Below are 83,360 nucleotides of genomic sequence, written 5' to 3'. Positions count from 1 at the left end.
TAGTAAGATCCCTGAAAGATGATCAGGTTGATAGGTTCGAGGTGGAAGCATGGTGACATGTGGAGCTGACGAATACTAATAGATCGAGGACTTAACCATATAATATGTACACTACATTGATGTTATCTAGTTTTGAGAGAATATAAAAAAACTTGTTGACTTTTTTAGTGAATCAAGTATAATAATGATTGTCTCAATTGAATACAGTCTGGTAATGATGGCAGAGAGGTCACACCCGTTCCCATACCGAACACGGAAGTTAAGCTCTCTAGCGCCGATGGTAGTTGGGACTTTGTCCCTGTGAGAGTAGGACGTTGCCAGGCAAATGGAGGATTAGCTCAGCTGGGAGAGCACCTGCCTTACAAGCAGGGGGTCGGCGGTTCGATCCCGTCATCCTCCACCATATATATGCCGGCTTAGCTCAATTGGTAGAGCAACTGACTTGTAATCAGTAGGTTGGGGGTTCAAGTCCTCTAGCCGGCACCAGGATCATGGCGGCTGTGGCGAAGTGGTTAACGCATCGGATTGTGGCTCCGACACTCGTGGGTTCGATTCCCATCAGTCGCCCCATTTTTAAAAAATAATATGCGGGTGTGGCGGAATTGGCAGACGCACCAGACTTAGGATCTGGCGCCTTTGGCGTGGGGGTTCGACTCCCTTCACCCGCACTTTTAATTGAATAAGTCATATATGTCTTGCGGAAGTAGTTCAGTGGTAGAATACAACCTTGCCAAGGTTGGGGTCGCGGGTTCGAATCCCGTCTTCCGCTCCAATTTTCAATATGACATGCCGGGGTGGCGGAACAGGCAGACGCACAGGACTTAAAATCCTGCGGTGGGTGACCACCGTGCGGGTTCGACCCCCGCCCTCGGCACCATATGCGCCCGTAGCTCAATTGGATAGAGCGTTTGACTACGGATCAAAAGGTTAGGGGTTCGAGTCCTCTCGGGCGCGCTTATTAACGGGAAGTGGCTCAGCTTGGTAGAGCACCTGGTTTGGGACCAGGGGGTCGCAGGTTCGAATCCTGTCTTCCCGATATTATGGGGCCTTAGCTCAGCTGGGAGAGCGCCTGCCTTGCACGCAGGAGGTCAGCGGTTCGATCCCGCTAGGCTCCACTTATATCTATCTTTTATGGCGGTGTAGCTCAGCTGGCTAGAGCGTACGGTTCATACCCGTGAGGTCGGGGGTTCGATCCCCTCCGCCGCTACCATAAAGGACCTTTAGCTCAGCTGGTTAGAGCAGACGGCTCATAACCGTCCGGTCGTAGGTTCGAGTCCTACAAGGTCCACCACTCAAGTTTCACTATATGGAGGTATACCCAAGTCTGGCTGAAGGGATCGGTCTTGAAAACCGACAGGCGGCGAGAGTCGCGCGGGGGTTCGAATCCCTCTACCTCCTCCATTTTTTAAAAAAATATTATATCGTCGCGGGGTGGAGCAGTCTGGTAGCTCGTCGGGCTCATAACCCGAAGGTCGCAGGTTCAAATCCTGTCCCCGCAACCAATGGTCCCGTGGTGTAGTGGTTAACATGCCTGCCTGTCACGCAGGAGATCGCCGGTTCGACCCCGGTCGGGACCGCCATTTACATAAAGGCTCGGTAGCTCAGTCGGTAGAGCAGAGGACTGAAAATCCTCGTGTCGGCGGTTCGATTCCGTCCCGAGCCACCATTTTGAAATATGCAAGCCGGCTTAGCTCAATTGGTAGAGCAACTGACTTGTAATCAGTAGGTTGGGGGTTCAAGTCCTCTAGCCGGCACCATTTCAAAATGAGCCATTAGCTCAGTTGGTAGAGCATCTGACTTTTAATCAGAGGGTCGAAGGTTCGAGTCCTTCATGGCTCACCATTTTTATGCGGGTGTAGTTTAGTGGTAAAACAAGAGCCTTCCAAGCTCTGGTCGAGAGTTCGATTCTCTTCACCCGCTTTTTATATGGGCCTATAGCTCAGCTGGTTAGAGCGCACGCCTGATAAGCGTGAGGTCGATGGTTCGAGTCCATTTAGGCCCACCATATTCCGCAGTAGCTCAGTGGTAGAGCTATCGGCTGTTAACCGATCGGTCGTAGGTTCGAGTCCTACCTGCGGAGCCATATATAGAGAAGTACCCAAGTGGCTCAAGGGGCTCCCCTGCTAAGGGAGTAGATCGCTTACGCGGTGCGAGGGTTCGAATCCCTTCTTCTCTGCCAGAAATTGGCCCGTTGGTCAAGTGGTTAAGACACCGCCCTTTCACGGCGGTAACACGGGTTCGAATCCCGTACGGGTCATATTAAAAGAGATAGCATATTATGCTATCTCTTTTTTTATGTTGTTGAAATTCTTCCATTCTATAATTCGATGATTTAGCAGTTACTTGTAGTTCCCACATCAAAATTAAAATTCAAGCAATTATGAAACAACCACAAAAAACATTAGTAATCTTTCCTAAAAAGTCTCCAAACAAATATTTGTTGAATTCTGGCGCAGAATACACTTAAATGCTCCGTGCAAGAAATACAATCTTTGTGTTGATATATAGGAATGTTGGTTACCTCGTGTACTAATTTTAAAAGCCCCTTCCTACAACTGTATCAATGTAAGTGATAGTTCTTTTTTGACTCTTCCATTGTTGTTCATCCATTGCAACTACCTTTTTTCCTAACATACATGCTCGATCATGAGTAAGTGGGCATATGACGACTGTTAAGTGTAATGTTAAAGTTTTATGATTGTTTTTGGTTTATTTATAACGTTTGTGATTGTTTTTGAGTGATTTCGATTGATTTTTGAAAGGGTTTTCGTTATGATGAATGTAAGAAGGAGGTGGCGGCATGTTAACACCTGAGCGTCACCAAATTATTTTGGATTTGGTGAAAAATAAAGGAATTATAAAGCTTCAAGAGCTAGTTGCTGCAACTAAATCATCCGAATCGACAATTCGAAGAGATTTGATTTATTTAGAAGAGAAAAACTATATAAAGCGTGTTCATGGCGGAGCTTCACCGTTACAATCAAAAGGAAAAGAACCGAGTATGAATGAAAAATCCTTCAAAAATCTTCAGGAAAAAAAGTCGATTGGTCAATATGCAGCATCTCTTGTGGAAGACGGGCATTGTATTTATTTAGATGCTGGAAGTACGACGTTTGAAATGATTCCATTTTTGCAAGGAAAAGATATAACTGTCGTGACAAATGGACTTATGCATATTGAGGCATTGTTTCAAGCCAATATTCGAGCTTATTTACTTGGTGGCATGATGAAAAGCAATACAAGAGCGTTAATTGGAAGCGCTGCCCTTGAAAGCTTACTTCGCTATCGATTCGATTTTTGTTTTTTAGGGGCAAATGCTATTCATCCCGTTTACGGTTATACAACGCCAGACCCTGAGGAAGCTTTGCTGAAGAAAACAGCTATGCAACTTTCTAACTCGTGTTATGTTCTGGCGGATGGCAGTAAATTTTCAGAGATATCATTTGCGAAAATTGAAGAGCTCGAAGCAGCAAATATTATTGCAACTAATATTGGAGAGAACGAAGTAGCTCCTTATGCTAAAAAAACATTAATAAAGGTCGTGACAGTATGATTTACACTGTAACATTGAATCCTTCTGTAGATTATGTAGTGCAAGTAAATAATTTTGCACTACATTCGCTAAATCGTATGGAAAAAGAAGTGAAGTATCCAGGCGGAAAAGGAATTAATGTATCCCGTGTTCTAAAAAGAATTGATGTTTCTTCAAAAGCGCTTGGATTTATAGGGGGATTTACTGGTCGCTTTATTCAAGAAAAATTAGAAGAAGAGGGTATTGCAACCGATTTTATTGAAGTAGATGGTGATTCGCGGATTAACATTAAATTGAAAACAGAACAAGAAACTGAAATAAATGGAAGAGGTCCTGTTATTTTAAGTGAACAATTAGAACGTTTAATACAGCAAATAGGCAATTTACAAGAAGGTGATGTTCTATTATTGGCAGGCAGTATTCCACCGTCTTTACCAGAATCGTTATATAAAGAAATCACAAAGGAATGCAGTGCGCGCGGCGTGAAAGTAGCTGTTGATGCGAGCGGAAAGGCATTGATTGATGTTGTAAAGCACCGTCCATTCTTTATAAAGCCAAACCATCACGAGTTAGGCGAACTATTTGATGTAGAAATTCAAAGTATTCAAGATGCGGCATTATATGGTAAGAAGCTTCTTGAAATGGGCGCAGAGCATGTTGTTGTATCAATGGCTGGGGATGGTGCACTCTTTCTTGCGAAGGGGCATGCATATTTTGCTAATGTGCCGAAAGGGCAAGTTGTAAATTCTGTTGGAGCTGGTGATTCGCTTGTGGCCGGTTTTCTAGGAACATATGAAAAAACTAGAGATTTAAAAGAAGCATTTCGATTTGGCGTTGCTACTGGAAGCGCAACAGCATTTTCTTCTGATCTTGCTGAAAAAGAAAAAATTGAGGAACTATTGTTGCAAGTAGAAGTACAATCTTTATCCTACATTAACGGGCAGTAAGCCACCCATCTTAAGATTGAAAGAGAAGCGAAGCAGATAGGGGAAATGAAGACAATCTTCACTGATGGAAGTTTCACTTTATAGGAGAGAAGGATCTATATGAAAATTACAGAATTACTAAAAAAGGACACAATTCTTCTACAATTACAAGCATCTTCTAAGCAAGAAACGATTGATGAAATGGTAAGTAAGCTTGCACAAGCAGGCCGATTATATGATGAGATTCAATTTAAAGAGGCTATTTTAACTCGTGAAGCACAAAGTACTACTGGCATTGGAGAAGGGATTGCAATTCCTCATGCAAAAACAGCTGCGGTTAAGACACCTGCTATTTGCTTTGCGAAATCAAATAGCGGTATAGACTATGAATCTCTCGATGGTCAACCAGCTCATTTATTCTTTATGATTGCAGCAAGTGAAGGAGCGAATGATGCTCATTTGGAAACTCTTTCCCGCTTATCTACACTACTTATGGATGCGGAATTTCGCGGGAAACTTATGAAAGCGCAAACAGAAGACGAGCTACTGAACCTTATTGATGCGAAAGAGAAAGAAGTTAATAAAGAGGAAAATAAAGAAGAAAATACTGTACAGTCAAGTTCAAAGGGGAAAGTTTTAGCAGTTACTGCTTGTCCTACAGGAATTGCTCATACGTATATGGCAGCAGACGCTTTAAAATCAAAAGCAAAGGAAATGGGTGTCGATATAAAAGTAGAAACCAATGGTTCTACAGGAGTAAAAAATGAATTGACTGCAGAAGAGATTCATGATGCAGTGGCAATTATTATTGCTGCAGATAAACAAGTTGAAATGAATCGTTTTAAAGGAAAGCATGTTATTGAGGTTCCAGTTGCAGCTGGAATTCGTAAATCTGAGGAACTTATTAACCGTGCGCTTAAACAGGATGGACCTATCTATCAAGGGACAGGGGAAGCTGCAAAGGGAGAAGTAAAAGAAAAACGAACAGGATTTTATAAGCATTTAATGAATGGTGTATCCAACATGCTTCCGTTCGTTGTTGGTGGGGGGATTTTAATCGCACTGGCATTCGCTTTTGGCGGCATTCATGCGAAAGGGCCAATTGCTTCTACATTAATGGCAATTGGTGGCGGAAACGGAGCATTTTTCTTTATCGTTCCAGTATTAGCAGGATTTATTGCAAGTAGCATCGCAGATCGGCCTGGTTTTGCACCTGGTATGGTTGGCGGTTATTTAGCAGCACAAGCTGGGGCTGGATTTCTCGGTGGTTTAATCGCAGGATTTCTGGCAGGTTATGTAATCGTTCTCTTGAAAAAAGCTTTTCAAGTATTACCGGCACAACTTGAAGGAATTAAACCTGTTCTTTTGTATCCGTTGTTTGGTATTATGATTACTGGTTTGATTATGATTCTTGTTGTAAATGATCCTGTAGTAGCAGTGAATAAAGGCTTAACACATTGGTTAAATGGATTAAGCGGAGGAAATGCTATTTTATTAGGTGTCATTCTTGGTGGTATGATGGCTGTGGATATGGGAGGCCCTATCAACAAGGCTGCCTTTACATTCGGATTAGCGGCAATTGCTGCTCATAATTTCGGACCGCATGCTGCAGTTATGGCGGGTGGTATGGTTCCGCCGCTTGGAATTGCATTAGCAACAACTTTCTTTAAAGGAAAATTTACGGATGCAGAGCGCAAATCTGGTATTACAAATTATATTATGGGCCTTTCCTTTATTACAGAAGGCGCTATTCCATTTGCAGCAGCTGATCCATTACGTGTAATTGTAAGCTGTGTTATAGGGTCTGCGATTGCAGGTGCTCTGACTATGGGGTTTCATATTACTCTTCCTGCACCGCACGGTGGCTTGTTCGTTATTCCCCTTGTGAATAAACCGATACTTTATTTATTGGCTATCGTAATAGGAGCAGTTGTAACAGCAGTTATGCTCGGGATTTGGAAAAAGCCTGTAAATAAATAAGAAAAGCGGTCAACTTTTGACCGCTTTTCTTACATTGTTGAAAAAAGAATGTGCCTAAAAAATATCGGAATTTTGTTTTTAGATTTCTTTCTACATAGTACAGATAAGAATCCTTATTCTTTCTTTTATCCCGCTACTCGTGGGCAGTAAGCCCCCCACTTCAAGCTTTAGAAAAAGCGAAGAAGATAGGTGGGGGATAACTGCTGGCATGCGCCCGATTGGTGAGAGCTTTCCATCAGCGGAGGATGAAAAAAGGCTTCTTTTGTATTCACAATCTAAAGAAAACGCTCCTATTGAGATTGGTTCCACAACCGCCACAATAACTTTATCCTATCTGTGAAAAAGTTCACAAATAGGTCATAATTTGTGAATACATTCACAAATAAACATGCTACAATATGTGTGTAAGGAAGTTAAACAATATAAAATCAGTATTTTAATTATTTACTTAAATGACAATGATAATAATGAAATGATAAATAGAGAGGGGATTTTACCATGAAAAAAGGTATTAATCGCGTAGTATTAGTAGGAACAGGAGCTGTAGGTTGCAGCTATGCATATTCTATGATTAACCAAGGTGTAGCTGAAGAGTTTGTTCTTGTTGACGTAAACGAAGCAAAAGCAGAAGGGGAAGCAATGGATTTGAGCCATGCTGTTCCATTTGCTCCAGCTCCAACAAAGGTTTGGAAAGGTAGTTATGCAGATTGTAAAGATGCAGATCTTGTTGTTATCACTGCTGGATTGCCACAAAAGCCAGGTGAAACTCGCTTAGATTTAGTTGAGAAGAACACAAAAATCTTTAAACAAATCGTTCGTGGCATCATGGATAGCGGATTTGATGGTATCTTCTTAATCGCAACTAACCCAGTTGATATTTTAACTTATGTAACTTGGAAAGAATCTGGATTACCAAAAGAACGTGTAATTGGTTCTGGTACAACTTTAGACTCTGCTCGCTTCCGTTACATGTTAGGTGAATACTTAGATGTGGATCCACGTAACGTTCATGCATATATTATTGGTGAACATGGTGACACAGAGCTTCCAGTATGGAGCCATGCAACTGTTGGTGTACAAAAACTAGAAACAATCTTAGCAAACAGTGAAAAGTACAATCAAAGTGATTTAGATGAAATCTTTGTGAATGTACGCGATGCTGCTTATCATATTATTCAACGTAAAGGTGCAACTTACTATGGTATCGGTATGTCACTACTACGTGTAACTAAAGCGATTTTAAACAATGAAAACAGCGTATTGACAGTATCTGCATACCTTGAAGGACAATACGGACAACAAGATGTTTACGTAGGTGTTCCAGCAGTTATCAACCGTCAAGGTATTCGAGAAGTTGTAGAGCTTGAATTGAATGCAGAAGAAGAATTGAAATTTGATCATTCTGTAAAAGTGCTAAAAGAAACTATGGCACCAGTACTATAATCCAAATTGTATAAATCCCTTTCCGGCCCCCCTGTATAGCCCCCTTTGCCGGAAAGGGTTTTTTTATTTTGCTGAAAGTGAATTACTCTTTAAATGTAATATGTATTTTGTTCTAATAGGAAGTAATGAATAGCAGTAAAATTCCCCCTCTTTTTCACTTTAAAAATTATTCTAAAATAAAACGCTTACAAGGAATATTCGTCAAAATTCGATATTTTCAGCTGAAATTTACGAAATTACCATGAATTTCCGCGAAAAAAACGTATGTTTTTTTAGAAAATCGCAAGGATATTTCTATTTACCGAAGAATAGTAATAACATATTTAAAATTCTGTCATCTTGTGAGGTGAACATAGTGATTGTAACAAATTGTAATGAGGAAAAAATGCTATTGTTTCATAAAGAGAAAGCTTACGATAGCTACGAAGTACTTGGTGCTCATCTAACGAAGGAAGATGGGGTGCAAGGAACACGTTTTTCCGTATGGGCTCCTCATGCTCAAGCTGTGAGTATTGTAGGGGATTTTAATGAATGGAATGATCAAATGCATAAAATGGTGCGAGTAACAGATGAGGGAATTTGGTCTTTATTTATACCAAACATAGCTCAGCTGGAATTGTACAAATATGCAATTGAAGCCTCAAACGGTCATACAATTTTAAAAGCTGATCCGTATGCAATGTATGCTGAGGTGAGACCAAATACGGCATCCATTGTTTATGATATAAAAGGATATCAATGGAAAGATCAGAAGTGGTTTCAAAAAAAGAAACGAAAACCAATTTATAATGAACCGTTAGCAATTTATGAACTTCACTTTGGTTCATGGAAAAAGAAAGAAGATGAGTCTTTTTATTCTTACAGAGAAATGGCAGATGAGCTTATTCCGTATGTAGTAGAGCATCAATTTACTCATATTGAAATTATGCCGCTTGTTGAACACCCATATGATCGTTCTTGGGGATATCAAGGGACTGGATATTATGCACCGACAAGCAGATACGGAACACCGCAAGATTTTATGTATTTTGTCGATGAATGTCACAAATATGGGATCGGTGTCATTTTAGATTGGGTACCAGGGCATTTTTGTAAAGATGCTCATGGACTTTACTTATTTGATGGAGATCCAACGTATGAATATAGAGATCTTGATGTACAAGAAAACCGTGTATGGGGAACGGTGAATTTTGATTTAGGAAAACAAGAAGTACGAAATTTTCTCATTTCGAATGCGCTGTTTTGGATGAAGTATTATCATATCGACGGTTTTCGCGTTGATGCAGTTGCTAACATGCTATATTGGGAGCGAAATGGGGGGCAGGAAAGTAATGAACATGCTGTATTGTTCCTGCAACAGCTGAATGAAGCAGTATTTGGGGAAGATCCAACTTTCTTAATGACTGCGGAAGATTCAACAGCATGGCCGCTCGTAACTGCACCGACATATGAAGGTGGACTTGGTTTTAATTATAAATGGAATATGGGCTGGATGAATGACATTTTAAAATATATGGAATGTGCGCCGGAGTATCGGAAGTATATTCATGACAAAGTAACATTTTCACTGCTTTACGCGTATTCTGAGAATTTTATTTTACCGTTATCACATGATGAAGTTGTGCACGGGAAAAAGTCGCTATTAAATAAAATGCCGGGTGATTATTGGTCCAAGTTTGCTCAGCTTCGTTTATTGTATGGTTATTTATTTACACATCCAGGTAAGAAGCTGCTCTTTATGGGCGGCGAGTTTGGGCAATATGACGAATGGAAAGACCTTGAAGATTTAGATTGGGACTTACATGATTTTGAAATGCATAATCGTACGCATGATTACTTTAAGGAGCTCATAGCATTGTATAAGCGCTCTAAGCCGCTTTGGCAGCTTGATCACACTGAAAAGGGCTTTCAGTGGATTGATGCGGATAACCGTGAGCAAAGTATTTTTTCGTTTATTCGCCAAGGAGAGAGAGAAGAGGATGTTCTCGTTATCGTTTGTAACTTTACAAATGCGGTATATGAAAACTATAAAGTTGGCGTACCAGCATTTCGCTATTATAACGAAATTTTAAATAGTGATAGTTCTGCATACGGCGGTTCGGGACAAATCAATAAGAAGCGATTAAAAGCGATTATGGAGCCTTATCATAATCAGCTTGCTCATGTTGAAATGACAATACCACCATTTGGAATTTCAATTTTACGGCCAGTGAAAACACGAAAGGGGAGTAGTAAACAAGATGGTACAAAAGCAGACGTGCGTAGCAATGTTATTAGCAGGGGGAAAAGGTAGTCGTTTAAGCGCCTTAACAAAAAATCTAGCAAAGCCAGCTGTTCCATTTGGCGGTAAATATCGCATTATTGATTTTACATTAAGTAACTGTGCGAATTCTGGTATTGAAACAGTGGGGATTTTAACACAATATCAGCCGTTAGAATTGCATAGTTATATCGGTATTGGAGATGCATGGGATTTAGACCGTGTAAATGGAGGGGTTACTGTACTCCCTCCTTATGCAGAGTCCTCTGGAGTGAAATGGTATACAGGAACGGCAAGTGCCATTTATCAAAATTTGAATTATTTAAAGCAGTATGATCCGGAATATGTTCTCATTTTATCCGGCGATCATATTTATAAGATGGATTATGCAAAAATGCTTGATCATCACATGGAACGAGAAGCAGATGTCTCTATTTCTGTTATTGAGGTACCGTGGGATGAAGCAAGCCGCTTTGGCATTATGAATACGAATGAAGCGATGGAGATTGTTGAGTTTGAAGAAAAACCGCAGTTTCCAAAAAGCAATCTAGCTTCAATGGGCATTTATATTTTTAATTGGGCTATTTTAAAAGAGTATTTAGAAATGGATGCAAGAAATCCAGAATCTAGTAATGATTTTGGAAAAGATGTGATCCCTCTTTTATTGGATGAAGGTAAAAAGCTTGTTGCGTATCCATTTAGTGGGTATTGGAAAGACGTTGGAACAGTGAAGAGCTTATGGGAAGCAAATATGGATTTGCTTCGCGAAGATTCATCGCTCAATTTGTATGACCGTGATTGGCGAATCTGTTCTGTTAACCCGAACCAGCCGCCTCAATATATTGCACCGTCAGCAAAAGTGGAAGAATCGTTAATTAATGAAGGTTGTGTTGTAGAAGGTGATGTGCAGCATTCTGTATTGTTTCAAGGGGTAACTGTAGAGGAAGGCAGCAAGATTGTAGATTCAGTGATTATGCCAGATGCCAGAATTGGGAAGAATGTTGTGATTGAGCGTGCCATTGTTGGGCCAGGAATGGTTATTGAAGATGGAACAATCATTCGTCCAGAAAGAAACATTGAAGACGTTGTATTAATTGCAGAGGAAAATTAAATGAAGTAAAACTAGAGATTAGCAAGGGAAGCTTAATCTTTTCACACATAGTTAGTAGAAATAATCGAAGCTTTGATGGATAGTGATTCTATTCCTATCTTCTTTGATCTTATGGAAGATTACGATGATAATTTTACTGCCTAATAGAGCGCAACGAAAAGGGGATGAGATGAGTGAGAGAATCAATGTTAGGAATTATTAATGCAACAGAGAGTTTTCCATCACTACAGCAAGTAACAAATCATCGATCATTAGCGGTATTGCCATTTGGTGGACGTTACCGTTTAATTGATTTTATGCTTTCGAATATGGTAAATTCTCATATTAATAGTGTAGCCATTTTCACAAGTCATAAAAATCGTTCGCTCATGGATCATCTCGGTTCTGGGAAACAGTGGGATTTAGATCGGAAACGCGATGGCTTATTTTTAATTCCTCCAAATTGCCAATGCGATCAAGATGAGTTTGGTTCATTTGCTCATTTTAGCAGACATATTGATTACTTTTTACGTAGTAAACAGCAGTATGTTGTGATTACAAAAAGTCACATTGTAACAGCGCTTGACTTCCAAGCTGTATTAGATCGTCACTTAAATACAGGGGCAGATATTACCGAAGTATGTCACCAAGGTGAATCACTTCAGACATATGTATTAAAGAAGGAGCTATTATTGCATTTGTTTGAGGAGTATCAAGACATGGGTTATTATAGCTTACTTGATGTTGTAAAAGAAAAGCGAAATACATCATTTCATATTGAAAGTTATGAGCATACTGGCTATGTGGCGGTAATAGATTCAATCGAAAGTTACTATAAACATAGTTTAGAAATACTACAGCCGCATATTTGGAAGCAAGTGTTTAAGAAAGAAACGCCGATTTTTACGAAAGTAAAGGATGAGCCGCCAACAAGGTACGGAAAAGATGCGAGTGTACATAATGCGATGATTGCGAATGGCAGCATTATTGAGGGAGAAGTAGAAAATAGCGTTGTCTTTCGTTCTGTAAAGATTGGAAAAGGTTCGATTGTTCGTAACAGTATTATTATGCAAAAGAGCCAAATTGGAGAGAATTGTATACTAGATGGTGTAATTATTGATAAGGATGTAAAAATTGAAGATGGAGCGACGTTAACAGGCGGAGCCCGTTCTCCATTCGTTGTAGAAAAAGGAACAATACAAAGCAGTAATATGACGATTTACTAAGATGTATATTTGAAAATTGAGAGGAGGAATCTGCATGCACGGCATAGGTAAGCACAGCTTGCCTATGCTTGCTGCTGCAGAGAAACAATCGCAGTGAATATTTTATTTGCAGTATCAGAATGTGTACCATTTATTAAATCGGGTGGATTAGCAGACGTAGCTGGAGCACTTCCAAAGGCATTGCAAAAACTTGGAATGAACGTGCGTGTTATGCTTCCGTATTATAGCTTAATTCCAGAGCATGTACGAAAAGAATGTGTGCTTCATAAAGTGATTACGGTTCAGCTTGGCTGGCGTAATCAATATTGCGGTATTTTGAAAATGGAGCATGAAGGGATTACGTATTACTTTATCGACAATGAGTATTATTTTAAACGCGATTCACTCTATGGTCATTATGATGATGGTGAACGTTTTTCGTTCTTCTCAAAGGCGGTATTAGAGTGTATTCCGCATTTAGATTTTGAAGTGGATGTTCTGCATTGCCACGACTGGCATACAGCGATGGCGAATTTTTTATTGCGTGAAAAATATCGTGATCAGCCATTATATGAAAAGATAAAGACAGTTTTTACGATTCATAACTTGCAGTTTCAAGGCGTGTTTCCTCGCATCGTTATGGATGACTTATTGGAGCTTGGTGGTGAGTATTTTCATAGTGAACAGCTTGAATTTTACGGAAACATCAACTTCATGAAAGGTGGAATTATCGCCTCTGATATGATTACAGCGGTAAGCCCGACATATAAAGAAGAAATCCAATATTCATTTTTTGGAGAGAAGTTAGATGGCTTATTGCGTAAATATAACGATAAACTTGAGGGGATTGTAAATGGAATTGACGACGTTTTGTACAATCCGAAGAATGATAAAACGATAGCGGCAATGTATGATGCGAATTCACTTCATAAAAAAAGAGATAACAAACGTGCATTGCAACGTTATTTTGGATTGCCAGAAAAAGAAGATGCACCTATTATTGCGATGGTTACACGTTTAACGCAGCAAAAAGGATTAGATTTAGTGCGTCATGTTTTTCATGAAATGATGCAAGAAGATGTGCAGTTTATCGTACTTGGATCGGGCGATAAAGAATATGAACAGTTTTTTGAACACATGGCATATGAATATCCAGATAAAGTGAAAGTGTATATCGGATTTCATGAAGAGCTGGCACATCAAGTGTATGCCGGCGCAGACTTGTTTCTAATGCCGTCTTTATTTGAGCCATGCGGCCTTGGACAGTTAATTGCCCTTGCATACGGAGCAATTCCAATTGTGCGGGAAACAGGCGGCTTAAATGATACTGTTCAATCGTACAACGAAGCTACAAATGAAGGAAATGGTTTTAGTTTTACGAGCTTCAATGCTCACGATATGCTGCATACGGTGCAGCGTGCATTGTACTATTATCATGACAAACAGGTATGGCAATCCCTTGTGAAACGTGCGATGACAGAGGATTATAGCTGGAAGCAGTCCGCGCGGAAGTATAAGGAGCTATATGAAAGTTTGGTTGATCCAAATGAGGAATCGCAATCTACTGAGGAACAAAAGGAGATCAATCATAAGCAACCAATTCTTTCTGTTAACCGTCAGTAGGAAAGCATAATTGATATATGTTTCACTGAACGGTTCGCATGTATGAGGGATTCGAGAGGTAAAACAGACCGTAAGAGCCCGATTGGCAGAGTTAGCCAGCAGTGAAAAATCACTGCTGGAAGTTTCACTTTGGAAGAGGTGAGAGAAATGTTCTCGAATACAGAAAGTTTTAAAGCCGCTTTTTTAGAAAAGTTAGAAACGATGTATGGCAAAAGTTTTAAAGATTCGACTGTGCAAGATCAATATAATACGCTCGGGCATATGGTGCGTGAGTATATTAGTCAGCGCTGGATTGGGACGAATGAACGGTACCGGACAGACAATCAAAAGCAAATGTATTACTTATCGATTGAGTTTTTATTAGGGCGTTTATTAGGAAGTAATATATTAAATTTGGGAATACGTGATGTATGCGAGAGAGGATTAGAAGAGCTTGGGATTTACTTGCAAGATCTTGAAGAAATTGAAGCAGATGCTGGACTTGGAAATGGCGGTCTTGGTCGTTTGGCGGCCTGTTTTCTTGATTCTCTCGCTTCATTAAATTTGCCAGGACACGGCTGCGGCATTCGCTATAAGCACGGTTTGTTTGATCAAAAAATTGTGGATGGTTATCAAATCGAGCTGCCGGAGCAATGGCTGCGTCATGGGAATGTTTGGGAAGTAAGAAGGCATGATCAAGCTGTGGAAGTTAGTTTTTGGGGACAAGTTGATACATTTCAATCAAATGATCGTCTTGAATTTCGACATATAAATTCGGAGACAATTATGGCTGTACCGTATGATGTACCTGTTGTTGGATATCAGACAAATACTGTAAATACACTGCGCCTGTGGAGTGCAGAGCCTGTTCCATTTCCTCCAAACTGCAAGGACGTATTGAAATATAAACGGGAAACGGAAGCAGTATCGGAGTTCTTATATCCAGATGATACGCATGATGAAGGAAAAATCCTTCGTTTGAAACAGCAATATTTTCTTGTGTCTGCTAGCTTACAAAATATCGTTCGATTGCATCGTGAACGAAATGGCACGCTGCGCAATCTGCATGAGAAAATTGCTATTCATATTAATGATACGCACCCTGTCCTAGCAATTCCAGAATTAATGCGCATTTTGCTTGATGAAGAAAAGATGAGCTGGGAGGATGCGTGGTACATTACGACACATACGATTTCTTATACAAACCATACAACCTTATCTGAAGCGTTAGAAAAGTGGCCGATTCATATTTTTGAGCCGCTATTACCACGTATTTATATGATTGTCCAAGAAATTAACGAGCGTTTTTGTCGTGATTTATGGGAGCGGTATTCGTATGAGTGGGATCGCATTGAAAATATGGCAATTATCGCTCATGGACTTGTGAAGATGGCACATTTAGCAATCGTTGGCAGTCATAGTGTAAACGGTGTTGCCAACATTCATACGGAAATATTAAAGCAGCGAGAAATGCGATTGTTTTATGAGTTTTATCCAGAGAAGTTCAATAATAAAACGAATGGAATTACTCATCGACGCTGGTTATTAAAAGCAAATCCACAGCTGTCGAAATTAATTTGTGAAACAATTGGCACAGATTGGATGAAGGAGCCAGATCAGCTGCAGGTCTTAGGAAATTATAAGCATGATGCAGCATTTCAAGATGCGCTTCACAATGTAAAACAAGTACGGAAAGAATTGTTAATGAAGCGGATTGAAAAACAAACGGGCATTGTTGTTGATCCTTATTCTATTTTTGATGTGCAAGTAAAGCGGCTGCATGCATACAAGCGGCAATTATTAAATGTGCTGCATATTTTATATTTGTACAATCGTTTAAAAGAAGATTCTAGTTTTTCTTTTTATCCGCGCACATTTATTTTTGGTGCAAAGGCATCGCCGGGTTATTATTATGCGAAAAAGATTATTAAACTTATAAATGAATTAGCACGAAAAGTGAATGATGATCCGTATGTAAATCAATATATGAAAGTTATTTTTCTAGAAAACTATCGAGTTTCGCTTGCTGAAGATATTTTTCCAGCGGCAGATGTGAGTGAACAAATTTCAACCGCAAGTAAAGAAGCATCAGGAACTGGAAATATGAAATTTATGATGAATGGTGCGGTAACGGTTGGTACGCTAGATGGTGCTAACGTTGAAATAAAAGAAGCTGTTGGAAATGATGCTATTTTTATTTTTGGTTTAACTGCAGAGGAAGTACAGCATTATTATCAAAATGGTGGATATTATGCTAGCGATTATTATCATCATGATATACGCATTCAAAAAGTTGTCAATCAGCTGACAAATGGCTTTTTTGAGGATGCGGGTGATGAGTTTGAAGCAATTTTCGATTCCCTTCTTATTCAAAATGATGAATATTTTGTTCTTCGGGATTTTGCACCGTATGCAGATGTGCAAGAAAGAGTTGGAAGAACATATGAAAATCGAAAAAAATGGCTTGAAATGAGTACTGTTAATATTGCAAAATCTGGTCATTTTGCAAGTGACCGAACAATCTTACAGTACAGCCGTGATATTTGGAGAATCGCAGAAGGCATGCGAGCGCGGTAAAAGAAGGTAGAGTTTCATCTAAATAGTTTCGAGTTTATTAAAGGGAAACGAAAAAAACGACTTGGAAACATTCCAAGTCGTTTTACTTTGTGACAGAAGTAGGATAGAACTGTGTATATAATATACCGTGTCCACCGTATTCTGCTGTAGCAAAGTACGAAAATGTAAAGAAACCTGTAAAAACAACAAGCATAACTAGAAAGAATGTAGCGATAGCTTTTACCATGTTAGGTCACCTTATCAAAAATTTTATTCCTTTATTATTATAGAATATTATAATAATATTTCTAATCTATTCCTTTTAAAAGAGAGCGGCAATTGACGTTTTATATGTTGTAATGTGATGGTTTTTTGTAATTGAATTCATATTTTTCGTAAAGGTCATACTACGATGGATATGGGAATATTCCAATTCATTTTCTTCAAATTTTACTTTACGAGGAGGAAGAAGTGGGACAACATCAAATAAATTTACGAAGCGAAAACTGTTGGCCACTTGCATTTTATAATAATTTCGAAAGGCAATATCTCCGACTTTCGGGGAGCCGAAATTGTAGAGAGTGTAATGAGAGAATGAAGTGTTTACACGGGCATCTAGTATGTGCAGGGTAGCAAGAGCTCCTCCTAAACTATGTCCAGTAACGAAAAGTGCTTTATGAGAAGGTAAGGAAACGAGGGTGTCCATTATTGTGTCTCGACATGATTCATAAATAGAAAGAAAGCCACTATGAACATTGCCGCTATTTGCAGTAAATGGATATGGTTTTTGTTGGACCATCGAATCGGCCATCCAATCACGGTCGGATTGTGTCCCGCGAAAGGCTACAATAATTTGATCCTCTGATTCTAAAATAAATCCAAACCATGTTGTTGTTTGAATGGCTTTTGCTTGAAAGCCTTGTATATATTGGAAACCTTCGGGAATGGTGAAAATGCCATTTTGCTTATATTGCTCATATGTTAATTCGCAGCATGTAGCTAACAATACAGCGGTATCCTTATGAAAGGATACAGAAGTTGGCATAGAAAAATCCTCCTCATGATGAAATATAATTCAATATATGAGGAGGATGTGGATTTCATTCTTTCACTTTACCCCGCACTAACGGGCCGTAAAGGCTGGAGAGGAGCGGGGAGTAAACTGCCCGTAAGAGCCCGATTGGTGAGAGCTTTCCATCGGAGAAAGGCACTACGATGGAAGTTTCACTTTACTCGTCGCCATCAAGAATGCGTCCAAGTCCACCGAGAATACTGCCTTCTCCAGAATTTTTTGCCCCTGGGCCAGCAATGCGCTGTGCTAAGCGGCTTAATGTTAAGGATTGAACCCAGACTGTTCCCGGCCCTTGTAATGTTGCGAAGAATAGGCCTTCACCGCCAAAGATAGCACTTTTTACATTACCAACAAATTGAATATCATAGTCAACATCTTGTGTCATAGCAACAAGGCAACCTGTATCAATTTTTAATCTTTCTCCTGGTTTTAATTCACGCTTATAAACCGTCCCGCCGGCATGCATGAAAGCAAGGCCGTCACCTTCAAGCTTTTGCATAATAAATCCTTCGCCGCCGAAAAATCCGCTGCCAAGTTTTTTTGTAAATTCAATGCCGACAGAAACGCCTTTTGCAGCACATAGAAAGGAATCCTTTTGACAGATTACCTTTCCTTGATATTCGGTTAAATCAACAGGAATAATTTTTCCTGGGTATGGAGCGGCAAATGAGACATGACGTTTTTCGTATCCTGTATTTGTAAATACAGTCATAAACAGGCTTTCACCTGTAACAAGACGTTTCCCAGCACCGACAAGCTTGCCGAAAAATCCACCTGTTTGTGCAGAACCGTCACCAAATACTGTTTCCATTTCAATATTGTCTTCCATCATCATCATAGCACCGGCTTCAGCAACTACACTCTCTTGCGGATCTAACTCAATTTCAACAAATTGCATATCATCGCCATATAATTTGTATTCGATTTCATGTGCTTTCATGGTTTCACCTCAAGTAAAAATATGTATATCCATTTATATTGTACCTTAAACTTTTTGGAATAGAAAATACAAGTTTTGTTAATTTTCAAAAAAAGTATTTTTGTTTTGTTTGACGTTTTATTTCGGGCATGATATAGTAAAAGAACTATTGAGCTGCATAATGTGGTACGGAAATAAGGCGTGTTTATTTCAAAGCATTAGCTTGTGAGGAAATCATGGTGTTTATCTCTACCTTTGTATGTAGTTTCCAATAGATAGATTTCTTTTTTATTTAGGAGGTACATGCAATGCAAACAGGAAAAGTAAAATGGTTTAACGGCGAAAAAGGTTTCGGTTTCATCGAAGTTGAAGGTGGCGAAGATGTATTCGTACATTTCTCTGCAATTCAAGGCGAAGGCTTCAAAACTTTAGAAGAAGGTCAAGAAGTTTCTTTCGAAATCGTTGAAGGTAACCGCGGACCTCAAGCTGCTAACGTTACTAAAAAGTAATGAAAACAATAAGAAACATTCCTGAATAAGGAATGTTTCTTTTTTTATCTCGCTCAAGGGAACAGTAAAGGTGGAAGATATACAGGGAAGAAACTGTTCCTAAGAACCCGATTGGTGAGAGCTTTCCATCGAAGAAAAGGCACTCCGATGGAAGTTTCACTTTACGGTCTTGAACTTGACTCATCTGAAGAAAGTTCCGCTTTAAAAGTTCTTGCTTCGTAGTCATCTAGCATTTGCTCATATTCTTCATGTTCTTCTGTAGCATATACTTGTACGTTTTTCCCATACATATCTGTTCCGATGAAGTTTTCAAAGTCTTCAACATATCCCTGTGGTTCCTCTGCATCTACATACATTTCATTAAAATTTTTAGAGTCGCGGCGCTCCAAATCAGCAGGTGTTTCTGATGTTCCGTATAAAGCAACATCTTGCCAAGCATCTTCAGCATCATATCCAACAGCACTATCCATATCATACTTACCAAAAGGAGGCTCGATAAGTTCTTCCTCAATAGGACGTGCGCCAAGGATGAGCTTATTATGCGTATGCTCAATGCAAGTTGTTGCAGTTGGCATTGCTTCTAAACGTTCAGGTGGAATTGGTTCACCTGATACTTCACAAATTCCATATGTTCCAGCTTCTATTTTTTCCAGAGCATGTTTTACATCTGTAAGTTGTTTATGCCAAAATTCGACTAATCCCAAGTCTTTTTCACGTTCATACAATTCCGTTCCCATGTCTCCGGGATGATTATCATACGCAGAGAGTTCGCCAACTGAATCGCGTTCCGAAGTTTGCCCTCGATGTTCATGATTTTGCAGCGTTTGTTCAAGTTCTTTTTTTTGCTTTTGTAGTACAGATTGAAAATGATCCATTTGTTGTGGAGTTAGCATAAAATCCACCTTCCTACAATTCGGTTTCTTTAAGTAGTATGAGCTCAATTGCAGGAATTATGAAAAATAATACGTCAATATATCGGCGGTTTAGCATAATACAGAGCGAAACTCCCATCAGCAGGGGGCTTACTTTGGCTTTAAAATAAAGTCGCGACATAAAAAATTGCGAAGTTTTTCTCCTCTAAATATTTTTGTCTGAAGAGGGTTTTTATGTAAGAACATCTAATATTGAAAAGTGTTTTATGAAAGTTTCACTTCATGAGTAAGCAGTCAGTCGGTGGTGACATCTCAGTCAAAGTCCTCTCTTAATGCCATAAAAAGGAGTGACAAAAATAAGCAACCTTTTGTGTTGGTACACTAAACTATTGGAGGGATTAAGATGTTAAATAAAAATGTCGTCCTCTACAATGAAGAAAATGGTATTGCAAGAATTACACTAAACAGACCGGAAGCACTAAATGCGTTAAACCGAGATGTTCTTGAACAACTTTCGTCCGTCTTGGACAAGGTTAAAACTGATTCAGGTGTAAAGGCAGTGATAATTAGCGGCGCCGGAGAAAAGGCATTTTCCGCAGGTGCTGACATCCAGTTTCTCAATAAATCCACTCCGCTAGAAGTGCGAGATTTAGCTCAGTTAGCTGTTACAGTTACTAATAAAATTGAGTCATTAGGGAAAGTAGTTGTTGCTGCCATCAACGGCTTCGCACTAGGAGGCGGACTTGAGTTAGCTGAATCCTGTACGCTCCGTGTTTGTGCTAATCATGCAAGATTAGGACATCCTGAAGTCCGTATTGGAGCTGTTGCCGGTTTTGGAGGAACTACGAGACTGCCCAGACTTATAGGTAAGGGGCGTGCTGCAGAGCTATTGCTCACTGGAAACGTGATAAGCGCAGACGAAGCTTATAGAATAGGTCTTATTACTAGGATTGTTGAACCCGATAAATTACTATCAGAAGTAGAAACGCTTATTTTAGAAATTCTGTCTCAGGCTCCTATCGCAGTAAAAATGACTTGGGAGGCAATTCATCGGGGAGGTAATTTAACTTTAGAAGAGTCCGCACTTCTCGGTGCAGATTATTTCGGTTTGATAGCGTCCACCGAGGACTTCAGAGAAGGAACGAAATCATTTTTAGAAAAGACCCAACCATTATTTAAAGGAAGATAGTTAATGAAAACAATCATGTGTGATTTAAAATAAAGTTTGATGAAAATAACACAATAGCTTGGAATAAACCCTTGATTTATAAGGCTATAGCAACTTGTTCTTAGTAAACTTTATTCCAATTCAACACTTACTGCCCGTTCATGCGGGATAAAGACGATTCGATAACATATAACATGAATGCGCCACAAAAAAACGCAAGTGCTTCCACACTTGCGCTTTTCTTATAAGAAATATCCAAGTAACAATCCAATTCCCATTAAAAATCCGAAAATTGTATTCGTTTTTGCTGTAGCAACCATCGCAGGTACCATTTCCATTGGTATGCTTTTTCCGATAAATCCTTTTGTTGCTTTAAATGCTTTCGGTGCACTTAGGAAAACGATAAGCATCCATGGAGATACGATTCCGACAATGATTAATGCAATCGTCCAAATATAGGAAACGATAAACATGGAGGCAAGAACACCAACTGCGTTTTCACGTCCAACGATAATTGCTAACGTGTTACGACCATTTTCTTTGTCTCCATCTAAGTCACGAATGTTATTAGAAAGTAAAATAGCCCCGATTAAAATGGCATTTGGAATAGATAGTAATATAATTTCTGATGTTACAGTTCCAGTTTGAATAAAGAATGAAATTCCAATAATAATAACACCCATAAATAATCCTGCTGTTAATTCTCCAAAAGGTGTATAGGCAATTGGAATTGGACCGCCTGTATATAAGTAGGCAACAGCCATACAAACGAGACCGATTGCCGCAAGCCACCAACTGGAGTTCATACAAATGTAAACTCCTAATAAAATTGCGATACCAAATAATCCAAACCCTAAGTTTAATACTGTTTTCGGTTGAATACCATCGCGAACAATTGCACCGCCAATCCCAACGGATCCTTCATGATCTAGCCCTCTTTTATAATCAAAGTATTCGTTAAACATGTTTGTTGCTGCCTGTATGAGAAGGCAAGCAAGAAGCATGATAAGGAAAAGAGGAAGATTTATTTTGTTCATACCTTCAACTTGCATGGCATAAGTTGTTCCAATAAAGACGGGAACAAAAGCGGCAGTTAATGTATGAGGGCGGCATAAGCTCCACCAAATACGCCAGCCTGTTTGTTTACTTGGCTTTGGCTGCATGGAAGAGGAATTCGTTTCAGCTTTTACTTCCATTTGGAATCCTCCGATCTGTTTGTTATATAAAATAAAAATGAGTTCTTACTGCTCATTAGAGCGGAACAGGTACACAAAAAGTACACAATTAAGTGTAGGAAAAGCATCATATAGTGTCAATGTTTATTTTCTAGGAATATGCTCGGATTTTCTCAGAAATGCTAAACATTGACACACCTTTCATTTGAGGTGTATCTTAAAATCAAGCGTATTTATGACTATTTTTCGCCCATAGGGGGGAGACTGTGTGATTCAAACGAAACAACATGATGTAAAAGATGTGATTTTTACTGCGATTCAGCGCGCGGCTGACGGGCAAGTACTCGTTAGTTTTGTGAAGCAAGTGGAATGGATTGATCCACTCCTTTTTTATGCAGCAGGAACACAATTTGGATATAGAGACAGATGTTATTTTGCAGATCCATCGCAGCACGTTATCTTCGCTGGATTAGGTTCTGCTTTTACTATAGCAAATTCTTCTAATAAGCGCTTTCAAAATGCTCGTCAAGAGTGGGAACGATTGAAAGACGAAGCATTAATTCATCGTGATACTTACGAATTTGGAACAGGACCGCTTTTATTTGGTGGTTTTGCCTTTGATCCACGAAAAGAAAGAACAGATTTATGGAAGTCATATCACGATACAACACTGCAATTGCCAGCCTTTTTGTTAACGGTAAAGAGTGAAAAGGCATGGTTAACAGTGAACCGTTTTGTTTCCGGAAATGATTGTGCAGAACAGATTTATGAGGAATTACAAAACGCTGAGGAGCAATTGTTGCAGCAAAGCAAGCATTCCTTCGCGGAAGAGAATGTGACCATTCTTTCGAAAGTGGAGGTAGAGCCGGAGAAATGGTTACGAGCAATTGAACAAGTGCAGGAAGAAATGAAGCGAGGAGCTGTCCAAAAAGTCGTGTTAGCGCGCGAGATGCAACTTGTTTTGGATAAAGATGTTGATTCGGCTTCTGTTTTGGCAGCACTTCGCATAGGACAACCGGATTGTTATGTATTTGCGTTTGATTATAAAGGAACGTGCTTCTTAGGAGCAACGCCAGAAAGGCTTCTTCGCAAAGAGGGAGAAGCATATACATCCATGTGTCTTGCCGGTTCGATTGGACGAGGTGCTTCAGAAGAGGAAACGAAAGAGAATGGATATGAACTTTTGCATGATGAGAAAAATTTAGCAGAGCATGATTATGTTGTAAACATGATTCGCAGTGTGTTAACAAGGCATTGTGAAACGGTCGATATTCCATATGAACCGCAATTATTGAAGACGAAAAATTTACTTCATCTATACACACCAGTACAAGCGAATGGAAATGGTGATTTATTATCGATGATTGAAGAACTTCATCCAACACCAGCTCTTGGAGGAACACCTCGAGAAGAAGCACTGAAATTGATTCGTGAAGTAGAGCTATTAGACCGAGGCTTATACGGAGCGCCAATTGGCTGGGTTGATGAGCAAGGGAACGGTGAATTTGCGGTAGCACTTCGCTGTGGATTATTGTCTGGTAAACAAGCTTCGTTATTTGCTGGCTGCGGCATTGTTATTGATTCGAAGCCGCATTTAGAGTATGAGGAAACTAGGTTGAAATTTAAGCCGATGCTTTCTGCTTTGGAGGGACTATCTAGATGAGCAATCATATAGAAGCATTATCGTATTACTTAGGCGCGTTTGTTGATGAATTGGCGCGCCTGCATGTGCAAGATGTTGTTATTAGCCCAGGTTCGCGGTCAACGCCGCTTGCCTTATTAATGACACAACATGAACAAATCCGCACATATTTACACGTGGATGAAAGATCAGCGGCCTTTTTTGCTCTTGGCATTGCGAAGGCAAAAAAACGCCCAGTTGCCTTATTATGTACATCAGGCACAGCGGCAGCAAACTATTATCCAGCTATATGTGAAGCATTTCATTCACGCGTCCCGCTTCTTGTACTGACAGCGGATCGTCCGCATGAATTGCGAGATGTTGGTGCACCGCAAGCAATGAATCAATTTTATTTGTTCGGTTCATTTGTGAAACAATTTATTGAAATGGCACTTCCTGAAGCTGCAGAACCAATGTATCGATATGCACGGATGACAGCGGGACGAGGGGTTGCAGCGGCATTACAAACGCCGAAAGGACCCGTTCATGTAAACTTTCCGCTTCGTGAGCCGTTAATTCCGAATTTCTCTTTAGAAAATTTATGGGAAAAAGGCCGCGGAGAATACGAAACAACCGTTCATCAGGGGAAAATAGCGATGACGGATGAATATGCAGCATCTTTACGAGAGCGCCTTTCGCATATGAAAAAGGGGCTTATTGTATGTGGTGATGATAGTCATCCAAATATTGCAGAAGCTGTCGTGGCTTTTTCAAAGGCATACGGTTATCCGATCCTTGCAGATCCGCTTTCTGGTCTTCGCAGCGGTCTTCACGATAAAGAGACGATTCTGGATTGCTATGATACATTTTTACGAAATGAACAACTTCGCGATCGTTGGAAGCCAGATGTGATTATTCGTTTCGGCGGTATGCCAGTTTCCAAAGCGCTTACGCAATATTTGAAAAAGCAAACAGGGGCATTGCACATTGTTGTTGATGAATCTGGAAATTGGCGTGATCCAGCGCTTATGTTCACAGAAGTTGTGTATGCCAATGACGCTAAATTTTGTGAGCAGCTTGTAAATAGCGCTGAGCAGCAAAACAATCATGGCTGGCTTGGTATGTGGCAACAAATGAATGCCGTAACAAAAGAGAAACTCGTCCAAGTTGAATCGTATGAGCATGCATTTGAAGGAAAAGTGATTACAGAACTTGTAGATGTTCTGCCAAATGATGCAACTTTATTTGTAAGTAACAGTATGCCAATTCGTGATACAGATACGTTTTTCTTCACAAATGATAAAAATATTGAAGTATTAGCAAATCGCGGTGTAAACGGCATTGACGGCATTGTTTCGACAGCGCTTGGGGTGAGTGTAGCTCGCGATCCGCTTGTATTAGTTGTGGGGGATTTATCATTCTACCATGATTTAAATGGATTGCTAGCAGCAAAGCTACATGATTTAAATGCAACCATTGTTGTCGTGAACAATGATGGCGGCGGTATTTTCTCATTTTTACCACAGTATGAGCAGAAAGAACATTTTGAGGCGTTATTTGGTACGCCGCTTGGGCTTGATTATGAACATGTCGTCAAGATGTATAACGGTTCATTCCAGCGCGTAAAAACATGGGAAGCGTTTCGAAATGAAGTGGACAAAGGTACGAGAGAAAATGGACTGCATGTCATTGAAATACAAACAGACCGTGAAGAGAACTTACAGCTTCATCGTGACATTATGGCAGAGGCAGCAGCCATTGTTTCAGAAGTATTGCAAGGTGAAGGGAAATGAAAGTAAACGTACAGGGTGTTTCTTACGAATATGAAGTAATCGGAAGCGGCGAGCCGCTTCTTGTTCTTCATGGTTTTACAGGCAGCATGGAAACATGGCGTTCGTTTGTTCCTGCATGGAGCGAACAATTTCAAGTAATTTTAGTGGATCTTATCGGACACGGTAAAACAGAAAGTCCAAAGGAAATCCGGCATTATAATATCGAAACGGTAGCTGCGCATCTTATTGCATTGCTCGATCATTTGCAAATCGAGAAAGTGCATGTGTTAGGATATTCTATGGGCGGGCGCCTTGCGCTTACGTTTGCTTGTTTGTATCCAGAGCGCACCTTGTCTCTTTTGTTAGAAAACTGTACAGCGGGACTCATAAAGGAAGCAGAACGTGAAGAGCGCAGGCAGAAGGATGAACAGCTTGCTGAAAAGATTGAACGAGAAGGTGTTTCTGCTTTTGTTAAAAAGTGGGAGAATATTCCGCTCTTTGCCACGCAAAAAAAGTTACCGCTTCATGTACAGGATCGCGTACGCGAAGAAAGATTAGCTAATGATTCTGAGGGCCTTGCGAATAGCTTGCGAGGCATGGGAACAGGAGCGCAGCCATCTTGGTGGAATGAATTGAAACACTTACAAATGCCAGTCTTACTCATGAGCGGAGAATATGATGAAAAGTTCTTTCACATCTTAAAAAAGATGAAAAAACATATCCCTCATGCTGAATTTGTACAAATTATTGGGTCGGGCCATGCAATTCATGTGGAACAACCGCAAAAGTTTGATACAATAGTAAGGGGCTTTTTGCAAAACATAAAAGGAGGTAGAGACAAAATGACTATTGAATGGGTAAAAGAAGGTAATTATGAAGATATTATTTACTCCACATACAATGGAATCGCAAAAATTTCGATTAACCGTCCTGAAGTACATAATGCATTCCGTCCAAAAACGGTAATGGAGTTAATCGATGCTTTTGCACATGCAAGAGATGATCAAAATGTTGGCGTTATCATTTTAACAGGTGAAGGTGGCCGTGCATTCTGTTCTGGCGGTGACCAAAAGGTTCGCGGTCATGGCGGATATGTTGGTGAGGACCAAATCCCGCGCCTAAACGTATTAGACTTACAACGTTTAATTCGCGCGATTCCAAAACCAGTTATCGCGATGGTAGCAGGTTATGCAATCGGTGGTGGACATGTTCTTCACATCGTATGTGATTTAACAATCGCAGCAGATAACGCAGTATTTGGCCAAACAGGTCCAAAAGTAGGTAGCTTTGATGGTGGATACGGCGCTGGCTATTTAGCTCGTATGGTTGGCCATAAGAAAGCACGTGAAATTTGGTACTTATGTCGTCAATACAACGCGCAAGAAGCACTTGATATGGGCTTAATTAACACAGTTGTACCATTAGAACAGCTAGAAGAAGAAACAGTAAAATGGGCAGAAGAAATTTTAGCAAACAGCCCAATGGCACTTCGTTTCTTAAAAGCTGCATTTAATGCAGATACAGATGGGCTTGCAGGTATTCAGCAACTAGCTGGCGATGCAACGCTATTATATTACACAACAGACGAAGCAAAAGAAGGCCGCGATGCGTTTAAAGAAAAACGCCGTCCGGACTTTGGACAATTCCCTCGATTCCCGTGATGAAAGCGAAAGTGGCTCGTTGAGAACAAGAGGCGTACTTTGCCTCGCAGGAAGGTGCGAAACGACCGATTGTTCTAGCCGATGTAGCTGGATAGTGATCGGGAAGGTGAACAAAAGAGACTTGATGAATTTTCATTAAGTCTCTTTTTTCGTGGTTATCGGAAGTCAATGTTGTCGTTAGTTCGGATTCGGCTTTTGTATAGTTGACGAAATTTGATGAAAGAAATAATCCTCCAAGGTAAGATGTATCCCAGCGCTACAGTTATAAATAGTGCTGCTTCTGTCTCTGGACCTAGCCATTTTAAATAATCACGAAGTAAAAATCGAATAATAAATACGATGAGAAAGGCAATGATAAAGCTCTTGTTTCTTACAGCATAAATATGCTGATCGGATCGGAGTTCATAGTTAGTGGTCCAAATAAGTGGAATTGACAAAAGGAACCCAAAGATAGCTGCACAAATCCATCCCCAGGCAGCAACATGTACATTTGGATTCAGGATTATGAAAAGACTAGGTAATAGTAGAAATAATATGGGTAAGAGAAGACGAGTTCCGTTTCCTTTAATAGGACGATACATTGCCCTAGTTCTACGCCATAAGACCAACAAAGCAATTATGATCACAATAGAGTAAAATGAAGAAGAATTCATAATTTCACCTCTATACATAGTGTATTTCAATTATTTTATGGGAATTACAGATCGTTGAGTACCAGTATTCGTTTTAATTGGAAAAAGATAAAACTACTTTATGAATATCATATATAGAATATCGGATTTAAACTGAAGTGATTCATGCTCAATATGAATAAGGAGAGGAAAGAAAAAATGGAACCTAAAATAGTAAACATTCCAGCAAAAAAAATTGTTGGGATTAAGAGAGAAATAACTTTTGCAACAGATTCTGAAGTCACAAGAGAAATATGGAAAACATTTATGCCATTAAGAAATCGTATCTCTCATAGAAGTAACTCTTGTTTTCTTTCTGTAAAGGTGTTACATACTCCTTTAAATATGAATGATATAAACTATGCTTATGAAAAGTGGGCTGCTGTTGAAGTGGAAGATTTTGAAACGGAGACTTTTTCGGAATTATCCACGCATACCTTAACAGGCGGCTTATATGCTGTTTTTATCCATCAAGGAACGGCATCTGATATGAGCACTTTCCAGTATATTTTTCAAGAATGGTTACCGAATTCCAATTATAGTTTAGACGTCAGGGAACATTTTGAAGTTATGAATGATCATTATCGTCCGGACGATGTAAATGCGAAAGAAGAGATATGGATACCAATAAAATAGGTTATTAAAATAAAACATGTACGCAAATCGAACTGATAAAGAGATAGGTGGAGAGACGAAAAAACGTTATCCTTTTCTATAATTCTATAGACAGGATAACGTCTTTTTTGTTTTTGAGATAGATTAATTTCCTAAAATATCTACTTCTGCGGCTGAGGCATATCCGTTCATTCCATTTAACACCTCTAATTTCACATATTTAGCAGATACGGGATCAAATGTTGCAAATTGTTGTTTCGTACTATTTTCCCATGTTCCAGATGTTACTTTTTGATAGTTCACACCATCTGTACTTGTGTAAATGTTGTAGTTTAAAATACGACCATTTGGACATTCATCTTGTCTCGGAAGATATGCGAGCTGTGTAATGGTATGAGTATCACCAAGGTCAATCGTTAAATTAAATGGGTATTGGTTTTGTTCGCTCCATTTACTATGCCATCTTGTATATGGATTTCCATCAATTGCATTAGTTGCATCTTCACGCCCTGATTCTTCACTACTTGCAATTACTTTCATGTTTTGCTTAGGTAATGTGTTTAACGGAACATGTTTAAAATCAGTTGCTTCCCAAATAGGAGCAGTTAATGTTGGATAATTTAAAGCTTGTATTTTTTGTCTTGTTTCAAGTGATGCTTTCAGTCCCCATTGATCAAAAAACGGAAGTAAGTTTTGTTTTGCTACTTTGGATGTGTTATAAATAAATGCTTGTATTTGCTCTTCATCCGTTTTTGGAAGTTGAGTATCTGGTAATTCCCGGTATAGTTTGTGAAGATTCGGATAAAAATCATCACCATATGCCAATTGAAGTTGCCAAATCATCACAAGCTTCACAAACAAGTCATCAATATTTTTGTAATCTTTATCTGTTTGTTTTAAGTATTGAAAGGCTCTCTCATAATCCCCTTCTTTTTCTAAACGTGTTGGTTCATTCGGGAATAATTGTTTTTGCGCAGCTAAAGAATACAGATTAACGGTTACTTCAGTCATTCCTCTTAAGTCATTCCACTGCCAAGGATATTGTTGTCTTGCGTGTCCTGCTTCATGCATTTGTCCCCAGCCAAATTTATTTACATTTAAAGCACTTTCGATTGCGTTACCAGCAGTAGTAAATACGGCTCCGTCCAAACTCGCATACATGCCCCAATCTGGTTTGTTAGGGTTTTCTACAAAAGCCCAAAGGCGGCGAGTTGGTCGATGTAAAGGATTAGGGTCTGTTTCAGATAACCCTGATATCTTATCTTGTGCTCGAATCATTTCATCATATTTTTCTAATAACGGAATAGGATTTTGATCCACAATAAACTTCTTGGCACTATCATAAGTAACAGTAAGTACCGCTTTCTCTGATTTTAGTTGGACGGCATGCGCATCTGGGCATGCATTCATCATCGCAATCCAGTCTTCTTTCGTATGCTTCCCTAATTCAAAGAATGGAACAGGGCTCCCACCTTGTGTTACTTTCACGTGAATTGTTCCTGTATTTTGATAGTTATCCAATCCTAATAAACCACCATTTGGGGAGGAAATGGTATTAGAGCCGGGAGAAAGATCAATTTCTTTCCCCCATTCTTTATCGTATTGATGTGTACCAATAATAGCTCTAATCTTTTGTGATCCTGATACTTCAATTGTAACTTGTTCATTCGGTTTTACATAGATTCCTGTTGGAGTATATGTTTTTTGTTGTCCTCTTCTTTCTCTTTCCGCTTCATCCCAATAACTCCCTGTAGCTGGAAGATCAAATTCTCTCTGTTCATATTGAGCTGCGGCTTGCGTAGCAGCTGTTTCAGCATGAACAACTACATGATTTGTCATGATAGGAGTAAATAATGTAGTTGCTAAAATAGCAGAAGTTGCAAATACTTTTAGTGGTTTTTGTAACATATGGAGGCTCCTTTTTTTCGTAAGAATCATTCCTTGCATTATAAATCTATTTTACTTATTAAAGATAAAAGTGTATATCGTTTTTTGTATATTGAGATAAATCGATTCAAATGAAGGTTTATTCACGCTGCATTTAGCAACCGATATGTAAGAAGTACTTAAGCAATGTAGTGTGACCTTCATAAAATTGTCTTTATGAATAGAAATCATCTTAGAATTCGCTCTTTTAATCTAATTACAAAAAGAACCTTAAAAAGGTTCTTTTTGCAGGGCATAAAATAAAACGGGGAGGGAGCTTACAATCACACAATGTCGGTGTAGAGATCTGAAAATTCAGTCTATTTAAGGAGCAACATTCCCAACATCTATATGATTAAATTTATAATAACAGTAAAATTATAAAAAAACAACAAAAAAACTGATTTTTTTTCTTTTTTCGACAATTTTATACATGCATTCCGAATTAACGGTCAGTAAGACTTCTAACGCAAGATTCAGGGAGGAGTGAGGAAGATGGGGGGGGAGATAAAAAGCGTTTCACTTTATGTATTGAGCATTTGCTCGCCATTCAAGAAAATAATGTAGAATCATTTGTTGCAGCATATGAAACACAACTGGTCAAAGAGCTCTTATTTGATATAAAGGTAAGAGATAGATAAGATAGAAATAAAGTAACACTAGTTACAAGTAAAGAAATAGGTCAGAAGTAAAAGAAGCTATGTTAGTCTTCTATTCTGTGAAAGGAGAATATGATATGGAGAGAATGCCCAATTGGCTTATGCAAAGAGCTTTTTTAACACCGGAGCGCACCGCGATTGAAATGGAAGAAGGTATATATACGTTTTTACAACTTCATGAGAAAGTTCTTTCACTTTGTGAACATCTTGCTTGTTTACAAGTGCAAAAAGGGACAAAAGTGGCTGTTCTGATGAAAAATAGTATGGAGATGGTAATAACGATTCATGCCCTTTCTTATATGGGGGCGGTAGCCGTTTTACTGAATACACGTCTTTCAAGAGAAGAGCTACTTTGGCAAATGGAGGATGCAGAGGTTTCTTGTTTGCTTACGGATGAAGATTTCGAGGCAGAGCGAGTGCCCGTATACTTATTTACAGAAGTTGCAGCGTTGTCAAAACAAACAGCAACTGTGCAGAATGAGTTTGTTTTAGAAGATACAATGACGATTATTTATACGTCAGGTACAACAGGAAAGCCAAAAGGCGTGATGCTTACGTACGGGAATCATTGGTGGAGTGCAGTTGGTTCTTCACTTAATTTAGGTCTTCGTGATGATGATTGTTGGTTAGCATGTTTACCGTTTTTTCATGTAGGCGGGTTATCGCTTTTAATGAAGAATATTATGTACGGTATGAGGGTGCTACTTGTTCCGAAGTATGATCCGGATTTTATTCATGAAGCGCTACAAACAAGAGGAGTAACGATGATTTCAGTCGTATCTAAAATGCTGACGGATTTATTAGAAAGGATCCAAGAGGGGACATATTCACAGTCTCTTCGCTGCGTATTACTTGGCGGAGGGCCAGCTCCAAGGCCTTTGTTAGAAACATGCGTCGCGAAAGGGATTCCAGTGTATCAAACTTATGGTATGACAGAGACATCCTCGCAAATTTGTACATTGGCTGCTGATTATATGTTAGCGAAAGTTGGCTCGGCTGGAAAACCATTATTTCCATGTCAGCTTCGCATTGAACAAGATGGAAGGGAAGCTGCGGTAGGAACTGCTGGCGAAATTGTTGTGAAGGGACCGAATGTAACAGGCGGTTATTTTAAGCGTGAAGAGGCAACGAGAGAGAGTATTCAAGATGGATGGCTGCATACTGGTGATATTGGTTATTTCGACGAAGATGGCTTTCTTTATGTGCTAGATCGCCGCAGCGATTTAATTATTTCTGGCGGAGAGAACATATATCCAGCACAAATTGAGGAAGTATTGCTTGCACATCCTGCTGTTTTGGAAGTAGGAGTCGTTGGAGCAAGTGATGAGAGATGGGGACAAGTTCCTGTCGCATTCGTTGTAAAATTAGAAGAGGTAACAGCAGAAGAGCTACTCGCTTTTTGTGAAGATAGACTTGCACGGTATAAAGTGCCAAAAGGTATTCATTTTCTTTCTGAACTGCCGCGCAATGCTTCAAAAAAATTATTGCGCCGTGAACTGCGGCAGTTGCTGGAGGAAATGTAGATGGAAATTACAAAGGCAATACTTTATGTAACAGAAATGCCGCTCGTTATTCCGTTTGCTGCAAGTTACGGAACGTATGAAAGGCGTGAAAGTATTGTAATTGAATTAATAGATGAAGAAGGAAGAAGCGGATGGGGGGAAGTGGTTGCTTTTTCAGAACCGTGGTATACAGAAGAGACAGTTATAACAGCGTTTCATATGCTGCAAGATTTTTTGTTGCCAGTGCTATTTGAGCATGATATTTCGCACCCCTCTGATATCACATCTCTTTTTCAGCATATAAAACGTAATAATATGGCGAAAGCAGGAATAGAGGGCGCATTATGGGATTTGTATGCAAAGCGTGAGAATCAATCGCTTGCTGCGCTGCTTGGCGGCGTAAAACGAGAGATTGAGGTTGGCGTTGTCATTGGCCTTGATACAATTCCTAATATGCTAAAACGCATTGGAATGTATGCGGAAGAAGGATATAAACGTTTTAAGGTCAAAATCAAACCAGACAATGATTATGCGTTGCTCCAAGAAATCCGAAGAGCGTTTCCTACTATTCCATTAATGGTAGATGCGAATTCTGCGTATACGTTAGATAATATGAAGCAATTGCAGCGATTAGATGAGTTTGATCTAATGATGATCGAACAGCCGCTAGCAGATAACGACTTTCTTGACCATGCTTATTTGCAACGGCAAATGGACACCCCCATTTGCTTAGATGAAAGTATTCATTGTTTAGAAGACGCACGGGTTGCTATTGAACTCGGGAGCTGCCGTATTATCAATATAAAGCCAGGGCGAGTTGGTGGATTAACAGAATCAATTCGCATTCACGATTATTGTCAGCGGCACAGTATGCCTGTTTGGTGCGGAGGCATGGTAGAAATGGGAATTTCACGTGCACAAAACATTGCATTAGCATCCCTTTCAAACTTCACAATTCCAGGCGATATTTCAGCTTCGAACAGGCATTGGGAACAAGATATTATCTCACCAGAAGTAACGCTGCAAAATGGAAAAATTACAATTCCAGCGCAAGCTGGGTTTGGGTATGGCATAAACCGGGCAAGACTAAAAGAGATAACGAAACAATGCATTGTATGTGAGAGGTGAGCATATGCAAAAGCATGAAAAGGTGCTGCGTCATATACAAAATTGTTTATTGGAAACACCATTTGTAAAAGTGGCGTACATCTTCGGATCTCATGCAAGAAAAGAGGCAATTCCTTCTTCGGATTATGATATAGCCATTGAGACAACAAATATTTCAATAGGTGAGTTTCAGTGGCTTTGGTTTCAACTGATGGAAGAGCTGGACGGAGCAGGGAAAGTAGATGCGGTTCATTTGAATACATTGTCGAATAGCGAACTGAAGCGTCATATTTTACGAGAAGGCAGGTTGTTTGCGCAGCGGATATGAAGATTTTGAAAGAGAAAAAGGCTCTCCTTTGTACGTAAAGGATGAGCCTTTTCATTTACTTTCGATAACTATGTAAAACATACAGGCATATAATATACAAAAGGGATTTCACTTTTCAGATGAGAATATTTTAGTAAAAGAAAAAAATATATAAGTATCCTATTAAAAAATATTAAAAAAGGTGTGAATTAGGCTGTTTGGATACAGTAACATTAGAATTTGTTCATTTGAAATTTATAATAAGGGAGAATTTTAATAATGAACAAAGATAGTATGCAGTTTAAAGAACTACAGCAAGCAGATTCTACGGAAGACCAAAAATATAAAGAAAAAGTACCTTGGAAATTAGGTAGACACCTAGAAGATAAGCATAAAGAGAAGTTAAGTACATTAATAACAGATTATCATCAATGTATGTTTCAGTTATTAAATGATAAGGGTACTCATACAAAGCAAGATTGAAGTATAGTATAAACGACTCATGACCTGGGTTATGTTAATGAAATGTTAGTATAAAGTGAAACTTCCATCATTGGGGGAGCTTCATCTCAAAATGATGGAAATCTTGCCCAATCGGGCGCATGCCAGGCCTATCTTCTTCGCTTTTCTTTTAATTTTGAGATGGGGGCTTACTGCTCGCAAATAGCGGGATACATTTTTATATAAAAATGTAAGATAATGAAGTGTATTTTCTCAACAATCGCATAGTCATAAGGAATACGATAGCATATAATGATAAAGGGTTTTGAGAAAAAAAAGTGAGGTGGAACTATTTTATGAGTAATCCAAGCATAGGAGAGCCGGACGCCGGCGTCAGAGGAAGTCATACAACTGAATATCCGAAGCGGATTACTGCGTAAAAATAGTTACCGCTTCATATAAACTTTGGAAAGATGACTTCCTCTATAAGAGAGGAGGTTTGTACAATGGTACAAAAAATCTGGAAGCAAATTAAAGGACAAAAACAAGAAGCTACGAAAATCCAAGGTTTTGATATTGACTTAAACCAAGAAAGTTTAACACGTATTGACCGGCTTGTAGATCGCTACGAGTCAGAAATACTTCACCAACTTGATAGTGAATACACACAGCGAACAAAGTGGGCAGACCGAATAGCTGATAAAATGGCACAGTTTGGAGGTAGTTGGCGATTCATTATCTGGTTTGCATGTTTTCTTGCTGGGTGGATTATTTGGAATAGCCTATCTATAACAAAAGGAGCGCACTTTGATGCACCGCCATTCATTTTATTGAACTTATGTTTATCTTTTATAGCAGCATTTCAAGCTCCTGTTATTATGATGAGCCAAAACCGTCAAGCTACACGTGACAAACATGAATCCGTTATTGACTTTGCGATCAATTATAAAGCAGAGCAAGAGATTGATAATATGCAAAGCCGATTACACAATATAGAAAGCGAATTAACAGAAATTAAAGAGCTGTTGAAACAATTAAAAACAAAATAAATATATTGCCTTTTAAAAGAGTGAAAAGCTAATCATTTACATAAGTAGATGATTAGCTTTTTTGCATTTTATCCGCTTATTCCGCTATTCGCGGCAGTAAGACTCCAAACTTAAGATTCAGAGAGAAGCGAGGAAGATAGATAAGGGATGAAGAAAACTTCCACTGATAAACGTTTCACTTTATCTGTTAATGCGGGAGCGATTATGAAACCAATCTTATTTGGAACATCATAACATATAGTATGGGAACAAGCCTGATTTTGAAAAGAACAAGCTCTTATTCTCATTCGAAACATAGGATAAATGGAATCCAATTGAAAGGATCCCACAAATGAAGGACTTTTATTAAAGGAGGAAAAGAGCAATGGGCGAAAGTTTTGAACATGAACGCGGATTTCGTCATCACGGCAATGGCTTTGCGCTTGTAATCGTATTGTTCATTTTATTAATCATCATTGGTGCTGCCTGCTTCTGTGGCGGTGGCTACGGTGGCGGTTACGGCGGCGGCTTTGGCTACGGCGGTTATGGCGGGTTTGGTGGTTGTTGCTAATAAGTTAAAAACTATTGAAAATAGCCTTGTGCAGAGCACAGGGCTATTTTATTCACAGTTTAATATGTTGTGATAATTTTTGAATGTAAAATGAGCGAATTAGGAAAAAGAAAATGACCTCGACTATTCCAAAGAGGCTTAATACGAACATGGCTTCTTTTGTTAAAGAGAAAGAGAGTGTACTTTGTATAAATTTAATTGCAAATATTGTATGAATAGAAGCAATAGTATAAGGAACGAAAAATAGTATTGCTAATTGAATTGTTGCTGAACGTATCATTTCAGACTTTGTTAATCCAATTTTTGTAATCGTCTTATATTTTTCTGCTTCTCTCGTCAAATCAGTATACATACGGAAGTACAGAACGCTTCCTGCTCCGATGAAGAAAATAATTCCAAGAAATGTACCGGTGAAGAGGTAAGCGACATTCCATCGCTTCTCTGCATATAATTCATCACTGGCTGTATAAATAGCAAAAGGAGTTTTCTTATCATGCATTTCTTGCTGATTCTGATTTGGATGTAAACTATGTGCATCAGCAGTGGTCATACGTAAAATGCGCTTTGTCAGCGGAAGAGTATTTTCCCAATTATCCACTTTGAAATTATAAACCGTAATTGGTTCGAGGTGTGGAATTTCGTCGTTTACAGCTTCATCCGACAGTACGATAAGATATACCCAAGCATGTTGCGGTGCAATTGGCTTGTTTGCTATTTCTTTTATATAAAATTGTTTTTTATTAGATTGTAACGTAATCTTTTCTTGCTTAAGAAAAGGATTTGTTAACAATTCTAATGTTACAGGCGAATATCTTGGAATCACATATGTTTCGTTTTTAGCTAGTTGAATTTGAGAACGATTTAGAAATTTAGCAAGAATATTATAGTCGCTTTGTTTCATAATCCAAATAGCTTCGGTAGCTGCTATATCTTTATATACAACTGATTTATGTTTTTGATATGTAAATTTGTCTTTCATTAATTCATTTTCTAATGTTGTAATATGCTTCGTTTCGAATGGATTTCCTTCGTAAGATGCGTAAGTAAATGGAAAAGGAAATGTTTCAATTATAGATGCCTTTGTGTGTTTATTAAGGGCATATAATGTTGTAATTATAGTAAAAGCAGTTGCAGATAACACCGTTACAATGAAAAGCATATTAATATTGACACGAACTCGAGATGCCAAGTCTGATATCCAAAGCATATTTGTTTTTTTCATATAAAAGCGTCGTCTCTTTTTTAATATCCAAATGAACAGGAAGCTAGCTTGTGAGAATAGAAAGTATGTCCCAACTACAACAAGAGGAATAATGGCTAAGATAATGAGTACACCAACTCCATTTGTTAAGCTTTCTTCTGTTATATAACTTTGTGGATAAGCCGCAAAAATATAACCTGAAAGTAAACACAGTAAACTAAAAATTGAAATGACAATGGAAGGCAGTTTCTCCTTCTTTGTACGCATTTCTCCTTTTAGAAGACGAGTTACTTTCCTTGTTCGAATTAAAGCAGGTGTAAAGACTGATACAATAATAAAAAGGATGAGAAATGTTGTTATAGTTGTCCAAATTGCTTCTGATGGCCAATATAAATAAAGGCCGTTAACACCTGAAATCTTTGAGGTGATTAATAAGAAAAAGTTAGAAAATACAAGACCAACTTGAATGCCTATAAAAATAGAAAGCAATCCAATCAGCATATTTTCTAAAAAAATAAGTCGTTTTAGTTGTCTGTTTGAAATACCTAAAATTGTTAAAATGCCAAATTGCTTATTACGTACTTTTAAAAACGCGCCGACGGAGTACAACAAAAAGAAAAAAGAAAACATTACGATTACAAATTGGGTAAAGCCAACTAAATTCATAAGAGGTCCGGTATCTTTATAGTCTCCTATATTTTGCAGGCGTGGATGATACCGATACACAGCAAATGAAAAGAAGACCGTAATGGAAAAAGAACTACTTAAAAAATAAGCAAAATAAGCTCTTGAATTACGGACGACATTTCTAAATGCAAATTGCCAAAACTTCATCCACGTCTTCCTCCTAGCAATGCTAATACATCTAATATTTCTTGATAGAACTTTTCACGGTGTAGGCCGCGGTGCAGTTCATTGTAAAGTTCACCATCTTTAATAAAAATAACGCGACTGCAATAACTAGCTGCAAATGGGTCATGTGTCACCATTAAAATAGTAGCTCGTTCCTCTGTATTTAACTTCGTAAATAGCTCCATTACATCGATAGCTGCTTTAGAATCTAAGTTTCCTGTCGGTTCATCAGCAAGCAATAGGGATGGCTGATGAATAACAGCACGAGCTATTGCTGTACGCTGTGCTTGTCCTCCTGAAATTTCAAAAATTCGTTTATTTAAAATGTGATTGATTCCGAGTTTGTTTGAAATTGTATCTAGCTTTTCGTCCATTTCAGAAAGCGGGACATTATCTAACGTTAATGGCAGAACGATGTTTTCTCCAATTGTTAACGTATCTAATAAATTAAAGCTTTGAAATACAAATCCTAATTCTTGCCGGCGAAACACAGCTAATTTTTCATTGCGAAACGTATGCGGTTGTTTTCCATTCATAAATACTTCCCCTGATGTAGGAGAATCAATTGTTGAAATGACATTTAATAAAGTTGATTTGCCGCTCCCCGACGGACCCATAATGGCAACAAATTCGCCTTTAACCACATGTAAGTTAATATTTTTTAGAGCAGTATGAGGGACTTTTCCCTCATATACCTTCGATACATTTTTTATGTGTAGTACTTCGTCCATATATAAATCACCTTTCTAACTATGCTTATCTTTTCCTATAGTTTAATATGCTGCGACAATTTTTGAATATAGAGTGAACGAATTAATAGGAAAAAGAGAATTTCAATCGTTCCAAAAATCGTAAGAACAACTATAACTTCAGCAAATAAGGATATCTTGATTACTTCTTGTAACATTTTTGCAGCAAACAGTGTATGGATGGAAGCCATTATATATGGCACAAAAAATAAGATAGCAAGCTGAATGGTAGCTGAACGTATCATTTCTGATTTTGTTAAGCCAATTTTTGTAATCGCAATATACTTGTCTTGCTCATTCGTTAAATCCGTATACATGCGGAAGTAAAGTACGCTTCCAGCACCGATAAAGAAGATAATACCAAGAAACGTGCCAATAAAGAAAAAGGAAGCACCTTGTAATTTCGTTTCATATAGTTGATTGCCTCTTTCAAAACCTTCATATAAAGGTTTTTCAGAATGAATTTTCTCGCGATCTGCGTAAAGCTTTTTAATAAATGCTGCTGCTATTGTATTTGTATTTTCCCAATTCTGTACTTGAAAATTGTACAACGTCATATGCTTCATGGAATGTGATAACGATTGTACTGTATTGTCGGACAAGATGAGTATATTTGAAACAATTCCATTGGGTATCACATTTTTATCACCAATACCTTGCACGTGTAATTTCAAGGAATTTGGAGAAAGGATAATCGGCTGTTTTTCGTATGACGGGTCCCATTTACCAAACGTAATTTCATAAGAGTGTCCAGGTAGTACATATGTTTCATCATCTTTCAAGAAAATCTTTTTATGATGTAGTGCAGCAGCTAACTGATTATAATCACTTTGTTTTAATACATACACGTCATCTCGATAGAGTAAATCCGAACTTTTTTGTAACGATACACCATACAAGTCTACTTTTATGGTGTTGTATTCAAATTTCCCATCTTTTAGCTGTTGTTCTAACCAATTTATATGTTGTGAAACGAGTGGATTATCATCATAGGAAAGATAAGTAAATGGAAATGGATTATCTTTCACAATTTGTGCCTTTGTAAATTTACCAAAGCCATATATGAAGGTAATCATGGTAAAGGCGAGAGTGGACAACATTGCTACAACAAAGAGCATATTAATATTTGTGCGAATACGGCTTGCTAAATCAGAAATCCACAGCATATTAATTCGTTTCATATAAAATTTCCGTTTTCTTTTTAACATATGAATGAGCAGAAAGCTAGTTTGTGAAAAGAAAAAGTATGTCCCAATTGCTACAAGTGTTGGAATGACAAAAACACTAGAGACAATGTATAGTACACCAATGGTATCATCTAGAGACATAAAGTAGTTTGGATATGCTGCTAGTATGTATCCGGAAAGTAAGCATGAAATTCCAAATAAAGAAATAAGTATAGATGGTTTTTTTTCTTTTTGATGTATCTTTTCTTCTTTTAAGAGACGTACAGCTTTTCTCGTTCGAATTAAAATAGGGGTGAAAGCTGATACGAGCATAAAAAGTCCAAGAAAGACTGCTGTTGTTAACAAAATCGCGCCTTTTGGAAAATATAAGTACAATCCTGGCATATGCGTAATTTTTGCTGTAACCAATAAGAAAAATTGTGAAAACATAATGCCAACTTGAATTCCAACAAAAATAGAAAGAAGTCCAATTAACATATTTTCAATGAAAATGAGTCGTTTTAATTGCTTCTTCGATATACCTAAAACAGTTAAAATGCCAAATTGTTTTTTTCGAACTTGTAAAAACGTACCAGTGGAATACAGTAAAAAGAAAAATGAAAAGAACACAATAACAGCCTCAGATACCTCCATTAAGGTGTCGATGCTGGAAGTTATATTAGCATCTTGCAAACGAGGATGAAATAAATACACGGCAAATGAAAAGAAAATTGCAATAGAAAAGGAACTGCTTAGAAAGTAGGCAAAATAAGAACGGGAGTTACGTGTTACGTTCTTAAATGCAAATTGCCAAAATGTCATGTTTAGATCCTCTCAGTCTTAAAATCATTCTTAGATGTTGCAAAAGTGCATGAAAAAATGATTTCTCATACACTTTTCTATAGAAATTCTGTAAGTTAATTTTCATGTTTTTCCGTTTTATGGATGACAGCGTTATGGAAAATAATTTTGATGCTTGTCCCTTTTCCAACTTCAGAGTCTAGTTTGACAGAATGACCTAAATAAGAACAAATTTTGCTAACAATATATAACCCCATACCAGTAGATTCTCCAAATGTTCGCCCATTTTTCCCAGTATAAAACGGTTCAAACACACGGCGAATATCTTCTTCTGGAATACCGACACCTTCATCCCGAACTTCAAAAACAATATCTTTTCCGCTTTGAGAAGCAGATAAAAATACTTTTTTTCCTCTTTCTCCTGAATAGCGCACAGCATTTGTCATTAATTGATAAATAATAAATTTTAACCACTTTGCATCAGAAGCAACCATTAAATCAGAATGTACTTCTAAAACAGGAAAGACACCGCTTCTAATAAACAGTTCTTTTAAGCTGTTTATATTTTTCATTACCGCATCTTTTAATGAAATGGTTTCCACGTGGAAATCTTCATGGAAGTTCGTTAACCGTGCCATATATAATGCCATATCCAGTCCTTGATTTAATCTTTCTAGTTCTTTTTTAAACTTTGGAATAAGATGTTCGTCTTCCATTTCAAGTGCCATCAGCTGCATAACAGAAACAGGCGTTTTCATTTGATGAACCCATTGATTAATAAACATTTGATGTTCCTGCTGTTTGACTTCATATGTTTGCAATTCTTTCTGAAATAGACGATATTGTGTACGAACAAGTTCATTCACGCCATGCGGCATAGGAGCAGTTGCTCGTTCGATGAATGCATCTTCCATTCTTTCAGGTGGTTCACTTAATCTTTTATACAACCTGCGATTCCGAACGTAGCGGTAAGCAAGAAAACAGATGAATAGATACATACTCAAAACAATAAAATAAAATTTATTGTTTTGAAATCCATCAACGGCATCATACAAAGCGAAGATGATGACAAAGTTTACAATATAAAGAAGTAAAAAACTAACATGATCACGTAAAAATAACTTCATGATCTATTCACTCCAAGTTGTATTAAAGCGATAACCTAAGCCGCGTACTGTTTCAATGGCATTTTCAATTCCAAGTTCAGTGAATTTTTTCCGAAGGCGCGTAATATTTACGTTTAATGTATTTTCTTCGACAAAGCTTTCATCATCCCAAAGTGCAGATAATAAGTCTTCTCGGCTTGCTGTACGAGGATATTTTGAAAGGAGCATTTCTGCTAGAATTGCTTCTTTCTTTGTTAGTAATACTTGCTCATTTCTAAAATGAAGCTCTGGTCGTTCAGGATATAGTTTTAATCCTTCCACTTCAACAATACGTTCTGACATACTTGGTGCATAGTCACCGTAAATACGTCGTAATTGCCCTTTAATTTTTGCCATGACTACATCATAGTGAAATGGCTTTGTAATATAATCATCAGCACCGCTTTCAATCGCCATAATTTGCTCCATTTCACCAGCGCGAGCTGAAATGAAAACAATTGGGCAAGTGGATTCGTGACGAATTTGACGGCACCAGTAGAAACCATCAAACTTCGGTAAATTTACATCTAATAAAACAAGGTGTGGTTTTACATTGTTAAATGAAATCATAATATCATCAAAGTTATCAGCAACAATTGCTTCGTAACCGTATTTTTGAATGTGGGATTGTAGTAAAGATGAAATAGTAGGATCGTCTTCTACAATTAAAATTTTATACATATGGAAACTCCTCCTCTAACTTTGCGTATGTATAGTGTAACATGTGTTTTCTCAGTTTTCATTATGTCAAAATCATACTTATTATACATTAATGAAATTGACAAATTCAAAAGACGAATTTAATATTTAGATAAATATCTAAATATCTAATTGGTGGAAGGAAGAAGGGAAGGATATTGAACCAAGCATTTAAAGCGTTGGCAGATCCGACAAGGCGCAAAATTTTAGACCTCTTAAAAGAAGGCGACTTAACAGCTGGAGAAATTGCAGAGCATTTTAATATGACAAAGCCGAGTATATCGCATCACCTAAATGCACTCAAAAACGCAGAGCTTATTCAAGATGAAAAAAGAGGACAGTTTGTAGTGTATTCATTAAACACGACTGTGTTTCAAGATTTACTAACTTGGGTGTTTACATTTACGGGTAGAGGAGAATAGAGGAGGAGATGGGAAGTGAGGAAGCATATAGTTCCATGGCTTTTAATTCTTACAATCGCAATGGGATGGTATATTGCTTGGCCGCATTTACCAGAGCAAATTCCAAGGCATTACAATATAGAAGGAGAAGTAGACGGATATTTTTCTAAAGTAAGTGCCATGTCTCTTTCAATGGGGAGTATGATATTTTTCTATATTGTATGGATTTTTATAAGAAGAATTGATTTAACAAAGGGAGAGTATAAATATTTTGCTAAGGCTCTTTCAAAGGTTAATTATATGATTCTAATCACTATATTTGGCTCTAATATATTAGGTATACTTCATTCAGTAGGCTATGATGTGAAAGGTTCCGTAATGGTCAACTTTGCACTGGGTACGCTATCTATTATATTAGGGAACTATATGCAACAAACGAAACCAAATTATTTAATTGGGATTCGCACGTCTTGGACATTAGAGAATGCAGAAGTATGGCGGAAAACACATCGATTTGCTTCGAAAACAATGGTAATTGCAGGATTCTTTGTATATGCTGCAGCACTTTTGAAAGATCCTATTAATATATTTATTGGGATGGGTATTGTGTTGTTAGGCGCTATTATTCCGACGGTAAAATCATATTCTATTTATAAAAGAAAAACTGGATTAGAAGGTAAATCATAAAAGTATGGTAGAAGGGAAGAAATGAAATGAAGAAACACATTTTTGCCATTATACTTATCGGCATGACGATACTTGCTTGGATTATTTCTTGGCCGCACCTTCCGAATACAATCGCTACGCATTGGAGTGGCGGCACTGTAGATGGTTATTCTTCTAAATTAAATGGAATGTTGTCGATGGTTGGGGTTATGATCGGAACTTATATATTACTCAATGTTGTTCCAAAGATTGATCCTAAGAAAGAGAATTATAGAAAATTCTCGAAAAGTTTTACGATGATCACTTATAGTATTCTCTTTGTATTGTTTATTGGAAACATAGATATTATTGCAACTGGATTAGGCTATGATTTACCAATAAATCGTTTTTCAGAATTGATTGTTGGTATTTTATTTTTAGTGATAGGCAACTATTTACCACAATGTAAGCCGAATTTTTTCGTTGGGATTCGAACTCCATGGACATTGAGCAACGAAGAAGTATGGCGGAAAACACATCGTTTTGGCGGGAAAGTATTTATTGTTTTAGGTATTATCATGTGCGGAAGTATTTTTGCTCCTGCCGCTTGGAAATCATATATTGTACTGACTGTTGTTTTGATTGGAGTGGTAATCACAATGCTCTATTCTTATTTTGTTTATAAGAAAGAGATGAAAATATAAAAAGAAGGTTGTTTTTCGTGAAATATAACTATATTAATATATTAGTTTAACGTTACCATGTAATAATCCTTTTAGGATATGCTATATAATATAGACCTTATATTAGTAATCTATTATAATTTTATGAAAACAGCTAAAAATAAAAAAGCCACTCTTCCATTTGGAAGAGTGGCTTTTTCTCTAACCTTACACAAATGTAATGTTCATGTAAGAGAAATAGATAGTGGGTGATTAATGGCGGTGTTATAGTAACAAAGTACTTTGTGAAAGAAATTCTAATATAGTTTTTATAGAGATATTATGACCTACATAACAATCCTGTTTGTGTAGAGGAGTTTGATCGTGGCAACAGTAATGATGAGGTAGGATAAAGTGAGGAGTATAGTATATGAAGACAATGTTAGAAGCGAATAATATTAAAAAAGTATATGACACCGGCGGAAATCAATACGAAGCGTTAAAAGGAATTAACTTACAAGTGAAAGAGGGCGAGTTCGTTGGAATTATGGGACCGTCTGGATCGGGGAAAACAACGTTATTAAATGTTCTTTCTACCATTGATAACGCAACAAGCGGTGAAGTTTTAATTGATGGAAATGATATTGTGAAAATGAATGATGATAAACTAGCGTTATTTCGCCGGGATCATTTAGGCTTTATTTTCCAAGATTATAATTTATTAGATACATTAACAGTGAAAGAAAATATTGCGCTTCCACTGGCGTTATCAAAAGTAAAAGCAGTTGAAATTGATCGCCGTGTTCTTGAAATTGCAAAAAAATTTGGTATTGATCATATTTTAGACCAATATCCATACCAAGTATCTGGCGGACAGAAGCAGCGCTGCGCAGCTTCTCGTGCTATTGTTACAAATCCAAGTATGATCTTTGGCGATGAGCCGACAGGTGCGTTGGATTCTAAGTCTGCAACTGACTTATTGGAGAGCCTGAAAGCATTAAATGAATATGATCAAGCGACAATTTTAATGGTTACGCATGATGCATTTGCTGCAAGTTATTGTCAGCGTGTTGTTTTCATTAAAGATGGTGAGTTATATAAAGAACTGCACAAAGGAGAATTAACGCGTAAGCAATTTTTCCAAGAAGTACTAGACGTAATGTCTATCATTTCTGGGGGTGCAGTAGATGACGTTATCTAGTATTGCCCTTCGCAATATAAAGCGTAACTTTAAGGATTATGCTTTATATTTTATGTCGATGATTTTTAGTATCGTCATTTACTTTACATTTGCAGCACTTCAATATAATACACAAATGGAAAAAGCCGCAGAAGGATCAAAGAAAATTAGCGGTGCATTCCAAGTCTCTAGTGTAATGCTCATTATTTTCGTAGCGGTATTTATTATTTATTCCAACGGCTTCTTTACACGTAAACGAAAAAAAGAAGTTGGGTTATATTCTTTACTAGGAATTCGGAAACGCCAAATTGGAAAAATGCTGTTTTATGAAAATATGTTAATGGGGTTAATGTCTTTAATCATTGGTATTGTGATTGGTAGCCTATTGTCTAAGCTATTCCTTGAATTACTAGTAAGCTTAATGGGGCTTGATTTACAAGTTCATTTTGAAGTGCCGCTGGCGGCGATTATTGATACAGCAGTTGTGTTCTTTGTGATTATTTTATACACATCGCTGCAAGGATATCGATTAATTTATCGATTTAAACTTATTGAGCTATTCCGCGCTGAGCGTGAAGGAGAACAAATGCCAAAAGGGTCTATTATTATGGCATTTATCGCTGTATTCTTAATTGGTTCTGGATATTTCTTATCACTTATGTTTACGAAAGCTATTAAATATGCAGACTTCATGATGATTGCATTTTATATTCTCCTTGCAACTGTACTTGGTACGTATTTGTTATTTATGTTCTTTACAGTTGTTGTTTTAAAACGCACAAGAAATAATAAATCATCTTTTTATAATGGAATGAATATGGTAACAACGTCTCAGTTGTTATACCGCATTAAAGGAAATGCAAAATCCCTTGCAACAATTGCCATTTTAAGTGCAGTAACATTAACAGCTGTTGGTACATCCGTCACGATGTATTACAACACATTTACGCAAGCGAAAGATTATACACCGTATAGCTTCTCTTATGAGAAAAAGGATGCGACTTTAGAACAGAAAGTGAATGCAATCTTTGAGGAAGAGAAGAAGCATAATCCAATTAAAGAGCAGTTCGAAATTGAAATGGTGCCGGTGAAAGGGAAATTTGAAGGTGAAAAAGCTGATATAAGTATGAATGCTCATTATATGATGACAGAACAATTTCAACTTATGTCACAATCTGCCTTCAATACAATTGCGAACAAAATGGATACGGTAAGTTTAACTGCTGGAGAAGCATTCGTATTGGATGGTACGTATATTGAAGGACATGAATTTAGTACAGTATATACAGGAAATAAAGCAATATTCCCGATTGGAAATGAAACGAAGACATTAACAATTAAAGGTGTTGAAGGTCGTAATGTTACGAACTTAGGAGAATTAGTTGTTGTTGTTCCAGATGACGTATACGAACAAGCGAAAAAGGTAACTGGAACGAGAGTTGTTAAAAATATTGATGTGAAAAATGAGAAGAATAGTAAGGCATTAACGGAAAAATTAACAAAGATTATGCCGAGAGAGCCTGAATCTGTACCGGCATTTAGAGACTTCTATACTGGATTTAAAGATGGAATCGAAGCAACTGGGATGATGATGTTCATCGGTATTTTCCTAGGTCTTGTATTTTTACTTGCAACAGGTTCTATTATTTACTTTAAACAATTAACAGAAGCAAATGCAGACCGGGATCGTTACGTTGTTCTTCGTAAAGTTGGGGTAACGAAGCAAGAAATGAAGAAGGCAATCGCAAAACAAATCAGCTTTATTTTTGCCATTCCATTAGTCGTTGGAATTTTGCATAGCTTATTTGCGCTAAAAGGATTGTCTAACTTATTGCCATTTGAAATTTTAATTCCATTATTAATGAGCATTGGAGTATATAGTGTGATTTATATTGGATATTACTTCTTAACGGTTCATTCTTATTTTAAGATTGTAAGTGGGAAATAGTAAAAAAAGTAGCTATTGGTATAAGCCATAGCTACTTTTTTTACTACGTATGCATGTCGTATATTAGCGAATGGTCGATATATTTAAAAAAGCGCTGATATCGTATTATTTATCAGTTGCAACAGAAGCGATGTATGGTAAGTTGCGATATTTTTCAGCGCAGTCAATGCCGTAGCCAACGATGAATTCATCTGGAATGACAAAGCCAACATATTCAGCTGTTAAATCAACTTTACGGCGTTCTGGTTTATCAAGAAGTGTACAGAATTTTAACGATTTTGGTTTATGCATTAAGAAGTGATCTTTTAAGAAGTGAAGTGTTAAACCAGAATCAATAATGTCTTCTACAACAATTACATTTTTACCTGTAATATTTACATCGATGTCTTTTAATAATTTCACTTTACCAGTTGTTGTTGTTTGGTTTCCATAGCTAGATGCAGAAATAAAGTCAATTGTTACCTCGTTTTTAATATGACGAATTAAATCGGCTGCAAAGACGAAAGAACCTTTTAATACAGCAATAACAAAAATTTCTTCTCCTTCAAAATCACGTTCGATTTGCATAGCAAGTTCTTTTACTTTTTCTTGTAGCTGCTCTTGTGAGATTAAAGTATCTTTAATTTGAATATCCATCAAAATCCTCCTACATTGTGAAACTTGTGAACAGTTTGACTGTAAAGGATTGGCGTAAAAAAGTCAAAAAAGAGAGCATTTACTTCAAATAGAAAACACGGAAAATATAGAATTTTCACTTTATTTGCCGCTTGTTAATGAGGGATAAAGCGAAAAGGGATTGGCAATTAGCCAATCCCTTTGTTATTTTCAGAGCAGTTTTGGATCTTGAATTTATGCAGAAATAGTGGATACTTCTACATATACTCATTGCAAGTTTTTTATCTACAATATTTTTCTCTTAAACCTAATATATATTCTACAGATTGTTGAACACCTTTTTCTTGATCTTCAAGCATTTTTTCTAATAGATGTTCAGGAGGATAATAGTAATCTTCCGTCTTAATAACCTGTAAGTCATATGGAGGATTTTCTACTTTGAATGCTCCTTCACCGACTTCATATACGCCCCCAGTTCCTTTTGGACGTTTAAATGGAGCTACATATGGAAAACACATTTCTACATTAATTCTTGTTAGTGTCGATTCATTCACTAATATTTTGAAACACTCTTCCAAATCGATATTGCCAGTTCCTGCTGGAACCCCGCAAACTATATGGTCTTCACCGTTGTGAATAACAATATGATCTTTAAAATGAGTTGTGTAGGCATACGGAGCTAAATTTCTTACTGCTTCAACTGGATCTTCCCATGCCATCATTCCATTTCCTAAATCACAATGTGCTCCAACCCAAGGACTGTTCACTTCCTTAATAATTTTAATTACCTCAGCTGTTGTTTCTTCTTCGTGATTTTCGACTCCAAGTTTAATTCGATATTTTTTTAATAATGGTACGACTTGTTTAAGATCTTCAGGAGCTTTCGCCATCTTTTCAGCATCGTATTCACCTACACAAACGTAAGTCCGGATGACATCTGCACCAATTTGATTCGCAATATCTATCACTTTTGTTAAATGCTCTATATCTGTACCTCTTGTATCAATTTCAGCATATAAACCATACTTTTGAATTTCATCTCGAACCTTTTTCAAATGATTAGGCTCGTTCCCGCCAAGTACACCCCACTCTGGATGTAAATTCTTGTCTGCCTCATTTGTAATAATATTAATTTGAACCCCGTCTAATCCAAGTTCAGCTGTTTTTCTTATAAAGTCAAAAATATCCATTCGGTTGTTGTGAAAAAATAAATGATAGCTTTCTGTTTCTAATCCAATCTTCATGATATCCTCACCTTTCTTATTTTCCAGTTATCAATCTCATGCTTCATTTATAATTGAACTTGTCTCATTTTTTACTAACTCTTTTTTCTTCTTAACAATTCGGACTAAATAACTGCTAATAATCAGACCAAGCACGGAAAAAGCAATCATTGTTAAAAATACATGCCTATAACCGCCCATTCCTGGTGTTCTATCTAACATGCTTCCATATAGAGAAAATGCAAACATCGAAGGTGAATATCCTATTAAGCAAGCAATGGAAACAGATGAACCACTGATTTCTCTTGGTATTCCCACCTCATCAATAGGAGCAAAAAATACTGCTCTTTGAGTGAAAATAATTGTGCCAAAACTAAGTGTAAAGATCATTCCAGTATATACATTCATCGTCTCATGAGGTAAGAAGATAAAAATACTCATCCCAATAATCGCGACTATAAAAGCAAGTCTCAAATATTTAGATGGAGACTTGAATTTTTTATCAGCTAAGAATCCTCCTAGCGGACCACCAAGCATTTTTAAAGCGTATTGATTGATAATTCCATAAGCACCTACTAGTGCAACAGGCATACCATAGATATCTTTTAAAAACGGAATAAAATATGTTAAACCTATATAGACGGAATATACAGAGAATATAGTGAATGATACGGCCCATACTTCAGGCATCTTTAATGCTTGTAAAGCACCGTCTAGTGCAGCTTTATTTTTGTTAATTTTGTTACCTTGTTCATCAGTATCTTTAATTTCATCGTCTTCTACTAAGAAATAAGAAATGATACCAATAACAATTGCTGTTGCTGCAAGGAAAATAATTGCACCTTTAAAGCCGGATGCGCCTGATCCTAACCAACCAAAAATTGCAAGGGCAGCAAAAGCGACAATTGTATCAACCACTCCTCTTCCTGCTTCAAGGAACCCGAATACTCTACCTTGTTCATCTTTATCTCCTAATAACCTTACAGCTTTTATTAACGCAGGCCAATAAGCAGTCTCTGCAAATAAAGCGAAAATAATCCAAACGGTTAAAACCCCATAATAACCAGGAAATGTTGTTAAATACAATCCTGATACTCCAACACCAATTAAGCTAAACGGTATGATTTTCTTCTTAGAAAATCTTTCTACTATATACATCGATGCGATATAACCAAACGCTTGGATAATTCCATAAATTGATAAGATTACACCTATTTGGGTGTGAGATAAGTGAAAATACTCCATCATGGGAATATAAAAAGCATCTTTTAAAAACGGAAGTTTAAAAATTGTTCCTCCGCCTAAAATCAGTACGACAAGTGCAAACCATTTATTTTTTTTTGAAGTATCCATCCTTTTCCCCCTCAGAGGTTGATTTCTAAAAAGATAGCGCTTTCATTAAATTCAAAACGTATCATCCCTTCACTATGAAAATTAATTCTTTTAATCATTTAATAATAAGGGAATGGCATCTCATTTTACCATGTAACAGGTTCTGATTATTTTAATATTAAATTTTTCCATATAATAAAAAGCGATGTAATTACATTGAACTGTATGTTTTGATATCAAAGATTTTATAAAGTTGCAATAACTTCAATCTCAACAAGTGCATCTTTTGGTAATCGTGCTACTTGAACGGCACTTCGTGCAGGACAATTTGCTGTAAAGTAAGTACGGTAAACTTCATTCATTTGTGTAAAATGGTTCATATCCTTTAAAAACACAGTTGTTTTAACAACTTTATTTAAATCACTTCCAGCTTCTTCCAAAATAGCTTTTACATTCTCTAATGACTGTTTTGTTTGGTTTTCAATTGTTTCAGGCATTTCGCCGTTTTTAGGGTCAATCGGCAGTTGCCCAGAAGTAAAGATAAAATTACCCGCTTGCATCGCTTGTGAATAAGGACCGATTGCACCAGGTGCATGTTGAGTAGAAATAACCGCATTCATCCAAAAAACCTCCAGTAATAATAATTTTTTTTAATTATAAGAATTTTTTAGCACAAGTTCATTTTAACGTGTTATTTTTCTCGTTTCAATAGATATTTTTAAAAAAGTCAAAAAATAATAAAAAATTATCATTGAGATAATAAATTTTAATTGATAAATTTATATATAGAAAGGAAAAATCAAGAAAAACTGGGTAGGATTCATCTTTTTATCTTCAAGGAAGGATTGTGTAGTAATATAGTAGTAGTTAAAGTCTTTAAGCCAGCTTTCTTTATATCCTTTTAAGAGATATAGAAGGTTATGTTTTTTTGTGTTGTATACTATGAAAGGAAGAAAGCAAAGAAAAGTGTTGATACGAAATTTTATACTTTTTTCTTATCTTAAAAAGAGGTGCGATATCAATGGAAAATAAAGAAAAGTTAAAGCAGTATATTCCTCTTGTTCATTTCATTGCAGAAGTAATTGGAGAAAATTGCGAAGTTGTTTTGCATGATGTTACGAATCCAGACGAATCTATAATCGAGGTTGCGAACGGACATCTTAGCGGAAGAAAAGTTGGTGGACATTTAACAGATCTAGCTTTAAAGATTTTACAAGAAAAAAAATACATAGATAAACATTTTATTTCCAATTACAAAGGAAACTCAAAAAATAACCAAACGTTTCGCTCATCAAGCTATTTTATTAAAGATGAACACAATAGCATAATTGGAATGCTGTGTGTGAATATTGATATTAGTAACATGATAAAAGCAAGAGACTGGTTAGACAGTATGATTATGAGTAATACTAGCATAAATGAAGATGTAGAGAAGTCTCAGCCTAATCTTGAATTAGACCTTTCTGAGAACTTAGAAGAAAATCTGGATAGTCTTCTTTCATCACTTATTACAGGAGTTTTATTAGAATGCGAAATTCCGCCTGAGAGAATGTCTCCTGATGAAAAAATGGAAGTAATAAAAAAACTTAATGATAAAGGGGTATTTTTACTTAAAGGCGGCGTAAGTGAAGTGGCTAAATATTTAAAGGCATCAGAAGCAACTATCTATCGATACTTAAACAAGGTAAAGTAAATGTGTCATTTACTTTACCTTGTTTTGTCCTATTAAGCAATTTAACTCAAAAAAGCTAAAAGCTCGATTAGTCGGGCTTTCCACCAGTGGGGGATTAAAAAAACTACTGATAGAAGTTTCACTTTATTGTTTTTTAAACATGCGCACATCAAATAAATGACACCTAAAATATAAAAGACTGTAAGTAAACTCAATTTTCATCGAGTTTACTTACAGTCTCAACGGAGAAACCATTAAACGGATTTCTCTTTTTTTCATATATACTATCTAGACAAGTAGTTTTGAATTCCTTCAAAGATAGATTGTGATAGTTTGTTTTGATAGTTGTTAGAAGTTATACTTAATCTGTCTTCTGTATTTGTTATGAACCCTGTTTCTACTAAAATAGGAAGTGCTTGATTATCCCCTTTTAATACACGAAGTTCCGGACGCTCTTTTACTCCTCTACTTTTACCACCAGTGTTCGCAATTAAAGACTTCTGCACAGCACTTGCTAATTTATAAACTTGATTACTTTTTGGATGGTCAGGATTATATAATGTTTCAATTCCTGCTGCTGCTGGAGAATCTGCAGAGTTTACATGAACACTAACAAAAATATCAGCTTTATTCTTATTGGAAATCTTAACGCGGTCTGATAATTCAATGAAAGTATCTGTTGCACGTGTCATCACAACATGCATACCACTATTTTCTAATAGCTTTTGTAGCTTTAAGCTTACTGATAATGCAATATCTTTTTCAAATATACCCTTATATACGGCTCCAGAATCCTTTCCACCATGCCCAGCGTCTACAACAATTGTTTTTCCAAACAAGATTGGCTGTTCAAGCCAAGCGCCATTTGTATCAAGATAATACGATGTCCCGTTGATTTCAATCCATCCAGTTTTCATTGCCCCATTTTTAGCCATGTAGTACCACGTATTATCTACTTGAACCCAACCAGTTTCCATTGCCCCATTTTCAGCCATGTAGTACCACGTATTATCTACTTGAACCCATTCAGTTTTCATTGTCCCATTTTCAGCCATGTAGTACCACGTATTGTCTACTTGTACCCAACTAGTTTTCATTGTCCCATTTTCAGCCATGTAGTACCACGTATTATCTACTTGAACCCAACCAGTTTTCATTGCCCCATTTTTAGCCATGTAGTACCACGTATTATCTACTTGAACCCAACCAGTTTTCATTACCCCATTTTGATCAAAATAATACCAATTATTATGATCCTGCACCCAACCAACTTTCTTGTCTCCGTCAGTTGGCAACTCAGGCTTTGTCGCTTGTTTTAATTTCATAGTTTCATATAAAAATTTCGAATATTGGCCACGAGTAGTGGTTGCTCCTGGTTCAAACTTTCCGTTTCCCGTACCAACTGTAATACCATTTGATTGTAGCGCACTAATTGCATCGTTTGCCCATGCGTAGTTTGCAGTTATATCATTAAATGTGTGTGCAGCTTGAACTTTTAAGTTAAAGGCATTCTTAAGAACTTGAGCCATTTCAGCACGAGTTAAAGGAGATTTTGGTCTAAAATTACCGTCTTGATCACCTTTCAAAATACCAGCTTCAGTTAAAGCTAAAATTTCATTTAAAAACATTGTTGTGCTATTACTTACATCATGATAAGGATTTTTATACTCTGCCTTTGGTTGTAAGCCAAGAGCAACATATAGGAGTCTCGCAACTTGCTCACGAGTTACATTATCTTCTGGACCAAATTTTCCATTTCCATATCCAGAAACAATATTTTTATTTGCTAAATATGTAATTGCTTCATACGCAAAGTGTGTGTTTGGTACATCTATGAAACTACCTTGAGCAACAGAAGCAGCTTGCACTTCTTGCGCCTTATTCTGATCTTGTTGAATATTTTTAGTAACAGTCTCTTCTTTAGCCTTGGTTTCATCTTTTTGCTCAATTTCTTTTTCTTGGTTAAGAGGTGCTTGTTCTTTTTGCTCAATTTCTTTTTCTTGGTTAAGAGGTGCTTGTTCTTTTTGCTCAGTTTCTTTTTCTTGGTTAAGAGGTGCTTGTTCTTTTTGTTCAGCTTCTTTCCCTTGGTTAAGAGGTGCTTGTTCTTTTTGTTCAGCTTCTTTCCCTTGGTTAAGAGGTGCTTGTTCCTTTTGTTCAGCTTCTTTTCCTTGGTTAAGAGAAGATGATTCTTTTTGCTCAACTTCTTTTTCTTGTGTAACAGTTGGCTGTTCACTGTGTGTTTCTGCTAGAATTTGCATTGGACTTAAAACATAGCCTAATGCCAACACAGTTGCCATGGTTTTCTTCAACATGCGTTTATTCACCTTACTTCCTTTGTTTTAGGGATAAATCTCCTTATTTGCCATATTTTAATTGTAACAAATAATTTACAAAATGTAATATAAAATATAGATATAAGGAAAAAGGGATAATATGATGTTTATAGTGCGTGTTGCAAAACGTATTCTTATATATAATTAGAACTCTTAAATAATATAATAGTTACATATTATGATGTATAATAAAACCTTACAATTTTGTAAGGTTTTTTGTAAGGTAAATCGATAGTTTGTACTACCTTTTTTGTATACACTACGTATGTGTAAGGCACACACATTTTAGGGAAATAAGGCAAGCACTAAAAAAGAAAGGAGTAGGGGAATGGAGAGGCACTCGGCGGCTCTTTCTTTATTATTAGAGAATGATATGATTATGTTAGCTAATAATGAAGGTTGTAAAACTGTAGTTGATCAACAAGAAACATGGGTAGATTCACATGATAAAATTGTGTGGTACAAATGGAATGCGAGCTATAAAGAGAAAATAAAGAAGCAGCACATAGGGTATGAGATGCATAGAGTTGTTTTATGGAATGAGATGAAATCTTGGATTCATAAGCATAACGGTAAAAATGAGCGAGAGAGCAGCCGAGAGGTGGATACACTCCATTTTCAGACTCCTGAAATTGTAAGACACACAGATTCACATTAGGAAAGTAACATGGAAAACTAAGGCACAGAAAAAGAGCAGGTCGCTTATAGAAGCAATCTGCTCTTTTTCTATGATTAAGCGCGTTTCGTAATCAAGCGCGGTGCTGTTGTAAATAAAATGACAAGTAAAATTGCACATAATATGAAAGAACCAATCATTGTGCTGCCGTTTATGATGAAGGAATATAAAGCGGCTGACTGTCCTTTTGGTGCATATTGACCAAAGAAAATAACGCCGGCAATAAAGTGCCAGAAGTAACGAGCTAGGCTGCCGATAAATGTAGCAATAATGATATACATAATTGCTTTTGTTTTTTGACTATTGGCAAGTGCTTGTTGAATTGGTGTATGAAATAATCCAGCAAAGCCGATAAAAGCAAATGCAATGAAGTATTCAATAAACATTTGTACAGGCGTTAAAATGTATGCATCTCCTACGACAATTTGTAGTAATCCCCAAACGAGACCACTTAAGAAACTAGCTTTAAATCCCCAGCGATAAGCGATAATAAAAATTGGAATCATAGCAAATGAGATAGAACCGCTTGTTGGAAGTTTAATAGATAGCGGCAAAATGTCGATGACTAATGCAAGTGCTGCAAGAATCGCTGCCTCTATCATCGCTTGTAAATTTGTATTACGCATGTATAAATCCCCCTACATCCAAGTTACAAAAAAAGAATCATTATCATAGGGGAATATTGAAATATACAAGTTACAAATAACTATTTATGTATATACGTTTGCACAATTCCTGCGTTAGCATTAACTAACAGGTTCAAAGGGTCGGAACGATGTGTTCCCTCTCAGCGACGTGGCTCCCCCTGTGACAACGAGATTCTTAGATTGTTAATATTATTGTAAATTAAAATGGATAAGAATGGAAAATAAATTTTAGCATAGCTATGTTATATAAGATAAAACCGTAAAAAATAGTGATAAATTGACACAATATTGTATAGTCTTTCTTTTGGAGTTCATGTTATAATTGATATTGATAATAATTATCGTTATCGTCTGAGGGGGAGAAATCATGAACTTAGTTGATATGAATATAGATGAAAAAGTACGTGTGAAAGATTTACAATCTCTTGATAAATTATTAAAACGTCGTTTAGCTTCATTTGGATTTGCTGAAGGATGCGAACTTTGTGTAAAACAAAAGGCAATGTTTAATGGTCCGTGTACATTAGAATGCCGCGGGCAATTAATCTCTATTCGCCATTGTGATGCGAAAATGATAAAGGTGGAATTGGCGTGAATAAAGTTGCTTTACTAGGGAACCCGAATACGGGGAAAACATCATTATTTAATGCGCTTACTGGTTCTTATGAATATGTAGGGAACTGGAGCGGAGTAACTGTAGAAAAAAAGATTGGTAAGTTAAAAGATAAGAAGGGAACTTTAATAGACTTACCAGGTGTATATAATTTAAACCCTGTGTCACGTGATGAAGGGGTTGTTACACAATTTCTCTTAACAGACGAATTTCATCATATGTTAAACATTGTAGACGCTTCTCAATTCGAACGTAATATGCATTTAACTTTGCAATTATTAGAATTTGGTAAGCCGCTCTCAATTGGTTTAAATATGATAGATGTTGCCAGGCAGCGTGGCATTATAATTGATGTGAAGAAACTAACTGAAATGCTCGGTGTAACAGTCATTCCGGTTATTGCAAGGAGCGGAAAAGGCTGTGAGGAATTATTAGCTTCTCTTCACGAGAGTGATCATGTAGAACAGAAGCCACTTATTCTTTCTTATGGTGAAAAGGTAGATGCAGGAATTCAGCAAGTTATGGATAAACTGCAACAAACGAATTATGAGCACCCAAGATGGCTTACACTTCAATTTTTGAGCAATAATGAAGTAGTAGAACAAGAGTTAAATCAATTGCCTATTTATAAGGAACTTGTAGCAATCCGCTCTGCATTAGAAGCAGAACTAGACATAACGCTGGAACAGCATATGTACGGAGCACGTGCAGCGTATATTGAAAAGTTGAAAACAAATGTTATTCGTCATGAGAAAGAAGGAAGCATTCCTTTTTCTGAACGAATTGATAAATTAATTACCCATAAAATTTGGGGGCTTCCGATCTTTTTAGGGATCATGTATTTCATTTTTCAGGTGACGTTTTCGTGGATTGGAACACCTTTATCTGATCAACTTGATGCATTTATCGGGGGACCGTTCACAGATTGGGTAACAACAGCTTTAACTAATATGGGGGCATCTGAATTTATTCGAGCGCTCATTACAGATGGCGTAATTGCCGGTGTCGGTGCGGTAATCGTATTCGTTCCACAAATCCTTGCATTGTTCTTCTTCATTTCATTATTAGAAGACTCTGGATATATGGCGCGTATTGCTGTTGTCATGGATCGTATTATGGAGTTTTTTGGACTAAATGGAAAAGCATTTATTCCTATGATTATTGGATTTGGTTGTAATGTACCAGGTGTTATGGCTGCGAGAACGATTGAACAGGAGAAAGAGAGACTGCTTACGATTTTAGTGACGCCATTTATGTCATGTTCAGCACGTCTACCTGTATATGCATTATTTGCGGGGGTCTTCTTCCCACATAGTCAAGCAACCGTTGTGTTCTCTTTATATATTATCGGTATTGTCCTTGCACTAGTCGTTACAAAAATTATGTCTGTTACGGTTTTAAAGCAAGAAAAATCTATTTTTGTAATTGAACTTCCACCTTATCGTGTGCCGCAAGCGAAAACGTTATGGCGCAGTACATGGGAAAAAGGAAAAGGATTTGTACGTAAAGCAGGTACATTTATCTTTGGTGGTTCTGTTGTGATTTGGTTATTAAACTACGCTGGTCCATCTGGATTTGGTGTAGACATGGGAGATAGTTTCTTAGCAATGATTGGCGGATTATTTGCTCCAATTTTTGCGCCGCTTGGTTTTGGAACATGGCAAGCAGCTGCATCACTAATGACAGGATTTTTAGCAAAAGAAGTTGTTGTTTCTACAATGGCAATTATTTATGCTGTGAAAGAAGATGTATTAGGGAACGTACTCGGTACTCATTTTACAACATTATCAGCATACGCATTTATGTTCTTTACTTTATTATATGTACCATGCTTAGCAACAGTTGCGGTCATTCGCCGGGAAACAGGGTCTGTCAAGTGGACTATTTTCTCTGTTGTTTATCCGCTTGTTGTTGCGTATGTATTAACACTAATTGTATACCAAGTTGGATCCATGCTGGGATTTTAGAAGGGGATGTGTAATAATGATAGTCAATATTTTAATTGGAGCTGTCATTTTTGGATATGCAGGATATACGTTAATTAACTTTGTAAAGAGAAGTAAAAAAGGGAAATGTGCGGCGTGTTCTCTTAATAAATCATGTCAGTCCAACGTTTGTAGCCCTGATATGAAGCATGTGGTGAATAAGTAATACAGAGATTATAATATATAGAAACGCATGGAGAAATGATCCATGCGTTTTTTCATGCTTTTTAGTAGTTTAATATTATATTACCCCTGTAAAACTAAATCAGCAATTTTTGTAGGGAATTCTGTATTTACATAAAATTCTTCTGCTTTCCAATACCTATTTTGAAACTTGGAAATGTTTTGTTGCGTATGTTCACTTTCACGAAGAAATCTCTTATTTCGCGGGCAATCCAAATACGCTACATAATCATAGAAACTTCTCCACTCTTTACGTTGAAGAAAAACGCCTTCTATTACGATTACACAAGTATTAGGAAGCTTAATGTTCTTCATACCCTGTGTATCAGATTCGTTATCATAAAAGGGTAGAATAAGATCGTTCGAAAATCTGAGTTTATCGAAAAAATGATCACGTAACCAAGTAATGTCCCACTGTAAATGATAGTATTCGTACCATTCTGCATGCCCAGTATTGTAACGTTTTTCACGCTCAACAATGTGGTCATCGATATGGAAGACATAGAAAGGGATATTCTTTTCTTTTGCAGCCGCGCTAAGTTTTTTCACAAGTGTTGTTTTACCAGACCGGCTTAACCCATCTACCCCTAAAATAAATCGACCATTTATTTTAGTATTTGTAATTAAATGTAAGAGAGTTGTGGAATTATCTTTCAAGGTAGTAGCATCTCCTTTGAAAAAAAATTATTCTTTTTTTTACCTTATCCCGCATTAACGGGCAGTAGGACCCCCACCTCAAGATTCAGAGAGAAGCAAAGAAGATAGGTGGGGGATAACTGCCCGTAAAAGCCCGATTGGTTCAACTAACCATCAGTGGGGGATGAAAAAGTCCCCCACTGATGGAAGTTTTACCTTATTTTTCTCAGTTTTGAACTATTAGCTGTTACACCAATAAAACCAGTGATAGCAAATACATATGCTACGAACAAGGATGTTGATGATAGTGACCCTGTAACTATTCTAAATGTACCAAAAGCAAATAATAGAAAACTACCCACGAGAGTTATAATTGTTCGAGTCTTAATATCCAATTTCTGCACCCCCGAAAAATCTTTGTTTTAAATAAATGTTAACATATTCATTAGTATAAATTTAACATTAATTGTCATTCAGGAAGAGTTCTCTCTATTTTTATGGATATCGACATGGAAATTTAACACGGTTAAAATGAAAAAAAGAAGCCTGCTAAAAACAGGCTTCTTTTTTCATTTTAATGATATCCCTTTGCAGAGTCTTTATGAATTTTTTCTTTAAAGATTGTGTAGCTCCATAATTGGTAGCCAATAACGATTGGTACCATGACCATTGCAACAAAGAACATAATTTTTAAGTTTAATTCACTGCCTGCTGCTTGGAATAATGTTGTGCTGTACGCATCGTTAATGCGAGATGGCAGCATTCTTGGGAACATACCAGCAAAACCAGTTGCCATAAACATAGCGATTGTTAAGCAAACAAATGTGAAAGCTAAACCAATTTTACGTTTGAAAACCATAATGATTACGATAACACTCATTAACATCGCGAGTAACGGAATGATAAACAGTACAGGGTATTCCGTAAAGTTTTGGAATAAGTTTGTAAGGTTTGCCGTTGCGACGTAGAAGATTGCTAAAATGGTTGCTGCTGCCATCGAAAATGGTTTGGCAATTTTATAAGCACGATCTGATACTTCACCAGTCGTTTTAATCATAACCCAAAGTGCACCGGATACGACAAAGATTGCAGTGAAGAAGAGACCGCCTAAAATACCGTAAGGGTGTAATAAGCTAAGTAAATTTCCTTCATAGCCGTGTTTGCCAATTTGTAGTCCGTAGTAAAGGTTAGCGAATGTAACGCCGAATAAGAAAGCAATTAAGAAACTACCAACCGCATACGTCCATTTACAAACAGTTTGCCAAACTGGTGAATCATCTTTATGCATAAATTCTAATCCTGCTGCACGAGCGAACAGAGCAAATAATACTAAAAATAACGGTGTGTATAAGTAGCTGAACATGTTTGCGTATGTTACTGGGAAAGCGGCAAATGTTGCTCCCCCAGCTGTAATTAACCATACTTCATTACCGCCCCAGAACGGTCCAATTGCTTCTTGCAGCTGATTGCGTTCTTGGCGATCTTTCGTAACGAATGGGAAAATCATTCCGTTACCGAGTGCATAGCCATCGAGAATAAAGTAAACTGTCCAAATCACGCCCCACAAACCGAACCAGATAATTGCAAGTGTATCATGAGACATGAGCTGCACCTCCTTGATTTGTTTCTTCTAATGCTGCAGGTCCCTTTTTCGCAAATTTTAACATGAGATATACATCAGCAATTAATAGTAAAGTGTAGAACAAGACTAAGCTAATTAAAGAGAACCAAATTTGCGGTACAGCAATTGGTGAAACTGCTTCTGCTGTGCGCATAAGCTTGTATACTGTCCAAGGCTGACGTCCTGCTTCTGTAACGATCCAACCTGCGTTAATTGCTACATATGGAAGTAATACAGACCACATTGTAATTTTTAAGAAACGTTTTGAGTTTTCTAGTTTTCCTTTTCGCATTAAATAGAAGCCAAACCATGTCAGTGCCATAAAGAATGTACCAAGTGCAACCATTAAACGGAAACTGTAATAAACAAGATTTACGTTCGGACGATCTTCTTTTGGAATATCTTTTAAACCGACAATTTTTCCATCAAATGAGTTTGTATAGAAGAAGCTGCCGAGTTTTGGAATTGATAGTGCTTCAAAGTTTTTCTCATTTTTCACATCAGGAAATTGAATAATTGAGAAAGGTTTTCCTTCTCCAGTATCCCAAACTGCTTCCATTGCCGCACCTTTAGCCGGCTGCATTTTTGCTGCGAAAGCACCGGATTCGTGACCGATGAAAGGTGTTGCAGTTGCTGCAAATAAACCGAATATTAAACCGTACTTAAATGATTTTTTAAAGAATGCAACATCATTTTTACGTAGTAAGTGATACGCACTGATAGCCATAACGAAGAATGCACCAACGATATAACAACTAATAACAGTATGGAAGAACATATGCCATGCATATGGATTTGTAATAAGTGCCCAAAAGTCAGTTAATTCAGCACGGCCATTGCGGACTACGTAACCAACAGGATTTTGCATGAAGCCATCCGCTGTGATAATCCAAAGAGCAGAAATATTTGTTCCAAGTGCGACCATCCACATAGAGAATGCACGGAACTTTGGTGAAATTTTTTCTTTACCGAACAACCAAATTCCCATGAAAGTAGATTCTAAGAAGAAGGCAACAAGTGCTTCTATCGCAAGTGGAGAACCGAAAATATCTCCCATATATTTGGAGTACTCAGACCAGTTTGTTCCGAATTGGAATTCCATCGTAATCCCAGTGATGATTCCCATTACGAAGTTAATGGTAAATAACTTACCCCAAAAGTTCGCCATTTTGCGGTACGTTGGATTTAATGTACGCGCATATTGCGTTTCCATAAACGCTACTAAAATAACAAGTCCGAGTGTTAACGGTACAAATAAGAAATGATAAAAGATTGTAATTGCAAATTGAAAACGACTCAGTAACAGAACGTCGGACATAATAAAGATTCACTCCTTTTTTTTCATTATCTACATATAGTTTATAGTGAAAATATGAGCAAAGTATGGGTGAGTTGTTACAGAACTGTGTGAGAATTATGGAAGAATTATGGCTGTTATCTGAATATATTGCATTTTTAGAATAAAGCAATATATTTTTTGTTTTTTTCATTCTTTGATACACTTAGTTTGTGGTTATATGAAGAAAGTGGGGGTTTATTATGAAAACATTAGAAGAAATTTTGCAATATAATCAGGAATTTGTTGAAAGTAAAAAGTATGAAGAATATGAAGCAGGAAAATTTCCGAATAAAAAAATGGTTATTATTTCATGCATGGACACACGCCTTGTAGAACTATTGCCAAAAGCGATGAACATGCGTAACGGTGATGTGAAAATTATTAAAGTAGCCGGCGCTGTTATTTCACATCCATTTGGAAGTATTATGCGCAGCATTTTAGTTGCGGTTTATGAACTTGGTGCAAATGAAGTGTGTGTGGTTGGCCACCATGATTGCGGTATGGCAAAAATTCAAGCAAGCAGCACAATTGAAAAGATGAAAGAGCGCGGTATTTCAGAAGAGAAACTGGACACGCTTCGTTATTCTGGAATTGATTTAGAGAGGTTTTTACGTGGATTCTCCAGTGTAGAAGAAAGCGTAGAGCACAGTGTTTCTATACTTCGTAACCATCCGCTTATGCCAACAGAAGTGCCTGTACATGGCCTTGTTATTCATCCGGACACTGGAAAGTTAGATGTTGTTGTGAATGGTTACGAAGGTTAATTCTCTTTTTGTTTTTTCTCTGGTACAGGATCGAATCCGCCTGGATGAAATGGGTGGCATTTTAAAATTCGTTTCACTGTAAGCCAGCTTCCTTTTAATGCACCGTGAGTTTGAATCGCTTCTAGCCCGTAGTGAGAACATGTTGGGTGAAAGCGGCATGTTGGCGGTGTCATTGGAGAAATGAATGTTTGGTAAAAGCGAATGATACCGATGAAAATGCGTTTCATAACAATCTCCTTTCGTGCATATGTTGTAAGTATTATAGCATGGTCTGTACATAATACTTTACTAATTCGCAATTCCGTTATATCATATTGGATATAACGGAATTAAAATAAAAGCGGGAGAGATGCATATGCCATCAGTAGAAAGCTTTGAATTAGATCATACAATTGTAAAAGCGCCTTACGTAAGACATTGCGGCGTTCATAAAGTAGGCAGCGACGGTGTCGTGAATAAATTTGATATTCGTTTTTGCCAACCAAATAAGCAAGCGATGAAACCAGATGTGATTCATACGCTAGAACATTTATTAGCGTTTAATTTACGTAAATATATCGATCGTTATCCTCATTTTGATATTATTGATATTTCGCCAATGGGCTGCCAAACAGGATATTATCTTGTCGTAAGCGGTACGCCAACAGTACGCGAAATCATCGATTTATTAGAGTTAACACTGCAAGATGCGGTGAAAATTACAGAAATTCCTGCGGCAAACGAAACGCAGTGCGGTCAAGCGAAGCTTCATGACCTAGAAGGCGCAAAACGCTTAATGAATTTCTGGTTAAGCCAAGATAAAGATGAACTTGAGAAAGTGTTTGGATAAGATGAAAGAAAGCTGCCTGTGAAAGGCAGCTTTTTTGAATTGGTGGATGTATGTCGAATGGTATCGTGGGGTCTTTATCCTGCATTAACGCTGGAAAAGCACGGGGAAGAAAACAGCCCGTAAAAGCCCGATTGGTGAGAGCTTTCCATCAGTAAGAAAAGCGTCACTGATGGAAGTTTCACTTTATATTGTGTCGAAGCGTCGATATAAAGGGTTGGAAGAGTAGCTGTATATCGAGTGAGAATGCTATCGAGAGATTATTACCACGGCGACGAATAATGTGAATGCAGCAACGCCAAGGGAGAGGATCCCCATTACTTTGTGCTTTTCTTTGATCTCAGAAATCCCCCATATTAAAAAAGTAAGACCCATGAATGTTTGCGCATAAATAAGAAACTGGGTCCCTTCAGAGAAAAAGGAACAAATGGCTAAGACTAAAGCAACTATACTAAACAGAATGCGAAGTGTTTTTAGCATTGTAGCGCTCCTTATCATTTTTTGTGGTACTTACTATGAGAATAGTGTTTCGTTTAGTGAAAGAACTGCGAGAGAGGAACATATAGCACAAATGCGCCAGTAAGAAACAGAAAAATCCCATTCGCTGTTTGTTGTTTTTGAAATTCTGCAATACTAGAAATGAAACACATGAGTCCTAAAGAGATGAGCATATAAGGTAAAATGAATGGAATGTTATCTGTGAAAAATCCAAATGTTGCTAAAAGTAGTGTGATAATAGGAAAAGTAATACGTAATATTTTGAGCATGTTACTGGCTCTTTTCTTCTTGATACGGATTATCCTCGGCAGAATCTACTGAGTGTTTATAGGAATATCCTTTGTTAATAGTTAGGACGGAGAGTAATAAAACAGCAATCACAATAATGACCGCTATAATTAATATCTTCATCATAGAAAGGCCTCCTTTTTTCTTCATTTTATCACTGCACATACTTTGTTTTACATATTTTTGTAAAAAATGAAAACAATAGAAGATAAAGCGGGTGAAAGAAGGGACGTTCTATGGATAAGAAAACATATTATGTGTCAGTTGCAAATGGTGAAATTTCACAGGTGAAAACAGTCAATACATATAGTTTTGCAATTCAAGCGACGGATGAGGAAATCATTAGGCTGCGAGAATGTTTTGATAATGCGTATCGTGAAGATCTTGGAGCGTTTGTGCGCTCGCATGTTCCGTTTGTCGAATATCATAATGATTCCAATAATGATCGGTTCGATGAACAACTGCAGGAAGCATATCGCATGATTTATGAGCTAGGAGATCATGAAGCAAAAGAATTGATTGCACAGATGGGTATTATCAACGGGTTATGATTGGATAAGATTAGTCATACTAGTCAGAATGTGCTACAATTTGTGGTAAGAAACTTGTAACCATCAATAGGGGAGTAGGGCATGTACACATTTAAAGATTATTATCATAACACTGTACAATTATCGTTTGAACGTTACCCATTTTCTCCAGAACCAAAGCATGTTTGGGTTGTGTGTCGATATGGGAACCAATGGTTATTAACACATCATTTGCGCCGTGGTCTTGAATTTCCAGGTGGAAAAGTAGAAGCGGGGGAAACACCGGAAGAAGCGGCAGCTCGTGAAGTTCATGAAGAAACGGGCGGCATTGTATCAAGCTTAATGTATATCGGACAATATAAAGTATCCGGAAAAGACAAAATAATCATTAAAAATATTTATTTCGCAACAATCAGTGCCGTAGAACAACATACGCACTATGAAGAAACAAAGGGATCTGTACTACTAACAGATATTCCGAAAGACATTAAAGAAAATAAACGCTTTAGTTTCATTATGCGCGATGACGTACTAGCGCGAACAATGCAACATATAGAAGAAATCGGCTGTTTCACGAAATAGGGACAGGCGATTTCTTTTTGCATTATATAGCTTTTGCGTGTATTTCCTTATTGATAGAGGCTAGGTTTTACAATTTGTTTTAACTTTAATGATTACAAAATTTAAATTTCGTCTTCAGCTACCAAAATATATTTACTTTTTTTCTTTTCTGCAAGGCATGGCAGTTAACTTTTGTTTACTTTACGGAACGTTTTATGCTCTATCCCAAAAAAGCACGACATTCATGATGTATGGAATTTACTTGCCATATGGATTAGGGATTATCTTCTCTTTATTTCTAGGGAGCAAAATTGTGAAACGATTTAATCGTTACCACCCTTTATCTGTCATCAGTGCGGGTTCTGTTTGTGGTTTATTACTTACTACAATACCGTGGACGATTGTCGTAGGCAGTTTTTTTATCGGTTTTTTCACTTCACTGCAAGCAAGAAAATTAAATCGATTTGCTTATGATGCTTCTGAAACATGTAAAGATTCAAGCTTGTTACTACGCAATCTTTGGTCTAAGTTAGGAAGCATGATTAATCAAATTTGTTTAGTTATATTGATTTTGTTAGGTAGCTATATGAATCATATTCCGTTCAATCAAGTTTTTTTAACATGCTTCCAAAAGAATTCCCCTTCCTCAAGGAATGAGAAGGGTGAAGACCAATGAGTAGGGAGGGGATGAATTTTGGTTGGCGTAAGCCAAAGGAATGAAAAAGGAATTTCCTCAAATGAGACAGAAATTATAGAAAGAATACTTTTGATCTCAAAGTTATTGTTTGCTGACCGTAGGCAGTGCACCATTAGAAATGCTAAAGCAATACCGAAACACAAGGACAAAACGAATGGGAGGTGATGGCAATGTTGTTGAATCAAAAATATGAAATCTTTCCAACAGAAGCACAAAAAGAAGTGTTAGACCGTTGGCTACAATATTGTCGTCAAACCTACAATTCTGCCTTGCTAGACAAAGAACGGAAATATAAGCAAAATAAAGAAAATTATAATCGCTATGATATGCAAAGACAACTTACATTGGACAAGAATACGTATCCTTTTCTAAAGGAAATGCCTTCTCAGCCACTACAAGAAGTTTTTGTACGTCTGAAAAAAGCGTTTGAAAATTTCTTTCGTAAAGATGCAAAGTATCCAAAACAGAAAAAGTATAAAGACTACACGAGTATGACATTTCCGCAATTTGGGTTCAAACGAAATGGAAAGCATCGCTATGCCATGTCTTTTTCTGATAACGGTAAGTTATACAATACAAAGCTGGGAGAAATAGATATCCTACTTCACAGGCCACTCGAAGGAACAATCAAGCAACTGATTCTCAAACGTCAAGGGGAAAAGTGGTACGCTATTTTCTGTGTCGAAAGACAAGTGGTACCATCTGATATCGATACCAATCGTGTGATAGGAATTGACGTGGGATTACATAAGTATGCCGTTCTTTCTAATGGCTCAGAGTTTGAAAACCCTAGATTTCTCCGTGAAAAAGAAAAACAACTACAGAAAGCACAGCGGAAACTTTCTAAGAAGAAAAAAGGTTCTGTAAACTTCATAAAACAAGTCGAGCGTGTTCGCAAGCTACATGAAAAAGTAGCGAACCAGCGCAGAGATTTTCTTCATAAGCTCAGTTACAATCTAGCGAAAGAGTATTCCGTTATCGTTGTAGAAAATCTGAACATTCGAAACATGGTTAGAAACAGAAAATTATCAAAGTCTATTTCTGATGCAGGGTGGGGAATGTTTCGAAACATGCTTGCTTACAAATGCGAAAATCATGGCGGTGTACTCATTAAAGTAGAACCAAAGTATACTTCACAAGACTGTTCTTTTTGTGGGAATCGTGTGAAGAAGTCTCTCTCTATTCGTACTCACATTTGTACAAAGTGTGGAACGGTATTGGATAGAGACTATAACGCGAGCCGGAACATCTTACAAAAAGGATTAGAAGAATTGTTTGCCACAAACTAAAGTCTACAAACTGTAGGGCAAGGTTATGTCCGAACAGTATAATCTACGCCTGTGGAGACTGTGTAAGACGCAGTGGGACACCCCGCTATGCAACAGTCTATGAAACAGGAAGCCCCCTTCTTCAATCAGACCGGAAGGTGGATAAGGAGGGGTTATTCACTCATAACTGGAAAAACAACTCACTATAAAGGCGAGATGTTTATGACGCTCATAATATTTTTACTTATTGGAGGGTTACTTTCATACGGAATTTGGAGAATGAAAGAAATTACTCCATATGGGAATGAGAATATTGATGATTAAATTGAAAGAACTCGGCTGTTTCATGAAATAGCCGAGTTCTTTTTGTCTCGCTATTCGTGGGCAGTAATACCCCGATCTCAAGATTGAGAGAAGCGAAGAAAATCCACACTGATGGAAATTTCACTTTATCGACCTATATATTTCTTATTCTACAAAAAATACGAATTATTTTAAAATTTTTGTGTATAAATGTAAAAATAAGATAATTTCTCTTTTGACATATGTTATCATTTCAATATAAGACGTTATGGAAAGAAGGGGAAATGATTGAAAAAATTTACAAAAATGGCTTTTTCGGTAGGACTAGCAACTTCATTATTGATTCCTACTACTAGTTTTGCAGCTACGCCGCAATCTATCATAAAGCAAGCTGCTCAAAAAGATGCGAGACAAACAATGGACACATTTATTGTCAAATACTCTGAACGTATTACAAAAAAAGAACATTCCAATTTAGGAACAACAGTTGTTCAAAGTATTCCAGCGTTAAAATACGATGTTGTTCGTATTAACAAGGGACAAGATACAAAAGAAGTATTCAAAAAATATAAAAAACTAAAAAAAGTAACGAATATTTCTCCAAGTGTCCAATACACAACATTTGCTACAAATGACCAAAAGGTAAAAGAAGCATATGCGCTTTCATCATTACATATTGAAGAGGCATGGAAACATGCTGGTAATAAGCCAGTAACAGTGGCTGTCATTGATACAGGATTGAATGTAAAGCACCCTGAGCTGCAGCATAGCATGCTTGCACCATATAATGTTGTAAATCCTGCTGGTGGTTTTAGTCCGGAAGTTCACGGTACACACGTTGCGGGTATTATTGCTGCGAAGGAAAATAATGAATTAGGTGCATATGGAATAAATCCGAAAGCAAAAATTCTTCCTGTTGATGTTTTTGGAGGAGAACAAGGTGCAGCAGACTATAATATTGCAAAAGGGATATTGTATGCAGTAGACCATGGTGCTGATGTAATTAACATGAGTTTAGGAGGACCAAGGCCGAGTACGGTTGTCCAAGAAGCAATAAATAAAGCTGTAGAAAAGAATGTTGTTGTTGTTGCAGCAGCAGGAAATGATGGGAAAAATGTATATAGTTATCCAGCTTCTTATAACGGTGTTATTTCAGTAGGTGCAACAGATGCGGATAATAGACTTACAGATTTCTCCACTTACGGTCCAAGTATGGATGTTGTGGCACCAGGTGCGCAGATTTTTAGCACGGTTTATACACCAGAAAAACCAGATACATATGCGAAGCTAGATGGAACATCGATGGCATCACCAATTGTTGCGGGTGTTGTTTCGCTTATTAAATCAAAATATCCAGATTTAAATTCATATCAAGTGGAAGCGCTTTTAAAAAGTACCGCTACTGATTTGGGAGAAAAAGGATATGATATTAAATATGGATATGGTCTTGTTAATCCAGTTGCAGCATTAGATTTTGATGTAAGTAAACTATCAAACTATGCAAAGCCAACACCTGCTACATTAGAGAATGCAGAAGCAGTCACGTTTGAAAATAATAGTGCAACGAGAAAGGGAGCATTAACAAAACCATTTGAATCACATAATTATAAAATTAACCTAGATAAAGGGAACTATGCACAATTTGCATTAGAATCAAGTGAAAACTTTGATTACAAACTACGCCTTCACTTCTATCCAGAAGGAAGTAAAGAAGCAACTGAAACGATTACAGTTAATGATACATTAGCAGGTAAAGTAGAAAGCGGTTTATTTAAGGCGAAAGAAAAAGGGACACTTGTTGTTGAAGTAACTGATGCCAATGGAAACTATGATCCAAATGGTTCCTCTGCTTACACATTAACAATGAATTTTGCAGATCATGTTAATGATACAATTGCTAGTGCAGAAAACCCATACAACGTAACTTCTTTACCGTTTCAATCAAATAATATTCAAGATGGTGCACCAACCTTCACAGGAGAAGAAAACGTAGATACGGATTATTATCGAGTACGCTTCCCATACGACGGCTATGGTCAGATTAATATGAACGCAATTACAGGCGTGGATACATCCATTACAATCTATCCTGAAAATAAGAAGGAAGATATTAATTCTCATATTGTTGGTGAGAATAGCGGTACTCATGAGAAAGAATCACTTGCTTTTCCGGTTAAAGCAAGTGAAACATATATTGTCGAAGTAACAGGAAACGGTCCTAAGGAAGCTATGATGGGAGAACAGGCGGAAAATCGTATTTTTGGCTCTATATTGCCTTATGAGTTAACGATTGACATGGCAAATATGCCAAATGATGAAGACAATTTCCCGGCAGAGAATGCTTCGTTTGACCTTTTTGCTGGAGAAGAATTAACAGCGGCACAATCAGCACAAATGTTACAAAGTGCAGTGCCGATGAACATTGATGAGAGTAAGAAAGCATTTTTTCAACGAGATAAAGATATCGATCTTTATAAAGTAACAGCAAAAGAAGATACAATCATAAGTACGGAATTAGCGGGTGATCCACTTGGACAAACGATGCTAAAATTGTATGAATACAATGAAGAAGCTGGTGTTCTAATAGAGAAGATGGACGGCTCCTTGTTCAGTATGCTAGCTGCATTGTTTGGCGGCGGGGCGAAAGATGCTAATTCAAATTATATGTTAGAAGCAAATAAACAATATGTGATTGCGGCAACATCATTAGGAAGTATTACCGGTCATCCATATGAAATAAAGACGAAAACAGTGACACATGTAACACAAGATGAACATGGAATGAACAATGATCCTGAGACAGCGACGCCAATTGAGCTAAACAGCAGCATAAAAGATCGCTTAGTTACTGCATCTGATATAGATACGTATTATTTAAAAATGAAGGAAGATACGCTAACAAGCTTTAAGCTTGAAACAGTTATGATGGATAATGCTGAAAAAGAGAAATATCCAAGTTCATTAACAATGTCGCCGCTTTACATGTTAGTAGTTGCGGAAGATACAAATGGAAATAAAAAATTAGATCCAGAAGAAGAAGAGAAAATGCTCCCATACGCGAATTTACAAAAAGGAATAGCGGGATCTTTCCAAGGTAAGAAAGATGTTGGATATTTCTTTATGATTCAACAACACCCATTAAACATGGGGGCAAGTTTAAATGTAAATGAATACGAATTATCTGTTTCAGTAGTTAACCAAGAAGATGAAGATAAAGATTCTGTTGTAAAAAACAATGTTCCATCTAAGCCAATTGAATTGAAAACAGAGAATCATAAAGAGTGGACAGCATCAGGTCTTTATAACGCAGGTGTTTCCTTTGGAGACAGCGACTATTATGTATTTACGAATCCGGGAAAACAGGATGTCACAATTTCTTTAACATCACCAAAAGGTCTTGATTCTGTTCTCTCCATTTACAAAGATAATGGTGATCTTATTAAAAAAGTAGATTCCTATATTACGAATGATGCTGAAGAAATTACACTTAACTTAAACAAAGGTAAGTACTATATTAAAGCGGAAGATGTGAAAGGGGCATCTAGTAATGACCCTTATCAATTAAGTGTTAAGATAAAACCTCATGCAGGATGGAATGGTGAGGGCGGAAATTGGTATTATTTCCATCCAGATACATTGGAACTTGCGACAGGCTGGTTGCATGACGGCGGAAAATGGTATTACTTAAATCCGAACGATGGTCGTATGCAAACAGGATGGCTACTAGATAATGGAGTATGGTATTACCTCCATAACAGTGGTGCGATGGCAACGGGATGGGTATATTCCGGAAGCAACTGGTATTACCTTGAAAATAGCGGGGCTATGAAAACAGGCTGGTTATATCAGGGCGGAAAATGGTACTATTTAAATCAAAATGGAGCGATGGCTGCAAATACTTGGGTTGGTAATTATTGGGTAGGTGCAGACGGCGCTTGGTCTAAGACTAGATAAGTATTCAATTCATGATGTAATTGCAGGCGCATAAAGTGAAACTTCCATCAGTGGGGGCATCATCCTCCACTGATGGAAAGCTCTCACCAATCGGGCTTTTACGGGCAGTTATCTCCCGCCTTTCTTCTTTGCTATTCTCTAAATCTTGAGGTGGGGTCTTACTGCCCGTTAATGCGGGATAAATAAGAGAAAAGCAACCTATAATTGTTAGGTTGCTTTTTTCGTGCGCGTAATGAACTTTTCAAATGCTGCGACAAGTACATACATAAGTGTTGCGAGAATGCATGTAAGAAGTACGCTAAGTAACACGAGCGTAAAATTAAATACTTGAAAACCGTAGCTAATTAAATAACCAAGTCCTTCTTTGGAAATGAGCAGTTCTCCGAAAATAACTCCAACCCAGGAGAGACCGACGTTTACTTTTAATGTGGAAATAATCGCTGGAAATGATGCAGGCAAGATGACTTGTTTATAACATTGCCATTTGTTTGCGCCAAAGGTTTGCATGACTTTCAAATAATTGGCGTCTACTTCTTGAAAGGCACTATAAATGACGAGGATGGTAACGATGATAGAAATAATGACACCCATCGCTACCGCAGATGAAATATTCGGACCGAAGATGACGATAATAATCGGACCGAGCGCGACCTTTGGCATTGCGTTTAAGACGACAAGATATGGATCGAGTACACGGGCAATGAAAGGGCTCCACCATAAGAAGGTTGCGATGAAAGTACCAAGAAGTGTTCCGAGTATAAAGCCAAGGCACGTTTCAAAGAGCGTTGTATATATGTGCGGCCAAAGGGAATTGTCCTGCCACTTTGTGATGAGTAAGTGAAAAATGCTAGAAGGCGAGCTGAATAGTAATGGATCAATCCACTGATTTCGGCTAGCGACTTCCCATAAGGCGAAAAAGAGAATGAGGATGAATAGCTGCAACGTTCGTACAGCAAGTGTCCACTTTATTTCTTGTTTTCGAAAGTCTTGATGAATTTCTTTTATATTATCCAAGTTGTTCCAGCTCCTTCCATATTAACTGGAAGAATGAAGGGAAATCAGGATGTTGGCGTGCTTCAAATGGTGAGAGGGTGCGAATGTTTTCTGGAACAGAAAAGACTTTGGCGATGCGACCTGGTTTGGCTTGCAGTAAGTAAATGCGATCGCTCATCGCAATCGCCTCTTCGATGTCGTGTGTCACGAGAAGTGATGTTTTCTTATATTCTTTTAAAATGGAAAAAACGAGTTCTTCTAATTTTAATTTTGTTTGGTAATCGAGTGCAGAGAATGGTTCGTCTAGTAATAATATTTTCGGATCTGTTGCAAGTGTTCGAACGAGAGCAGCTCGTTGGCGCATCCCTCCTGATAATTCATGCGGGTATTGTTTCTCAACCCCCTGCAGACCGACTTGCTCTAATAGCTGCAAGGCGTGTTGCTTCGTTTCTGATGTGTATGCTTTTGTAATGCGTAAGCCGACGGAGATGTTCTCTTCAATCGTTTTCCACGGAAATAAATAATCTTGCTGAAGCATATAACCGATGGAGGATGTTGGTTTTGTCACACATTCTCCATCGAGAAAGACAGTTCCTTCAATTGGCTGCAGTAAGCCTGAGATAACAGAAAGCAGTGTTGTTTTTCCGCAGCCGCTAGGGCCAAGGAAGGAGATAAATTCTCCCTCCTCAATTGTTAAGGAAATATTTGATAAGACGAGGCTGGCGTTTTCTTTTGAAAAGAAGCAATGAGATACGTTAGAAAGCTGTAGCAATTTCATTGCACGGTCCTCTATTTCTTAATAACACTTTCTGCAATGGATGTGTTCACTAATTCTTTATGTGCTACTTCTTTCGGTAATTCGCCAGCTTCTTTCATAATACTTTGCAGTTGTTTCCATTCTGCTTCATCTAACAATGGATTCGTTGCGTACGAATGTTGTTGTTTGTAACGATCAATAACTTTCACCATAATATCTTTTGATGTATCTTTAAAGCGCGGTTCAACAGCTTTTGCAATTTCTTCTGAGCTATGTGTATCCACCCATTGCTGCGCTTTATAAATAGCGCGTGTGAATTTTTCTGCAGTTGCTTTGTCTTTCTTCAAAAAGCTTTCTTTTGCCATAAAGGTTGTATACGGAACCGTTCCAGATTCAACGCCAAAGGAAGCGACAATGTAGCCTTTTCCTTCTTTCTCGAAAATACTAGCAGTTGGTTCGAAGAGCTGTACGAAATCACCTGTACCAGAAGCAAAGGCATTTGCGATATTTGCAAACTCGATATTTTGAATTAAATTCGTATCTTTGTGCGGATCAATTCCGTGCTTTTTCAGTACGTATTCGCCAACCATTTGCGGCATACCGCCTTTACGTTGACCGAGGAAAGTTGTGCCTTTCAGATCACTCCAATTAAAGGAATCCAATTTTTTACGAGAAACGAGGAATGTTCCGTCTGTCTGTGTTAATTGCGCAAAGTTAATGACAGGGTCTTTTGCACCTTGAGCGTAAACATAAATAGATGTTTCTGAACCGACAAGGGCAATGTCGATGCCATTTGATAATAAAGCTGTCATCGTTTTATCGCCGCCAGCTGTTGTTTGCAAATCAATATCTAATCCTTCATCTTTAAAAAATCCTTTTTCCATAGCGACATATAACGGAGCATAAAATAATGAATGTGTCACCTCACCAACGCGTACTTTCTCTACTTTTGTACTTTCTTCTTTTTTATTACATGCAACAAAGATAAAGGCAGTAAGGAAGACAATTAAAAAACACGCTAGAACTTTTCGCAATTTATGACACCCCCTAAAAATACATCTACTGTAATGTATGTGGGTAAATGCCCATGTGTGAATGATTTTTAACGTGCTTCCAAAAGAATTCCCCTTCCTCAAGGAATGAGAAGGGTGAAGCCCAATGAGTAGGGAGGGGAGGAATTTTGGGTGGCGTAAGCCAAAGGAATGAAAAAGGAATTTACTCAAATGAAACAGGAAGCCCCTTCTTCAATCAGACCGGAAGGTGGATAAGGAGGAGTTATTCACGGAAGTGATGAAGGAAACGAACAGGAGAAAGCAAATATATGTATAGTGGGAGGCGTATATGAAAATGAATAATAAAATTAGACAAGCAGTGAAGTATTTTGGAGGAAAAGAAGAAAGCTGCATGAAACTCGCTAGCGGGTTTCAAAATGAAGTATATGAGTATGCATATGAAGGAGAAAGGCGTATTTTACGCATTACGCCTAGTTCTCGTAGAACGATCAAGCAAATACAAAGTGAAATGGACTTTATACGCAGTTTAGATGCAGATGGTGTGAACGTTTCCTTGCCAGTTGCTTCTTGCTTTAGGAATGATATAGAACAAGTGGATGTAGGGGGGGAGTCATTTTTTATTACTTCATTTCTAAAAGCATCTGGTCAGTTTGTGAATGTTGCGAATGAGCAAGAATGGAATGAGAAGCTGTTTCAAAATTGGGGGCAAACGATTGGTAAGATGCATGCAATTGCTAAAAAGAATGATAGTGATTATAAAAAGTATGAGAGGCCGATTTGGAAGCCTGATGTAAAAGCTATGAATTTTTTATTATCAATAAGTAAACCATTAGTCATAAGCTATGAAAAAATGATTACGGAAATTCAGGCGCTTTCCAATGAAAGTGGTACATATGGATTGATCCACAATGACTTTCATCAAGGAAACTTTTTCGTTCAAGACAATACATTAACGATTTTTGATTTTGACGATTGCTCGTTTTGCTGGTTTGCACAGGACATTGCTGTATCATTTTATCATGCGGTGTGGCAAGGATTATCAGTAAGACCGGAACATGTATCCTTTCCACAAGAATTTATGAAGTATTTCTTAGAAGGGTACAGTAAAGAACATTGTATGAATAAAGAAATACTAAAGCAAATTCCACTTTTTCTTAAACTGCGTGAAGTCTTTTTATTTACGTTGTTTCATGAAGTATGGGATTTTGACAAGTTAGAAAAATGGCAAGCTTATACATTAAAAGATTTGCGGTATCGGATTGAGCAGGGGGTTCCATATACAGATGTGGACTTTTTAAGTTTTGTGTAAGGAGATAAAAAAGCGATGTAATAGCTTACTGAATGTGTAAGCTATTACATCGCTTTTTTATACAGACCTCATTCAATATGTTATCAAAATTCTGAAAAATAGTCTATTTCTTTTTGCAGCGTACAGCTAATATGAGAATGAAAATAATAATAAATAAGGAGGATGATGCATGTCAGTCTTTGATCAATCTTCATTTCAATGCCGCATAGAGTGGGGACGGCGCGGAGCAAGGGAGGCAGCAAAGCGAGGAGATATTACGATTATTGTAGATGTTCTTAGTTTTTCTTCAACAGTAGTCACGGCCCTGCATGTAAGGGCTGAGATCTTTCCATATCCGCCGCCAGTGAATGAAAAAGTTAAAGCATATGCGCATCAATTAGGTGCGGAGCTTATGTTAAGCAGGGCAGAAGCTGCGAAAATGGGCAAGCATTCTTTATCTCCGGTAACATTTAGCGATGCTGATCAAGGGAAGAGGTTTGTTTTATGTTCATTAAACGGTGCGTCTTGCGTGTGGATTGCTTCGAAAGTTTCTGCTCTTTTCATTGGATGTTTACTGAACGCCTCAGCTGTTGCGGAAGCTGCGAATCTCATCCAAAAACAAACTGGTGCAAATATTACGGTGATCCCTTGCGGTGAACATTGGGAAGATCCAAAGGAAGATGAAAATGGCTTGAGACCAGCAATAGAAGATTATTTAGGAGCAGGTGCAATCATAGAAAATTTACAGGGAAGTAAGTCAGTTGAAGCGCAGTTATGTATGGGTGCTTTTCAATATGCAAAGTCCAATCTTAATAAGTTTATTTGGGATTGCGGGAGCGGCCGAGAGTTACGTGAACGTGGATTTGCGGAAGATGTAATATATAGTACAGCTGTAGATGTGCTGCAAGTAGTACCGATTTTACAGAATGATCGCTTTGTGAATTTTGTAAAATAAGATCTCCTTTAAGGTTCTGCTGCAAAGTTGCATTATATACAATTGCTAGATCGAAAGTTTTTCCTGTTCCTGATAGGAGCTTTATATTCTATATAAAAAGCGAAGTCTTCATCAGACTCCGCTTTTTTCATGTATCACAAATCACAAAATGCTTTAACATGGTAGAAACTTAAGTTTGTCATGTTTGTTCAAAAGTTCTAAAAAAGAACCGATATTTCCTTATTTTTGTGGAGGTCCTACTTTTAATTCTTTGATCCCTTTTTGTAATGTATCCGCATCTGAGCTTAATGTTTTCCAACTGTCTTTAGCTGAATCCAAGGTAGGTTGTAAGAATTTAAATTTATTTTGATCAGCTTTTTCAGATGCCTTCTCAATATGTCCGAGTACTCCTGAACATTGAGAATCTAAATCATGCCATTGCGCGGACATATATGTAAGAGAACTAATGGCTTTATCAATCACACTATGCATCTCACTAATATTATTAAACGCAACTCCAACTACACGATTTAATGTTATTTTATAATCTATAGTCTGACGTAATTTTGCAAATTCTGGCTCTAACCAGCCTAACTTGCCTCTTGCATCACCTATCATTATACCACCAGAAATCATTACGGGAATAAAGCCGGTTTTTACCATTATCCATCCTTTAGATTCTATGTCTCTCTGATAGTTTATGTCCCCTAAAACTTCATTTAGACGTTTTTGATCGGCTTCAACATCAGCACCTTGGCTTTTTAAAATCGACTGTAAGAGATCTTTATCGCTTCCAAATGCTCGAACATCTTGTCCAATATCGTCTTTTAACTTAGTTAATTCTTGTATTAATTTTTGTGCATATTCTTGGTTTTGTTGGATTTCACTTCGTAAATCTGTAATTCCTTTTTTTAAAGTATCTCCATTCCCGGTATTAATCGCCTCTTTTAATATGTCATAATAATTGTTAAATTTTGTATCATATTTAATAATGTCTGTTAATGTATTTAAAAGCTGTCCTTTTACTTGCGTATCCCATGTAACAGCATGTGCTCTAGCATTTTTTTGATCTTGTACAATTTTACCAGGTAAGTCTGCATATCCATTAATAGTAATTCCTTGAAAATTCACATCTGGATTATTAATTAACAAGTAAGAATAGTCATTCATAGATTTTGCAAATACCGCAGCATCTTGCAAAGCTTTTCCCATCTGTTCTTTATTTGCTGAAAGAGACATATCTCCATTGTTAGTTTGTTCAATTTCACTTGCAAAAGCTGTTACTGGTGTAACTATATTAGCTGTTGTAATCGTTAAAAACGTTGATACAGCGAGTAGTTTGTAAGGGATTTTTTTTATCATTTCATATTCCTCCTATGTAGGTTTTGATTGTAGGCTCTATTCTTCTTTAAAAGCGAAATTAGTTCTGTATCTTTATGAATATCATCTCAACTTTGTTTAGCAGCCTTTAAATGATCAAGTATTAAAGAGAATTTATAGTGAAAGGCGAAGTCTTTAATTGGACTTCGCCTTTTCGGTATATAAGGAATTATTGATTATTTGTATGGCTATTTAACAATGTAATCATAGATTCTCTATGTTTTGGGCATGCAACAGAGGTGATATTTTCCTATTTTTGCGGAGTAATAGGTTCCACTTTTAATTCTTTGATTCCTTCTTTTAATGTGACCGCATCTATGTGTAATGTTTTCCAACTGTCTTTAGCTGCATTCAAGTTAGGTTTTAAGAATTTAAATTTATTTTGATCGGCTTTTTGAGCTGCAGTATCAATATGTCCGAGTACTCCTGAATATTGAGAATCTAAATCATGCCATTGCGTGGACATATAAGTAAGAGCATTAATAGCATCATCAAGCGCCTTATGCATCTGATCAATATTGTTATAGGCAACTCCAACTACACGGTTTAATGTTAGTTTATAATCTACAGTCTGACGTAATTGTGCTAATAGCGGTTCATACTTGCTTAAATTATCTCTTGCTATACCTACTATGACACCACCAATTATCGGTAGGCCCAAAATGGCACCCTTCATTACATTAAATCCATCAGATTCTAATTGTTTATAATAGTTTACTGATCCTAAAACTTCATCTAGACGCTTTTGATCGGCCTCAACATCAGCACCTTGGTTTTTTAAAATCGACTGCAACTGATCTTTATTGCTTCCAAATGCCCTAACATCTTGTCCAATAGCGTCTCTTAACTTAGTTAATTCTGCTATTAAATTTTGTGCAGTCTTTTGGTTTTGTTGAATTTCAGCTCGTAAATCTGTAATTCCTTCTTTTAAAGTATCTCCATCCCCATCATTAATGGCCTGTACTAATGTGTCATAATAGTTGTCAAACGTTGTATCGTATTCGACAATGCCTGTCAATGTATCTAACAGCTGTTTTTTTACTTGCGTATCCCATGTAACAGCATGTGCTCTAGCATTCTTTTGATCTTGTATAATTTTACCAGGTAAATCTGGATAACCATTAATATTAATTCCTTCAAAATTCACATCTGGATTTTTAATTAACATATAAGAATAGACATTCATAGATTTTGCAAATAACCCAGCCTTTTGCAAGGTTTCTTTCATCTTTGCGTCATTTGCTGAAAGAGAATCTCCAGTGTTAGTTTGTTCAATTTCACTTGCAAAAGTTGCTACTGGTGAGACTACAGAAGTTGTTGTCAAAGTTAAAAACGTCGATACAGCGAGTAGTTTGTAAGGGATTTTATTTAGCATTTCACATTCCTCCTATGATATATTTTGATTTTCAGTTCTTTGCTTCTTGTGTAAAAGCGATGTCTTTCGAAATGAATTCTGCATCTTTATGAATATCACTCCAACTTTGTTTAGCAGCTTTTAAATCATCAAGTATTAAAGAGAATTTATGTTCTTGCATAGAGTCGATATTGTCATGTAAATCTGTATAATTGGCCCCCATTGTATTCCATTGTTTTTGGATATTTGTTAGAGAGATTATCGCTTGATCCACTGTTTGGTACAGATCTGTCAAAGTTGCTTTCGCGTTAGTAAGCGAAATAACTGCTTGGCTAGCAAGATCGGCTTTCGTACCTAATTCTCCGATTTTTTTAGAAATTTCGTTATAGGAGTCCATATGCTTAGACGCCATGACACCAGATGCTGTTCCTAAACCGATACCAGCTGCACCGAGAGCTGTAAGGCCACCAACAACAGCTGGTGTTGCTGCACCGCCAGTCACAACAATTACTACCGCTCCTGCAATGGTTCCAATAACTAAAAGGGCTGCTGTCAATCCACCACCAATTGACCATGCTAATACATCGTTAAAATGCTGTGTCTGAGTAGAACGTAGCTTCTCAATTTCAGCTTGAAGTTGTGGAATCAGGGCATTATTTCCGGCTAATAGTGCCGTTAATCCACCTTGTCCATCTGGGCCGCCAACATTATTTTTAAACCCTGTAGAATTGTCATACAGTTTTGCTTTGAAGTCTTGTAACATCTTAATTACTTCTGTAACTTCTTTTGAATTTGTATTAATTGTAGTAATTAAATCACTTAGGCCCTCTTTTAACTCTGCTTTATCTTTCTTTTGTACAGCAGCTTCCAATATATCGTAATAATTTTTAAATTGTTCATCGTAATTTACAATATTACGTGCTGTTTTTTGAATCTTCGGCTTCGCTGTATCTAACCAATAATTCGCATTGATTCGCGCCAGTTCCTGATTAAGGTGAATATTTTTAACTAATTCTGCTCCTTCTGGACCTAAATCGATATTGGATAAATTTACATTCGGTTGTTTAATCATTGTTTTTGCGTACAAATCCATTACAAGAATATGAGATCCTGTTTGAGCCAATGCTGTCTTCAGTCCTTCAGGCCCTAATGCATAACTCTCTACTTTTTGTTCTTGAGCGGTTTGTTCCTGTGCAAGTACATGAATAGTGTTACCGTTAGTAGCAGTTATAAATGTTGCTAGAGTGGCTACAGCTAACACTTTAAATGGAAGTTTTTTCATAACTATTCTCCTTCTCAGTTTTTTGATAGATTCTTATAATCTTTATATTATTTTTATTAAATTCACAATATTAAAACTTATTAACTTGTTCTTCAAGGTAACTTGTTATATTTTTTAATTGTCTTAATGTATCTTTTTGAGACTGCTGATCAGTTGTATCAACATTAGTAGATAATTTTGTAATACTATTGTTGATTAGATCCAAATCTCCTTTATAGCGTTTTAGTAGGTCAAGTTCTACATCTACTTGATTTGCAAATGTATGTAAATCATTTTGCATAATAAGAAGCATTGATTTTTGTAAATCTGCTACTGTTAGGTTCTTTGTTAAATCATAAAATTTTTGATTTTGTTTCTCTAAATCATCTAAATGCGCTCGTTGCTCTGCTGTTAGTCGATTTACTTCAGCGAAGGTACCATATGTTTTTTTGATTTTTTCAGGGTCAATAACTTTCGTAAGGTCATACTCTTTTGTCTTTGTAATTGCAGCTGCAGCTATTTCAGCTTGTTTGCTTTTCTCAATTGCTTCACGAGCTTCTTTTTTTGCAGCTTCAATCTCTAAAGCAGATTTACCTTTTTCTTTCAATTCTTGCTCTACTTTTTTCTCTGCTTCTAAAATAGAGTTGTTAATTTCTTTTCCTTTGTTATATGCTGCCACTGCTGTTTGAGCAGCCGGTTCAATGATATCTTTTGAAAGACTATAGATTTCTTGGAATATCTTAAATCCTTGTTCATTTAAAGCTCCTGGTAACAATGCGATTTGTTGTAAATCATCTTGAATAGATTTTTGGGTATTTTGTAATTCATTTTTTAGCTGGTCTATTTTCCCTGTTCCATCTGAACTTAGTACACCCTGTGCTTTTGTCACATCAGTATCGAGATCTTTAAGCTGTTTATCAAGCTGTAATTTAAGATCTGTTAATTCATTGATCTGACGTTGTACGTTTTCTTGGTTTGTCGTAGCTTTATCTTGAAGAACTTCAAGTCTATCCAAGAACCCTTCTTTATCTTCTTTATTGTCTACAAACTGTTTTAATGTTGGGTAATAGCTATTAAATTGAGTTACAAATCCTTTACTTTTTGAATTTAATAGAATTAATTTTGGATAAAGTTCTGATGACCATTCATTCATATCTTGTTTGATTAGGGATTGGTTCGTGTTTAAAGATGGAACTTCTGCTAGTTGTACATTAGGACTCATTAAAGCTTTATCTATATATGTTTGGATTAATTTAGATTGTGCGCCTAATTTTCGTAATGATGGGGAAATATCCGTGTTCTCCTGTTGCGTTTCTGCCTGAACGATTGGCGTTGCGAGAGTATTGATAGGAATATTCGCTCCAGTAACAATGGATGTTATTAAAAATCCTGTAAGTATTTTATTTTTCATTCAGTACACCTCTTCACTATTGTCTTTTTACAATTTTATTCATACATCTTGAACGGCCTATCGCTTTGTTTTTTCCTTGTATAATTGAGGTAGGAGAATTCTTTCGGATAGGGTGTTAAATCAAGAAACTCTCGTTATTATCTATTTTCATAGAATGTAAGGACCTTACGCCCTCATTTTAAACATTATGTTTTTGATAAGTAAACAATAAAATGCCATCATCTATATTTTAAAATTCATATGTTCCATATTCGTATTAGAAAAAACATTATATCCAGAAAATTAAATGCTATGAATCACTTCACTAAGTGAAATAGTTATAATCTAATAATTAAGCCTAAAATGCAAAGGTTTTCATCGATCTATATGAATCGCTCGTTAAAAAATGTTTCTAATATAATTTAATAGTACCTTGTATATTAATTTACTTTATTTGGGAAATGTAAAATTGCATATAAATATGGTCATATCAATGATAAATAATCCATAAAATTATTATCTTATAAATAGTAATTTTATTTTCCATAAACATCGCAGGGGGAAAGTTTTTTATACAGAGAATCAGATGAGATATGTTAAAAATATTTCTAAATGTATAGGTATAAACTAAATACACCTGGAGAATACAAAGCGAAAAACAAGGATAACTAAATAGGAGATAAAACGCTTGAAGAGTATAAAATGAAAAGTAATAAAGAGTGGAATTTGATCCCTCATTAATGAGCAGTAAGACACCACTTTAAGATTGAGAGAGAAGCAAAGAAGA

General features: G+C 37.1%; 73 protein-coding genes, 22 tRNA genes, 2 rRNA genes, 1 pseudogene and 1 riboswitch. Of the genes and pseudogenes, 66 read left to right on the top strand and 32 right to left on the bottom strand.

The genetic code is table 11. The features are described from left to right. The 33 genes from WAX78_RS22470 to WAX78_RS22310 all read left to right on the top strand — a co-directional run. A 23S ribosomal RNA gene (locus tag WAX78_RS22470) occupies positions 1-99 on the top strand; the annotation flags it as partial. A 108-nt stretch (positions 100-207) separates the two neighbouring features. Further along, positions 208-323 (top strand): 5S ribosomal RNA (gene rrf / locus WAX78_RS22465). A 4-nt stretch (positions 324-327) separates the two neighbouring features. Further along, positions 328-403, top strand: a tRNA-Val gene (locus WAX78_RS22460). 7 nt (positions 404-410) lie between these two features. Beyond that, positions 411-486 (top strand) — tRNA-Thr (locus tag WAX78_RS22455). A gap of 8 nt (positions 487-494) precedes the next feature. Then, positions 495-570 (top strand) — tRNA-His (locus tag WAX78_RS22450). A gap of 17 nt (positions 571-587) precedes the next feature. Then, positions 588-668: transfer RNA gene (locus WAX78_RS22445), tRNA-Leu, on the top strand. A gap of 29 nt (positions 669-697) precedes the next feature. Beyond that, a tRNA-Gly gene (locus tag WAX78_RS22440) sits at positions 698-772 on the top strand. 16 nt (positions 773-788) lie between these two features. After that, positions 789-877 (top strand) — tRNA-Leu (locus tag WAX78_RS22435). 3 nt (positions 878-880) lie between these two features. Then, positions 881-954, top strand: a tRNA-Arg gene (locus WAX78_RS22430). 8 nt (positions 955-962) lie between these two features. Then, a tRNA-Pro gene (locus WAX78_RS22425) sits at positions 963-1,036 on the top strand. A gap of 6 nt (positions 1,037-1,042) precedes the next feature. Then, a tRNA-Ala gene (locus WAX78_RS22420) sits at positions 1,043-1,115 on the top strand. An 18-nt stretch (positions 1,116-1,133) separates the two neighbouring features. Next, positions 1,134-1,210, top strand: a tRNA-Met gene (locus tag WAX78_RS22415). A gap of 4 nt (positions 1,211-1,214) precedes the next feature. Continuing rightward, positions 1,215-1,291 (top strand) — tRNA-Ile (locus WAX78_RS22410). 17 nt (positions 1,292-1,308) lie between these two features. Then, a tRNA-Ser gene (locus WAX78_RS22405) sits at positions 1,309-1,401 on the top strand. A gap of 24 nt (positions 1,402-1,425) precedes the next feature. Next, positions 1,426-1,502, top strand: a tRNA-Met gene (locus WAX78_RS22400). A 2-nt stretch (positions 1,503-1,504) separates the two neighbouring features. After that, positions 1,505-1,580, top strand: a tRNA-Asp gene (locus WAX78_RS22395). A 10-nt stretch (positions 1,581-1,590) separates the two neighbouring features. Continuing rightward, positions 1,591-1,666 (top strand) — tRNA-Phe (locus tag WAX78_RS22390). Positions 1,667-1,681: 15 nt separating this feature from the next. Next, a tRNA-Thr gene (locus WAX78_RS22385) sits at positions 1,682-1,757 on the top strand. Positions 1,758-1,766: 9 nt separating this feature from the next. Beyond that, positions 1,767-1,842: transfer RNA gene (locus WAX78_RS22380), tRNA-Lys, on the top strand. A 7-nt stretch (positions 1,843-1,849) separates the two neighbouring features. Next, a tRNA-Gly gene (locus WAX78_RS22375) sits at positions 1,850-1,920 on the top strand. 8 nt (positions 1,921-1,928) lie between these two features. After that, positions 1,929-2,005, top strand: a tRNA-Ile gene (locus tag WAX78_RS22370). Positions 2,006-2,008: 3 nt separating this feature from the next. Next, positions 2,009-2,083: transfer RNA gene (locus WAX78_RS22365), tRNA-Asn, on the top strand. Between the two features lie 5 nt (positions 2,084-2,088). Beyond that, a tRNA-Ser gene (locus WAX78_RS22360) sits at positions 2,089-2,179 on the top strand. A 6-nt stretch (positions 2,180-2,185) separates the two neighbouring features. Continuing rightward, positions 2,186-2,257: transfer RNA gene (locus WAX78_RS22355), tRNA-Glu, on the top strand. 543 nt (positions 2,258-2,800) lie between these two features. Continuing rightward, a complete protein-coding gene (locus tag WAX78_RS22350; RefSeq protein WP_336484265.1) occupies positions 2,801-3,553 on the top strand; it encodes a DeoR/GlpR family DNA-binding transcription regulator in 753 nt (250 codons plus the stop codon). Continuing rightward, positions 3,550-4,479 carry a 1-phosphofructokinase gene (gene pfkB / locus WAX78_RS22345; protein WP_336484264.1) on the top strand — a complete coding sequence of 310 codons (930 nt, stop codon included), beginning with the start codon at positions 3,550-3,552 and terminating at the stop codon, positions 4,477-4,479. The genes WAX78_RS22350 and pfkB overlap by 4 nt, the downstream gene beginning before the upstream one ends. 99 nt (positions 4,480-4,578) lie before the next feature. Then, the gene (locus WAX78_RS22340) at positions 4,579-6,438 is read left to right on the top strand and encodes a PTS fructose transporter subunit IIABC (protein ID WP_336484262.1); all 1,860 of its coding nucleotides are present in this window, start codon (positions 4,579-4,581) and stop codon (positions 6,436-6,438) included. A gap of 498 nt (positions 6,439-6,936) precedes the next feature. Beyond that, positions 6,937-7,881, top strand: coding sequence for an L-lactate dehydrogenase (locus WAX78_RS22335; protein WP_336484260.1), 945 nt, complete (start codon positions 6,937-6,939; stop codon positions 7,879-7,881). Between the two features lie 355 nt (positions 7,882-8,236). After that, entirely contained in the window at positions 8,237-10,174 is a 1,938-nt protein-coding gene (gene glgB, locus WAX78_RS22330) for a 1,4-alpha-glucan branching protein GlgB (RefSeq protein ID WP_413789222.1), read from the top strand. Then, positions 10,122-11,252 carry a glucose-1-phosphate adenylyltransferase gene (locus tag WAX78_RS22325; protein ID WP_336484258.1) on the top strand — a complete coding sequence of 377 codons (1,131 nt, stop codon included), beginning with the start codon at positions 10,122-10,124 and terminating at the stop codon, positions 11,250-11,252. The genes glgB and WAX78_RS22325 overlap by 53 nt, the downstream gene beginning before the upstream one ends. A 173-nt stretch (positions 11,253-11,425) precedes the next feature. Then, on the top strand, positions 11,426-12,457 hold the full coding sequence (locus WAX78_RS22320; protein WP_336484257.1) for a GlgC family sugar phosphate nucleotidyltransferase: 1,032 nt from the start codon (positions 11,426-11,428) through the stop codon (positions 12,455-12,457). A 93-nt stretch (positions 12,458-12,550) separates the two neighbouring features. Further along, on the top strand, positions 12,551-14,059 hold the full coding sequence (gene glgA / locus WAX78_RS22315; RefSeq protein WP_336484256.1) for a glycogen synthase GlgA: 1,509 nt from the start codon (positions 12,551-12,553) through the stop codon (positions 14,057-14,059). 147 nt (positions 14,060-14,206) lie between these two features. Then, positions 14,207-16,615 (top strand): glycogen/starch/alpha-glucan phosphorylase, encoded by a 2,409-nt coding sequence (locus tag WAX78_RS22310; RefSeq protein WP_336484254.1) that lies wholly within the window; start codon positions 14,207-14,209, stop codon positions 16,613-16,615. 82 nt (positions 16,616-16,697) lie between these two features. Here the strand turns inward: WAX78_RS22310 and WAX78_RS22305 are convergent, their stop codons facing one another. From WAX78_RS22305 to WAX78_RS22295, 3 genes are all read right to left on the bottom strand, one after another. Then, entirely contained in the window at positions 16,698-16,841 is a 144-nt protein-coding gene (locus WAX78_RS22305; RefSeq protein ID WP_336484253.1) for a hypothetical protein, read from the bottom strand. 75 nt (positions 16,842-16,916) lie between these two features. Further along, entirely contained in the window at positions 16,917-17,639 is a 723-nt protein-coding gene (locus tag WAX78_RS22300) for a lipase family protein (protein ID WP_336484252.1), read from the bottom strand. 184 nt (positions 17,640-17,823) lie between these two features. After that, positions 17,824-18,606, bottom strand: coding sequence for a TIGR00266 family protein (locus tag WAX78_RS22295; RefSeq protein WP_336484251.1), 783 nt, complete (start codon positions 18,604-18,606; stop codon positions 17,824-17,826). Positions 18,607-18,893: 287 nt separating this feature from the next. Between WAX78_RS22295 and cspD the strand changes: the two genes are divergently transcribed. Then, complete coding sequence (gene cspD, locus WAX78_RS22290; RefSeq protein WP_035432508.1) at positions 18,894-19,094, top strand: cold-shock protein CspD; 201 nt, start codon at positions 18,894-18,896, stop codon at positions 19,092-19,094. Positions 19,095-19,255: 161 nt separating this feature from the next. On the opposite strand, the gene WAX78_RS22285 is transcribed toward cspD, so the two are convergent. Then, positions 19,256-19,987, bottom strand: a complete 732-nt coding sequence (locus tag WAX78_RS22285) for a yteA family sporulation protein (protein ID WP_336484250.1) — start codon at positions 19,985-19,987, stop codon at positions 19,256-19,258. A gap of 382 nt (positions 19,988-20,369) precedes the next feature. On the opposite strand from WAX78_RS22285, the gene WAX78_RS22280 reads away from it, so the two are divergent. Then, positions 20,370-21,155, top strand: a complete 786-nt coding sequence (locus WAX78_RS22280; RefSeq protein ID WP_336484249.1) for an enoyl-CoA hydratase/isomerase family protein — start codon at positions 20,370-20,372, stop codon at positions 21,153-21,155. A 221-nt stretch (positions 21,156-21,376) separates the two neighbouring features. On the opposite strand, the gene WAX78_RS22275 is transcribed toward WAX78_RS22280, so the two are convergent. Next, the gene (locus tag WAX78_RS22275) at positions 21,377-22,330 is read right to left on the bottom strand and encodes a 1,4-dihydroxy-2-naphthoate polyprenyltransferase (protein ID WP_336484248.1); all 954 of its coding nucleotides are present in this window, start codon (positions 22,328-22,330) and stop codon (positions 21,377-21,379) included. Between the two features lie 247 nt (positions 22,331-22,577). Here WAX78_RS22275 and WAX78_RS22270 point away from each other — a divergent pair, with 247 nt between their 5' ends. From WAX78_RS22270 to menB, 4 genes and pseudogenes are all read left to right on the top strand, one after another. Next, positions 22,578-23,972 (top strand): isochorismate synthase, encoded by a 1,395-nt coding sequence (locus WAX78_RS22270; protein WP_336484247.1) that lies wholly within the window; start codon positions 22,578-22,580, stop codon positions 23,970-23,972. Continuing rightward, on the top strand, positions 23,969-25,723 hold the full coding sequence (menD, locus tag WAX78_RS22265) for a 2-succinyl-5-enolpyruvyl-6-hydroxy-3-cyclohexene-1-carboxylic-acid synthase (RefSeq protein WP_336484246.1): 1,755 nt from the start codon (positions 23,969-23,971) through the stop codon (positions 25,721-25,723). Before WAX78_RS22270 ends, menD begins: the two co-directional genes overlap by 4 nt. Then, positions 25,720-26,508: pseudogene (menH, locus tag WAX78_RS22260) on the top strand (2-succinyl-6-hydroxy-2,4-cyclohexadiene-1-carboxylate synthase); the annotation flags it as partial. The gene menD and the pseudogene menH, both read left to right, overlap by 4 nt. Positions 26,509-26,544: 36 nt before the next feature. Beyond that, positions 26,545-27,363: a 1,4-dihydroxy-2-naphthoyl-CoA synthase gene (gene menB, locus WAX78_RS22255; RefSeq protein ID WP_336484269.1), complete on the top strand. Its 819-nt coding sequence runs from the start codon at positions 26,545-26,547 to the stop codon at positions 27,361-27,363. A gap of 155 nt (positions 27,364-27,518) precedes the next feature. Here the strand turns inward: menB and WAX78_RS22250 are convergent, their stop codons facing one another. Then, a complete protein-coding gene (locus WAX78_RS22250; protein WP_336484244.1) occupies positions 27,519-28,016 on the bottom strand; it encodes a CcdC protein domain-containing protein in 498 nt (165 codons plus the stop codon). 177 nt (positions 28,017-28,193) lie between these two features. Here WAX78_RS22250 and WAX78_RS22245 point away from each other — a divergent pair, with 177 nt between their 5' ends. Beyond that, positions 28,194-28,670 carry a GyrI-like domain-containing protein gene (locus WAX78_RS22245; protein WP_336484242.1) on the top strand — a complete coding sequence of 159 codons (477 nt, stop codon included), beginning with the start codon at positions 28,194-28,196 and terminating at the stop codon, positions 28,668-28,670. Between the two features lie 123 nt (positions 28,671-28,793). Here WAX78_RS22245 and WAX78_RS22240 read toward each other — a convergent pair whose 3' ends face one another. Further along, the gene (locus WAX78_RS22240; RefSeq protein ID WP_336484241.1) at positions 28,794-30,557 is read right to left on the bottom strand and encodes a M60 family metallopeptidase; all 1,764 of its coding nucleotides are present in this window, start codon (positions 30,555-30,557) and stop codon (positions 28,794-28,796) included. Between the two features lie 754 nt (positions 30,558-31,311). Between WAX78_RS22240 and WAX78_RS22235 the strand changes: the two genes are divergently transcribed. The 6 genes from WAX78_RS22235 to WAX78_RS22210 all read left to right on the top strand — a co-directional run bounded on the left by WAX78_RS22235 (position 31,312) and on the right by WAX78_RS22210 (position 36,190). Further along, positions 31,312-32,757, top strand: a complete 1,446-nt coding sequence (locus tag WAX78_RS22235) for an o-succinylbenzoate--CoA ligase (protein WP_336484240.1) — start codon at positions 31,312-31,314, stop codon at positions 32,755-32,757. Then, a complete protein-coding gene (gene menC, locus WAX78_RS22230; RefSeq protein ID WP_336484238.1) occupies positions 32,758-33,864 on the top strand; it encodes an o-succinylbenzoate synthase in 1,107 nt (368 codons plus the stop codon). A 4-nt stretch (positions 33,865-33,868) separates the two neighbouring features. Then, the gene (locus WAX78_RS22225) at positions 33,869-34,171 is read left to right on the top strand and encodes a nucleotidyltransferase family protein (RefSeq protein WP_336484236.1); all 303 of its coding nucleotides are present in this window, start codon (positions 33,869-33,871) and stop codon (positions 34,169-34,171) included. 258 nt (positions 34,172-34,429) lie between these two features. Further along, on the top strand, positions 34,430-34,633 hold the full coding sequence (locus WAX78_RS22220) for a hypothetical protein (RefSeq protein WP_336484235.1): 204 nt from the start codon (positions 34,430-34,432) through the stop codon (positions 34,631-34,633). 464 nt (positions 34,634-35,097) lie between these two features. Then, positions 35,098-35,640, top strand: coding sequence for a DUF1003 domain-containing protein (locus WAX78_RS22215; protein ID WP_336484234.1), 543 nt, complete (start codon positions 35,098-35,100; stop codon positions 35,638-35,640). 364 nt (positions 35,641-36,004) lie between these two features. Beyond that, positions 36,005-36,190, top strand: a complete 186-nt coding sequence (locus WAX78_RS22210) for a YjcZ family sporulation protein (protein WP_336484232.1) — start codon at positions 36,005-36,007, stop codon at positions 36,188-36,190. Between the two features lie 52 nt (positions 36,191-36,242). Here the strand turns inward: WAX78_RS22210 and WAX78_RS22205 are convergent, their stop codons facing one another. The 5 genes from WAX78_RS22205 to WAX78_RS22185 form a co-directional block, all read right to left on the bottom strand. Further along, a complete protein-coding gene (locus WAX78_RS22205) occupies positions 36,243-38,225 on the bottom strand; it encodes an ABC transporter permease (protein WP_336484231.1) in 1,983 nt (660 codons plus the stop codon). Then, entirely contained in the window at positions 38,222-38,974 is a 753-nt protein-coding gene (locus tag WAX78_RS22200; RefSeq protein WP_336484230.1) for an ABC transporter ATP-binding protein, read from the bottom strand. The genes WAX78_RS22205 and WAX78_RS22200 overlap by 4 nt, the downstream gene beginning before the upstream one ends. Before the next feature lie 35 nt (positions 38,975-39,009). Beyond that, on the bottom strand, positions 39,010-40,980 hold the full coding sequence (locus tag WAX78_RS22195; protein ID WP_336484229.1) for an ABC transporter permease: 1,971 nt from the start codon (positions 40,978-40,980) through the stop codon (positions 39,010-39,012). 95 nt (positions 40,981-41,075) lie between these two features. Next, entirely contained in the window at positions 41,076-42,086 is a 1,011-nt protein-coding gene (locus tag WAX78_RS22190; protein ID WP_336484227.1) for a sensor histidine kinase, read from the bottom strand. 3 nt (positions 42,087-42,089) lie between these two features. After that, positions 42,090-42,785 (bottom strand): response regulator transcription factor, encoded by a 696-nt coding sequence (locus WAX78_RS22185; protein ID WP_336484225.1) that lies wholly within the window; start codon positions 42,783-42,785, stop codon positions 42,090-42,092. 176 nt (positions 42,786-42,961) lie between these two features. On the opposite strand from WAX78_RS22185, the gene WAX78_RS22180 reads away from it, so the two are divergent. From WAX78_RS22180 to WAX78_RS22160, 5 genes are all read left to right on the top strand, one after another. Continuing rightward, a complete protein-coding gene (locus WAX78_RS22180) occupies positions 42,962-43,225 on the top strand; it encodes an autorepressor SdpR family transcription factor (protein ID WP_336484223.1) in 264 nt (87 codons plus the stop codon). A 15-nt stretch (positions 43,226-43,240) separates the two neighbouring features. Continuing rightward, positions 43,241-43,891 (top strand): SdpI family protein, encoded by a 651-nt coding sequence (locus tag WAX78_RS22175; protein WP_336484222.1) that lies wholly within the window; start codon positions 43,241-43,243, stop codon positions 43,889-43,891. A gap of 26 nt (positions 43,892-43,917) precedes the next feature. Further along, complete coding sequence (locus WAX78_RS22170) at positions 43,918-44,553, top strand: SdpI family protein (RefSeq protein WP_336484221.1); 636 nt, start codon at positions 43,918-43,920, stop codon at positions 44,551-44,553. Between the two features lie 388 nt (positions 44,554-44,941). Further along, positions 44,942-45,712, top strand: coding sequence for an ABC transporter ATP-binding protein (locus tag WAX78_RS22165; protein WP_336484220.1), 771 nt, complete (start codon positions 44,942-44,944; stop codon positions 45,710-45,712). Continuing rightward, the gene (locus WAX78_RS22160) at positions 45,699-47,639 is read left to right on the top strand and encodes an ABC transporter permease (protein ID WP_336484218.1); all 1,941 of its coding nucleotides are present in this window, start codon (positions 45,699-45,701) and stop codon (positions 47,637-47,639) included. The genes WAX78_RS22165 and WAX78_RS22160 overlap by 14 nt, the downstream gene beginning before the upstream one ends. A 105-nt stretch (positions 47,640-47,744) precedes the next feature. Here the strand turns inward: WAX78_RS22160 and hpt are convergent, their stop codons facing one another. The 4 genes from hpt to WAX78_RS22140 form a co-directional block, all read right to left on the bottom strand. Continuing rightward, on the bottom strand, positions 47,745-48,275 hold the full coding sequence (gene hpt, locus WAX78_RS22155; protein WP_336484217.1) for a hypoxanthine phosphoribosyltransferase: 531 nt from the start codon (positions 48,273-48,275) through the stop codon (positions 47,745-47,747). A 260-nt stretch (positions 48,276-48,535) separates the two neighbouring features. Beyond that, complete coding sequence (locus tag WAX78_RS22150; RefSeq protein WP_336484216.1) at positions 48,536-49,498, bottom strand: sugar phosphate isomerase/epimerase family protein; 963 nt, start codon at positions 49,496-49,498, stop codon at positions 48,536-48,538. 36 nt (positions 49,499-49,534) lie between these two features. After that, positions 49,535-50,830, bottom strand: coding sequence for an MFS transporter (locus tag WAX78_RS22145; protein ID WP_336484215.1), 1,296 nt, complete (start codon positions 50,828-50,830; stop codon positions 49,535-49,537). A gap of 224 nt (positions 50,831-51,054) precedes the next feature. After that, positions 51,055-51,429, bottom strand: coding sequence for a RidA family protein (locus tag WAX78_RS22140; protein WP_336484214.1), 375 nt, complete (start codon positions 51,427-51,429; stop codon positions 51,055-51,057). 401 nt (positions 51,430-51,830) lie between these two features. Here WAX78_RS22140 and WAX78_RS22135 point away from each other — a divergent pair, with 401 nt between their 5' ends. After that, complete coding sequence (locus WAX78_RS22135) at positions 51,831-52,502, top strand: helix-turn-helix transcriptional regulator (RefSeq protein ID WP_336484212.1); 672 nt, start codon at positions 51,831-51,833, stop codon at positions 52,500-52,502. A 263-nt stretch (positions 52,503-52,765) separates the two neighbouring features. Here the strand turns inward: WAX78_RS22135 and WAX78_RS22130 are convergent, their stop codons facing one another. After that, entirely contained in the window at positions 52,766-54,793 is a 2,028-nt protein-coding gene (locus tag WAX78_RS22130; protein ID WP_336484210.1) for an N-acetylmuramoyl-L-alanine amidase, read from the bottom strand. A 349-nt stretch (positions 54,794-55,142) separates the two neighbouring features. On the opposite strand from WAX78_RS22130, the gene WAX78_RS22125 reads away from it, so the two are divergent. Next, on the top strand, positions 55,143-55,472 hold the full coding sequence (locus WAX78_RS22125) for a hypothetical protein (RefSeq protein ID WP_336484209.1): 330 nt from the start codon (positions 55,143-55,145) through the stop codon (positions 55,470-55,472). 74 nt (positions 55,473-55,546) lie between these two features. On the opposite strand, the gene thiT is transcribed toward WAX78_RS22125, so the two are convergent. Next, the gene (thiT, locus tag WAX78_RS22120) at positions 55,547-56,116 is read right to left on the bottom strand and encodes an energy-coupled thiamine transporter ThiT (RefSeq protein ID WP_336484208.1); all 570 of its coding nucleotides are present in this window, start codon (positions 56,114-56,116) and stop codon (positions 55,547-55,549) included. Positions 56,117-56,204: 88 nt separating this feature from the next. Beyond that, positions 56,205-56,306, bottom strand: a riboswitch (TPP riboswitch). A gap of 198 nt (positions 56,307-56,504) precedes the next feature. On the opposite strand from thiT, the gene WAX78_RS22115 reads away from it, so the two are divergent. Genes WAX78_RS22115 through WAX78_RS22105 form a run of 3 tightly spaced genes read left to right on the top strand, consistent with a single transcriptional unit; the run spans position 56,505 to position 58,901 of the window. Then, the gene (locus WAX78_RS22115; protein WP_154710773.1) at positions 56,505-56,732 is read left to right on the top strand and encodes a FeoA family protein; all 228 of its coding nucleotides are present in this window, start codon (positions 56,505-56,507) and stop codon (positions 56,730-56,732) included. Further along, the gene (feoB, locus tag WAX78_RS22110; RefSeq protein ID WP_336484207.1) at positions 56,729-58,717 is read left to right on the top strand and encodes a ferrous iron transport protein B; all 1,989 of its coding nucleotides are present in this window, start codon (positions 56,729-56,731) and stop codon (positions 58,715-58,717) included. The genes WAX78_RS22115 and feoB overlap by 4 nt, the downstream gene beginning before the upstream one ends. A gap of 16 nt (positions 58,718-58,733) precedes the next feature. Continuing rightward, positions 58,734-58,901: a FeoB-associated Cys-rich membrane protein gene (locus tag WAX78_RS22105; RefSeq protein WP_336484206.1), complete on the top strand. Its 168-nt coding sequence runs from the start codon at positions 58,734-58,736 to the stop codon at positions 58,899-58,901. Between the two features lie 80 nt (positions 58,902-58,981). Here the strand turns inward: WAX78_RS22105 and WAX78_RS22100 are convergent, their stop codons facing one another. From WAX78_RS22100 to WAX78_RS22090, 3 genes are all read right to left on the bottom strand, one after another. Beyond that, complete coding sequence (locus WAX78_RS22100) at positions 58,982-59,575, bottom strand: kinase (protein WP_336484204.1); 594 nt, start codon at positions 59,573-59,575, stop codon at positions 58,982-58,984. A gap of 553 nt (positions 59,576-60,128) precedes the next feature. Continuing rightward, positions 60,129-61,157: a cytochrome d ubiquinol oxidase subunit II gene (cydB, locus tag WAX78_RS22095; protein ID WP_336484203.1), complete on the bottom strand. Its 1,029-nt coding sequence runs from the start codon at positions 61,155-61,157 to the stop codon at positions 60,129-60,131. Further along, entirely contained in the window at positions 61,147-62,493 is a 1,347-nt protein-coding gene (locus tag WAX78_RS22090; RefSeq protein WP_336484202.1) for a cytochrome ubiquinol oxidase subunit I, read from the bottom strand. Before WAX78_RS22090 ends, cydB begins: the two co-directional genes overlap by 11 nt. A 221-nt stretch (positions 62,494-62,714) precedes the next feature. Between WAX78_RS22090 and WAX78_RS22085 the strand changes: the two genes are divergently transcribed. Continuing rightward, a complete protein-coding gene (locus WAX78_RS22085) occupies positions 62,715-63,278 on the top strand; it encodes a beta-class carbonic anhydrase (RefSeq protein ID WP_336484200.1) in 564 nt (187 codons plus the stop codon). On the opposite strand, the gene yidD is transcribed toward WAX78_RS22085, so the two are convergent. Then, entirely contained in the window at positions 63,275-63,505 is a 231-nt protein-coding gene (gene yidD / locus WAX78_RS22080) for a membrane protein insertion efficiency factor YidD (RefSeq protein ID WP_230576080.1), read from the bottom strand. The two genes, WAX78_RS22085 and yidD, sit on opposite strands and share 4 nt — an antisense overlap. Before the next feature lie 128 nt (positions 63,506-63,633). Here yidD and luxS point away from each other — a divergent pair, with 128 nt between their 5' ends. Continuing rightward, positions 63,634-64,107: an S-ribosylhomocysteine lyase LuxS gene (gene luxS, locus WAX78_RS22075; protein ID WP_230576081.1), complete on the top strand. Its 474-nt coding sequence runs from the start codon at positions 63,634-63,636 to the stop codon at positions 64,105-64,107. A gap of 246 nt (positions 64,108-64,353) precedes the next feature. On the opposite strand, the gene WAX78_RS25285 is transcribed toward luxS, so the two are convergent. The 3 genes from WAX78_RS25285 to ytzI all read right to left on the bottom strand — a co-directional run bounded on the left by WAX78_RS25285 (position 64,354) and on the right by ytzI (position 65,016). Next, the gene (locus tag WAX78_RS25285) at positions 64,354-64,479 is read right to left on the bottom strand and encodes a YczI family protein (protein WP_413789226.1); all 126 of its coding nucleotides are present in this window, start codon (positions 64,477-64,479) and stop codon (positions 64,354-64,356) included. A 158-nt stretch (positions 64,480-64,637) separates the two neighbouring features. Further along, a complete protein-coding gene (locus WAX78_RS22070) occupies positions 64,638-64,871 on the bottom strand; it encodes a DUF3953 domain-containing protein (protein ID WP_336484199.1) in 234 nt (77 codons plus the stop codon). Between the two features lies 1 nt (position 64,872). Then, positions 64,873-65,016 (bottom strand): YtzI protein, encoded by a 144-nt coding sequence (ytzI, locus tag WAX78_RS22065; RefSeq protein ID WP_336484198.1) that lies wholly within the window; start codon positions 65,014-65,016, stop codon positions 64,873-64,875. A gap of 110 nt (positions 65,017-65,126) precedes the next feature. Between ytzI and WAX78_RS22060 the strand changes: the two genes are divergently transcribed. From WAX78_RS22060 to WAX78_RS22035, 6 genes are all read left to right on the top strand, one after another. Further along, a complete protein-coding gene (locus tag WAX78_RS22060) occupies positions 65,127-65,441 on the top strand; it encodes a hydrolase (protein ID WP_336484197.1) in 315 nt (104 codons plus the stop codon). Between the two features lie 81 nt (positions 65,442-65,522). Further along, positions 65,523-66,002 carry an RNA deprotection pyrophosphohydrolase gene (gene ytkD, locus WAX78_RS22055; protein ID WP_336484195.1) on the top strand — a complete coding sequence of 160 codons (480 nt, stop codon included), beginning with the start codon at positions 65,523-65,525 and terminating at the stop codon, positions 66,000-66,002. A 157-nt stretch (positions 66,003-66,159) separates the two neighbouring features. Next, positions 66,160-66,657 carry a hypothetical protein gene (locus WAX78_RS22050; protein ID WP_336484194.1) on the top strand — a complete coding sequence of 166 codons (498 nt, stop codon included), beginning with the start codon at positions 66,160-66,162 and terminating at the stop codon, positions 66,655-66,657. 185 nt (positions 66,658-66,842) lie between these two features. Beyond that, positions 66,843-67,967 (top strand): RNA-guided endonuclease InsQ/TnpB family protein, encoded by a 1,125-nt coding sequence (locus WAX78_RS22045; protein WP_336484193.1) that lies wholly within the window; start codon positions 66,843-66,845, stop codon positions 67,965-67,967. A 99-nt stretch (positions 67,968-68,066) separates the two neighbouring features. After that, positions 68,067-68,270, top strand: coding sequence for a hypothetical protein (locus WAX78_RS22040; RefSeq protein WP_336484192.1), 204 nt, complete (start codon positions 68,067-68,069; stop codon positions 68,268-68,270). A gap of 267 nt (positions 68,271-68,537) precedes the next feature. After that, a complete protein-coding gene (locus WAX78_RS22035) occupies positions 68,538-72,203 on the top strand; it encodes a S8 family serine peptidase (protein WP_336484190.1) in 3,666 nt (1,221 codons plus the stop codon). A gap of 207 nt (positions 72,204-72,410) precedes the next feature. Here the strand turns inward: WAX78_RS22035 and WAX78_RS22030 are convergent, their stop codons facing one another. From WAX78_RS22030 to WAX78_RS22020, 3 genes are read right to left on the bottom strand one after another with little or no spacing between them, the layout of a single operon-like run. Further along, positions 72,411-73,217 (bottom strand): ABC transporter permease, encoded by an 807-nt coding sequence (locus WAX78_RS22030; RefSeq protein ID WP_336484188.1) that lies wholly within the window; start codon positions 73,215-73,217, stop codon positions 72,411-72,413. Continuing rightward, on the bottom strand, positions 73,210-73,974 hold the full coding sequence (locus tag WAX78_RS22025; protein WP_336484187.1) for an ABC transporter ATP-binding protein: 765 nt from the start codon (positions 73,972-73,974) through the stop codon (positions 73,210-73,212). The genes WAX78_RS22030 and WAX78_RS22025 overlap by 8 nt, the downstream gene beginning before the upstream one ends. An 11-nt stretch (positions 73,975-73,985) precedes the next feature. Beyond that, positions 73,986-74,987: an ABC transporter substrate-binding protein gene (locus WAX78_RS22020; protein WP_336484186.1), complete on the bottom strand. Its 1,002-nt coding sequence runs from the start codon at positions 74,985-74,987 to the stop codon at positions 73,986-73,988. A 307-nt stretch (positions 74,988-75,294) separates the two neighbouring features. Between WAX78_RS22020 and WAX78_RS22015 the strand changes: the two genes are divergently transcribed. Together WAX78_RS22015 and WAX78_RS22010 are read left to right on the top strand one after the other, a co-directional pair. Continuing rightward, complete coding sequence (locus WAX78_RS22015) at positions 75,295-76,275, top strand: phosphotransferase enzyme family protein (RefSeq protein ID WP_336484184.1); 981 nt, start codon at positions 75,295-75,297, stop codon at positions 76,273-76,275. Between the two features lie 169 nt (positions 76,276-76,444). After that, entirely contained in the window at positions 76,445-77,209 is a 765-nt protein-coding gene (locus tag WAX78_RS22010) for a 2-phosphosulfolactate phosphatase (protein ID WP_336484183.1), read from the top strand. Positions 77,210-77,428: 219 nt separating this feature from the next. Here WAX78_RS22010 and hblB read toward each other — a convergent pair whose 3' ends face one another. The 4 genes from hblB to hblC all read right to left on the bottom strand — a co-directional run bounded on the left by hblB (position 77,429) and on the right by hblC (position 82,594). Further along, positions 77,429-78,550 (bottom strand): hemolysin BL regulatory component HblB, encoded by a 1,122-nt coding sequence (gene hblB / locus WAX78_RS22005; protein WP_336484181.1) that lies wholly within the window; start codon positions 78,548-78,550, stop codon positions 77,429-77,431. 268 nt (positions 78,551-78,818) lie between these two features. Beyond that, positions 78,819-79,943, bottom strand: coding sequence for a hemolysin BL binding component B (hblA, locus tag WAX78_RS22000; RefSeq protein ID WP_336484180.1), 1,125 nt, complete (start codon positions 79,941-79,943; stop codon positions 78,819-78,821). Between the two features lie 31 nt (positions 79,944-79,974). Beyond that, positions 79,975-81,204 carry a hemolysin BL lytic component L1 gene (gene hblD, locus WAX78_RS21995; protein ID WP_336484179.1) on the bottom strand — a complete coding sequence of 410 codons (1,230 nt, stop codon included), beginning with the start codon at positions 81,202-81,204 and terminating at the stop codon, positions 79,975-79,977. A 70-nt stretch (positions 81,205-81,274) separates the two neighbouring features. Continuing rightward, positions 81,275-82,594 (bottom strand): hemolysin BL lytic component L2, encoded by a 1,320-nt coding sequence (hblC, locus tag WAX78_RS21990; protein ID WP_336484178.1) that lies wholly within the window; start codon positions 82,592-82,594, stop codon positions 81,275-81,277. Positions 82,595-83,360: the final 766 nt, after the last annotated feature.

The sequence above is a fragment of the Bacillus yunxiaonensis genome (assembly GCF_037104695.1).
Classification (GTDB): Bacteria; Bacillota; Bacilli; order Bacillales; family Bacillaceae_G; genus Bacillus_A; species Bacillus_A yunxiaonensis.
Note: the sequence above shows the minus strand (reverse complement) of the source record. Positions and strands in the feature narration are given on the sequence as shown.

What these genes read in the sequence shown, in the direction of transcription:
- WAX78_RS22350 (WP_336484265.1), top strand. Translation starts at nt 2,801, where the DNA reads ATGTTAACACCTGAGCGTCACCAAATTATTTTGGATTTGGTGAAAAAT.
- pfkB (WP_336484264.1), top strand. Translation starts at nt 3,550, where the DNA reads ATGATTTACACTGTAACATTGAATCCTTCTGTAGATTATGTAGTGCAA.
- WAX78_RS22340 (WP_336484262.1), top strand. Translation starts at nt 4,579, where the DNA reads ATGAAAATTACAGAATTACTAAAAAAGGACACAATTCTTCTACAATTA.
- WAX78_RS22335 (WP_336484260.1), top strand. Translation starts at nt 6,937, where the DNA reads ATGAAAAAAGGTATTAATCGCGTAGTATTAGTAGGAACAGGAGCTGTA.
- WAX78_RS22325 (WP_336484258.1), top strand. Translation starts at nt 10,122, where the DNA reads ATGGTACAAAAGCAGACGTGCGTAGCAATGTTATTAGCAGGGGGAAAA.
- WAX78_RS22310 (WP_336484254.1), top strand. Translation starts at nt 14,207, where the DNA reads ATGTTCTCGAATACAGAAAGTTTTAAAGCCGCTTTTTTAGAAAAGTTA.
- WAX78_RS22305 (WP_336484253.1), bottom strand. Translation starts at nt 16,841, where the DNA reads ATGGTAAAAGCTATCGCTACATTCTTTCTAGTTATGCTTGTTGTTTTT.
- WAX78_RS22300 (WP_336484252.1), bottom strand. Translation starts at nt 17,639, where the DNA reads ATGCCAACTTCTGTATCCTTTCATAAGGATACCGCTGTATTGTTAGCT.
- WAX78_RS22295 (WP_336484251.1), bottom strand. Translation starts at nt 18,606, where the DNA reads ATGAAAGCACATGAAATCGAATACAAATTATATGGCGATGATATGCAA.
- cspD (WP_035432508.1), top strand. Translation starts at nt 18,894, where the DNA reads ATGCAAACAGGAAAAGTAAAATGGTTTAACGGCGAAAAAGGTTTCGGT.
- WAX78_RS22285 (WP_336484250.1), bottom strand. Translation starts at nt 19,987, where the DNA reads ATGCTAACTCCACAACAAATGGATCATTTTCAATCTGTACTACAAAAG.
- WAX78_RS22280 (WP_336484249.1), top strand. Translation starts at nt 20,370, where the DNA reads ATGTTAAATAAAAATGTCGTCCTCTACAATGAAGAAAATGGTATTGCA.
- WAX78_RS22275 (WP_336484248.1), bottom strand. Translation starts at nt 22,330, where the DNA reads ATGGAAGTAAAAGCTGAAACGAATTCCTCTTCCATGCAGCCAAAGCCA.
- menD (WP_336484246.1), top strand. Translation starts at nt 23,969, where the DNA reads ATGAGCAATCATATAGAAGCATTATCGTATTACTTAGGCGCGTTTGTT.
- menB (WP_336484269.1), top strand. Translation starts at nt 26,545, where the DNA reads ATGACTATTGAATGGGTAAAAGAAGGTAATTATGAAGATATTATTTAC.
- WAX78_RS22250 (WP_336484244.1), bottom strand. Translation starts at nt 28,016, where the DNA reads ATGAATTCTTCTTCATTTTACTCTATTGTGATCATAATTGCTTTGTTG.
- WAX78_RS22245 (WP_336484242.1), top strand. Translation starts at nt 28,194, where the DNA reads ATGGAACCTAAAATAGTAAACATTCCAGCAAAAAAAATTGTTGGGATT.
- WAX78_RS22240 (WP_336484241.1), bottom strand. Translation starts at nt 30,557, where the DNA reads ATGTTACAAAAACCACTAAAAGTATTTGCAACTTCTGCTATTTTAGCA.
- WAX78_RS22235 (WP_336484240.1), top strand. Translation starts at nt 31,312, where the DNA reads ATGGAGAGAATGCCCAATTGGCTTATGCAAAGAGCTTTTTTAACACCG.
- menC (WP_336484238.1), top strand. Translation starts at nt 32,758, where the DNA reads ATGGAAATTACAAAGGCAATACTTTATGTAACAGAAATGCCGCTCGTT.
- WAX78_RS22225 (WP_336484236.1), top strand. Translation starts at nt 33,869, where the DNA reads ATGCAAAAGCATGAAAAGGTGCTGCGTCATATACAAAATTGTTTATTG.
- WAX78_RS22220 (WP_336484235.1), top strand. Translation starts at nt 34,430, where the DNA reads ATGAACAAAGATAGTATGCAGTTTAAAGAACTACAGCAAGCAGATTCT.
- WAX78_RS22215 (WP_336484234.1), top strand. Translation starts at nt 35,098, where the DNA reads ATGGTACAAAAAATCTGGAAGCAAATTAAAGGACAAAAACAAGAAGCT.
- WAX78_RS22210 (WP_336484232.1), top strand. Translation starts at nt 36,005, where the DNA reads ATGGGCGAAAGTTTTGAACATGAACGCGGATTTCGTCATCACGGCAAT.
- WAX78_RS22205 (WP_336484231.1), bottom strand. Translation starts at nt 38,225, where the DNA reads ATGAAGTTTTGGCAATTTGCATTTAGAAATGTCGTCCGTAATTCAAGA.
- WAX78_RS22200 (WP_336484230.1), bottom strand. Translation starts at nt 38,974, where the DNA reads ATGGACGAAGTACTACACATAAAAAATGTATCGAAGGTATATGAGGGA.
- WAX78_RS22195 (WP_336484229.1), bottom strand. Translation starts at nt 40,980, where the DNA reads ATGACATTTTGGCAATTTGCATTTAAGAACGTAACACGTAACTCCCGT.
- WAX78_RS22190 (WP_336484227.1), bottom strand. Translation starts at nt 42,086, where the DNA reads ATGAAGTTATTTTTACGTGATCATGTTAGTTTTTTACTTCTTTATATT.
- WAX78_RS22185 (WP_336484225.1), bottom strand. Translation starts at nt 42,785, where the DNA reads ATGTATAAAATTTTAATTGTAGAAGACGATCCTACTATTTCATCTTTA.
- WAX78_RS22170 (WP_336484221.1), top strand. Translation starts at nt 43,918, where the DNA reads ATGAAGAAACACATTTTTGCCATTATACTTATCGGCATGACGATACTT.
- WAX78_RS22165 (WP_336484220.1), top strand. Translation starts at nt 44,942, where the DNA reads ATGAAGACAATGTTAGAAGCGAATAATATTAAAAAAGTATATGACACC.
- WAX78_RS22160 (WP_336484218.1), top strand. Translation starts at nt 45,699, where the DNA reads ATGACGTTATCTAGTATTGCCCTTCGCAATATAAAGCGTAACTTTAAG.
- hpt (WP_336484217.1), bottom strand. Translation starts at nt 48,275, where the DNA reads ATGGATATTCAAATTAAAGATACTTTAATCTCACAAGAGCAGCTACAA.
- WAX78_RS22150 (WP_336484216.1), bottom strand. Translation starts at nt 49,498, where the DNA reads ATGAAGATTGGATTAGAAACAGAAAGCTATCATTTATTTTTTCACAAC.
- WAX78_RS22145 (WP_336484215.1), bottom strand. Translation starts at nt 50,830, where the DNA reads ATGGATACTTCAAAAAAAAATAAATGGTTTGCACTTGTCGTACTGATT.
- WAX78_RS22140 (WP_336484214.1), bottom strand. Translation starts at nt 51,429, where the DNA reads ATGAATGCGGTTATTTCTACTCAACATGCACCTGGTGCAATCGGTCCT.
- WAX78_RS22135 (WP_336484212.1), top strand. Translation starts at nt 51,831, where the DNA reads ATGGAAAATAAAGAAAAGTTAAAGCAGTATATTCCTCTTGTTCATTTC.
- WAX78_RS22130 (WP_336484210.1), bottom strand. Translation starts at nt 54,793, where the DNA reads ATGTTGAAGAAAACCATGGCAACTGTGTTGGCATTAGGCTATGTTTTA.
- WAX78_RS22125 (WP_336484209.1), top strand. Translation starts at nt 55,143, where the DNA reads ATGGAGAGGCACTCGGCGGCTCTTTCTTTATTATTAGAGAATGATATG.
- thiT (WP_336484208.1), bottom strand. Translation starts at nt 56,116, where the DNA reads ATGCGTAATACAAATTTACAAGCGATGATAGAGGCAGCGATTCTTGCA.
- WAX78_RS22115 (WP_154710773.1), top strand. Translation starts at nt 56,505, where the DNA reads ATGAACTTAGTTGATATGAATATAGATGAAAAAGTACGTGTGAAAGAT.
- WAX78_RS22105 (WP_336484206.1), top strand. Translation starts at nt 58,734, where the DNA reads ATGATAGTCAATATTTTAATTGGAGCTGTCATTTTTGGATATGCAGGA.
- cydB (WP_336484203.1), bottom strand. Translation starts at nt 61,157, where the DNA reads ATGTCTCATGATACACTTGCAATTATCTGGTTCGGTTTGTGGGGCGTG.
- WAX78_RS22090 (WP_336484202.1), bottom strand. Translation starts at nt 62,493, where the DNA reads ATGTCCGACGTTCTGTTACTGAGTCGTTTTCAATTTGCAATTACAATC.
- WAX78_RS22085 (WP_336484200.1), top strand. Translation starts at nt 62,715, where the DNA reads ATGAAAACATTAGAAGAAATTTTGCAATATAATCAGGAATTTGTTGAA.
- yidD (WP_230576080.1), bottom strand. Translation starts at nt 63,505, where the DNA reads ATGAAACGCATTTTCATCGGTATCATTCGCTTTTACCAAACATTCATT.
- luxS (WP_230576081.1), top strand. Translation starts at nt 63,634, where the DNA reads ATGCCATCAGTAGAAAGCTTTGAATTAGATCATACAATTGTAAAAGCG.
- WAX78_RS25285 (WP_413789226.1), bottom strand. Translation starts at nt 64,479, where the DNA reads ATGGGTCTTACTTTTTTAATATGGGGGATTTCTGAGATCAAAGAAAAG.
- WAX78_RS22070 (WP_336484199.1), bottom strand. Translation starts at nt 64,871, where the DNA reads ATGCTCAAAATATTACGTATTACTTTTCCTATTATCACACTACTTTTA.
- ytzI (WP_336484198.1), bottom strand. Translation starts at nt 65,016, where the DNA reads ATGATGAAGATATTAATTATAGCGGTCATTATTGTGATTGCTGTTTTA.
- WAX78_RS22060 (WP_336484197.1), top strand. Translation starts at nt 65,127, where the DNA reads ATGGATAAGAAAACATATTATGTGTCAGTTGCAAATGGTGAAATTTCA.
- ytkD (WP_336484195.1), top strand. Translation starts at nt 65,523, where the DNA reads ATGTACACATTTAAAGATTATTATCATAACACTGTACAATTATCGTTT.
- WAX78_RS22050 (WP_336484194.1), top strand. Translation starts at nt 66,160, where the DNA reads ATGGCAGTTAACTTTTGTTTACTTTACGGAACGTTTTATGCTCTATCC.
- WAX78_RS22045 (WP_336484193.1), top strand. Translation starts at nt 66,843, where the DNA reads ATGGCAATGTTGTTGAATCAAAAATATGAAATCTTTCCAACAGAAGCA.
- WAX78_RS22040 (WP_336484192.1), top strand. Translation starts at nt 68,067, where the DNA reads ATGAAACAGGAAGCCCCCTTCTTCAATCAGACCGGAAGGTGGATAAGG.
- WAX78_RS22025 (WP_336484187.1), bottom strand. Translation starts at nt 73,974, where the DNA reads ATGAAATTGCTACAGCTTTCTAACGTATCTCATTGCTTCTTTTCAAAA.
- WAX78_RS22015 (WP_336484184.1), top strand. Translation starts at nt 75,295, where the DNA reads ATGAAAATGAATAATAAAATTAGACAAGCAGTGAAGTATTTTGGAGGA.
- WAX78_RS22010 (WP_336484183.1), top strand. Translation starts at nt 76,445, where the DNA reads ATGTCAGTCTTTGATCAATCTTCATTTCAATGCCGCATAGAGTGGGGA.
- hblB (WP_336484181.1), bottom strand. Translation starts at nt 78,550, where the DNA reads ATGATAAAAAAAATCCCTTACAAACTACTCGCTGTATCAACGTTTTTA.
- hblA (WP_336484180.1), bottom strand. Translation starts at nt 79,943, where the DNA reads ATGCTAAATAAAATCCCTTACAAACTACTCGCTGTATCGACGTTTTTA.
- hblD (WP_336484179.1), bottom strand. Translation starts at nt 81,204, where the DNA reads ATGAAAAAACTTCCATTTAAAGTGTTAGCTGTAGCCACTCTAGCAACA.
- hblC (WP_336484178.1), bottom strand. Translation starts at nt 82,594, where the DNA reads ATGAAAAATAAAATACTTACAGGATTTTTAATAACATCCATTGTTACT.